We start from the raw sequence: 115,343 nt of genomic DNA on the forward strand, positions 1-115,343 counted from the left end.
CTGCCACCGCCACCACCGCCCCCTTGTGGGCGCTCAATGCGGTCGTTCTGGACGAAATGATCGTTCCCCGGATGCACGCGATGGCGACTGCCGCCGCGTCCCTGATGGAAAATGGGCTCATTGATGTCATCGATAGGAATCGAGACAGATTCGCCGCTCTCCACGTCGGTGACCGACCGCTTGTTGATGGCCTCGGAGATCGACTGCTTGATTTGCGACTTGTAACGGCGCAGGAAACGCTGCCGATTGACCGCGCTCTTGTTTTTACCGTTCAGACGCCGATCGATAAAATAGGCCATACATATCCCCCAAACTACAGTGCAAGCCAGGCCGGAACCACTCCGGCCTCCTGTTGCGGCGTCGCGGCGCCGCGTAGCTTACAGGTAACGATTAAGACGATTTACGCACGCGCAGATACCATTCGCACAGCAAGCGTACCTGCTTGCGGGTATAGCCTTTCTCCATCATGCGATCGACAAAATCATCGTGTTTTTTCTGTTCGTCCGTTGAGGTCTTGGTATTAAACGAAATCACCGGCAGCAACTCTTCGGTATTGGAGAACATTTTCTTCTCAATAACCGTGCGCAGTTTTTCGTAGCTGGTCCAGTTGGGATTACGTCCACTATTTTGCGCCCGGGCACGCAGCACAAAGTTGACGATCTCGTTACGGAAATCTTTCGGGTTACTGATCCCGGCAGGTTTCTCGATTTTTTCCAGCTCGGCGTTCAGTGATTCACGATCAAACAACTGTCCGGTATCGGGATCACGGTATTCCTGATCCTGAATCCAGAAGTCGGCGTAGGTTACATAGCGGTCGAAGATGTTCTGGCCGTATTCTGAATAAGACTCCAGATAGGCGGTCTGAATCTCTTTGCCAATAAACTCCGCGTATTTCGGAATCAGATAACCTTTCAGGTGCTCAAGGTATTTCTCTGCCAGATCCTGCGGGAACTGCTCGCGCTCAATTTGTTGCTCCAGTACGTAGAACAGATGTACCGGGTTGGCCGCCACTTCGGCATGGTCAAAGTTGAACACGCGCGACAGAATCTTGAACGCGAAACGGGTCGAAAGGCCGTTCATGCCCTCATCCACGCCAGCGTAGTCATGATACTCCTGCCATGATTTCGCTTTTGGATCGGTATCTTTCAGGCTTTCACCATCATAGACGCGCATTTTTGAATAGATGCTGGAGTTTTCCGGCTCTTTCAAACGCGACAGGATAGAGAAGCGCGCTAAGGTCTCCAGCGTGCCTGGTGCACATGGCGCCGTCGTCAGCTCACTGTGATTAAGCAGTTTGTCGTAGATTTTGATCTCTTCCGACACTCGCAGGCAGTAAGGCACTTTGACGATGTAAACACGGTCCAGGAACGCTTCGTTGTTCTTGTTGTTACGGAAAGTCACCCATTCTGACTCGTTGGAGTGCGCCAGAATGATGCCGTTAAACGGCAGGGCAGAGATCCCTTCAGTACCGTTGTAGTTACCTTCCTGAGTGGCGGTCAGCAATGGATGCAGCACTTTAATCGGTGCCTTAAACATCTCGACGAATTCCATGATGCCCTGGTTCGCGCGGCAGAGTGCGCCCGAGTAACCGTAAGCGTCGGGATCGTTTTGCGCGTGGTTTTCCAGTTTGCGGATATCCACCTTACCGACCAATGCAGAGATATCCTGGTTGTTCTCATCACCCGGTTCCGTTTTGGCGATGGCCACTTGTTCCAGGATAGAAGGCCAGACTTTGACAACTTTAAAGCGGGTAATATCGCCGCCGAAGTCATGCAGGCGTTTTGCTGCCCACGGCGACATGATGGTGCCCAGGTAACGCCGCGGCACGCCATACTCTTTCTCAAGAATATTGGCGTCTTCCTGCGGGTTGAACAGGCATAGAGGATGATCGTTGACCGGGCTGCGTTCGCCATCAGCGCTCAGCACGTAGATCGGTACGCGTTGCATCAGGGCTTTCAAACGCTCAGCAAGTGACGATTTACCGCCACCGACCGGCCCCAGCAAGTAGAGAATCTGTTTCTTCTCTTCCAGGCCTTGCGCAGCGTGTTTCAGGTAGGAGACGATTTGTTCAATCGCTTCCTCCATACCATAAAACTCTTCGAAGGCGGGATAGCGTCCCATGACGCGGTTAGAGAAGATTCTGGAAAGGCGTGGCTCCTGCGCCGTGTCAACCATCACCGGCTCACCGATAGCCATCAATAGTCGCTCTGCAGCGTTGGCGTATGCACTGCGATCCTGCTTACAGATTGCGAGAAATTCCTGCAGTGTGAACTCTTCGTCCTTGGCAGCTTCATAACGCTGACGATAATGATCGAATATATTCATAGCGATGCCCGTCCTTTCGTTTTTAGCACAGGTAAAGGAGCGAAATTAGATACGTTTGCAGCTCCCGGAAGATATTCTTTATTGAGTACAGCAACCCTTATGCCAACCTGACGTTTTTTTATCGGGATACACAATTCTTATGGTTACTCTGCTCGTACAAAAAGTCTCGGCTTACTTTTAACTGTAGAAGGCATTCAGAAAATCTGCAGCCACTTTTCTCCTTATTTAGCGATATATCAATAACAAAGTCTCATAAGCACTAAGGCATTCCGTTTGCATGTCTACCACTGCAGCCTGCTTCAGACTATTCCGCATGGGTGATAAACATCCCTGATTTAACGTTAACCCAGCGCGAAATTTTAGTTAGACTCTGCGTGTGATTGTTATATTAATGGACTGATTAAATTGTGAACCAATTCAAACTTAAAGCGCTTGCTTGTGTTGTTCCTTGTTATTTTGCGGCGTTCAGCACTCATGCAGAACCCTTATCTCTCGGGGCTTCGGTTATTTATGCCCAGTCACCTTATCGCGGTGGACAGGACCGATACATCCCCATCCCGGTCATCAATTATGAAGGCGAAAACTTCTGGTTCCGTAGCTTGCAGGGCGGCTACTACCTGTGGAAAGACCAGCAGGATCAACTGTCATTAACCCTGTTGGGTTCACCGCAACAGTATGATCCCAAGGATAACGATCTGGGTGACATGAAGGCTCTGGATAAGCGCCGGATGACTCTGATGGCAGGTGCCACCTATCGCCATGTTGCCGATTGGGGTATCGTGCGTACCGCTCTGCTGGGCGATGTGCTGAACAACAGTAATGGCATCATCTGGGATCTTACCTATCTGTATCGCTTCGATTTTGGCGCGTTCAGCCTGACGCCAGGCATCGGTGCAATGTGGAACAGCGCCAATCAAAACCGCTACTACTATGGCGTGTCTTCGCACGAAAGCGCGCGGACAGGTATTGCTGAATATCAACCGGATGACAGCTGGTCTCCTTATGTGGAAATGAATGCCAGCTACCAGATTAGCGATAGCTGGAATGCCAGTTTGTCCGGGCGTTACACCCGCTTTGATAGCGAAATCAAAGACAGTCCAATGGTGGACAAAAGTGGTCAGTTCACTCTCTGGACCGGCATCAGCTACAGCTTCTAATGGTTTTACATGGCGCCTCGTAATGAGGCGTTTTTATTACTTGCACCAATAACGCGCCCCATCATGGCGCATCAGGAGGCGTAATGAAGACGATTCAATTCCGTGGAGAATCAACTTTACCCGCTATTGGGCAAGGAACCTGGTATATGGGGGAGAATGCAGCGCTGCGTCGTCAGGAAGTCTCGGCGTTACAGGCTGGATTGGATCTGGGGCTGAGACTGATTGATACCGCAGAAATGTACGCCGAAGGCGGGGCGGAAGAGGTGGTGGGCGAAGCGCTACGCGGACGCCGCCATCAGGCCTGGCTGGTGTCAAAAGTCTATCCGTGGAATGCCGGGGAAGTGGATGCGATAGAGGCCTGCGAGCGCAGCTTACAGCGCTTAGAGACCGATTATCTTGATCTTTATTTACTGCACTGGCGTGGCAATGTGCCACTGGAAGAGACCATTCGCGCCATGGAAACCTTACAGCAGCAGGGAAAAATTCGGCATTGGGGGGTATCCAATTTCGACACGGACGATCTGCATGAACTGTGGAGTGAGACGGGCGGTGAAAACTGCGCTACCAATCAGGTGCTGTATCACCTGGCATCACGAGGAATCGAATACGATTTGTTAGCGGCATGCCAGCAACGTGATATGCCGATCATGGCGTATTGCCCTCTGGCACAGGCGGGACGTTTACGTCAGTCACTGTTTGAAGATCCCCATTTGCACCAAATTGCACAACAGAAGAGCATCAGCGTGGCGCAATTACTGCTCGCGTGGGTGATTCGTCGGCCAGGCGTGATCGCCATTCCCAAGGCCAGCAGCCAACAACACGTGGCGGAAAATGCGGCTGCGTTAGACCTGCATTTGAGTGTTGAAGAGTTGGCGGTCATTGACCGGGCGTTTCCAGCACCGCAACATAAAACGGGCTTAGACGTGGTATAGCGGCGCATCTGCGCCGCAAACCTACTTATTGCGCACGCGCAGGGTGGTACCGAGGCGAGCAGGGGATTCACCGGCACTTTTCATCGGCTTGTTGATGCGAGCCGTTTCCACGCAGACCATAGTTTTGTAACCCTCATTAGGCATATCCGCCATGCTGCAGGACAATTCTGGGCCTGGATTCCATGTGACAACGTCACTTTGATAATGGTGATACACTTCAATCTGACGTTTTCCTGCGATGTCGTGAATCACACTGCAATCTTCGGCGGCGGTGTGAATCCGATCGACGCGGTCAGGGTAGGTTTGCTTGCCATCAGCCAAACTGCCTACCGTGTTAGCGTTCACCTTGTCGATAAAGCTATTTCCTAAGCCACTCACTTCCACCTGAGCAATATCGGCGATCTGAAAGTAGGTGTGCAAGGCTGCGGTGGCTTGGTAATCGCCCCAGGCTTCCAGCTCAATTTCACAATGTTCGGCGATACGAAAACGGGCCAGCAGGGTGAAATCATGCGGCCACAGCTTCTTCGTTTGCGCGTTGCTTTCCAGTGTGAACGTCAGCATTACGGCATCTTCGTTCTCATCGTGTGCAGTCAATGTCCAGGGTTGATTACGGGCGAAACCATGCGCCGGTTCACCTGCCGGACCAAACCAAGGCCAGCAAATCGGCACGCCTCCACGGATTGCTTTGCCTGCGGCAAACGGCGTCTTATCGCTCAACCAGATCACCGGTTGCTGGCCGCTGGGCTGCCATGAGAGCAGATGCGCGCCTTGCAGCGCGATCGCCGCACGAACTTTAGGATGGCTCACAACCACGATCGGCAAATCGCCCACCTGGCGCTGAGACAGGTAAGGGGTGATCTGATTCACCACTGGTAAACTATAAAGCGTATCTTGCATCGTCAGACCTTCTCTTCTTCCAAATGAAAAAAAGGGGCGACCGAAGTCACCCCTTGTCTGTTTCGCCAGTCGCTTACTTAGAAGCAACCAGTGCAATCAGATCCAGAACTTTGTGTGAGTAGCCAGTTTCGTTGTCGTACCATGAAACCAGTTTCACGAAGTTGTCGTTCAGTGCGATACCGGCTTTAGCATCGAATACTGAAGTCAGGGTTTCGCCATTGAAGTCAGTTGATACAACGTCGTCTTCGATGTAGCCCAGAACGCCTTTCATCTTGCCTTCAGATTCAGCTTTGATCACGGCACAGATTTCTTTGTAAGTGGCTGGTTTTTCCAGACGTACAGTCAGGTCAACAACAGACACGTTCGGGGTAGGAACGCGGAACGCCATACCGGTCAGTTTACCGTTCAGCTCTGGCAGAACCACGCCCACTGCTTTAGCAGCACCGGTAGAAGATGGGATGATGTTCTGAGCTGCGCCGCGGCCGCCGCGCCAGTCTTTGTGAGACGGGCCATCAACGGTTTTCTGCGTAGCGGTGGTGGCGTGAACAGTGGTCATCAGACCTTCAACGATACCGAAGTGGTCGTTGATCACTTTAGCCAGTGGTGCCAGGCAGTTAGTGGTGCAAGAGGCGTTAGAAACGATATCCTGGCCAGCATATTTTTCAAAGTTAGCGCCACGAACGAACATTGGGGTCGCATCTTTAGAAGGACCGGTCAGAACCACTTTCTTCGCACCAGCCTGAATATGTTTGCGGGCGGTTTCGTCGGTCAGGAAGATACCGGTTGCTTCTGCAACAACGTCAACACCTACTTCGTCCCATTTCAGGTTAGCCGGGTCTTTCTCAGCGGTAACACGGATTTTCTTACCGTTAACAATCAGCGCGCCGTCTTTCACTTCTATGGTGCCGTCGAAACGACCGTGCGTAGAGTCATACTTCAGCATGTAAGCCATGTAATCGGCGTCGAGCAGGTCGTTGATCGCGACGATTTCGATGTCAGAACGCTGCTGTGCAGCACGGAAAACGATGCGACCGATACGGCCAAAACCGTTGATACCTACTTTGATAGTCATATATTCCACCAGCTATTTGTTAGTGAATAAAAGGTTGGCTGTAAAATTACAAAAACCTTACCAGGCGTCAAGCGGAATCGTGTCAATTGTTGCGACAGGTCAATTCCAACGCCAGGAATAATTGGTTGCGCAATCGCTTACGCAGCACCCTTATTGCGCGCCTATGTTACGCCGAATACCGACCGAAAAGGGATGACTTTTGCAAAGGGTGATCGACGTCACAATTTTGCGCTGTGGCAGTCGTGGCGAACGGGTTCGCACGAAAAAAGACCATGATGATGTTGTTCGTTTGTTAGAATACTAGTCGATTTTTACAGAATGACACTCCGGAACTCAAAATGGCTAAAGACACCGCACCCGAGGCAAAAATCGCGCAGCTTTCTGAGATGCAGCGCTATGTCACACAGCATCGCGGCACGGAACCTCCTTTCAGTGGCGCGCTACTGCACAACAAGCAGGAGGGCATCTACCACTGTTTAGTGTGCAATTCACCGCTGTTCCTCTCCGACTCTAAATATGATTCAGGCTGCGGCTGGCCGAGCTTTTACCAGCCTTACAGCGACGAAGCGATTCGTTATCTGGAAGATGATTCCCACGGCATGCACCGCGTGGAAATTCGCTGTGGCAATTGCGATGCGCATCTCGGCCACGTGTTCCCCGATGGCCCGCAGCCTACCGGTGAGCGCTACTGCGTTAACTCTGCCTCATTGAGCTTTACCGATGAGCAGGGCAAGCAACAAGAGGGCTGAGCATGAAGCAAGAACTGGAAGCCATGCTGGCGGCGATGACGCCGGAAGTCTACGAGCGGCTCGCCACCGCAGTGGAAACCGGTAAATGGCCGGACGGTGTCGCGCTGACGCAAGAGCAGCGCGATAATTGCCTGCAGCTGGTGATGCTGTGGCAGGCGCATCACAACGACGACCCGCAGCATATGACCATTGGCAAAGGGGGGGAGATGGTGATGAAGTCGAAAAAGCAGCTTAAGGAAGAGTTCGGTATCGAGCCGGACATCACGCGCATTAACCTGCACTAGAACGCAGAAGGGCTGGTTTTCACCAGCCCTCATTTTCAGATTATTATCGCACCCTGAGCTTGCATCTGTTCGATGGCAATATCGCTATCATCAGGATTCAGGTTGACGCCGCGGCAACCCTCTTTCACCACTTCAACGTTGTAGCCCAGCTCCAGCGCATCCAGCACGCTATATTTGACGCAATAGTCGGTAGCGAGCCCCAGCATCACCAGGTCGCTGATGTCGCGTTCACGCAGCCAACTGTCTAGCTCCGTTTTGCGGCGATGGCCGTTATCGAAGAAAGCACTGTAGCTGTCCACATCCGCGTCGCCCCCCTTATGGAACACCGCATCAATCAGTGTGCGGTCCAGTTCTGGGTGGAAATCCGCCCCCACTGAGTTCTCGACTCCGTGATCGGGCCACCAAATCTGCGCCAGACCGTTCAATTCACCCAGGGTATACACTGGTTCGCCAGAGACGGAGGCGAAGCTGCCATGATCTGCCGGATGCCAGTCTTGCAATGCCACTACACATTCTCCCCGATCGCGGAACTCGCGTGCGTAGCGATTGGCAACGGCAACCGTTTGGTCGCCTTCGCGCACCGCCATTGGGCCGCCGGGGCAAAAATCGTTCTGAATATCGATGATTATCAATGCCCGCTTCATTACATCTCGCTCCGTATCAGTCGTCGGTCAGTTCGCCGCGTAAATTCTGTTGCATTCTGGCACGAATTTCCGGGTTGGTGAGGTTTTGGCTCAACAAAAAGTGCAGTTTTGTTAATGTAGCCTCAACGGTAAGGTCAAAACCGCTGATCACCCCCGCATGTTCCAGCGCATTACCGGTGGCATAGCCCCCCATATTCACTTTTCCGGACATGCATTGCGTCAGATTCACCACCACAATCCCACGTTCGCTCGCCTGCTGCAGTTCAGCCAGGAATTCTGCATTTTGCGGCGCGTTGCCGACACCATAAGAGCGCAGAATCAGTGCTTTCACCGGCTGGCGCAAGAAGTTACGCACCACATCGGCAGAGATCCCGGGGTAAATGGTAACCACGCCAATCGGTTGTGGGGTAATCGGATGCACAATCAACTCGCCACGGCCCTGTGGTGCCGGCGGCGTATTGAGTTTACGAATGTGAATACCGGCTTCCAGCAAAGGAGGGAGATTCGGTGAAGCGAAGGCGTTGAAGCCGTCGGCATGGGCTTTGGTGGTGCGATTGCCACGGAACAGCGTGTTGTTAAAGAACAACGCCACTTCATTGATCGGATAATTAGCGGCCACGTACAACGAATTGAGTAAATTCTGCTGACCATCTGAGCGCAATTCTGCCAGTGGAATCTGCGAGCCGGTTACGATTACCGGCTTCGCCAGGTTTTCCAGCATGAATGACAGCGCCGAGGCAGTGAATGCCATGGTGTCGGTGCCGTGCAGAATGACAAAACCATCATAGCTGTCGTAATTCTGTTTAATGTCATCAGCAATCGATTGCCAATCTAATGGCGTCATGTCTGACGAATCCATCAGAGGCTGATATTCGTGGATGGTGAAATTCGGCATCTCAGGCCGATGGAATTCTGGCATGTTGGCCAGTTGCTGCTGCAGGTGGCCGGAAACCGGAATGTAGCCGTGCGCGGAGCGCTGCATACCGATGGTACCGCCCGTGTAGGCTACATAGATATTTTTCTTTTGCATGGAAGAACTCAGACTTGCCGTAAAACGCGCAGTATAAGGGGATTAACAGCGAAAAGCAGCCCGACCAGCGGCCGGGCTGTAAAGATTAGCGTACGTTGCCGCAGTTCAGGCAAAAGGCGTAGCGATTTTGCGGATCATTAAGATTGTTCATCAGGCCAGGCTGATCTTTCACTGCACTCATGACGTCCAGCATCGGCGCGGGCAGCCACACCTTCAGTGCTGCTGGCAGCATCGCTTGTGCAGAGGCATTCATCTGATTTAGCAGCAGGTCAATCATGCTGGGGTCGTCCTGATACCAGCTAAGCTGCGGCTTGGCGACTTTTGCCAACTCAGCCGCTTTCGCCACGGCATCGTCAAAATCACCCAACGCATCCACCAGGCCATTGGCTTTAGCATCACTGCCGGTCCAGACATGGCCCTGAGCGATATCATTGATCTGTTCTGGCGTTTTATGACGCGACTTCGCGACCAGTCCGACAAAGTTACGATAGCCGTTTTCGATGGTCAGTTGCATCAATTGCTGCACTTCCGTCGGCAGGGCTTTGGTGGTGGCAACGTCAGCCAGCGGAGAAGTGGCCACGCCGTCCGTGTGCACACCAATACTGTTCAGGCTATTTTCAACCGTGTTAATCACGCCGAAAATACCGATTGAACCGGTCAAGGTGCTGGGTGCGGCCACAATGTAGTCTGCTGGCGTCGAGATCCAGTAGCCGCCTGAAGCCGCCATGCCGCCCATTGAGACCACCACTGGCTTGCCGGCATCATGGGCTGCGGCTAACTCTTCACGAATCGCTTCCGATGCCGACACGCTGCCACCTGGGCTGTTGACGCGCAGTACAATCGCTTTGATTTTCGGATCGAGACGCGCATCGCGAATCTGCGAAGCGGTGGTATCGCCACCCACGTTTCCGGCGGTTTCCTCACCGTCCATAATCGCACCGCTGGCGAAGATCACCGCAATATTGCCATCCTGATCCTGCTGAGGCTGCTTTACGGTGTAATCGTAAATGCTGACGTTGCGATAATCGTTATTGGCTTTATCCCAGCCAAAGGTTTTCACCAGTTCCTGATCAGCAGCCGCACGGCTGTCCAGCACATCAACCAATTTACTGTCCAGCGCATATTTTGCGGTATCGCCGTCAACAGCCTGCAATCCGCTGATGACGCCGGCTGCTCCCGGGAACAGTTGATTCGGGGTAATCTGGCGATTTGCGGAAACGGTGTTCAGGTAGTTCTGCCACAGCTGGCCGATCCAGCGACTATCCGCATCACGTGCTTCCGGAGACATATCGTCACGCAGGAAAGGCTCGACGGCAGATTTGTAGGTGCCCACACGGAACACATGAGAATTGACTTTGAGCTTCTCTAACAGGGATTTGTAATACAACCCATTGGTAGCAAAGCCATGCAGATCAACGGTGCCCTGCGGTGACAGATAAATTTTGGTGGCATAACTGGCGATGTAGTATTGCGCCTGGCTATAGCTATCACCAATGGCGTATATCGGTTTGCCCGCATCACGGAACTCACGCAGCGATTTGCCCAGATATTGTAATGAGGGTTGATCGCCGCCAGCAAAATCACGCAAATCAAGCACGATCCCGGTGATGTTTTTGTCAGTTTTCGCCTGACGAACCGCATCCACCACGTTGAACAATGAATTCTCTTGCAGGCGATCGCTGCTCGCGCCCAGCAACTCACGGCTGATGCGACTCAGGCGATTACTGACGGAAGGTTTATCCACTAATACACCGCTTAAATCCACCTTGAGTGCACCCTGTTGCACCGGTTCGCTGCTGTTGGCGCTGGAAAGCTGTAACCAGATACCGACACCGGCGAGGATTAAGACGATGAGGAATAAATTAAGAATGAATTCCCGAATAAAATTCAACACCCGCCAGCTCCAGCGGAACAGGCCAGCAATAATTCGCCACAATGTGCGCATAAACTCTCCATATTCACGTAACAGGGCAGTCGCCACGCGGTCTGCCCCGATGTCGGGTTCATCCTAAAGAGCAGCGTGCGAAATGTCAGCAGGAAATCGCGCCAGACTGTTACAAAAGATCTTGCTGTGCCAGGATTAGCCCACGCTTTTTATTCACGGGAGAATAATGATGGATGCACTGGATTTATTAATTAACCGCCGCTCGGCTTCGCGTCTGGCAGAACCGGCACCAGCGGGCGAAGTCTTGCAGAACATTTTGCACGCAGGCTTACGTGCACCGGATCATGGTACGTTGCAGCCGTGGCGCTTTATCATTGTAGAGAATGAAGGGCGTGAGCGTTTTGGTAAATTGCTTGAACAAGCGGCGCGTGACAGCAACCTCGATGAAAAGGCGATTGAAAAATCCGCCACCGCACCGTTTCGAGCGCCGATGATTATCACTGTTGTGGCGCACTGTGAAGAGCATGCCAAAGTCCCGCATTGGGAACAGTTGGTTTCAGCAGGTTGTGCCGTGATGGCGATGCAAATGGCCGCGGTGGCGCAGGGCTTTAACGGTATCTGGCGCAGCGGTCCATGGACCGACCATCCTTCAGTGCGCGAAGCCTTTGGTTGCCGCGAGCAGGATGCGATTGTCGGATTCCTGTATCTCGGTACACCGCAACTCAAAGCGAATACCACGGTGGTTGCACCGGACACCGCGCAATTTGTCAGTTATTTCTGACAGACATCGGCGGGTTTCTTCGGCAGGGTGAGGCGTGTTGCAAAGATTGCACACCGCGTGTGCGAAAGATCGAGCTTAAACCGCGCAACACTTACCACCGGTTGACAGCCAGGCTAACATACAGCCTTCTGTTCAGCGCATAAGGAACCCGCCATGAGTGAACCTCTTCGTCTGACTCAATACAGCCATGGAGCTGGCTGCGGCTGCAAAATTTCGCCGCAGGTACTGGAAACCATTCTTCATAGTGAGCTGACCCCTTTTCATGACCCCCAGTTGCTGGTGGGCAACGAAACACGTGACGATGCTGCCGTATACGATCTTGGCAACGGCACAGCGGTAGTCAGCACCACCGACTTCTTCATGCCGATTGTTGATGATCCCCATACCTTTGGCCGTATCGCCGCCACCAACGCTATCAGTGATATTTATGCCATGGGCGGCAAACCGATTATGGCGATTGCCATCCTGGGTTGGCCGGTCAACGTGCTGAGCCCGGAAGTGGCTCAGCAGGTCATTGAAGGCGGTCGTGCGGCCTGTCAGGCTGCTGGTATTGCGCTGGCGGGTGGGCATTCGATCGATGCGCCGGAGCCGATTTTTGGCCTGGCCGTCACGGGAATTGTTGATGTGGCGCGGGTGAAAAAGAACAGCGCCGCGCAGGTAGGAAGCCAGCTGTTTCTCACCAAGCCGCTGGGAATTGGCATCCTGACCACCGCCGAGAAAAAAGGCCTTCTGCTGCCAGAACACCAGTCATTAGCGGCGGAGGTGATGTGTCAGTTGAATAAAGCCGGTGCCGAGTTCGCCAAACTGGATGGCGTCAGCGCCATGACCGATGTCACCGGTTTTGGCTTGCTGGGACATCTGAGTGAGATTTGCCAGGGATCAGGTTTGCGTGCGGAAATCCACGCCAAACAGGTTCCGCGCTTACCGGGTGTCGATGAGTATATCGCCAAAGGTGCCGTGCCCGGAGGCACTCAGCGCAATTTTGCCAGCTATGGCGCCCTGATTTCCGCAATGGACGATGCAACACGCGCGTTACTGTGCGATCCGCAAACCTCGGGTGGTTTACTGGTGGCGGTGCAACCCAGCGAGGTCGAAGCCTTCCAGCGCTGCGCAATATTGGCCGGCGTGCAGGCGACGGCGGTGGGTGAACTCTTCGCTGCCGATCCTTCCTGTCCATTAATTACCGTCGTGAATTGACGTAGAAGGAACGACGCCAGACATGCGTTTGTTTATTGCTGAAAAACCCAGCCTGGCGCGTGCCATTGCTGATGTACTGCCGAAGCCGCATCGCCGCGGTGACGGTTTTATTGCCTGTGGCAACGATCAGATGGTCACCTGGTGTGTCGGACATTTGCTGGAACAGGCGCAGCCGGACAGCTATGACAGCCGCTATGCGCGCTGGAATCTTGCCGACCTGCCGATCATTCCGGAAAAGTGGCGTTTACAGCCACGTCCGTCGGTGGCTAAGCAACTCAAAGTGATTGAGGGTTTGCTGCAACAGGCGAGTGAAGTGGTGCACGCCGGTGACCCGGATCGAGAAGGTCAGCTGTTGGTGGATGAAGTGCTGGACTACCTGCAACTCGCGCCGGAAAAGCGGCAGAAAGTGCAGCGCTGTCTCATTAACGATCTCAACCCCTCCGCCGTGGAGCGAGCAGTCAGCCGTTTACGTGAGAATCGCGAGTTTATCCCGCTATGCGTCTCCGCATTGGCCCGCGCCCGTGCAGATTGGCTCTACGGCATCAATATGACCCGTGCCTGGACGCTGTTAGGCCGCAATGCCGGTTATGATGGTGTGCTGTCGGTCGGACGCGTACAAACGCCGGTGCTCGGTCTGGTGGTGCGTCGCGATGAAGAGATCGAAAACTTCATTCCTAAAGATTACTTCGAAGTGAAAGCGCATATCGTGACGCCGAAAGATGAGCGTTTTGTTGCCAGCTGGATACCCAGCGACGCCTGCGAACCCTGGCAGGATGAGGAAGGTCGCCTGTTACACCGTTCGCTGGCCGATCATGTCTTAGAGCGCATCAACGGTAAGCCGGCGATAGTGACAGGCTATAACGACAAACGGGAATCTGATACCGCACCATTGCCGTTTTCGCTCTCCAGCCTGCAGATCGAGGCGGCAAAGCGTTTCGGTCTGAGTGCGCAAAACGTACTGGACTGCTGCCAGCGTCTGTATGAAACCCATAAGTTGATTACCTATCCGCGTTCAGACAGCCGTTATTTGCCGGATGAACATTTTGCCGGACGGCATGCGGTGCTGAATGCGATACAGGCGCACCAACCCAATCTGACACCGCCTACGGATTTTAACCCTGATCAGAAGAACCGCTGCTGGGATGATAAAAAGGTGGATGCGCACCACGCGATCATCCCTACCGCCCGCGCCAGTAAAGTGAACCTCACGGAGAATGAAGCCAATATTTACGGCCTGGTGGCACGTCAGTATCTGATGCAATTTTGCCCAGACGCGGTGTTTCGCAAATGTGTTATCGATCTCGAGATTGGCGGGGGTAAGTTTGTTGCCAAAGCGCGTTTTCTGGCAGAAGCGGGCTGGCGTGCCTTACTCGGCAGTAAAGAACGCGATGAAGAGAACGATGGCACGCCTTTACCGGTGGTGGCAAAGGGCGATGAGCTGCTGTGTGAGCGCGGTGAGGTGCATGCCAAGCAGACGCAGCCGCCGCGCCCGTTTACCGATGCCACCCTGTTATCCGCCATGACCGGCATCGCGCGCTTTGTTCAGGATAAAGAACTAAAGAAAGTGCTGCGTGCGACCGATGGTTTAGGGACGGAAGCGACGCGAGCCGGCATTATTGAATTATTGTTCCGCCGGACATTCCTCGTGAAGAAAGGCCGCTATATTCATTCTACGGACGCGGGCAGGGCGCTGATCCATGCGTTACCAGAAATGGCGGCCCGACCAGATATGACGGCTCAATGGGAATCGACATTAACACGCATCAGTGAAAAGGCCTGCCGCTACGATGAGTTTATGCAGCCGCTGGTTGCCACGCTGATCGGGTTAATTGGCGAAGCGCGTCAGCGACCCTCGTTGCAATCATTTAGAGGCATTGCCGCACCGGCCGCTAAACGTAAAGCAAAACCGAAATCGACCCGGCGTAAAACCAAGGAGACAGAGTGATGCGTTATATCCTATTAGCGCTTAGCGGGCTGCTGTTGTGCATGAATTCGGCGCTGGCGAACCGCCAGCCGGAAAACAGTCGCACGGGCAATACGGATGTGGTGGTGGATATGCCACCGGAAGTCTGGACACAGGGACAGAATAATCAGCAGAGCAACTGTCTGCAGTGCTGCACTTATGAGAATCGCAGTTACTCTGAAGGGGCAGTAGTGCAAGCGGAAGGCGTGCTGCTGCAGTGTGGGCGTGATGAGAAAGTGATGGGCACTAACCCGCTTATCTGGAAAATCATCAAGTAAAGGTGCGTGGCGTTCTCACGCCACGCAGTTTACTTATTTTTCCAGATTGAACGTCGACCAGACAGGTGCATGATCCGATGGTTTTTCCATACTGCGGATCTCGTAATCAATGCCACTTTCAATGCAACGCGCTGCCAGCGGTTGACTGGCCAGCAACAGGTCGATACGCAGACCACGGTTATCATCAAAACCTTTTGAACGGTAGTCGAACCAGGAGAAACGGTCAGCCGTTTCCGGGTATTTCGCGCGCCAGGTATCGACCAGCCCCCAATGCAACAGGCGATCCATCCACTCACGCTCTTCTGGCAGGAATGAGCATTTACCGGTGCGCAGCCAGCGCTTGCGGTTATCTTCGCCAATGCCGATATCAAGATCGGTACTGCTGATATTCATGTCACCCATGATCAGCACCGGCTTATCAATCGCCAACTGCTGTTCCAGATAATCCTGTAAATCACGGTAGAACTTCTCTTTCGCCGGGAATTTAGTTGGATGGTCACGGCTTTCACCCTGCGGGAAGTAACCGTTAATCACGGTGATGTCGCCAATCGGGCTGGGGATTTCCGCCATGATTAGGCGGCGTTGTGAATCTTCATCATCACCGGGAAAACCACGACGTACCGAAACAGGCTGCGCTTTGGTCAGCAGCGCGACGCCGTAGTGGCCTTTTTGACCATGATAAAACACGTTGTAACCCAACTTGCTGACGTCTTCGAGCGGGAACATGTCATCGTGAACTTTGGTTTCCTGCAGGCCGATGACGTCTGGCTGATGCTGTTCGACGAGGGCTTCAAGTTGATGAGGGCGTGCGCGCAAGCCATTGATGTTGAAAGAGATGAATTTCATTTCGCTGCCATTCTTATCCGCAAAAGTATGCCGGGATGGTAACGAGTTTTCGTTAGAATGTCATGGATTGAATCGGGAAGAAATAACGATGTAATCAATAGGAAAAGCGATGGTGGCGGGAGAAGGATTCGAACCTTCGAAGTCGATGACGGCAGATTTACAGTCTGCTCCCTTTGGCCGCTCGGGAATCCCGCCAGGGATATAAAGCTCTTGAAGATTCAGGCGAGGAGATTATTCAGATGGTGGCGGGAGAAGGATTCGAACCTTCGAAGTCGATGACGGCAGATTTACAGTCTGCTCCCTTTGGCCGCTCGGGAATCCCGCCACTGGCCTGAATAATGTGCCTGAAAGCGGGGCGCATGATACCAAATGCGTTCTGACTGTAAAGCGCTGAAAACAAAAATATGAATCGTTTGCCCACTTTTCATCCGTGGCGCTGAAGAGTTGCACAATTCAGCGCCAGGACGCTTACAGAATGATGGTGCGGTTACCGTAAACGAACACGCGCTGACCCAGCACTTTATACAGCGCGCGGCTCAGGACATTCTTCTCGACATCACGACCGGCACGCATCATCTCTTCTGCGGTGTAGCTGTGATCGACGTTGATCACGTCCTGCATGATGATCGGACCTTCATCGAGGTTATCATTCACGTAGTGCGCGGTAGCACCGATAATTTTCACACCACGCTCGTAAGCCTGATGGTAAGGACGCGCGCCGATAAAGGCAGGCAGGAACGAGTGGTGAATATTGATGATCTGATTCGGGTAACGCTGCACAAAAGCAGGCGTCAGCACGCGCATATATTTGGCCAGCACCACGTAATCCGGCTGGTAGCGATCAATTTCATCGCCCATGCGGTTGTCATGCTCTTCACGCGTCAGGCCTTCGTGGCTGACCAGAACAAACGGAATATCGAAACGTTCAACCAGCGAGCGCAGCGTTTCATGGTTACCAATGACGGCGGCAATCTCCATATCGAGACCACCAAACGCGCATTTCATCAGCAGATCGCCCAGGCAATGCGCCTCTTTGGTCACCAGAATCACCACACGACGACGGCCAGCGCTCTGCAGTTCCCGCACCGAACCTACCGGTAACGCGCTGTCGAGATCCGCCAGCAGGGTATTGTCGTTGAAAATCCCTTCCAGCTCTGTGCGCATGAAAAAGCGCCCGGTACGGTGATCGACAAACTCATTGTTTTGCACAATGTTGAGTTCATGCTTGTAGCAAATGTTGGTGATCTTGGCGATCAGACCTTTCGCATCAGGGCAAATGGTCCGTAAAACTTTTCGTTGCGTGTTTTGCGCTTGCATCTCGATCAGAGTCCTGTCAAAGCGATGAATGGTAAAGCCGTTGTGCATCTGTCCAGATTAACCACAACATTTTTTGTATTTTTTATCGGAGCCACAAGGACAGCGATCGTTGCGCCCCAGCTCGGGCACCGTTCCGTCGATATAGTACCAGCGTTGATCCTCACAGAGAAAGCGTGAACATTCATAGATGGCCGAAGTGCGCTCTTTTTCGCGGTAACGCGCAAAAAAGGTCACAAAGGCTTCATTCTCGTGGCTTCCATGATTACAACGGGTTACATTCAAGCCCAGCCACTCAGTGCCGGAAAAACTTTCAGATAATAACGTCTCAAGGTCGGCCACACGCTTACTGGAGTGCCAGGTCGCAGCCAGATAACCCGCGTTCTTTTCAACATAAGCGGTGTAGCGTGAACGCATTAATTGTTCAGCGCTGGCTGGGAATGCCTGACCGCTCAGAAAGGGCTGGCAACATAAGCTATACTGCTTTCCGCTGCAGCAGGGGCACTTTTCAGACACGTCATCTCCTGTGAGTGATTAAAGTTAATTAAAGTGTGCGCTATGGTAGCCGACTGCTGAGCGGGATGCTACGTACCAGACTAATCACGAGGTGCGATGAGAAAGGTGAGGATCGGGCTGGCCCTGGGTTCAGGTGCCGCCAAAGGTTGGGCGCACATTGGTGTGATTAATGCGCTGGAACGTGCCGGCATTGAAATAGATGTGGTTGCAGGCTGCTCTGTCGGCGCGCTGGTGGGATCGGCGTACGTCAATAATCGGCTGGGAGTAATGGAAAAGTGGGTCAGCGCATTCCGCTACTGGGATGTAATCCGTCTGATGGATCTGTCGTGGCAGCGTGGTGGTTTGCTGCGCGGTGACCGCGTGTTCAGCCACATCCGTCAGTTGATCCCCAATGAATTGATTGAGGGGTGCAATAAACCCTTTGGCGTGGTGGCCTCGAATTTAAGTACCGGCCGTGAGTTGTGGTTAACCGAAGGCGATTTGCATCAGGCAGTACGTGCGTCCTGTAGTATGCCAGGCTTATTACCACCTGTTGGCTACAATGGTTACTGGCTGGTGGATGGTGCCGTGGTCAATCCGGTGCCGATATCTCTGACACGAGCCCTTGGCGCCGACATTGTCATCGCGGTGGATTTACAGCATGACGCGCATTTAATGCAGCAGGATTTATTATCGGTGACACCTCAGAGCGGCGAAGAAGAGGCTGCGGCTGAGGCATTAAGCTGGGGCAAAAAATTGCGCCAGCGCATACTGGGTCTGACGCACCGCCGGGCCAATCAAACGCCGGGCGCCATGGAGATCATGTCCACATCCATCCAGATTCTGGAAAACCGCCTTAAACGTAATCGTATGGCGGGCGATCCACCGGATGTGCTGATTCAACCGTTTTGTCCGCAGATATCCACACTGGATTTTCATCGTGCAGAAGAAGCCATTGCGGCAGGTAAAGCCGCCGTCGAGAAAAAAATGGATGAACTATTACCGCTGGTCCGAGGCAGATAATCAGGTTGTTCATTCTCAGGCAGTGCGACTTCAGTCAATTCTGAAAGGCGCAACTGCGTTTTATGAACCACTATTGAAATATCTGGTACGCAGGGGGAGAGAATGGAAAAACCACTAATCGGCAAAAAGATACTCATTGTCGAAGATGAGGTCGTTTTCCGTTCGATGTTAGACACTATGTTGGTGGGGCTGGGAGCCAGCACGCTGGAAGCGGGAGATGGCCTCGATGGCTTAACCTTGCTGTCGGCTCAAGCCGTGGATCTGGTGATTTGCGATCTGGAGATGCCGCGCATGGGGGGGCTTCAGTTCGTCGAACGTATCCGCAGCCGCGGTAATAGCGTGCCAATCTTGATCATCTCCGCCACGCAGAACATGGCTGATATTGCGCATGTCCTGCGCCTTGGGGTTCAGGATGTTCTGCTTAAGCCGCTCAGAAACCTCGAACGTTTTCGTGAAGCTGTTTATGAGTGCCTTTATCCTTCGATGTTCACTTCCAAAGTTGAGGAAGATGAACAGCTGTTTCAGGATTGGGATGCACTGGTTCGCGATCCTTTAGCTGCGTCTAAGTTACTGAAGCAGTTGCAACCTCCGGTTCAACAAACCATCGCCAATTGCCGCATTAACTATCGCCAACTGACCATGGCCGAACAGCCAGGGCTGGTGCTGGATATTGCCGCGTTGTCCGACAAGGATCTGGCCTTTTACTGTCTTGATGTGACCCGAGCAGGCGATAATGGCGTGTTGGCCGCCTTACTGTTGCGCGCGCTGTTTAATGGTCTTTTACAGGAACAACTTTCCGGACAGAAGCAGCGCTTGCCGGAGTTAAACGGCCTGCTGCGCCAGGTCAATATGCTGTTACGCCAGGCCAATCTCAGTGGCCAGTTCCCCTTGCTGGTGGGGTACTACCACCGTCAGTTGAAAAACCTGATTCTGGTCTCCGCTGGCCTCAACGCCACATTGCACATTAACACCCATCAGATTCAACTCAGTAATGGCGTGCCGCTTGGTACTATGGGCAGTACGCACCTCAATCAGATCAGTCAACGCGCTGATGCCTGGCAGTGCCATGTGTGGGGCGCGGGTGGCAGGCTACGGCTGATGTTATCGGCTGAAGAATAAGCGATTGGATTTATATTTTTTGCGGGCTGGAGACAGGGCCAGGGGTAAGCTTTACACTTGGGTAATAGTCTTAAATTCCGCGGATTAGCTCCATCCAGGATAAATCCGTCTGATAGTAACTGATATACTCATTTCGTTTTTAAACCGACATATCAAGTATTAACTTGAACGGCCTATTAAGAGAGGTATTTAGATGTCTGCCTATAAGTCTAAAGTAAAAAAAGCGGTAATCCCGGTTGCAGGTCTGGGTACGCGTATGCTGCCTGCTACTAAAGCTATTCCAAAAGAGATGTTACCGCTGGTCGATAAGCCGCTGATCCAATATGTCGTGAATGAGTGTATTGCTGCGGGCATTAACGAAATCGTGTTGGTTACGCACTCTTCTAAAAACGCCATCGAAAACCATTTTGATACCAGTTTTGAGCTGGAATCCATGCTGGAAAAACGCGTTAAGCGTCAGTTGTTGGATGAAATCCAGTCTATCTGTCCTCCACACGTGACCATCATGCAGGTGCGTCAGGGTATTGCGAAAGGCCTTGGCCACGCAGTGATGTGTGCACATCCGCTGGTCGGTGATGAGCCGGTTGCCGTGATTCTGCCAGATGTGATCATTGATGAGTACGAATCTGACCCAACAAAAGACAACCTGGCAGAAATGCTGGCGCGTTACGAAGAAAGCGGCCGCAGCCAGATCATGGTAGAGCCGGTTGCTGATGTGACCGCTTACGGTGTCGTTGACTGCAAAGGTGCTGACCTGGCGCCAGGCCAGAGCGCGCCAATGGTGGGTGTGGTTGAAAAGCCTAAAGCTTCTGAAGCGCCTTCTAACCTCGCAGTTGTGGGTCGTTACGTGCTGTCTGCTGATATCTGGCCACTGCTGGCGAAAACCCCTCCAGGTGCTGGCGGCGAAGTTCAGCTGACTGACTCCATCGCCATGCTGATGGAAAAAGAGACCGTTGAAGCCTATCACCTGACCGGTGTAAGCCATGACTGCGGTAACAAACTGGGTTATATGCAGGCTTTCGTTGAGTATGGCGTTCGTCATCCAGTACTGGGTAAAGACTTTACTCAATGGCTGGAAGGCGCTGTAGGCAACAAAAAGTAATTCATTAAACACAGGATAATTCAATGAAAGTCACTGTATTTGGTATCGGCTATGTCGGTCTGGTTCAGGCTGCGGTGTTAGCCGAAGTCGGACATGACGTTCTCTGTATTGATGTCGATGAAAAGAAAGTCGAAAACCTGAAAAAAGGCCATATTCCGATTTTCGAACCGGGTTTGACGCCGCTGGTGATGTCTAACTATGAAGCGGGTCGCCTGAAGTTCAGCACCAATGCAGAAGAGGGTGTTAACCACGGTGTCATGCAATTTATTGCTGTGGGTACGCCGCCGGATGAAGACGGTTCTGCCGATCTGAAATATGTGACTGCGGTTGCGCGGACAATTGCAGCGCACATGAACGATCATAAAGTGGTGATCGATAAATCTACCGTCCCTGTCGGAACGGCTGATCGTGTGCGTGCAGTAATGGCCGAGACGCTGCAAAAACGTGATGTGAACATCCCGTTTGATGTGGTTTCTAACCCTGAATTCCTCAAGGAAGGGGCTGCAGTAAACGACTGCATGCGTCCTGAGCGCATCGTGGTGGGCACTGATAACGACGACGTGGTTGAGTTGTTGCGTGAGCTTTATGAGCCATTCAACCGCAATCACGATCGCATGATTCTGATGGATATCCGCAGTGCAGAGCTGACCAAGTACGCAGCGAACTGCATGCTGGCGACCAAAATCAGCTTCATGAACGAAATCTCTAACCTGGCAGAACGTCTGGGAGCCGACGTTGAGAAAGTCCGTCAGGGGATTGGTTCAGATTCTCGCATTGGTTATCACTTCATCTACCCTGGCTGTGGCTACGGTGGTTCGTGCTTCCCGAAAGACGTGCAGGCGCTGATTCGTACTGCTGAGTCGATTGGTTACACACCGCGTCTGTTGCAGGCGGTAGAAGATGTGAATGATTCACAGAAGAACAAATTGCCGAGCTTCATCAAGCGTCATTTTGGCGACGATCTGCGTGGCAAAACCTTTGCTCTCTGGGGCCTTGCGTTCAAACCTAACACCGACGATATGCGTGAAGCCTCCAGCCGTGTGCTGATGGAAACGCTATGGGAAGCGGGTGCGACCATTCAGGCATTTGACCCGGAAGCAATGGAAGAAGCGCAGCGTATTTATGGCCACCGCGACGACCTGAAGCTGACCGGTACCAAAGAAGCGGCGTTGCAAGGTGCTGATGGCCTGGTGATTTGTACTGAATGGCAGAACTTCCGTGCGCCAGATTTCGACGTTATCAAAACCGCGTTAAAACAACCCGTGATTTTTGATGGTCGTAACCTGTATGATCCGGAGCGTATCAGCAAACGCGGCTTTACGTATTACGCTATCGGCCGCGGAGCATCAATTCAAATTGTGTAATAAATGAGGGATGTATGAAGTTTTTGGTTACCGGTGCGGCAGGTTTTATTGGATTTCACGTGAGTCAGCGTTTGCTGGCCGCCGGTCACCAGGTCGTCGGTATCGATAACCTGAATGACTATTACGATGTCAGCCTGAAACAAGCGCGCTTAGACCAGATCCTCCAGCATCCCGAGTTTATTTTCCTGAAAATGGACCTGGCAGATCGCCAGGCCATTTCTTCTTTATTCGCAGAGCATGCATTTGATCGCGTGATCCATCTGGGTGCGCAAGCGGGCGTTCGTTATTCAATTGATAACCCACACGCTTACGCCGATGCCAATCTCATTGGCCACCTCAATATTCTCGAAGGGTGCCGCCATCATAAAGTTGGCCACCTGCTGTATGCGTCATCCAGCTCAGTATATGGGCTTAACCGCAAAATGCCTTTCTCAACGGATGACTCTGTTGATCATCCTATTTCTCTGTATGCGGCCACCAAAAAAGCCAACGAATTGATGTCGCATACTTATTCCCATTTGTACCAGTTGCCCACCACCGGTCTGCGCTTCTTTACTGTTTACGGTCCGTGGGGACGTCCGGATATGGCGTTATTCAAATTCACCCGCGCAATGCTGGCCGGTGAGCAAATTGACGTCTATAACCGTGGGCAAATGACCCGAGATTTTACTTACATTGATGATATTGCTGAAGCTATCGTGCGTATGCAGGATGTGATTCCGCAGGTTGATGAAAACTGGACCGTGGAAGCGGGATCGCCGGCCACCAGTTCTGCGCCATACCGGGTTTACAATATCGGCAACAGCCAGCCGACCAGCCTGATGACCTATATCGAGTCACTGGAAAAAGCGTTGGGCATTGAAGCGAAGAAAAATATGCTGCCGATGCAGCCGGGAGATGTGCTCAATACCAGTGCGGATACTCAGCCATTATATGATGCGATTCAGTTCCGTCCGCAAACCAGGGTTGAGCAGGGCGTGCAGAACTTTGTTGATTGGTATCGTCGCTTTTATCAGCAATAAAGACGCATTAAAAAAGGAAGCCAGCGGCTTCCTTTTTCTTACCCGGTGTAAAGTGAACTCACGTTAGCGCTATTCACAATTCGAAGCACTGGAAAATTACAGCAGGAAATCGTCCAGTTGTTTACCTTGTTCTTCAATCGCTTTTTTAATCACGGCTGGTGTACGACCCTGACCAGTCCAGGTACGGTTTTCACCATTTTCATCAACGTAAGAATACTTGGCAGGACGTGCAGCACGCTTGGTTTTTCCCGGTGCTTTGGTCTCAGAAAGTGCCTGTAACAATTCGTTTGGATCGATACCATCTGCAATCAGCATCTCACGGTATTGTTCAAGTTTGCGGTTACGTTCAGCATTTTCAGCCTGCGCGTGAGTTTCTTCTTCACGACGCTCATTGACGACAACCTCGAGTTTTTCCAGCATCTCTTCCAGTGTTTCCAGAGTGCATTCCCGAGCTTGCGCGCGCAATGTACGGATATTATTAAGAATTTTAAGTGCTTCGCTCATTGTCCTAATCTCAAAATATAATAAATGGGAGTTGTTCTGCCGACTCATAATAGTGGGGCTAAAAAATAACTGCAATAGTCAGATTAAAAAGTAAAACGTTAAGTAAAAACCAGAAATCACATTGTATTACGGTTTACAAATATATTTACCGTTAGCGCTTAGATCTGAAGCCTTGATTATCCGCGTTTGCCACCGTGACGTTGTGCTAATCCTTACACTTTGGCAGTAATAATGCTGAATAAATTCTCAGCATAGATTGTCCTTTGCCAAAAAGTGCTGTTTTAACATCGATGATGAATCACGTACCTGCCATTGTCGTTAATTTGAGCAAATGATAAAAATAATGCATCGCTACAGGTTTACTTGTTTATGGTAGACTGCGCGCCATCAGATTTGTGCTGCGATGAGATTCTGCATATGGCCCAACTTTATTTTTATTACTCCGCGATGAACGCAGGTAAATCCACTGCTTTGCTTCAGTCCTCCTATAATTATCAGGAGCGCGGCATGCGCACTCTGGTGTATACCGCCGAGATTGATGACCGCTTTGGTGCGGGCAAGGTAAGCTCGCGGATTGGTCTTTCGTCTCCTGCATTTTTATATAACGCTGCGACACAATTAAATCAGGAAATAGCCAGGGAGCATGCGAAGCAACCGGTTCATTGTGTGCTGGTGGATGAGAGTCAGTTCCTGACACGTGAGCAAGTCAGGGCGTTATCGGATGTGGTCGACAATATGGATATTCCCGTATTGTGTTATGGATTACGCACTGATTTTCGCGGCGAGCTCTTTACCGGCAGTCAATATTTACTGGCATGGGCAGATAAACTGGTTGAGCTTAAAACCATCTGCCATTGCGGTCGTAAAGCCAGCATGGTATTGCGCCTTGATGCCAACGGTAAACCGTTCAGCGAAGGAGAGCAGGTGGTGATTGGCGGCAATGAGCGATATATTTCTGTCTGCCGTAAACACTATAAACAGGCGATTGATGAAGGATCGTTAAAAGCTATCTATGGTGCGCAATCTCCGCACGCTTGATTATTTAGCGATAAAAAAACCCGCCGCAGCGGGTTTTTTGTTTTTAGCCGGTTAGGCTTTTTTGGTTTTTTTCTCGATTTTCACCGTTTTATCATCGGCGGCTTCAGCCACTGGGCCTTCAGCTTCAGAGAATTCGCGGCCATAGAAGGTATCCAGCATGATTTGCTTCAATTCGGCAATCAGCGGATAACGCGGATTCGCACCGGTACACTGGTCATCAAACGCGTCGTCTGCCAGCTTATCGACTTTCGCCAGGAAATCGGCTTCCTGCACGCCAGCTTCACGTATAGAGGTTGGGATACCGAGTTGAGTTTTCATCTCTTCCAGCCATGCCAGCAGTTTTTCAATTTTCTGGGCAGTGCGGTCACCCTGTGCACTCAATCCAAGATGGTCGGCAATTTCAGCGTAGCGACGACGTGCCTGTGGGCGATCGTACTGGCTGAAAGCCGTCTGCTTGGTTGGGTTGTCATTCGCGTTGTAACGGATGACGTTGCAAATCAGCAGGGCGTTGGCCAAACCGTGCGGAATGTGGAACTCCGAGCCCAGCTTATGCGCCATGGAGTGACACACACCGAGGAAGGCGTTGGCGAACGCGATACCGGCGATTGTTGCCGCATTATGCACACGTTCACGCGCTACTGGATTCTTCGCCCCCTCACGGTAGCTGGCCGGCAGGTTCTCTTTCAGCAGTTTCAGCGCCTGCAGCGCCTGGCCATCAGAGTACTCATTAGCCAGCACAGAGACATAAGCTTCCAGCGAGTGAGTCACCGCATCCAGACCACCAAACGCACAGAGTGAGCGAGGCATATCCATCACCAGATTGGCATCCACAATCGCCATATCAGGCGTCAGTGCATAATCCGCTAAAGGATATTTCTGGCCTGTGGCATCGTCAGTCACTACCGCAAACGGTGTAACTTCAGAACCGGTACCGGAAGTGGTGGTGATGGCCACCATGCGCGCTTTCACGCCCATTTTCGGGAACTTGTAGATACGTTTACGGATATCCATGAAACGCAGCGCCAGTTCTTCGAAGTGGGTTTCAGGATGTTCGTACATCACCCACATGATTTTCGCGGCATCCATCGGGGAACCGCCGCCCAGGGCGATAATCACATCGGGTTTGAAGCTGTTCATCTGCTCAGCACCTTTACGTACGATGCTGAGTGTTGGGTCCGCTTCCACCTCAAAGAACACTTCAGTTTCGATGCCGTGCGCTTTTAACACGCGAGTGACTTGATCGGCATAGCCATTATTAAACAGGAAGCGGTCAGTGACGATAAAGGCGCGCTTAGCACCGTCGGTCGCGACTTCCTCCAGGGCAATCGGCAGTGAACCACGACGGAAGTAGATAGACTTCGGAAGTTTATGCCACAACATATTTTCAGCTCGCTTGGCCACGGTTTTCTTGTTGATCAGGTGTTTAGGTCCGACGTTCTCAGAAATTGAGTTACCGCCCCAGGAACCACAGCCCAGCGTCAACGATGGCGCAAGTTTGAAGTTATACAAGTCGCCAATACCGCCTTGCGAAGCTGGTGTGTTAATCAGAATACGGGCGGTCTTCATTTTGTCGCCAAAGAAGTGCACGCGCTCGTGTTGGTTGTCCTGGTCAGTGTACAGGCAAGAGGTATGGCCGATACCGCCCATAGCCACCAGTTTCTCTGCTTTATCCACCGCATCGTAATAATCTTTCGCACGATACATCGCCAGAGTTGGCGACAGTTTTTCGTGGGCAAAGGGTTCAGATTCATCCACCAGCTTCACTTCACCGATGAGAATTTTGGTGGTCGCAGGGACGCTAATACCCGCCAGTTCAGCAATTTTTGCCGCAGGTTGGCCGACGATAGCGGCATTCAGCGCGCCATTTTTCAGGATGATATCCTGAATGGCTTTCAACTCTTTGCCCTGTAACAGATAGCCACCATGGCTGGTGAAACGCTCGCGAACCGCATCGTAGACTGAGTCCACCACGATGACTGACTGTTCTGATGCACAAATGACGCCGTTGTCGAAGGTTTTGGACATCAGGATAGAAGCGACAGCACGTTTGATATCGGCGGTTTCATCGATAACCACTGGCGTGTTACCCGCACCGACACCAATCGCTGGTTTACCAGAACTGTATGCGGCTTTTACCATGCCTGGGCCACCGGTGGCCAGAATCAGGTTGATATCAGGGTGGTGCATCAGCTGGTTGGACAGCTCTACTGAAGGGACATCAATCCAGCCAATGATGTCTTTCGGCGCACCAGCCGCAATGGCAGCTTGCAACACAATGTCGGCTGCTTTGTTGGTGGCATCTTTGGCACGTGGATGTGGTGAGAAAATGATACCGTTACGGGTTTTTAAGCTGATCAGCGCTTTAAAGATGGCGGTAGAGGTCGGGTTAGTGGTTGGGACGATACCGCAAATCAGGCCAATTGGCTCAGCGATGGTGATAGTACCGAAGGTGTCATCTGTATCCAGCACACCACAGGTTTTCTCATCTTTATAGGCGTTGTAGATATATTCAGAAGCGAAGTGGTTTTTGATCACTTTATCTTCAACGATGCCCATGCCGGACTCGGCGACGGCCATTTTGGCGAGAGGGATGCGGGCATCAGCAGCGGCGAGTGCAGCAGCGCGGAAAATGGTATCAACTTGTTCCTGACTAAAGTTGGCGTATTCACGCTGTGCCTTTTTAACACGCTCAACCAGTGCATTAAGTTCGGCAACATTTGTAACGGCCATAGTGCTCTCCTGAAGGAAGTTAAACTCTTTTAGTAAGCAAGCCTGAGTCGGAAAGTATAGTCGCGCTATGCTTATACGTTGTTCAGAGTGGCGAGTAGATTGCCGTTGCTTACTAAAAGGGTTTCCAGGATAAGATGCTGACGCCTGTATCAATAGTTTCGATGGGGTAAGATTACCCCTGATGAGGTAGGCAAATTTTGATGTGGATCAATCCGGAGCCAAGCTGACACCTTTCAGCACCCACTTTAGCAACTAAAGTAACTCATTAAGCGGTTTTAGTTGATGGAGATGACGTGAGGTGGGCGACGAGCCATCGTTCGCAGAGGAATAAACTGGAAGTAAGGGGAAATAGCAGCATATATTTCCGCTTAACCTACTGGTTTTCCCTCCGGCTTATGCACTACATTAAGCGCGATTTGAAACACTACCTTCGTGGAGCTCACCGTGAACCCCGTGCTACTTGATTTTTCCGGCTACGTTAAGTTTTTTGTCGGCTTATTTGCCCTGGTCAATCCCGTGGGGATCATCCCCGTGTTTATCAGCATGACCAGCTATCAGGCGGTCGCTGAGCGGAATAAAACCAACTTTACGGCAAATCTTGCTGTGGCGATCATACTCTGGACCTCATTGTTCCTGGGGGATGCCATTCTCCATTTGTTTGGTATTTCAATTGATTCATTCCGTATCGCCGGGGGGATTCTGGTGGTAACCATCGCGATGTCGATGATCAGCGGCAAGTTGGGCGAGGATAAGCAAAACAAGCAGGAAAAGTCAGAGACCGCGATTCGTGAAAGTATTGGTGTGGTGCCTCTGGCCTTGCCCTTGATGGCCGGCCCGGGTGCCATCAGTTCGACTATCGTCTGGAGCACGCGTTACCACAGCTGGATAAACCTGCTCGGTTTCACTATCGCCATTGCGATTTTTGCTTTTTGTTGCTGGTTACTGTTCCGGGCTGCCCCTTTGATGGTGCGCATCTTAGGGCAAACAGGCATTAACGTGATTACGCGTATCATGGGTCTGCTATTAATGGCGCTGGGTATTGAGTTTGTTGTCACCGGCATTAAAGCGATATTTCCAGGTTTACTGAATTAATCAGGTTGTATTTTCAGTCAAAAAATAACTTCTGTGATCCATATTGGTGCGATGGGTGATTTTTTTGCACCAATATGGTGAAATTATTCGCCTGGCTTAATATGATCAGGCTATCATCACTTTTGCTACTACATTCCCTCTCTTCGCCAATTTATTAACATATATATGTGACAATTATCACAGTATATTTCACTGCCTAATTGATTTTATCCAGTAACTATTCGGATGTTTTATCGTTTCAAATAACGTTTCATATTGTTTGTCTAAAGATTGACAGTGTTAACTGCAAAATAGAGAGTTGAAAGTTCTTTTTGGCGAAAATTACGACAAATAACTGATTTATTACATATAAAACATAGAGTTGAATAATATTTTAGGGTAAAAATTAACACTTCTCCTGAGGCGATCTACATGATAAAAGAGAATTAGCTAACATTTTTGCTGTTTAGCTTTGGCGTGCGGGCATCGGTACTGATAATTTTCGGCTCATCACAAATTTTTTCCCTGTTCGCGACAAATGTGTACGCTTCTTGCTTACTCGCTATCAGGTTTTTTATATAAGGTTGATATTTGTTGATGAAGAGCATGGTAGCGAAAAAAGTTGCGCGCACGTCTCTGGTACTTTGTCTGGCAGGTTTTATCTCTCATAGTCAGGCGGCTGACATCCCGGCAGGGACGCAGTTATCTGCAACACAGCGCATTGTCATCAATAACGGTAGTGAAGTGTCCTCGCTCGATCCGCAAAAAACGGAAGGGGTTCCCGAATCTAATGTCATCCGCAATTTGTTAGAGGGGCTGGTCGAGACCGATAACAATGGTCAGATTGTGCCTGGCGTTGCAAAGCAGTGGAGCAACCAGCAGGGGCGTATCTGGACCTTCACCCTGCGTGAAGATGCGCGCTGGAGCAACGGTGAACCCGTCACCGCGCAAGATTTCGTTTACAGCTGGCAGCGTCTGGCCGATCCGAAAACAGCTTCACCCTATGCCAGTTATCTGCAAGCTGCCCATATCGCCAACATCGACGCCATATTGGCGGGCAAAGCCTCGCCGGATTCACTGGGCGTGAAAGCATTTGATGCGCATCACCTCGAAGTGACACTCACTGAGCCTGTTCCCTATTTTGTCGACATGCTGGCCCATACCGCGATGAAGCCGGTGTATCGCTCGGCGATTGAAAAATTCGGCGAGCAGTGGACCCAACCGCAGAACTATGTGGGAAATGGTGCCTACACGCTGGCTGACTGGGTGGTGAATGAAAAGATCGTTCTGAAGCGTAATCCGCAATATTGGGATAATGCGCGAAGCGTGATTGATGAGGGCGTTTTTCTGCCGATTAGCTCCGAGAACAGTGATATCAATCGCTATCGCAGCGGTGGCACAGATATGACCAACAGCGTGGTGCCACCGGATTTATTCAAGAAGTTGCAGCAGGGTTTAGGTAACCAGGTCAAAGTCAGCCCTGTGCTCTGCACTTTCTACTATGAAATGAACAACAAAAAGGCGCCGTTCGATGATGCAAGAGTCCGTACAGCCCTGAAGCTGACGCTTGATCGTGACATCATCGCCGACAAGATCATGGGGCAAGGTCAGATCCCCGCTTATGCGCTAACGCCGCCATTTACGCATGGCATCTCGCCAGAAGCGCCTGCCTGGTCCAAGCAAACTCAGACCGAACGTAACACCAGTGCCAAACAACTGTTGGCAGAAGCCGGTTTCAATGCTCAGCATCCGCTGCGTTTCACGCTGTTGTATAACACCTCTGAGCAGAATAAACGGCAGGCTATCGCCGCCGCCTCGATGTGGCAAAAGAACCTCGGTGCCGAGGTGACGCTACAAAATCAGGAGTGGAAAACGCTGCTGGAGACGCGTCATCAGGCGCAATACGACGTGGTGCGCGCCACCTGGTGCTCGGACTATAACGAGCCCTCAACGTTCCTCAATATGCTGCTGAGTGGTTCCTCGATCAACACCGCGTTCTATCACAGCGATGCCTTCGATAAATTGATGGCGCAAACCCTGACGGTTGCCGATAACACTCAGCGTGCCGCATTGTATCAGCAGGCGGAAGCGCAGCTGGATAAGGACTCACCCATCGTGCCGGTTTACTATCGCGTCAGCGTGCGCCTGGTGAAGCCCTGGGTAGGCGGTTTTACCGGTAAAGATCCGCAGGATATGCTGGCATTGAAATACTATTACATAAAGAAACATTGAGTAATGTGTGGAACCGGCGCTACAGTCGGACGATACATTAACGTGGTAAACCCTGAAGGGTGGTAGTGGTCTCTGTTCAGACAGGCAGAGATCTCCCGGAAACGGGGTACGCCGGGCAGTTCACTGACCCGGTGACGATAATAAAACTGGAGCTAAGTAATGAACAACATCACGAAAAAAAGCCTGATTGCCGTAGGCGTTTTTGCAGCAATCGGCGCACTGGCAGGGAATGCTGCTTTGGCCGCAGTGCCAGCAGGCGTTGAATTGGCAGCAAAACAGGAGCTGGTACGTGGTAATGGCGATGAAGTGCAATCGCTTGACCCGCATAAAATCGAAGGCGTGCCGGAAGACAACATCGCACGCGATCTGTACGAAGGTCTGATCATCAGCGACAGCGATGGCAAACCGATTCCGGGCGTGGCAGAAAGCTGGGAAAACAAAGATTTTAAAGTCTGGACTTTCCATCTGCGCAAAAATGCCAAATGGTCCAATGGCGAGCCAGTCACGGCACAAGATTTCGTCTATAGCTGGGAGCGTTTAGTGGATCCTAAAACCGCTTCTCCTTACGCCAGCTATCCGCAATACGGCCACATCCTGAATGTCGATGACATCATCGCCGGTAAAAAACCGATCACCGATCTGGGTGTGAAAGCCATTGATGACCATACGCTGGAAGTGACCCTCAGCGAGCCGGTACCTTATTTCTACAAGCTGCTGATCAACTCCGTGATGTCACCGGTATATAAGCCTGCTATCGATAAGTTTGGCGATCAGTGGACGCAGCCACAAAACTGGGTGGGCAACGGTGCGTTTAAACTGGAATCACACGTCATCAACGAACGTGTCACCATCGTACGTAACCCGGAATATTGGGATAACGCGCACACCGTACTGAACAAAGTGACCTTCCTGCCGATCAACTCAGAAGTCAGTGACGTGAACCGTTACTTCTCTGAGAACGGCAGTGACATCACCTATAACAACATGCCGATCGAGCTGTTCAAAAAACTGCAGCGTGATAACGGCAAAGAGTTGATGGTGAAGCCGTATCTCTGCACCTACTACTATGAAATCAACAACCAGAAAGCGCCATTCACCGATCCGCGCGTGCGTACTGCGCTGAAACTGGGTCTGGATCGCGACATCATGGTGAATAAGGTGCTGGCGCAGGGGCAGTTACCGGCGTACAGCTTTACCCCGCCAGCCACCGACGGCATGGAATTGCTGCCGCCAGACTGGTTCAAATGGGATCAGAACAAGCGTAACGAAGAAGCGAAAAAACTGCTGGCTGAAGCAGGTTACACGGCTGATAAGCCACTGACCTTCAACCTGCTGTACAACACCTCAGATCTGCATAAGAAACTGGCTATCGCCGCGTCTTCGATCTGGAAAAAGAACATTGGCGTGAACATCAAGCTGGAGAACCAGGAGTGGAAAACCTTCCTGGATACCCGTCATCAGGGCAACTTTGATGTTTCTCGTGCGGCCTGGTGTGCAGACTATAACGAGCCAACCTCGTTCCTGAACATCATGCTGTCTGACAGCAGCAGTAACACCTCGCACTATAAGAGCGCAGACTTCGATAAAGTGATCCACGATGCGGTGAAAGCGGTGGACGATAAAGCCCGTGTCGCGGATTACCAGAAAGCTGAGCAGATTCTGGATAAAGACAGCACCATCGTGCCGGTTTACTACTACGTTAACGCGCGTCTGGTGAAACCGTACGTGGGTGGTTATACCGGTAATGATCCGCTGGATAAAACCCTCGATAAAAACCTGTATATCATTAAACATTAATAGCACTCAGGCTATCGACAGTGGCGGCGCTGTAGCGCCGCCTTTTTGACTTTGTGAAGCAACAGCCTGGTAGGTACGGCAATGTTAAAATTCATCCTGCGTCGACTTCTGGAAGCGATCCCGACGCTCTTCATCCTCATCACCATTTCCTTCTTTATGATGCGACTGGCCCCCGGCAGTCCGTTTACCGGCGAGCGCACGCTCTCGCCTGAGGTGATGGCGAACATCGAAGCCAAATATCATTTGAACGATCCGATCGGCAAACAGTACGTCAGTTACTTAGTGCAGCTGGCGCACGGCGATTTTGGTCCATCGTTCAAGTACAAAGATTATTCCGTTAACTATCTGGTCGGCCATGCCTTCCCGGTTTCGGCCAAACTCGGCCTCGCCGCCTTCTTCCTTGCGGTGATCCTTGGCGTGACGGCAGGAGTCATTGCCGCGCTCAAACAGAACAGTTTGTGGGATTACGCGGTAATGGGGGTCGCCATGACGGGCGTCGTGATACCCAGCTTTGTCGTCGCACCGCTGCTGGTGCTGATTTTTGCGATTACCTTGCGCTGGCTGCCGGGCGGTGGCTGGAACGGTGGGCAGTGGAATTACATGCTGCTGCCGATGGTGGCGCTGTCTTTGGCCTATATCGCCAGCATCGCGCGTATTACGCGTGGTTCGATGATTGAAGTGATGCACTCCAACTTTATTCGCACCGCGCGCGCCAAAGGGTTGCCGCTGCGCCGTATCGTACTGCGTCATGCATTGAAACCTGCCATGTTACCCGTGCTCTCGTATATGGGGCCGGCATTCGTCGGCATCATCACCGGTTCAATGGTGATCGAATCGATTTACGGTCTGCCGGGTATCGGCCAGCTGTTTGTTAACGGTGCCCTGAACCGTGACTATTCTTTGGTGATGAGTCTGACCATTTTGGTCGGCGTGCTGACCATTCTGTTCAATGCGATCGTGGATGTGCTGTATGCCGTCATCGATCCGAAAATCCGTTACTGATGGTGGAGTTCGCCCATGATGTTAAGTAAGAAAAACAGCGAAGCTCTGGATGCCTTCAGTGAAAAACTGGAAGTCGAAGGGCGCAGCCTGTGGCAGGATGCGCGTCGCCGCTTCATCCATAACCGCGCTGCGCTGATCAGTTTGCTGGTGCTGTTAGCGATTACCCTGTTCGTGATATTAGCGCCGGTGTTGTCGCAGTTTAAATATGATGATACCGACTGGGCCATGATGTCAGCCGCTCCGGATACGGTATCAGGCCACTGGTTTGGTACCGACTCATCGGGACGTGACTTGCTGGTGCGCGTGGCGATTGGCGGTCGTATCTCGTTGATGGTCGGCATTGCCTCCGCGTTGATCGCGGTGCTGGTGGGCACGCTGTATGGTTCACTGGCGGGCTATCTCGGCGGTAAAATCGACTCCGTGATGATGCGTATTCTGGAAATCCTCAACTCCTTCCCGTTCATGTTCTTCGTGATCCTGCTGGTGACCTTCTTTGGTCGTAACATCCTGCTGATCTTTGTGGCGATCGGCATGGTGTCGTGGCTGGATATGGCGCGTATTGTGCGCGGTCAGACGCTGGGCCTGAAGCGCAAAGAGTTTATTGAAGCGGCGCAAGTGGGTGGGGTGTCGACCTTCAATATCGTGCTACGGCACATCGTACCGAACGTGCTGGGTGTGGTGGTGGTCTATGCCTCATTGCTGGTGCCCAGCATGATTCTGTTTGAATCCTTCCTCAGTTTCCTCGGGTTGGGTACGCAAGAGCCACTGAGCAGTTGGGGCGCACTCCTGAGTGACGGCGCCAACTCCATGGAAGTCTCGCCCTGGTTGTTGATGTTCCCGGCGGGTTTCCTCGTGGTCACGCTGTTCTGTTTCAACTTTATCGGCGATGGCCTGCGTGATGCCCTCGACCCGAAAGATCGTTAAGGAGTTTCCCGATGACCATACATGAATTTCAGCCAGCAATGGCTGCACGTGCGGGAAACAGTAACCTGCTGCTGGACGTTAAAGACCTGCGCGTCACCTTTGGCACCCACGATGGTGATGTCACCGCAGTCAACGATCTTAACTTTTCACTTCGTGCCGGCGAAACCCTGGGTATCGTCGGCGAATCGGGATCGGGCAAGTCGCAAACCGCTTTCGCCCTGATGGGCCTGCTGGCAAAAAACGGTCGCATTGGCGGTTCGGCAAAATTCAACGGTGAAGAGATCCTTAACCTGCCGGAGAACAAACTGAACAAGCTGCGCGCAGAGCAGATTGCGATGATTTTCCAGGACCCGATGACCTCGCTCAATCCGTACATGCGCGTCGGCGAGCAGCTGATGGAAGTGCTTAAACTGCATAAAGGGATGAGCAGCGCACAGGCGTTTGAAGAGTCCGTGCGCATGCTGGATGCGGTGAAAATGCCGGAAGCGCGCAAGCGCATGAAGATGTTTCCGCATGAATTCTCTGGCGGCATGCGTCAGCGTGTGATGATCGCCATGGCGCTGCTGTGTCGTCCTAAATTGCTGATTGCTGATGAACCGACTACCGCACTGGATGTGACAGTGCAGGCGCAGATCATGACGCTGCTGAACGAGCTGAAACGCGAGTTCAATACCGCGATCATCATGATCACCCACGATCTTGGGGTGGTTGCGGGTATCTGTGACAAAGTGCTGGTGATGTACGCCGGGCGTACCATGGAATATGGCCGTGCACGCGATGTGTTTTATCAGCCTGCGCATCCTTACTCCATTGGCCTGCTGAGTGCGGTGCCGCGTCTGGATGCGGAAGAGGGTGAGTCACTCACCACCATTCCTGGCAACCCGCCTAACCTGTTGCGCTTGCCACAGGGCTGTCCGTTCCAGCCACGTTGCGCCTTTGCGATGGACGTTTGTGCCAAGTCACCACCGCTGGAGCCTTTCGCGGAAGGGCGTCTGCGTGCCTGCTTCAAACCGGTGGAGGAATTAGCATGAGCACCGTCATCGAAGAGAAGAAAGTCTTACTGGAAATCGCCGATCTTAAGGTGCATTTCGATATTAAAGACGGCAAACAGTGGTTCTGGCAGCCGCCAAAAACACTGAAAGCAGTGGATGGCGTCAGCCTGCGCTTGTATGAGGGGGAAACCCTCGGCGTAGTGGGCGAATCGGGCTGTGGTAAATCAACCCTGGCACGCGCCATCATCGGCCTGGTGAAAGCCACCGACGGTCGTGTGGCCTGGCTGGGACGTGATTTATTGGGGCAGAGTCAGGATGAGTGGCGCCAGGCGCGCAGCGATATCCAGATGATTTTCCAGGATCCGCTGGCCTCGCTGAACCCGCGCATGACCATTGGCGACATCATTGCCGAGCCGCTGCGCACCTATTACCCGAAGATGCCAAAGCAGGAAGTGAAGGATAAGGTAAAAAACATGATGATGAAGGTTGGGTTGCTGCCAAACCTCATCAACCGTTATCCACACGAGTTTTCCGGTGGTCAGTGTCAGCGTATTGGCATTGCGCGTGCGCTTATCCTCGAACCCAAGCTGATTATTTGCGATGAACCGGTTTCGGCGCTGGATGTGTCGATTCAGGCGCAGGTAGTGAATTTGCTGCAGCAGCTGCAACGTGAAATGGGATTATCGCTCATTTTCATTGCGCATGACCTTGCGGTGGTGAAGCACATCTCTGATCGTGTACTGGTGATGTATCTCGGTCATGCGGTTGAGTTGGGCACTTATGACTCGGTGTACAACAATCCACAGCATCCTTACACCCGTGCACTGATGTCTGCGGTACCCATTCCGGATCCGGATCTGGAAAAAAACAAACAGATCCAGCTACTGGAGGGTGAACTGCCTTCACCGATCAATCCGCCCTCGGGCTGCGTATTCCGCACTCGCTGTCCGATTGCCGGACCTGAGTGTGCAAAAACGCGTCCGTTGCTGGAGGGCAGTTTCCGCCACGCAGTATCCTGTCTGAAGGTCGACCCCTTATAAGGTCGAAAAGAAAACGCCGGGCAATTGCCCGGCGTTGTTTTATGCGTCAGCGATTATTCACGCCAGAGAATGTGGCACAGCTTATGGTCTTTCTCGCGGCACAGTAGCACGCGCGCAAACACATCGGTAATCGGCTCGCCGTCCGCTTCACCCAAACCAATCACCACTTCCGCAAAGAAGTCCGGGTTGAGATCGAAATCGACGTGCTCCTGCCAGTCTTCCGACGGGTCAAACAACTCCGCACCGCCGCGCTCTTCAAACTGCAGATTGAACAGAATGATGTCAGCCGGATCGAGGTTATCACCGGCCAGTTCTAGAAAAATGTCGTAGGCCTGTTCCAGCGTTTCATCTTCGGTAAGGCGATTATTTAAATCCATGGTCATTCCTGCTTACTCTGAGGCGGTAATCTTGTCGCTCGTTTTACAGTAAAGGGCTAAAGAAGTAAAACAGTCGTTCAACGATGCGTTGCCACCACGCACGTTTAGCCCAGCGCGCACCATCCAGTAAGCGTGAGCGGGCGATATAGTCATCCTGCACCGTGGCCAAATCGCTGCCAAATCCATCATCATCCACCACCAGCGTGATTTCAAAATTAAGCCACAAGCTGCGCATATCAAGGTTTACGGTACCGACCAGACTCAGCTGTCCATCGACCAGCACGCTTTTGGTATGCAGCAAACCGTCTTCAAATTGATAAATTTTTACGCCTGCTTCCAGCAACTCGGTAAAGAACGCGCGGCTGGCCCAGCCCACCAACAGCGAATCATTGTGGCGTGGCACCACAATGCTGACTTCCACACCGCGTTGCGCAGCGGTGCAGATGGCGTGCAGCAGGTCGTCACTGGGGACGAAATAGGGCGTCGTCATGATCAGCTGTTCGCGTGCGGAATAGACCGCCGTCAACAACGCCTGATGAATCATATCTTCCGGGAAGCCCGGCCCCGAAGCGATCACCTGGATGATATGACCGCTTTCCTGCTCAAAGGGCATGATGTTGGCATCCGGCGCGGGCGGCAGAATGCGTTTGCCGGTTTCAATCTCCCAGTCACAGGCGTAAACGATGCCCATCGTGGTCGCGACCGGCCCTTCCATACGCGCCATCAAATCGATCCATTGGCCCACGCCTGCATCCTGCTTGAAGTAGCGAGGATCGACCAGGTTCATGCTACCGGTATAGGCAATATAGTTATCGATGAGCACCACTTTTCGATGCTGTCGCAAATCCATACGGCGCAGGAACACACGCAGCAGGCTCACTTGTAACGCCTCAACCACGTCGATACCGGCATTGCGCATCATATTCGCCCATGGGCTGCGGAAAAATGCCACGCTGCCCGCAGAGTCCAGCATCAGGCGGCAATGTACACCCCGGCGTGAAGCCGCCATTAGTGACTCCGCGACCTCATCCGCCAGGCCGCCCGGATGCCAGATGTAAAACACCATCTCGATGTTGTGCCGAGCCAGTTGGATATCACGAATCAACGCGTGCATCACATCATCAGAGTTAGTGAGCAGCTGTAGCTGATTACCTTTGACACCCGCAATGCCCTGACGATGGTGACAGAGTTCAAATAATGAACGTGCCACGTCACTGTGTTCGGTGGCAAAGATATGGCGGCACTGTTTGAGGTCGTTAAGCCACTTGGCGGTGGAGGGCCACATGGTGCGTGCGCGCTCAGCCCGGCGTTTGCCCAGATGAAGTTCACCAAACGACAGATACGCGATAATACCCACCAGCGGCAGAATATAGATGATCAGCAACCAGGCCATGGCGGACGTGACTGCGCGGCGTTTCATCAGGATACGCAGCGTGACACCCGCAATCAGCAACCAGTAGCCGAACAGCAGCAACCAACTGATTAGGGTATAAAATGTAGTCATTAAGTGGACATCCTGTTCGCGCTTTGATGAGGAAAGTTTACGTGCTGAATAGCACTAGTGAAACCTTTAATCGTGAATGACAGTTCAATGAAGCTTTCGATTTGGCATTTTCAATCAGATCTTTATAATGCCTGGCGAGTTTAGCCTGTCTGATGAGGATGTGATGAGACGAAGCAGAAATGAAGTGGCACGCTGGAGAATGTTACGTCAGGTACACCGCCGTCGTGCACGTTGGCTGGAAGGGCAGTCACGTCGCTATAAACGTATCCATGCCATTCGTCATCAGGTGGCGCAGCAGCATCGCCGATCTATCCTGTTCATCACGCAGAATATGTAAATGGCTTACGCGGCCGTTAAGCGCCGCGTAACACCAGAGAGACATTGACGATCTGTAATGCGGCCGCCAGCACGACTAACATCACAATGTGCTGCCGGGCCTGGCGCCAGCCTTGCTGACGCCAAATCCAGAGTGCTCTGCCAATCAGCGTTAACACCGCTACCAGCAGTAAAACAGACTGCCACATCGATTAAAATACGCGCTTGAACGGTTTGACCGCCACTTTCTCATACACCCCAGCGGCAATGTACGGGTCGTCATTAGCCCAGGATTGTGCGGTTTCCAGCGAGGAAAACTCGGCAATGATCACTGAACCGGTAAAGCCTGCCGGACCCGGATCGTTGCTATCGACAGCAGGCATTGGGCCAGCGGCGATTAGTCGACCTTCATCCTGCAGTAACTGCAAGCGCGCGAGATGCGCAGGGCGTACGGAATTGCGTTTTTCCAGTGAATCTGCGGTATCTTCCGCATAAATGACGTAAAGCACGATGGGGTACTCCCGTTAGACTTGCCGAAATTGCGAGACACGTTAAGTGATCGTTAATCAGAGTGCAAATGAAAGATAAATCCACCGTCATATAGCGCAATCTCCGCTAAAAAACGCCTTTCTGCGAGTGGCTTACACATCGCTTATTGAAACTGATTGCTATTTGCATTTAAAATCTGCGCTTCACTCAATGAATATGACTGATATGACGACGTTGACTACGCCTCTTCCTACACGTACCCCCGTAGCTATGATCTTGTCCGTGGTACTCCACGGCTCGCTGATTGCGGGCATTCTCTATGCATCGTTTCATCAGACCATTGAGGTTCCGAAAGCATCCCAGCCAATCAGCGTGACCATGGTGGCACCTGAAGTGCAGCCAGAACCGGCCCCCGCGGTGGTGACGCCGCCGCCGCCAGAGCCCGAACCTGAGCCGGAGGTTGCACCCGAGCCGCCTAAAGTCGAGCCGGTGCCGATTCCGAAACCTGAACCAAAGCCCAAGCCAAAACCTAAGCCGAAGGTAGAGAAAAAGGTCGAGCCGAAGCCACGTAAGGAAGTGAAGCCGCAGGAGAATCCGGTCAAGCAGGATATCCCGACCACTCAGACGCGTCCGACCACGGCACCGAAGAGTAACCCAGCGCCAACGCAAACCGTCTCTGACGGGCCTAAGGCGATGAACGTGAGCAAACCTGCCTATCCGGCGCGTGCGTTTGCATTACGCGTGGAAGGCCGTGTACGCGTGCAGTTTGATGTGGATAGCGACGGTCGTGTCGATAATGTGGAGATTCTTTCTGCCGAACCGCGCAACATGTTCGAGCGTGAAGTGAAGCAGGCGATGAAAAAGTGGCGTTATCAGCCGGGTCGTCCTGGCAAAGGCTTGACCATGAACATTGTGTTCCGCATCAACGGCGGCGCTAACATCGAGTAAGCCTGGGTTGAAGGCAAAGAAAAAGCGGTCATTGACCGCTTTTTTTATCGCTGTTAAACGGCAAGATTGGCTTTGCCAGGTGGCAGCGGACGGGATTTCCCGCTGTTATCCACGGCAACGTAAACAAATACCGCTTCAGTGGCGCAATACGTTTGACCGATTGGCTCAGACGAAACCTTCTTGATCCACACTTCTACATTGATGGTCATCGAACTGTTGCCGGTACGTATGCAACGCGCATAGCAGCTCACGACATCGCCCACGGCTACCGGTTTCAGGAACGACATACCATCAACGCGTACGGTGACCACACGACCTTCAGCGATCTCCTTGGCCATGATAGCGCCGCCCATATCCATCTGTGACATCAACCAGCCGCCAAAAATATCACCATTGGCATTGGTATCCGCTGGCATCGCCAAGGTGCGCGAGACCATTTCGCCTTGCGGCAATTTATGTTTTTCGTCCATTGCTCAGTTCTTCTGCAGGTGAAGAGAAGCCCGACATTGTCGGGCGGAGTAGCTTATTTTTGTTCTTGTTGCGGCATCTGTCGCCAGATGTACACGCCGCTAAACAGAGTAAACAGTAGGGTCAGGCCGGTCAGACCAAACACTTTAAAGTTAACCCAAAACTCTTGTGATAACCAAAACGCAACATAGATATTTACCAGGCCGCAGACGAAGAAGAAGATGGCCCAGGCAATATTCAATCGACGCCACACAACACCGGGCAACTGCAGCTCTTTGCCGAGCATGCGTTGAATCAGCGGCTGTTCCATAAAGAACTGGCTGTAGAGCAGTGCCAACGCGAACAGGGAATAGATCACGGTGACCTTCCATTTGATGAACTCATCGTTATGGAACACCAGCGTCAACGTGCCGAATACCGTCACCAGTGCGAAGGTGAAGAGGGTCATCTTTTCCAGTTTACGATACAGCACCCAGCTGACCACCAGCGCCAGGCCCGTGGCGACAATCAGGGCACCAGAAGCGACAAAGATGTCGTACAGCTTGTAGAAGATGAAGAAAACTACCAGGGGAAGAAAATCGAGTAACTGCTTCATAGCGTTTCCAGTTAGGGCAGGAGCGTTCAATAAAGGCGCTCCGCAGAGCGCCATCGCTGTTAACGTAACAGCATATACAGTCGGTACAAATAGATAATCAGAATCGCGGAGACCAGATTACCCAGCGCGTTCATCACCACCGACGCGATGTTCACCGGCAGCACTGTGAGTGATGAGATGAGGAACATCAGCACAATCTTCGCCAGCAACCACAGCACAATGGCAGGGGCGATGACTTTCATGTTCTTCCATGCCAGTTTCATACTGGCGCGCATCGCGCCAATCACACCCATTTTCTCGCTGACCAGCATTACCGGTGCCAGTGAGAGCAGAATCGCCAGAATCACGCCAGGCACCATCAATACCATAAAGCCAATTTGCACCAGCAAGGTAATCAGGAAGGTCTGCAGCAGCAGTTTCGGCAGCAGTGGCGCGGAGGCACCGATTGCTCGCAGGGCACTCACGCGTTGGCCATTGGAGACCAGCGGGATCAGGCAAAGCATACCGCCCAGCAGCAGCGTGTTGCCGATCAGCGCGGCAAAGGTGCCGGCTGCGGAAGCGCGCAGCAGGATGCGCTGCTGATCCGGTGACATATTCTGTACCAATTCAAACAGTGATGTCGCGCTGTCGTCAGCCTGGCTAAGCAGGGATAACTGGTCTTCGCCTGGGGTTAATGCATGACCGACAATCACCGTAATGAACGACGTCAACAACGCCATCAGCACAATAGTAACCAGCTGATGACGCAGAAAATTTCCTGTGTCACGGTATAACGAGCTTGCCGTGATAGACATGTACTCTCCTTGATGGAACCGGGTTAATTAACCCGGCGATTGTACATGTTCTGTGGGCTGGCGGGCACCCGCAAGACCATAACTTTGTGTCATCTCTGGTAAAGAATGGGGAATTAAAGTTCGTACCCGGTTCATAAAAGCAGCAAAGCCTCTTCATCTGCCCTCAAAACCTCCTCAGCGTTTTTTCTTTCAGGCGCGCAATGCCGAAAATTGATCTGAATCAATTCATTGTTTTTTAAGTGATTAATTTGAATTGATGCAGATGATCTTTTACCGAAAAAGGGTTAGATCTTGTGCCGCGATCCCGATTAAGACCTTACTTTTCTGCAAAGGAGTGATTATGAAACTGGCAAAATGCGCATTGCTCATGGCTCTGGCTATCCCGCAACTGGCACTGGCTCATCAGGCGGGGGATTTTTTCATGCGTGCCGGTAGCGCGACTGTTCGTCCAACCGAAGGCTCTGACAATGTGCTGGGTATGGGCGGCTTTAACGTGAGTAACGACACCCAACTAGGCTTGACCTTCACCTACATGGCGACAGACAACATCGGTGTGGAGCTGCTGGCGGCGACACCGTTCCGTCACAAGGTTGGTCTTGGTGCCACCGGAAATCTGGCTACCGTGCGCCAGCTGCCGCCGACGCTGATGGCACAGTATTATTTCTTCGATAGCCGCAGCCCGGTGCGCCCATATGTTGGCGTAGGTATCAACTACACCACGTTCTACGATGCCAAATTTAATCAAACCGGCCAGGACGCGGGCTTAAGTGATTTAAGCGTCAAAGATTCCTGGGGTGTGGCGGGTCAGGTGGGGATGGATTATCAAATCAACCGCGACTGGATGCTGAACGCATCGCTGTGGTACATGGACATCGATACTGAAGTGAAATTTAAAGCCAACGGTGAACAACAGAATATCAACACGCGCATCGATCCGTGGGTGTTCTTCTTTGGTGTGGGTTACCGTTTCTGAGGCACCCGCTGAAACACAACGGGCGACCCAAAGGCCGCCCGCTGCAGTATCGATACGCTATTACTTAATCTGCATATTGTTAACCACAGATTTAACCCCTGCCACGCTGCGGGTCACCGTCACTGCACGGTTCGCCATCTGCGGTGAGCTGACAAAGCCGCTTAACTGCACTTTTCCTTTAAAGGTTTCGACGTTGATTTCGGTGGATTTCAGCGAGTCGTCATTCAACAACTGTGCCTTAACCTTGGTTGTGATCACCGTATCATCGATATAGCCCCCGGTTCCTTCCTTTGTTGCTGTTGGTGCACAGGCGCTAAGTGTGATCGCCATGACCGCAGCCATTAATAATCCTGCAACGACTTTGAAAAAATTCATTGGTTATCTCCCTGTCTTAGATGGTGTTTCACCGCGACGAGACGGTGCGATTAATTGTGGTATGCGCTTTGCAAATCGGCAAATCGCCTGGGGTGAAAAAGATGGAAATACGCGATTTTTACCACTTATTGATCCAATGACGGCAGCAAGGCAAACGGTAAGCTAAAAAAGCAGGGCAAAACGAATAATAAAACAACAAGACGATAAGCCGACAGGTGCAAATTTAAGCATCAGGCAGGGAAAACAATAATGAAAAAGCGTGCCATTCTGGCGATAGTGACAATGAGCTATCTGTCCTACCTCCAGCTATTTGCTTCACAAATTTTGCCAGTGCCCAGCGCGCAGGCAGAACCGTTAATCAATCCACACCTGGGGACCCTGTGCAAAGCGGCTACCGCGCTGAGCTTTGGTCGCAGCTTCAAAATCATGCAGCTGGATAAGGTGGATGAGCAGGGCGTGGCGTGGGTGCACTATATCCGGCCCTCCGATCAATCACGCTGGGCCGTGCGCTGCCGGGTCCAGGGCGAGAGCGTTATCTTGATGTCAGATAATCCAGATAGCAGTGGACGTTGGCGTGAGGGGCCAGAAGACGAGAAGCTGACGTGGCAAATCAGAAACGACAAGCTGACGATGAAGCTGACTTATCCTGATGGCTCAGGCGATGAGCAAACGTTCAGGCTGGAATAATCAAGAGAAGACCCTATCCGCCATCGCGAACAGGGTCCTGAGGATTTAGCGCGTGCCAGCTTTCAGATCGCTGACAAACGCTTTCAGTTCCGCTAACAGCGTGTCGGGATCGTTCTGGTTACGTTCGATGATCTTCACAATAGCTGATCCCGAAATCGCACCCGCTGCGCCTGCCGCGATGGCTTCTCTCACCTGGCTTGCTTCTGAGATACCAAATCCCTGCAACGGTGGTGCAGCATGATATTCGCTCAGCTTCTCAATCAAATGATTCAGCGGCTGGCTGGCGCGATTTTCTGCACCCGTTACGCCCGCGCGCGACAGCAGATAGGTATAACCGCGACCGTGTGAGGCAATCTCCCGCAGCAAATTATCATCGGCATTCGGCGGGCAGATGAAGATGGGTGCAACGTTATGTCGCATCGCAGCCTGACGGAACGGTGCAGACTCTTCAACCGGTACATCCGCCACCAGAACGGAATCAACGCCGACGGCTTCACATTGTGCGTAGAAGTTGTCGATACCTTTGCTGAACACCAGATTAGCGTACATCAACAGCCCAATCGGCAGTTCAGGATACTTCTGGCGCACGGCGGCAAGGATCTCGAAACACTGCGCGACAGTGGTACCCGCCGCGAAGGCACGTAGGGTTGCCCCCTGAATCGTTGGGCCATCCGCCAGCGGATCGGAGAACGGAATGCCCAGCTCTAACGCATCGGCTCCGCCTGCTACCAATGTATCGATGATCTTCAGTGACAGTTCAGGGGTCGGGTCGCCAAGGGTGACGAAAGGAACAAATGCGCCTTCTTTCTTCGCCGACAGACGTTGAAACAGCTGATTATAACGTTCCATCAGATCTCTCCCTTAGCTTTCAAAATATCGTGAACGGTGAAGATGTCTTTGTCGCCGCGACCGGACAGGTTAACCACCAGCAACTGCTCTTTCTCTGGGTTCTCGCGGATCATTTTCAAGGCGTGCGCCAGAGCATGAGAGGATTCCAGAGCCGGAATAATGCCTTCTGCACGACACAACTCTTTGAACGCTGACAGCGCTTCATCATCGGTAATCGACACATACTCGGCGCGACCAATGCTGTTGAGATGGGCGTGCTGTGGGCCAACAGAAGGGAAATCGAGGCCGGCTGAGATCGAATAGGATTCTTCGATCTGGCCTTCCTCAGTCTGCATCATTGGCGCTTTCATGCCGAAGTAGATACCGACGCGACCGTGCTTGAGTGGCGCGCCGTGTTCGCCGGTTTCGATGCCGTGACCCGCAGGTTCAACGCCGAACAGACCGACGCTGGTGTCATCAATAAAGTCAGCGAACATGCCGATGGCATTTGAACCGCCACCCACACAGGCCAGCACTGCATCCGGCAGACGACCTTCACGCTCCAGAATCTGCGCTTTGGTTTCTTCGCCAATCATGCGCTGGAACTCACGCACAATAGTCGGGAAGGGATGCGGACCCGCTGCGGTGCCGAGCATGTAGTGCGCGGTTTCGTAGCTGCCAGACCAGTCACGCAGCGCCTCGTTACAGGCATCTTTCAGCGTGGCCGAACCACTGTGCACCGGAATCACTTCCGCGCCCATCAAACGCATACGGAACACGTTAGGTGACTGACGTTCAACGTCCTTTGCACCCATATAAATGCGGCATTTCATGCCCAGCAGCGCGCACGCCAGCGCTGAAGCCACGCCATGCTGCCCGGCTCCGGTCTCAGCGATAATTTCATTTTTGCCCATGCGCTTGGCGAGCAGCGCCTGGCCCAACACCTGGTTGGTTTTATGTGCACCGCCGTGCAGCAAATCTTCACGCTTCAGATACAGGCGGGTTTTTGTGCCTTTTATCAGATTACTGCAAAGCGTCAACGCGGTAGGACGACCGGCATAGTTTTTCAGCAGATCGGTGAATTCAGCCTGAAATTCAGGATCGCGCTGCGCTTCGACAAAGGCGCTTTCCAACTGGCGCAGAGCGGGCATCAGAATCTGCGGTACATATTGACCGCCAAACTCGCCAAAGTAGGGATTCAATAACGTCGTCATCTCTCATCTTCCTTATGCGGCCCGCGCATCGGCGGGCGAGCGAAATTAATAGGCGCGCAGTGTGCGGAATACCGCCGCGACTTTACTGGCATCTTTGATGCCGGGTGCGGATTCAACGCCAGAGTTAAAGTCCAGTCCGGCGCAGCCCAGTTGTGCAGCCTCCACGCAGTTGTCGGCGCTTAATCCGCCGGCCAGCAGCACGTTGCTGAGATCTTCACCCTGCAGCAGTGACCAGTCGAATCGCTGTCCGCTGCCGCCCTGGCCATTATCAAACACGTAACGATCCACATGCGGCCAATCGCGGACTGGAAGGCTTCCGCTGATGCTCAGCGCCTTCCAAATCTTCACCTCTTCTGGCAGGGCGCTGCGCAGTTCTGCGACGAACGCCTGATCTTCATCACCATGCAGTTGCACAGCGGAAAGGTTAAGTGAACTGGCATGTGTGACAATGTCACTTACAGAGTTATTGCGGAATACGCCGACATACTTCAGTGGTGCAGCCGCTATCACATTTTGAGCCTGTTCGGCGCTGACTTTACGCGGTGAACCTTCTGCGAAAATCACACCGCCATAAATCGCGCCCGCTTCGTGCGCAATGCGTGCATCGTCAGGCCGGGTCAGGCCGCAGACTTTGTTGTCACCGAGCAATACGCGACGCACGCCAGCATTGAGATCGGCTTCTTCCATCAGTGCGGAGCCAATCAGGAAGCCGTTGGCGAAGTGGCTCAGCTCACGCACCTGCGCATAGTTATGGATGCCCGATTCGCTGATCACTGTCACACCGTGGCTTAAACGTGGTGCCAGTTGACGGGTGCGATTCAGATCAATCGATAGGTCGCGCAGGTCGCGGTTATTGATACCGACCACTTTAGCTTCCAGCGCAATCGCACGCTCCAGTTCTTCTTCATTACTGACTTCAGTCAGTACGCCCATTTTCAGGCTATGCGCCACGGCGGCGAACTGACGATATTGCTCATCATCCAGAACCGACAGCATCAGCAGGATGGCATCGGCCTGATAGTGGCGCGCCAGGTAGATTTGGTAGGGATCGATAATGAAGTCTTTGCACAGCACCGGTTGAGTAATCGCGGCACTGACGATCGGCAGAAACTCAAAATCACCCTGGAAATACTTCTCGTCAGTTAAGACGGAAACGGCCGAGGCGTGATGACGATAAACGCCGGCGATGGTCGCAGGATCAAAATCTTCGCGAATCAAACCCTTCGACGGGGAGGCTTTTTTGCATTCCAGGATGAACACGGTGCGCGTGCCACGTAGCGCATCGTAAAAGTGGCGTCCTGCAGGCTGCAAGCTGTTCTGGAAGGTCGCCAGCGGCTGCTGTGCCTTGCGTGCTTCAACCCAGACGGCTTTATCCTGAACAATTTTCTCTAAAACGGTGCCCTTGATACTCATCTCATCCTCTCGCTGCCAGAGCAACAACGCGCTCGTAAGCCTGACCACTGCGAATTGCGGTGATGGCGCGCTGAGCGTTGTCGCGCAAATCTTCATTTCCGAATACTTTCAGCAACATTGCGACGTTCACCGCAACGGCCTGCTCATGGGCTGGCTGGCCTTTACCCTGGAGCAAACGCGCCAGAATGTCACGGTTTTCTTCCGGCGTGCCGCCCGCCAGGGCTTCTTTATCATGGAAGCCGAAACCGAAGTCTTCAGGCGTCAGCTGATAACTGGTGATTTCACCGTCACGCAGCTCAGCGACCTGAGTCGCACTGTGCAGCGCCACTTCATCCATCCCGCCGCCATGCACCACTGCCGCACGCTGATAGCCAAGCACCTTCAGGGTTTGGGCAATCGGCAGCACCAGTTCCGGACTGTACACGCCGATAACCGCCAGTGGGGGTCGCGCCGGATTGATTAAAGGGCCCAGCACGTTAAACAAGGTGCGGGTTTTTAACTGTTGACGCACTGGCATCGCGTGACGGAATCCGCTGTGATATTGCGGCGCGAACAGGAAGCAGACGTTAAGATCGTCCAGTGCCTTACGCGCTTTTTCAGCGGGCATATCCAGATCGATACCAAAAGCCGCCAGCAGATCGGACGAGCCGGATTTGCTCGACACGCTACGATTGCCGTGCTTGGCCACTTTCAGCCCACAGGTTGCGGCGACAAAGGCGCTGGCGGTGGAGATGTTAATGCTGTTACTGCCGTCACCGCCGGTGCCAACGATATCGGCGAAAGTGTAATCCGGACGCGGGAACGGTTTCGCATCTTCCAGCAGTGCCGTAGCGGCACCCGCGATCTCTTCCGGGCGCTCGCCACGGACTTTCATTGCAATCAGCGCAGCGGCTAGTTGGGTCGGCTCGAGCTGACCTTTAATAATGGCGCTAAATAGCTGATGGCTTTCCGCCTGGCTCAGGGTTTGTGCCTGGTAAAGTTTTTCCAGAATATTTTGCATCATAATCTCCCTATTATTTCGCCAACGCCCAGGCCAGCGTTTGCTCTAACAAACGTGCGCCCTGGGTGGTGAGAATGGATTCGGGGTGGAACTGGAAGCCACACACACGGTCGGCATCATGGCGAACGGCCATTACCATGCCGTTGTAGCTGGCGTTAACGGTCAATTCGGCAGGCGTATTGCTGCCCACCAGCGAGTGATAACGGGCCACCGGCAGCGGATTGCTCAGGCCGCTAAACATCGCTTCACCGTCGTGATTAATCGAAGAGGCTTTGCCGTGCAGAATCTCACCGGCCTGGCCTACATGACCACCATAAGCCTCAACAATCGCCTGATGACCGAGGCAGATGCCGATAATCGGCAGACGACCACGCAGTGCTTGCAGTAACGCAGGCATGCAGCCGGCATCTTTCGGCGCGCCGGGGCCTGGCGACAGCATCAGCACCGGATTTTCCATCTGCTGCAGTCGTTCAATCAGCACTTCAGCCGGCACGTTATTGCGGTAAATCACCACGTTGTGACCAAAGGTGCGCAGCTGATCAACGAGGTTATAGGTAAAGGAGTCGATGTTATCGAGCAACAGGATATCGGCCATCAGAAAATCTCCTTGCAATGATGGGCTGTGGCGATGGCACGTAATACCGCGCGCGCTTTATTGCGGCTTTCATCCGCTTCAGCCTGAGGCTGAGAATCCAGTACCACACCGGCACCGGCTTGGACGGTTGCAACACCATCTTCCACCCAAGCGGAGCGAATCACGATGCAGGTATCCAAATCGCCGTGTGCGGTGAAATAACCTACCGCACCGCCGTAGCTGCCGCGACGCGTGCCTTCTTTCTCAGCAATCAACTGCATGGCACGCACTTTTGGCGCGCCGCTTAAGGTGCCCATGTTCATGCAGGCGCGATAGGCGTGCAGGACATCAAGATCGTCACGCAGCGTGCCAACCACGCGAGAGACCAGATGCATCACGAAAGAGTAACGGTCTACTTTGGTCAGGTCTGCCACATAGCGGCTACCAGGCACGCAGATGCGAGCCAGATCATTACGCGCCAGATCCACCAGCATCAGGTGTTCCGCCAGCTCTTTGTGGTCGGTGCGCATTTCCAGTTCGATACGGCTGTCGAGATCGCGGTCCAGTGAACCATCGGCATGTCGGCCACGTGGACGCGTACCGGCAATCGGGTAGATCTCAATCTGACGTGAAGTGGCGTCATACTTGAGTGAGCTTTCTGGTGAAGCGCCAAACAGCGCAAAGTCCTGATCCTGCATAAAGAACATATATGGGCTGGGATTGCTGTGCTTCAGCGTGTCATAAGCGGCCAGCGGAGAAGGGCACGGCAGCGAGAAGCGGCGCGATGGCACCACCTGGAAGATTTCGCCGATGCGAATCGCTTCCTGCATCTCACGCACCACACTGCAATACTCTTCATCGCTCTGATTGGTGCTCAGAGCCATTTGCTCTACACGCTGCACCGGTAATGCCGGTGCAGGCTGTGTCATTTGACCACGCAGCTGCTCGATACGACTCTGCAGGCGCTGGAATTCGCTGGTGGAGGGGCTGAACAGACTGGCCTGCAGGCGAGCGCTACGGGTCTGGTGATCAATCACCAGCAGGGTTTCTGCCAGGTAGAAGCAGTAATCCGGGCAGCTTTGCTCATTACGCAGCTCGGGTAAATCTTCAAATCCGGCCACCAGGTCATAAGCAAACAATCCGCCGAGGAACATTGCTTCACGCTCTTCCTCTGGGCTGTTCACCAGTTGCGGAATCAGGCGCAGCGCATCGAAAACAGACAATGCTTTCAGACGTGAATCTTCATCTTGCAACCCCTGAGGCAGCGGGAAATGCAGCACGCGGCCATCCGGACGCGCTTCAATGCTGACATCCTGCGGCAGTGCTTCATCCAGCAGTGGCAGAATGGTGCGACCGTTTTCTGACAGCGCCTGTAATGTCACCACGTTGCCCAGTGCGCTGATGCGCAGGGCGCTATCCACAATCAGTAAGCTTTTCAGATTCTTTTTGCTGTCGATGTCGGCAGATTCAAGCAGCAGAGTTGCCGGACGTGCGCCGCAAATTTGATGGAACACTGCGGCCGGATCTTCGCGGTAGGGCGCGGTACCGGTAATCAACTTCAATGTAGGTTTCGCATTAGCCATTATTGTCATCTCTGAATTTCGCTCAAAAAAAAGCCCGCTCGGTGGCGGGCTCAGGTATCTGCACAATGGTTACGCATGTTGTGCACGACGACGTCGCCCGTTTAAAGGATTATCGCGCCACCAACCTTTTGCATGCGTACCAAAATTAGTCATGATGAGATACCCGTTACGTGTGAACTTGTGTACTAGTTAACTGGTTCAGATGAAAAAAGTCAATACCCTTTTTCAGTCAGGGTCAAAATCGTTATCATGCCAGCCGAGTTAAGTTGCTGCTGGAGTTACCTTGTCGGATATTGCCCGTTTTCCCCTTTACGATTTACACAGCCATACCCAGGCGTCTGACGGTTTGCTGACCCCTACCGAGTTGGTGCAACGTGCCGTCGAAATGAAAGTAGGGGTACTGGCGATTACCGATCACGACACCGTTGCTGGCGTGGCAGAAGCGCAAGCCGCTGTGCAGCAACAGAATCTACCGATTCGTATTCTGGCCGGATTAGAGGCCTCCACATTGTGGGAAAACCACGAAATTCATATCGTAGGTTTAAATGTGGATTGCCAGCATCCGGCACTGACCTTGTTTCTTGAGCAACAGCATCAATGCCGCGTTGAACGGGCTCAGCTGATTGCAGAGCGTCTCGAACGTGCCCGCATTCCTGATGCGTTGGCTGGGGCGCAACGCCTGGCTCAGGGCGGTGTGATCACCCGCGGTCATTTCGCCCGTTATCTGGTCGAGATGGGTAAAGCCGATAACATGGCGCAAGTGTTCAAGAACTATCTTGCCCGTGGGAAAACCGGCTATGTGCCGCCGCAATGGTGTACAATTAAACAAGCTATTGATGCCATTCATCATTCTGGCGGCGTTGCGGTACTCGCACATCCGGGTCGCTATGGATTGTCTGCAAAGTGGCTTAAGCGACTGATTGCCCATTTCGCCGAGGTCGGTGGTGATGCAATGGAAGTGGCGCAGTGTCAGCAGGCACCCAACGAGCGCACGCAGCTCGCGACTTATGCGCGCGACAATCAGCTGGCGGGATCGCAGGGATCAGATTTTCACCAACCCTGTCCGTGGATAGAACTGGGGCGCAAGTTATGGCTGCCGGGCGGCGTTGAACCCATCTGGGAACGCTTTCCCGCGTTAGCGCCCGCCGTGGCTATTGCAGACAGGTGACATGAGGTTTTTATGAGTCAATTTTTTCACATTCATCCAGATAACCCGCAACCGCGTCTGGTCAATCAGGCGGTCGATTATCTTAATAAAGGTGGCGTGATTGTCTATCCCACCGATTCGGGTTACGCGCTAGGCTGCAGACTGGAAGAGAAGAACGCGATGGAGCGTATCTGCCGTATCCGGCAGTTAGATGGCAACCACAATTTTACGTTGATGTGTCGCGATCTGTCTGAGCTCTCGACGTATTCGCAGGTGGACAATACCGCGTTTCGTATTCTGAAAAACAATACGCCGGGCAGTTACACCTTCATTCTCAAAGCGACCAAAGAGGTGCCGCGTCGTTTGATGAATGACAAGCGTAAAACTATTGGTTTGCGCGTACCTTCCAATCCGGTGGCGCTGGCGTTACTGGAGAGATTGAATGAGCCGATGATGTCTACTTCGCTGATGTTGCCCGGTAATGACTTCACGGAATCGGATCCTGAAGAGATTCAGCACAGCATCGGTAAGCTGGTGGATCTGATCATTGATGGCGGCACGTTAGGGCAGCAGCCGACGACGGTGATCGATCTCACCAGCGATGTACCGGTTGTGGTTCGTGAAGGGGTCGGCGACACGCGCCCGTTCCTCTAATCACGCGTGGTCAGGCGGCGTTAACGTCGTCTGGCCAATATTCTTTTCCAGCCAATGTTTAAAATCACCGTACGGAATATACAGCGAAACATCTTTCAGAATGACTTGTTTGCTGCGCACATTGGAAATTTCATGGCTGTAGCCCACAATCACTCCGCCAATTGTCTGGTCAGCATTATATACCGCGCCCCCCGACATTCCCTGTACAACGCCAGCATTTGATGCCATTGCCATGCACGGTTTTTTATTCCATTTATTGGTAATAGCGGTGCGCGCTAAATTAACACCACTTGATTCCACGGGCATGGCTGAAATAAAGCTGTAGCCGTACATCTTAATGGGTTCACCGACTTTGCTGGTGCGGAATTTTGCCAGCGTTTCCGGGCTATTCTTATGATAGATAATGGCGACGTCGCAATAAGGATGATAAGCCTTCACACGCTGTACGGCAGTGGTGGCGACGTGCGCAGCTGTCAGGCTGTACTCTGGTGTTAAAGGGATGGTTGTACCGAGGATACCCAGACCCAATACCGTCGGGATGCCTGTCACGCTCATATCCACGTGTTCAAGCGCCGCTCGACTATACTCAGTATGGCCCACGGAACAGCCGCTCAGTGCCAGCGCCGCGAGGGCAGGCCAAAGCAGAGAGGTTTTCATGATAGTCATCTTCTTTTAAGCATGTCAGGAAAATCCCTGGTGAAGACTTTCGACATGCAAATTAAATTCATTCCGTGAATGAATAAACGCGTCAATTCCTGCGTGCGCCGGTTTATATTATCAACAATGCCACAGTGATTTTGTTAGTGGCTTGTTAGAGAAACGAGTGTAAATAGTAAAGGTTACGCTTTTATAAATACGGCACACTCTGTTTCAGGCTTAAATTTTACACAATTTTTTTATCAGAACAATTCATCAAATTTAATCTGAATCAAATAATGCGAAAATACAGACTTAATCCAACCTGCAGTGCCAATTAACTGGTAATTTAAAATTACTGGACTAATGAGCCTTATTTATCCCGGTTAATTAGTTTTTTATCCTGTTTTGCAGTTTGGGTTTAGATTTTATGTTTGGGATTATCCTTAAGCGTGGTGCGCAATCCTAGCAGACCAGTCTTGAAAAGCGCTAATGTATCACGGGTCTAAAGTGGGGGTAATAACCAGGCATATAGAGCCAAGAGTAAATGATAAAAATTCAGTCACTTGGCGCATAAAGAAGAGAAGTGTGGTTGGTGCATCTATAAGCAGCGTAAATGTTTAGGCATATGGCACTAAACGGGTGACGCAGCCTTTGGCCTTTATTATCGGCAGCAAAGGAAAAGGTGTTAACGAAACTTGCGTTAGTGTAAAATCGCGGGCCGCCTGAGATGGCATGCGCTATGCTCAGCGGTAACAGATTCTGATATGGGAACTGGTAATCCCCGTATCGTACCTCTTCTTACCACGACGCCTGGGAAGGCGACAACGAGGCATCTCCATGAGTGAGAAACTACAAAAAGTATTAGCGCGTGCTGGTCACGGTTCACGCCGCGAAATCGAAACGATGATTTCAGCCGGACGCGTCAGCGTCGATGGCAAACTGGCGACGCTGGGCGATCGCATTGAAAATGATAAATCCCTGAAAATTCGTATTGATGGCCATCTGGTTTCGATTGCTGAATCCGCCACTGAAGTCTGCCGCGTGCTGGCGTATTACAAACCAGAAGGCGAACTCTGTACCCGTAACGATCCTGAAGGGCGTCCAACGGTATTCGACCGTCTGCCGCGTCTGCGCGGTTCACGCTGGATCGCTGTGGGTCGTTTGGACGTTAACACCTGTGGTCTGATGTTGTTCACCACCGATGGTGAACTGGCGAACCGTCTGATGCACCCAAGCCGTGAAGTTGAGCGTGAATATGCGGTGCGTGTATTCGGCGAAGTGGATGACGATAAAATTCGTCAGCTCAGTAAAGGTGTGCAGTTAGAAGATGGCCCGGCATCGTTCAAAACCATTAAGTTTGCTGGCGGTGAAGGCATCAACCAGTGGTATAACGTCACCCTGACCGAAGGACGTAACCGTGAAGTCCGCCGTTTGTGGGAAGCCGTAGGTGTGCAGGTTAGCCGCCTGATGCGCGTCCGTTATGGCGATATTCAGTTGCCAAAAGGGTTACCTCGCGGTGGCTGGATGGAGATGGAATTACCGGCGGTTAACTACCTGCGTACGCTGGTGGATATGCCGGAAGAGACGGTGACGAAAGTCGCGGTTGAAAAAGATCGTCGTCGTACTAAAGCCAATCAGATTCGTCGCGCGGTAAAACGTCATAGTAATGTAAGCGGCAGCCCACGTCGCGGCGGCAGCAGTAGCAGCCGCAACAGCAGCACGCGGACCAGTGGAACCAACAAGCGCGGTTCCTGATATGCCCGTGACGCCGCATGCAGCGGCGTCACTGTTTTACCAATCTATTCCCTGCTGAGCCTGAATGCCTGCATCAAATGCATGCTTAACCGGGCGCATCTCGGTCACGGTATCCGCCATCTCGAGCAAGGTTCGATGGCAGCCTCGACCGGTGATAATCACACTTTGTTGAACCGGACGTTGTCCCAGCACGCGCACCAGTTCATCCAGATCCAGATAATCCATACTAACCATGTAGGTGATTTCATCGAGGATCACTAAATCCACATGCTCATCGGCAAGCATACGCTTTGCCGCCTGCCAAACCTGTTGGCAGGCGGCAGTATCGGTCTCCCGATTTTGAGTATCCCAGGTAAAGCCGGTGGCCATCACCTGAAATTCCACGCCATGCTGTTCCAGCAAATTGCGCTCACCATTTGGCCATTCACCTTTAATAAACTGCACGGCGGCAACGTTTTTACCGTGCCCGCAAGCGCGTAAAGCCGTACCAAAGGCGGCGGTGGTTTTGCCTTTGCCGTTGCCGGTGAACACCATCAAAATGCCGCGCGCTTCTGTCGCGGCAGCAATCCGCGCATCAACCTGTTCTTTTAAACGCTGCTGTCGTTGCTGATGACGATCACTCATGCGCTGGCTGGCCCCGGTTTACGTCCCGGCTGGGCATCAAAACTCATCCCGGTTTTGCGACGGCTGTCATCACCCATCAAATAAAGGTAAAGCGGCATCAAATCAGCAGGCGTTTTCAGTAAACTGGCATTTTCTTCCGGGAAAGCACTGGCGCGCATTTTAGTGCGAGTGCCACCAGGATTGATGCAATTTACCCGCAGATGACGATTTTTATACTCATCCGCCAGTACCTGCATCATGCCTTCGGTGGCGAATTTCGACACCGCATAGGCCCCCCAGCCTGCACGGCCGGTACGGCCGACGCTCGACGTGGTAAACACCAGTGAACCGGCGTCTGATTTCAGCAGCAGCGGCAGCAAGGCCTGAGTTAAATAAAAGGTGGCGTCAAGATTGATCTGCATCACCTTGCGCCAGACGGCAGGATCGAGTTCCGCCAGTGGGACGATCTCACCCAGAATCCCGGCATTGTGCAGTACACCATCGAGCCGTGGCACCAGGGAGGCGATCTGATCGGCCACCTCAGCGCAGCTTTCTGGCGTGGCATGCGACAAGTCCAGCAGCAAATGGGATGCGGGCTGCTTATTCAGCTGATTGATGGCGTGTTCAGTCTGCTGCAGCGTTTCGGCGTTGCGGCCCATCAAAATGACGCGTGCGCCATAGCGCGCATAGGTCAGCGCCGCTTCGCGACCAATGCCGTCAGAAGCGCCGGTGACGAGGATAATGCGATTTTCCAGCAGATCGCTTTTCGGTTGATAATGCACAGCGATGTCCTTTGGCAAGTCAGAGGGTTTTGGGCTTTATGCCTCAATTTGTCGCCAGGTGCAATCACCGCGCCTCGCATTCTGTGCCGCCTGCGGGCATTTCAGGCGACGAAAGTCGTTAAAGCGGGTAAACTCAGCCATTGTTTGTAATTCACTGTTTAATAAGGCGGCAGAATGGATTTACTCTCCAGTTATGGATTATTTCTGGCCAAGGCCGTCACCGTGGTGGTGGCGTTCGCAGCTATTGTTCTGATTGTGCTCAATGCCGCGATGCGTAAACGCCACAGCGGTGGTCAACTGCGCTTGACTCATCTCGACGATGATTATCGTGAAATGAAGGAAGACCTGCAGTTGGCGAAGATGAAGCCACAGGCGCAAAAAGTGTGGCTGAAGCAGCATAAAAAAGAAGAGAAGCAAAAAGCCAAAACCGAGAAGCGCAATGCCAAAGCTGGTGTGAGCGAAGCCGCTAAACCGACACTCTATGTGCTGGAGTTTAAAGGCAGTATGGATGCGGGCGAAGTCAGTTCTTTGCGTGAGGAGATCTCCGCGGTGCTGGCGGTGGCGGTGCCGGGTGATGAAGTCTTGCTGCGTCTGGAAAGCCCGGGTGGCGTGGTGCACGGTTATGGCCTGGCCGCTTCTCAGCTGCAGCGTCTGCGTGATGCGGGCCTGCAGTTAACTGCCGTCGTCGATAAAGTGGCGGCGAGCGGGGGTTATATGATGGCTTGTGTCGCGGATCGCATCGTCGCGGCGCCATTCTCTATCATTGGATCAATTGGTGTGGTCGCGCAGATCCCCAACTTCAACCGTCTGCTGAAACGCAATGATATCGACGTTGAACTGCACACGGCGGGTCAATATAAGCGCACGCTGACCTTGTTTGGTGAGAACACCGATGAGGGACGTGAAAAATTCCAGGAAGATCTCAACGAAACCCATCTGCTGTTCAAAGAGTTTGTCCAGCAGATGCGTCCGACACTGGATTTGGAAAAAGTGGCCACCGGTGAACACTGGTATGGACGCCAGGCGCTGGATTTGGGGCTGATTGATGAGATCGGCACCAGTGATGCGCTGATTATCAAGCAGATGGATCGGTTCAATGTGCTGGGCGTGCACTATGCGCGGAAAAAGAAAATGATGGATCGCTTCACCAACAGCGCCAGTCTGGCGGCCGAGCGGTTAATTCTGAAAATATGGCAGCGTGGTGATAAGCCACTGTTGTAAGCAAGCCCGGCAAATGCCGGGCTTTTTTATGCCAGGTGATAGCGTGAGGAGAGCTCAACGGCAAGGGATTTAAACACGTTAAACACGGCGGTGGTTTTCGCGCTCGGCAGGCCTTCTTCATCTAAGAAGTAAGGCCCACGAAATACCAATATCTCGCCCTGCTGAATCACGTCATTGGCTTCCATCCCGGCTAAATAATCGTCGTGCTGTTTTATCATTTGATTGGCTATTTCCAGTAACGCCTGGCGTGAAATGGATTCCGTTTCTACTGACATTGTTGACCTCTTTTTTGACAGCAATCGTTCTCCTTCTATATTACTAGCGAGTTGCGCTGTTCATCAAATCAACGTCCTTCAGCAAAACTGGCGCAAAATTAATCAGAATGCTAATTAAGTTGCGTAACGGATTTTATCAGGTAGAGTGTGGGCGATTCAGCTTTCAGGGAGATCACACCCGGATGTGTGGTGCTGTCAGATGGAAAACCCGCTTCTAATCATAAAGTTGCATAAGTCGATGCAATCTGACCTGAGATTATCCCCGCTGCCTTGAAATGTGAAAAGCTGGCAGCAATATTGAACCCGTTGGGTTTTGGGGCACCGAATCCTCTCCCGTTTATCAGGACGTTTCAATTAGGTAAAGGTACATATGGGTAAAGCACTCGTAATCGTTGAGTCCCCGGCAAAGGCCAAAACAATCAATAAATACCTCGGTAATGACTACGTGGTGAAATCCAGCGTCGGTCATATCCGTGATTTGCCGACCAGCGGTTCAACTGCCCGTAAAACTACCGACGGGGAAAAGGCGAAAACAGGAAAAAAGGTTAAGAAGGATGAGAAGGCCGCATTGGTCAGCCGCATGGGGGTCGATCCCTGGCATGGCTGGGAAGCGGACTATCAGATTCTGCCGGGTAAAGAAAAAGTCGTAGCCGAATTGAAAAGCCTTGCCGCCGATGCTGACCACATCTACCTCGCAACGGACCTTGACCGCGAAGGGGAGGCTATTGCATGGCACCTGCGGGAAGTGATCGGTGGCGATGACAAGCGGTTTAGCCGCGTGGTGTTCAACGAAATCACCAAAAATGCGATTCGTCAGGCGTTTGAAAAACCGGGCGAACTGAATATTGAACGTGTTAATGCGCAGCAGGCGCGTCGCTTTATGGACCGCGTGGTGGGTTACATGGTTTCCCCGCTGCTGTGGAAGAAAATTGCCCGTGGCTTGTCGGCGGGTCGTGTTCAGTCTGTGGCTGTGCGACTGGTGGTTGAGCGCGAGCACGAAATCAAAGCGTTCGTGCCGGAAGAGTATTGGGAAATCGATGCGGATTTCTCTACGCCGAAAGGCGACGCGCTGGCAATGCAGGTCACGCATCAGGGTGATAAAGCGTTCCGTCCGGTTAATCGCGAGCAAACTCATGCTGCGGTATCCGTGCTGGAAAAAGCGCGTTACGAAGTGCTGGATCGTGAAGACAAACCGACCAGCAGCAAACCCTCTGCGCCTTTTATTACCTCTACGCTGCAGCAAGCGGCGAGTACTCGTCTTGGTTTTGGCGTGAAGAAAACCATGATGATGGCGCAGCGTCTCTACGAAGCGGGTCACATCACCTATATGCGTACTGACTCCACCAACCTGAGTCAGGATGCGGTGGCGATGGCACGCGGCTTTGTGGAGAAGAGTTTTGGTAAGAAGTATCTGCCAGAGTCGCCAATCACGTACGCCAGTAAAGAGAATTCGCAGGAAGCTCACGAAGCGATTCGACCTTCGGATGTCAACATCCAGGCAGAACAGCTGAAAGATATGGAAGCTGATGCGCAGAAACTGTACCAGCTGATCTGGCGTCAGTTTGTGGCCTGCCAGATGGTGCCGGCGCAGTATGACTCCACCACCCTGACGGTGGGTGCAGCAGACTTTAAACTGAAAGCGAAAGGCCGTACTTTGCGTTTCGATGGCTGGACAAAAGTGATGCCAGCGCTGCGTAAAAACGATGAAGATTTGACGCTGCCACTGGTTAATGTCGGCGACATGCTTGACCTGAAGGAGCTGATGCCAAGCCAGCACTTCACCAAGCCGCCAGCCCGCTTCAGCGAAGCTTCCTTAGTCCGTGAGTTGGAAAAACGGGGTATTGGCCGTCCATCGACCTATGCCTCAATTATTTCCACCATTCAGGATCGCGGTTACGTGCGGGTAGAAAACCGCCGCTTCTATGCTGAGAAGATGGGTGAAATTGTCACCGATCGTCTGGAACAGAATTTCCGTGAACTGATGAACTATGACTTCACCGCGCGCATGGAAGACAGCCTTGACCAGGTCGCCAATAATCAAGCGCAGTGGAAAGCGGTGCTGGATTCCTTCTTCAGCGATTTCAGTCAGCAGTTAGGTCAGGCCGAGAAAGAGCCAGAAGAGGGCGGCATGCAGCCGAACCAGATGGTGCTGACCTCGATCGACTGCCCGACCTGTAGCCGCCAAATGGGTATCCGTACCGCCAGTACCGGCGTATTCCTCGGCTGCTCCGGTTATGCGCTGCCACCCAAAGAACGCTGCAAACAGACCATCAATCTGATTCCGGAAAATGAGGTTCTCAACGTACTGGAAGGCGATGATGCTGAAACCAATGCGTTGCGTGCCCGTCGTCGTTGCCAGAAGTGTGGCACCGCGATGGACAGCTACCTGATCGACAATCAGCGTAAGCTGCACGTCTGTGGCAACAACCCGGAATGTGACGGCTACGAAATCGAACAGGGCGAATTCCGCATCAAAGGTTATGACGGCCCGATCGTAGAGTGTGAAAAGTGTGGTTCCGAAATGCACCTGAAAATGGGGCGCTTCGGCAAATACATGGCCTGCACCAACGACGAGTGTAAAAATACTCGCAAGATTCTGCGCAATGGTGAAGTTGCACCACCGAAGGAAGACCCGGTACCGTTGCCTGAGCTGGCGTGTGAAAAATCAGATGCCTACTTTGTATTGCGTGACGGTGCGGCAGGGGTATTCCTGGCGGCCAACACCTTCCCGAAATCGCGTGAAACGCGTGCGCCGCTGGTGGAAGAGCTGCAACGTTTTGCTGACCGTCTGCCAGAGAAGCTGAAATACCTGGCGGAAGCGCCAGCGGCGGATCCGGAAGGCAATAAAACGTTAGTGCGTTTTAGCCGTAAAACTAAGCAGCAGTATGTTTCCTCCGAGAAGGAGGGCAAAGCGACAGGCTGGTCGATGTTCTATATCGACGGTAAGTGGCAGGAAGCGAAGAAGTAATTCCCCTCAAGGCCAGCATCTGCTGGCCTTTTCATCATCCTTATAGCTAATCGTTCTACATTCTTTCTTTAACTGATATAGTGGTTATAGCTTTTTTTCGTTTCGCTGACACGCTTTCCCTCCTCAACCCTTAATCAAGGCGGAAACACGCCTGCAGGGAATGCTCCTCTGTCGCTACCGGGAAGATATAACTATGAAATTGCAGCAGTTGCGTTACATCGTCGAAGTGGTCAATCACAACCTCAACGTCTCCTCCACCGCTGAAGGTCTCTATACCTCACAACCGGGTATCAGTAAGCAAGTGCGTATGCTGGAAGATGAACTCGGCGTGCAGATTTTTGCGCGTAGCGGGAAACATCTCACTCAGGTGACGCCTGCGGGTGAAGAGATCATCCGGATAGCACGTGAAGTGTTATCGAAGGTCGATGCGATTAAATCTGTCGCGGGTGAACATACCTGGCCCGACAAAGGCTCGCTGTATGTGGCGACCACGCATACTCAGGCGCGTTATGCCTTGCCCGGTGTGATTAAAGGGTTTATCGAGCGTTACCCACGCGTATCGCTGCATATGCATCAGGGATCGCCAACGCAAATTGCTGAAGCCGTGTCGAAGGGCAATGCTGACTTTGCGATCGCGACCGAAGCGCTGCATCTGTACGACGACCTGATTATGTTGCCGTGCTATCACTGGAACCGCGCCATTGTCGTGACGCCAGACCATCCGCTAGCAGGCAAATCGAATGTGACGATTGAAGAGCTGGCTGATTTCCCGCTCGTGACCTACACCTTTGGCTTCACCGGCCGTTCAGAGCTGGATACCGCATTTAACCGTGCAGGATTAACGCCGCGTATTGTCTTTACGGCCACCGATGCTGATGTGATCAAAACGTATGTGCGTCTGGGCTTAGGGGTAGGTGTGATTGCCAGTATGGCAGTGGATCCGGTTTCCGATCCGGATTTGGTGCGAATCGAAGCATCAGAAATTTTTACCAATAGTACAACCAAAATTGGCTTTAGGCGCAGCACATTCCTGCGAAGCTATATGTATGATTTTATTCAACGTTTCGCACCGCATTTGACGCGTGATGTCGTGGATGCCGCGGTCGCATTACGTTCTAATGAAGATATCGAAGCGATGTTCCGCGATATCAAGTTACCTTTCAAATAATCCCCTAACTCATTATTTTCACGAGGTGTCCAGTGGGCATCTTGTGAAATTCTCTCTGGTTAGCGCCACAAGATTCTCAAAAAACTTCATTATTTTTTTGTAAATGAAACATCGATCACATGTTTTTTCATTGTTAGTCATTAAATGAGAAACAGTACACAAAATTGACGCTGCCGCTTTGCGGACCGCCAGGAATATTCCCATACTCCAGTTATCAACTGATGAGAAAGGCCTTTTCGTGGGGCTCTTTAAATTAAACTCAAATTTAGAATGGTACTAAATTTGTTTTAACCCAAATTTACAATGTATGTATTAGATGAATAGCTTGATCAGTAATTAAATTTATCTCATCAATCTTTTGGGTTTTGATAAATAGTGTTAATCGTTGTGCTCAATAAAAATAACTGGATTTTCGGACTTAACAAGTTTAGGATTCGTCCTAAATCTTAATCGTTATCAACAATCGTTTTATTGAGAGTGATTATCAAAAACTATGAATACTAGACTGACTGTACAACAAGATTTTCGTACTAAAACTGCCAAGGTTGAGCGCTCTGGTAACGTGCGTCGCAAGGCTTGGTTGACCGTCTTCGCTGCTTCAGCACTGTTCTGGGTAGTGGTGGCATTGATGATCTGGCGTATGTGGGGTTAAGCCATGTGGGCAAATACACTCAGCCGTAAGTCTCCGGTTTCTGCGCGTCAGCCGAACACGTCAACGTGCAAAGCGAAAGAAGTCAAGAGCGCTGAACAGCCTGTGGCGATTCCTGCGTCGTGGGAACTGAGTGACAACCAGCGTAACTTTATCGAATCTTTCATGGATCCGAAGTCGAAATAACGCAGTCTGCGTTTTGTTCTATATATAGACATCTATTCCTCTCTTTACCGGATTATCCGGTGGGCATTTTAAAAGCCCGTCCTTTAACACTCAGCTCTAAAAAAACGGTGTCATCAGTACAACGCTGAAGACGGTGGACTTTTTTTGCCCGGAATACGGGAGGGAGCGACTCAATGAATACCACGACTTTTTCATGGTTTGGCGTTTATGCCTTTTCCATTGCATTTTGGGCTGCGGCCGTGTGGGCAATGATATAATCCAATAACTCAAATTGTACTGACTTTTATTAATGCCCCGACAAACGTCGGGGCATTTTTGTTTGTGCCTTTATGTGTCATTTCGTGTTGTTATCAAATCGTTAACGAAAATGTGGTCTATCTTTAAGCTAAACCTTGCGGTTATTGAGGTTTAAAAGAGAGGCCCATTAAAGGAGGAGCTATGTCGTTAACGTTACGGGAGCAAAGTCAGGATACGCTGGACGTTCGGGCAAAAAAATATCACTACTACAGCCTGCCTAAAGCCGCCCAGCAACTGGGCAATATCGATCGCTTACCCAAATCCATGAAGGTGTTGCTGGAAAACCTACTGCGCTGGCAGGATGGGGATTCGGTGACGGCTGAAGATATTCAGGCATTGGTTGGCTGGCAGAAAGATGCCCATGCCGATCGGGAAATTGCCTATCGCCCAGCACGCGTGTTGATGCAAGACTTTACCGGTGTGCCAGCGGTAGTGGATTTGGCGGCGATGCGTGAAGCGGTAAAACGCCTCGGCGGCGATGTGGCCAAAGTTAACCCCTTATCACCGGTCGATTTAGTAATTGACCACTCGGTGACCGTTGACCATTTTGGTGATGAAGATGCTTTCGAAGAAAACGTGCGTCTGGAGATGGAGCGCAACCACGAACGCTACGTTTTCCTGCGCTGGGGGCAAAAAGCGTTTAATCGTTTCCGCGTAGTGCCGCCCGGCACCGGTATCTGCCATCAGGTTAACCTGGAATACCTGGGGAAATCCGTCTGGCATGAAACGCTAGAAGGCAAAGAGGTCGCTTATCCTGATACCTTAGTCGGCACAGATTCCCATACCACGATGATCAACGCGTTGGGCGTATTAGGCTGGGGTGTTGGCGGTATTGAAGCCGAAGCCGCTATGTTAGGGCAACCCGTTTCTATGTTAATCCCCGACGTTGTCGGTTTCAAACTCACCGGCAAACTGCGTCCCGGCATCACCGCGACCGACTTAGTTTTAACTGTGACGCAAATGCTGCGCAAGCATGGTGTGGTGGGTAAGTTCGTGGAATTTTACGGTGATGGCCTGGCCGATTTGCCGTTGGCCGATCGCGCAACTATCGCCAATATGGCACCGGAATATGGTGCAACCTGCGGTTTCTTCCCCATCGATGAGATTACGCTGAGTTACATGACGCTGACCGGGCGCGATGCAGAACAAGTCGAGCTGGTTGAAGCTTATGCGAAGCAACAAGGGATGTGGCGAAATCCGGGCGACGAACCACGGTTTACCAGCTCACTGGCGCTGGATATGGCAGATGTTGAATCCAGTCTTGCCGGTCCAAAACGACCGCAGGATCGCGTCTCTTTAGGTGATGTACCCGCCGCCTTTGATGCCAGCAACGAACTTGAAGTTAATCATGCGCAGAAAGCGCACAAGACCGTCACGTATCGCGACAGCGAGACCGGCGATAGCTATCAGCTGGAAGATGGCGCGGTGGTCATTTCTGCCATTACCTCTTGTACTAATACGTCCAACCCCAGCGTCTTGATGGCTGCGGGCCTGCTGGCGAAAAATGCGGTTGAGCGTGGCTTGATGCGCAAACCCTGGGTGAAAGCCTCGCTGGCACCGGGATCAAAAGTGGTGTCGGATTATCTCGCGGTGGCTCAACTGACACCTTATCTGGATGAATTAGGTTTCAATTTGGTGGGATATGGTTGTACCACCTGCATCGGTAACTCGGGCCCATTGCCAGATGAAATTGAAAGCGCGATTAAAGAGGGCGATCTGACCGTCGGTGCTGTGCTGTCGGGTAACCGAAACTTCGAAGGGCGCATCCATCCGCTGGTGAAAACTAACTGGCTGGCGTCGCCACCGCTGGTGGTGGCTTATGCACTTGCCGGTAACATGAAACTCAACCTGCAGAACGATCCCATCGGGCAGGACCGGCAGGGCAAGGATGTCTTTCTGCAGGATATCTGGCCATCACCAGAAGAGATCGCCGCCGCAGTGCAGAAAGTGACCAGTGATATGTTCCATAAGGAATACGCCGAGGTCTTCGACGGTACGCCTGAGTGGCAGCAAATCAAAGTCAGTGAAGCCGCGACTTATGACTGGGATGAGGGATCGACATACATCCGCCTGTCGCCGTTCTTTGACGATATGGGCAAAACACCGGAGCCTGTCCAGGATATTAAAGGCGCGCGCATTCTGGCAATGCTGGGTGACTCTGTCACCACCGACCATATTTCGCCAGCGGGCAGCATCAAAGCGGAAAGTCCTGCTGGACGCTATTTGCTGTCGCATGGTGTTGAGCGCACCGATTTCAACTCCTACGGTTCGCGTCGTGGTAACCACGAAGTGATGATGCGCGGGACCTTTGCCAACATTCGTATTCGTAATGAAATGGTGCCGGGCGTGGAAGGGGGATACACCAAACACTTCCCCAGCAATGAACAGCTGGCGATCTACGATGCTGCCATGAAGTATCAGTCCGAAGGTGTGCCACTGGCAGTGGTCGCCGGGAAGGAGTATGGCTCAGGTTCCAGCCGCGACTGGGCTGCGAAAGGCCCACGTTTACAAGGTGTGCGCGTGGTTATTTCTGAGTCGTTCGAGCGTATCCATCGCTCTAACCTGATCGGCATGGGGATCCTGCCGCTGGAATTCCCTGCTGGCGTCACGCGCAAAACACTGGGATTAACCGGGGAGGAGTTTATTGATGTCGAAAACCTTTCCCAGTTGAAACCGGGTTGTACTGTGAATGTCACCCTGACGCGCGTCGATGGTAAAAAAGAGACGCTGGAAACCCGGTGTCGTATCGATACCGGCAATGAGCTGACCTATTACCAGAACGACGGCATATTGCATTATGTGATACGTAATATGCTGAACTAAAGAAAAAGCCGGGAGATTTCCCGGCTTTTTGCTTTCTGCGTTACGCTTTTGGCAGCAGATGACCCATTTTTTCCGCCTTGGTATCAAGGTAGTGGGCATTTTTGGGGTTGCGCCCGACCACTAATGGCACGCGCTCAACAATATTAATTCCCGCTTCGCTCAGAATCTCGACTTTGCGTGGATTGTTCGTCAGCAGGCGGACTTCATTGACGCCCAGCAGTTTAAACATATCGGCACACAGGGTGAAATCACGCTCATCAGCGGCAAATCCCAGTTGATGATTCGCTTCCACCGTATCGTACCCTTTATCCTGCAGAGCATAGGCGCGGATCTTGTTCAGCAGACCGATATTACGGCCTTCCTGACGGTGATATAACAGCACGCCACGACCTTCTTCAGCGATAGCGGTGAGCGCCGCTTCCAGCTGAAAACCACAGTCGCAGCGCAGGCTGAACAGTGCGTCACCGGTAAGACACTCGGAGTGAACGCGGGCCAGCACTGGATTGTGATCGCTAACATCACCGTAAACCAGCGCGACATGATCCTGGCCGGTTGCCAGTTCTTCAAAACCAACCATCAGGAAATCTCCCCATGGCGTGGGCAGTTTGGCTTCTGCTACCCGTTTAAGCTGCATGTGACTCTCCAGAACCTTCAGAGGATGCGCTATCATCATGACAACGCACGGGCCCGATTGGCCCGACAAAACTGACAATATTGTGCCACAACCTGTACCCGGGCCGTTAATCAGTCAGAGTTATTGTAGTGATAAAGCACAATTATCTAAGCTGCAACGGGTATGTTATTCTTTTTTCAGCTAAAGTTATGCCAGCCACGCGAATATCAGCGGATCTAAAAGGAAACGGATGTTAAAAATTGCGCAGCGCACCACCCTGGGAATGCTTTTGTTATTAATCATGCCAGTTGCTGTCTGGCTCTCTGGCTGGCAATGGCAGCCAGGTGAGAGTAGCGCGTTTTTACGGGTACTCTTTTGGATGACCGAAACCGTCACCAGCCCATGGGGCATTTTGACCAGCGTTATCCTCAGCGCCTGGGTTTTATGGTGCTTACGCTTCCGGCTTAAACCCGCCATTTTACTGATCCTCTTCATGAACGGCGCTATTCTTGCTGGCCAGTACACCAAATCTTTCATTAAAGAGCAGGTGCAGGAACCCCGTCCCTATGTGGTTTGGCTGGAGAAGAGTTACGGTATTGATGAAGGGGCGTTTTATCAGCAAAACCGTCAGGGGCGCAGTCAGTTGGTGTCGACTTTAGTGGCTAACGACACTCAGTTGCCGCAATGGCTAAAAAAACACTGGGCGTTTGAAACCGGCTTTGCCTTTCCTTCCGGACATACCATGTTTGCTGCCAGTTGGGCGCTGCTGGTGATTGGCTTACTCTGGCCAAGGCGCCACATCGTGACCGTGGTCGTGCTGTTTTCCTGGGCTACCATGGTCATGGGCAGTCGTTTACTGCTGGGTATGCATTGGCCGCGCGATTTGGTGGTGGCCACCCTGATTTCCTGGCTGCTGGTTACGGTTGCCACATGGCTGGCGCAGCGTTTTTGTGGCCCGCTTACGGTGCCGCGCGAAGAGCAGCAGGAGATTAACCAGCGTGATGATGGATTGTAATTTCTGCGCGCGCCCCCATATGATTGATTGCGCTTACGGAAAATGCGCTAAGTGATGTGCTGATAAGCAGCATCGGCGGCACTTTTTTGGCATACTTCTACTGGATAACCTCACGACAGGACGCATTGTGAAATATTTGCTGATTTTTCTCGTGGTTTTGGTCATTTTTATCATCTCCGTCACGCTTGGAGCGCATAACGACCAAATCGTCACTTTTAACTATCTGCTGGCGCAGGGTGAATTCCGCATCTCCACATTGCTGGCGAGCCTGTTTGGTGCCGGATTCCTGCTTGGATGGGCAATTTGCGGTCTTTTCTGGTTGCGGATACGTGTTTCTCTCGCTCACGCGCAGCGCAAGCTGAAACGCATGCAGGCGCAGAACGAACAATCAACGGCTGTGACAAATTCTTCTACTGCTGGTCGTCGGGATTAAGTTTCGATGCTTGAATTGCTGTTTTTGCTTCTCCCTGTTGCTGCGGCGTATGGCTGGTATATGGGCCGTCGCAGTGCACATCAGGATAAGCAACAGGAAGCCAATCGTCTGTCACGTGAGTACGTTGCCGGCGTAAACTTCCTGCTTTCCAATCAACAGGACAAAGCTGTCGATCTCTTTCTGGATATGCTGAAGGAGGACAGCGGCACAGTTGAAGCTCACCTGACGCTCGGCAATCTGTTCCGTTCACGCGGCGAAGTTGATCGCGCCATTCGCATCCACCAATCCCTGATGGAAAGCGCTTCCCTGAGCTATGAACAGCGCCTGTTGGCTATCCAGCAACTGGGACGCGATTACATGGCCGCCGGGTTTTACGATCGCGCCGAGGACATGTTTAGCCAGCTTATTGATGAAACCGACTTCCGTATCGGTGCGCTGCAACAGCTGATACAGATTCATCAGGCAACCAGTGACTGGCAGAAAGCCATCGAAGTGGCGGAAAGATTGGTCAAGCTCGGCAAAGAGAAGCACAAGGGCGAAATTGCCCATTTCTACTGCGAGCTTGCGCTTCAGGCGTTGAGCAGTGACGATCTTGATCGCGCCATGAGCTTACTGAAAAAGGGTGAATCGGCTGATCACCAAAGCGCGCGCGTTTCCATTATGATGGGCCGCATCTTTATGGAGCAGGGCGAATACGCTAAAGCAACGGCCCGCCTGCAGCGCGTACTGGATCAAGATAAAGAGCTGGTGAGCGAAACCTTATCGATGCTCGAAACCTGCTATCAGCGACTGAATCAGCCTGAAGATTGGGCGCAATTTTTACAACGCTGCGTTGAGGAGAATACCGGCGCGGCCGCTGAACTTTACCTCTCTGATATCCTCGAACAGCAGCAGGGGCCTGAAGCGGCGCAGTTATACATTAATCGCCAGTTACAGCGCCATCCGACCATGCGCGTGTTCCATCGCTTGATGGATTTCCACCTGCATGAAGCAGAAGACGGTCGTGCCAAAGAGAGCCTGATGGTGCTGCGCGATATGGTGGGCGAACAGATTCGCACCAAACCACGCTACCGCTGCCAAAAGTGCGGATTTACCGCGCATGCGCTTTATTGGCATTGCCCATCCTGCCGCGCATGGTCTTCTGTGAAACCAATCCGCGGACTTGACGGCCAGTAACGGCCGTTTTTTTACTATAACCGCATGATAGTTACAACATACTATTATCTTGAATTCTCAGAGAGAGTCGTGGCACTGTGCAGCCTTTGGTCGATCATCGGTTTAAAGCGCGCTGTGAGATTGTCGGGAAGGGCATGCACGGGTAGAATGCTTGCCGTTTGTCCATTGCGCCCGCGGGTGCCTGCCTTTGAGGAAACGTTATGCCTGTAACCACTTCACCGATTCTGGTGGCGCTCGACTATCATAATCTCGACAGCGCACTGCAGTTTGTGGACCGCATTGACCCGAGCCAGTGCCGCCTGAAAGTCGGCAAAGAGATGTTTACGCTATTTGGCCCGTCACTGGTGAAAACACTGCAGTCGCGTGGTTTTGACGTTTTTCTCGATCTGAAGTTTCATGATATTCCGAATACAACCGCGCACGCGGTAGCCGCGGCTGCCGATCTCGGTGTGTGGATGGTTAATGTTCACGCCAGTGGCGGGGCGCGGATGATGAATGCGGCTCGTGAAGCGCTGCTGCCTTTTGGCAAAGATGCGCCATTGTTGATTGCGGTAACCGTATTAACCAGCATGGATGAAGACGATCTCAGAGGTCTCGGCATTACGCTTTCTCCCGCTCAGCAGGCGGAACGTCTGGCTCGCCTGACGCGTGAGTGTGGCCTGGATGGCGTGGTCTGTTCCGCTCAGGAAGCTGAGCACTTTAAACAGGTGTTAGGTCAGGATTTCGCACTGGTGACCCCAGGTATTCGTCCGGCAGGCAGTGATGCGGGCGATCAACGCCGTATCATGACGCCACAGCAGGCAAAACTGGCTGGCGTGGATTACATGGTGATTGGGCGTCCGATCACCCAATCCAATGATCCGGCTGCAACGCTGCACACTATCCTGCAAAGTTTACAGGAGGTCTAATGGCTCAGGACAACCGACTGGTTTACTCCACTGAAACTGGCCGAATCGCACAGGAAGAAGAAAAAGCGCCGCGCCCGCAAGGGGACGGCATAGTGCGCATTCAACGCCAGACCAGCGGCCGTAAAGGCAAAGGCGTCTGCCTGATTACCGGTATCGATTTGGATGACGATGCGCTCAACAAGCTGGCAGCAGAACTGAAGAAAAAATGTGGTTGTGGTGGGTCACTCAAAGATGGCGTGATCGAGATTCAAGGCGATAAACGTGATCTCTTGAAAGCACTACTTGAAGCCAAAGGCATGAAGGTTAAATTAGCCGGTGGTTAATAAAAACGGGCCGCACACTGTGCGGCCCGTGATGCTGTAGATGCGCTGCGTAGCCTGAATCTTTATCGTTATTTAGAAACCTGATGGCCGATAATACCGCCAACGGCTGCACCACCCACTGTACCCAGTGCACTTCCGTTAGTCAGGACAGAACCACCGATTGCACCCGCACCCGCCCCGATGGCGGTATTACGGTCGCGTTTTGACCAGTTCGAACAACCACTTAAGGCAACAACCAGGGTGGCAGCTAATACCGCAACGGTCATACGTTTCATTGTTGTCGTCATCTCTTTCTCCTTGATTGTATGTACAGAGGCAACCTTGTAAGTATAGATGTTGCGCAACGAAGTACGTCATCCCTGCGTGTCATTCATTGTTCACTTTGATGCCCGCGTACAGCGCTTTAATGGGCGAATTAACCGGTGGAAACCGTACCGCTCCTGACTTTAGCCAGCTGAAGCAGAGCTAAATTCCTCCAGGATAGAAAATTCTTAATTTACGCCACACTTCTTCGGTCTCAGCGACTTTCCGCTGCTTTTACAGCGATTCGATCCATAACGTTTTCTCTGCTTGTTCAGCACAATTCAGCTATCACAGTTCGCAGGAGAAATAATCATGCTGGAATTGCTCAAGCAGCAGGTGCTGGAAGCCAACCTCGACTTACCGCGCTATAACCTGGTCACTTTCACCTGGGGCAACGTTAGCGCCATTGACCGCGACCATGGTCTGCTGGTGATCAAACCTTCGGGCGTGAAATACGAGAATATGCAGCGCGACGATATGGTGGTGGTGGAGTTAGCCAGCGGCAAAGTGGTGGAAGGGGCGCTACGTCCGTCATCCGATACGGCCACCCATCGCGCGCTGTATCTTGCCTGGCCGGAGATTGGTGGCATCGTACATACCCATTCACGCCACGCCACAATCTGGGCGCAGGCCGGACGCGACATTTTGGCTCTGGGTACAACACATGCGGATGATTTCTACGGCACCATTCCCTGTACGCGTGCGATGAAGCGTGAAGAGATACAGCAAGAGTATGAATGGAACACCGGGCAGGTGATTATCGAAAGCTTTGCGCAACGCCGCATTAAACCCACCGACATTCCTGCTGCGCTGGTCAACTCGCACGGCCCCTTTGCCTGGGGTAAAGACGCGGATGCAGCTGTGCACAGTGCGGTGGTGCTGGAAGAAGTGGCTTACATGGCACTTCACACCGAGCAACTGCGCAGCGAATTGCCTCCGATTTCGCAGAATTTACTCGATCTACATTATCTGCGTAAGCATGGCAAGAATGCATGGTACGGGCAGAATTAAACATTGAAACTTCATTGAGGCGCCTGAGGGCGCCTTAATTTTTTGCTATTTAGCGCTGGTATGGCGATGCATATCATAAAAAAGAAATGTCAAATCTATAAAAATAAAACACCGTTTCATTAATATCGATTCGATCACTTTTTCCCTGACTGCCAGTGGTTATCTTGCCTGCCATGCCATCCGGCGAACGATAACGTACCTCCTTCTGGCTCAGTAAAGGTGACACAACTATGCATATCAAACGTGCAATCGATAAGATTCCAGGCGGTATGATGTTAATCCCGCTGTTTTTGGGCGCGCTTTGCCACACGTTTTCACCCGGCGCAGGAAAATACTTTGGCTCTTTTACTAACGGCCTGATGACGGGCACTGTGCCGATTCTGGCGGTATGGTTTTTCTGCATGGGGGCATCGATCAAACTCAGCGCAACCGGAACCGTGCTGCGTAAATCCGGCACCCTGGTATTAACCAAAATCGCCGTTGCCTGGGTCGTGGCTGCCGTGGCATCCCGCATGATGCCGGAAAATGGCGTAGAAGTCGGTATGTTTGCTGGTTTATCCACGCTAGCTTTGGTTGCTGCGATGGACATGACCAATGGCGGCCTTTATGCCTCCATCATGCAGCAATACGGTTCAAAAGAAGAAGCTGGCGCGTTTGTGCTGATGTCGCTGGAATCGGGTCCGCTGATGACCATGGTGATTTTGGGAACCGCTGGCATTGCTTCGTTTGAGCCACACGTGTTTGTTGGCGCGGTGTTGCCCTTTATTGTCGGTTTCGCGCTTGGCAATCTTGACCCGGAATTGCGCGAGTTCTTCGGCAAAGCCGTACATACTTTGATTCCGTTTTTTGCCTTCGCTTTGGGTAACACCATCGATTTGGCCGTGATCGCACAAACCGGTTTATTGGGCGTATTGCTCGGTGTTGCCGTCATCATCATCACCGGTATCCCACTCATTATTGCCGATCGCTTGATTGGTGGTGGTGATGGCACGGCTGGAATTGCAGCATCCAGTACCGCAGGCGCGGCAGTGGCGACGCCGGTGCTGATTGCCGAGATGCTGCCACAGTTTAAACCGGTCGCTCCCGCAGCCACCGCACTGGTGGCGACATCCGTTATTGTGACTTCTGTATTAGTACCGATTATTACCGCCGTCTATTCAAAACGCGTTAAGCGTTCTCATGTGGCGGTAGGACAGCGCGCTGCCATCAAGTAAGCCTGCTTATCTTTCCCCGACCCCATGGTCGGGGATATCTCTGGATTTTACTTTATAAATCAATCTCACATTTGGTCTGGCCTCACTCTGGATTACGCTGATGTTGCGTTTAACGCATCACATAACTAGAGGATGAGACTATGACAGTAATTAACCAACCAACTTGCAGATTGTTTACCGAAGTCGGACAAACCACCCAGCTGGCGGCCTACTATGAAGAGGGTCGACACACCATGTGGATGATGCTGCGTGCCCAACCGCGCCCCAGTTTCAACCACGAATTAATTGAGGAGATCATGAATCTGAGCTATGCCGCTCAGCGTTCGGGTTTGCCGATTGATTTTTGGGTGACGGGTTCGCTGGTGCCGCAGATGTTCAACGCCGGTGGCGATTTGCGTTTCTTTGTAGAGTGCATTCGTAACAACCGTCGTGAAGCGCTGCGGGCCTATGCGCGTGCCTGCGTGGATTGCATCCATTCGGCAGCGCGGGGTTTTGATACCGGAGCGGTGACGCTGGCGATGATTGAAGGGAGTGCATTGGGTGGTGGCTTTGAAGCCGCGCTGGCCCATCACTTCATTCTGGCGCAGAACTCTGCACGGATGGGGTTCCCGGAGATCGCGTTCAATCTGTTCCCTGGCATGGGCGGCTATTCACTGGTGGCACGGCGTTCCGGCATGAAACTGGCCGAAGAGCTGATCTGTGAAGGGGAATCGCATAGCGCAGAGTGGTATGAGACGCGCGGTCTGGTAGATAAAGTCTTCCAGCCAGGCGATGCTTATCGTACCACGCGTACCTTTATCGATACTCTACGTCCGAAGCTGAATGGTGTGCGTGCCATGTTGAAAGCGCGCCAGCGCGTACTGCAACTCTCGCGTGCCGAGCTGATGGATATTACGGAAGACTGGGTGGATTACGCCTTTACACTGGAGCCTAAAGACATTGCTTACATGGAACGACTGGTGCAACTACAGAACCGTCATAGCGCATCCCTGCGCAAAGCCGGATAATCGAGAGCAGCTTTAAACGCGGGCAGGATGCTTAGCCAGCCAATGCCCGAGCTGTTCTGCGGGCATTGGTTTTGCATAAAGATAACCCTGACGCCCATCGACACCGTTGGTCATCACAAACTTCTCCTCAGCTTTGGTTTCAATCCCTTCCGCAATGACTTGCAGATCGAGGGTTTTGGCCACGGCGACAATGGCACGGACCAAAGATTGCGCCACCGGTTGTTTGTTGATGTTACGTACGAAACTTTGATCCAGTTTGATTGCATCAATGGGAACGCGAGCCAACTGAGAAAGCGAGGAATAACCTGTACCAAAGTCATCAAGATGAACCTGAGCCCCCAGTTCCTGGAACTGCTTCATCAGCGTGAGTGCACCGGCTTCGTTCTCAATCAGGCAGCTTTCGGTGAGCTCGATATCAATGGGACAATCCGTGAGGCCGGCTTCGCTCAGCGCCTGCTTTAAATCGGTATAGATACTTTGGTCAATCAATTGTTTAGCCGAAACATTAACGGCAACGCGCAGGTAAATTCCCTCGCTGCGCCACTGAATAATTTGTTGCAGAACGTTCAGCATCACCCAGCGGCCGAGCGGCACGATGAGGCCCGATTCTTCAGCATACGAGATAAAGTCGCCAGGCGGCACCAGACCGCGCTCGACGGAATTCCAGCGCACCAATGCTTCTGCGCTGCGCACTTCGCCGTCACGATCTAATTTGGGCTGGTAGTACACCACCAGATGCTCCAGCTCCAGTGCTTTACGCAGGTTGGTATCAAGCCAGAGATATTCGAAAACACGCTGATTCATCTCGTTAGCGAACACGCAGAATTTACCGCGCCCATTCTCTTTGGCGTGATACATCGCGGTATCGGCGTTGCGAATCAGACTTTCCCGATCCTCGCCGTGCAGCGGGGCCAGGGCGATACCAATCGAGCAGCCGCTGTAGACTTCGATCAAACCGACGCGGAAGGGTTGACGCAGGCGCTCAAGAATACGTGATGCCATGGCTTCCAGCGCAGCCTGGCTGGTATGTTCTGCCAGTACCACGAACTCATCCCCACCAAGACGGGCCAGCGTCTGATCTTTGCCCAGACAGCTGAGAATGGCGAGGGAGACCGCTTGCAGCAGTTGGTCGCCAAACATATGGCCGTAGGCGTCGTTCACCTTCTTAAAATTGTCCAGATCGAGATAAACCACGCCAGTTTGACTGCCATTGGCTAATTCCAGTGCCAGACTAATCTGTTGATGGATGGCATTGCGGTTCGGTAAACCGGTCACCGTATCGGTATTGGCGAGGACGCGTAAGCGTTCCTGAGCACGTCGCTCTTCTGTGATGTCGGTTCCAGAACAGATGAGGAAAATTTCATTTTTCCCACTACCACTGTGCACAAACTTATTACGAAACAGAAACAGTCGCTGGCCTTTTTTGGTTTTGATCCAGCGTTCCACTTCATAAGAATTGCCATCGCGGAAGAAACCCGAAATGTTGCGTCGCGAAGCCTGCGCTTCCTGCTTGGTCATGAACAGCTGAAACACGTTGCGGCCGATCACTTCCTGCTCTTTCAGACCCGTGTACTCTTCACTTAAGCGGTTGAATCGCTGAATATTCCCGCGTTGGTCGAGGATCACAATCACCGAATTTGCTTCGGAGACCACTTGTTCAGCGAAGGATAAACCCAGCGTTAAATCACGCGCTACGGAGGAGGTATCACCCCAGGCAGAAGAGGTGCCGGCCCATGTTGATTGGTTGACCTTGCGGCCGACAAAGTGCATAGGCACCGGCGCACCGCGCAGGGAGAGGGTCAGATTGATACTGGAGGTGATCACCGTCATCGCACGCAGCAAACTGGCCTGCGCGGGGGTTAATGGAACCGCCAAATTGGTATTGGCATTCTCATCTTCGGCAAAATGCAAAGCATCGCTATCTGAAGTTAAACGCCAATGAGGGCTGGTTGTGCCAAACAGGGTGTATAGCAACGTTTGCCCTTGTTCATCGGTCATGGAAACTTCCTCCGGGGAAATGCTGAGCAGGCGGTATCTCATTATTTTAGCAACAGTATTCAACCTCCTGCGTTAGCACAAGATGCAAACCAAATATATTTTTGTTTTCACTAAAGAATGGCACGAAAAAGCCCCGAAAATCGGGGCTTAAAAATGTCAGCAAGGACACTTGCCGAGCTTGCCTGCCTGGCTGGGAAAACGGGCATCCAGGCAGTAGCGATGAAAGGCTCGCTCATCCATCGGCGTTTGCCCGGGATGGTGCTCACGCATATGCTTCAGATAAGTTTGATAGTCGTGAACGCCAACCATTAAGCGAAAACTTTGCTTCAATCCCTGCCATATTTGTTGCCAGCGATTAAGAGTTTGCCCGGTGGCCTGGGGTGCGATCGGTAAGCAATGCTGAATGTGCCAGACACCAATCGGTTTTTTCCAGCGATGAATGGACTCAGACATTCCGCACCTCCTCACGCAGGGAGACTTCGGACTCATGGGTGGTAGGTACCTGACTGCCCAGGGCACGGCGAATAACAAAGAACGCTGCAATCAACATGGTGACGGCCACCAGCATAAAGAAGCCACACAGGGCCGCGTTAATTTGATTGCTAAACACGATGGTTTGCATGTCCGCCACGGTTTTCGCCGGGGCGATAATCACACCCTCATCAATCCCTTTACGGAACTTGTTGGCTTGTGCAAGGAAGCCAATGGAGGGCTTCTCGTGGAAAATCTTCTGCCAACCTGCGGTCATGGAGGTCACAAACAGCCAGGCGGTCGGTAAAATCGTCACCCACGCGTAACGCTGTTTCTTCATTTTGAACAGCACCACGGTGCCGAGAATCAACGCCATTGAGGCCAGCATCTGGTTGCCAATGCCAAACAGCGGCCAAAGGGTATTGATGCCGCCCAGCGGATCGACGACACCCTGGTAGACAAAGAAGCCCCATCCGGCTACGGCCACCGTGGTGCCCGCCATATTGCCCAGCCAGGAACGGTTGTTGGCCATGGAGGGCACCACGGTGCCAACCAAATCCTGCACCATAAAGCGACAGGCGCGGGTACCGGCATCGACCGCCGTCAGGATAAACAGCGCTTCAAACAGGATGGCGAAGTGATACCAGAACGCCATCATCACCCGGCTGTTAAATACCTCGGTGATGATGTGCGCCATCCCCACGGCGAAGGTTGGTGCGCCACCTGCCCGCGAGAGGACAGTACTTTCACCCACATCGCGCGCGATACCGCTCAGCATCTCCGGCGTCACGACAAAGCCCCAGCCGTTAATCACTTGCGAAGCGCTCTCAACGGTGGTACCGATCAGTGCTGCGGGTGAGTTCATCGCAAAATAGACGCCCGGATCGAGCACCGAGGCACATATCAGCGCCATGATCGCCACGAAGGATTCCATCAGCATCGCACCATAGCCGATGAATCGGATATGACTTTCACGCTCCACCAGTTTTGGCGTGGTGCCACTGGAGACCAGCGCATGGAAACCGGAGATGGCGCCACAGGCGATAGTGATAAACAGGAACGGGAACAGCGCACCCGAGAACACCGGACCGCTACCGTCGATAAATTTGGTCACTGCCGGCATCTTTAGTTCCGGCATCGCAAACACAATGCCAATTGCCAGACCAATGATGACGCCGATCTTCAGGAAAGTTGACAGGTAATCACGCGGAGCCAGCAGCAGCCACACCGGCAGCGTAGAGGCGACGAAGCCATAGATCACCAGCACCCAGGTCAGTTCGGTGCCTTTCAGTGTGAAGAGCGGTCCCCAATAAGGATCGGCAGCCACATCGCCACCGTAAATGATCGCCGCCATCATCAGCACAAAGCCGATAATCGACACTTCAGCGATCTTGCCGGGGCGCAGATAGCGCATATACACGCCCATAAACAGCGCGATTGGAATGGTTGCGGCGATGGTAAACAGTCCCCACGGACTGTTGGCTAACGCTTTCACCACCACCAGCGCCAGCGCTGACAGGATGATGATCATCACGCCAAGCGCACCGAGCATGGTGACCACGCCCGCAAACGAACCCAGCTCCTGACGTGCCATTTCGCCGAGCGAGCGACCATCGCGGCGCGTGGAGATGAACAGGATCAGGAAATCTTGCACCGCACCGGCCATCATCACGCCGACCAGAATCCAGATGGTGCCAGGCAGAAAGCCCATTTGCGCCGCAAGGATTGGGCCAACCAGCGGACCTGCACCGGCAATCGCCGCAAAGTGGTGGCCAAACAGCACCCATTTGTTAGTGGGCACATAATCGAGACCATCATTCAGCCGTTCTGCAGGCGTGCGGCGACGATCATCCAGTTCGAAAATACGTTCAGCGATAAACAGGCTGTAGAAGCGATAAGCAATGCTGTAGCAGGCAACGGACGCAATAACCAGCCAGACGGCGTTGACGTGTTCGCCACGGCTGAGCGCCAGCATGGCAAACGCACCCGCACCAATTAACGCCACCGCTAACCAGATCAATCCGGTTTTGACGTTGTTCATGAGTTAACTCCTTGTAGAGACCGGGAAAATAGGCGATCGGATACAACAAGTTAAAAGTAATGTAATGAATTGTTAACGACAGGGATTCGAATCAGAAGTGTGAAGCGGAAGGCAAATTTAACAACAGATAAAACTTAGGGGGAAAAATGCGGGATAACGGCTGTTATCCCGCAGATATTCATGCTCAGGCAGCCGGGCGCGCCACCACGCTACGGGTTTCCATACGCACTTCGGCGATGGTCACGTCGATAATGTCGGTCACGCGATAAGCGACTTCGCCTTTGATCTGCACGGTGCCGCTCTCTTGTGAGCACACCAGTTCATCACGCACCGCGTGGATGAACGGGGCAGGGATAAAGGCAACGGCGCCGTTCTCCAGCAGACGTACGCGCATACCGCCACGAGACACGTCGATGATCTCGGCGCTGAATTTGCGATCGGTCCCGGCAGAGGGCGCGAGGAAGCGCGCATACAGCCAGTCACCCACATCACGTTCGGCCATGCGGTTCAGGCGACGACGCTCACTCATAATGGCGGTGAACTCGTCTTTTGGACGGGCAATGCTGTCGCCGCGCACAATGGCTTTCAGCAGGCGATGGTTGATCATATCGCCGAATTTACGAATCGGCGATGTCCAGGTCGCATAGGCTTCGAGGCCCAGACCAAAGTGCGGACCCGGTTCGGTGCCGACTTCAGCGAAGCTCTGGAAGCGACGAATGCGGCTGTCGAGGTACTGCGTTGGCTGGGCATCCAGTTCACGACGCAGCTGGCGGAAACCTTCCAGCGTGGTGATCGCCTGAGGATCCACGGTAATACCGTGACCGGCCAGCACGCCAGCAGCTTGCTCTGCGTTTGCCAGATCGAAGCCGGTGTGCAGGTTATAGATACCGAAGCCCAGCTTCTCCTGCAGCACTTTGGCCGCGCAGACGTTAGCCAGAATCATCGATTCTTCAACGATGCGGTTGGCGATGCGACGTGGCTCAGAAATGATATCCAGCACTTCGCCTTTTTCACCCAGCACAAAGCGGTAATCAGGGCGATCTTTGAACACCAGCGCGTGAGTTTGACGCCACTCGCTGCGCGCCTGACACACACGATGCAACAAGCGAATCTGCCCGGCGATCGCCTCATTCTCTGGCTGCCAGCTACCGGCGTTTTCCAGCCAGTCTGACACTTCGTCATAGACCAGTTTGGCTTTGGATTCGATCCAGGCCGCAAAGAAATGCACTTCACCCGTTACGCTGCCGTCTGCCGTGAGCGTCACGCGACAGGCCAGCGCTGGACGACGCACATTTGGGCGCAGCGAACAGATGTCATCAGACAGTTCGCGCGGCAGCATAGGGATGTTGAAGCCAGGTAAATAGTTGGTGAACGCGCGCTTTGAAGCCAGCTTATCCAGCTCGCTGCCTTCCGCTACGTAAGCGGTCGGATCGGCAATCGCGATGGTCAGCTGCAGATTGCCGTCAGCCTGCTCTTCAACATACAGCGCATCATCCATATCTTCGGTGCTGGCGCTATCGATGGTGACGAAGTTCAGCGCGGTAAGGTCTTCGCGCTGCAGGTGCTCATCCAGCATTTCGCCGAAGCCAACGTTCGGGGCTTCGCGCTCCAGATTATGGCGCGACAGGGTGACCCACCACGGCGCAAGATAATCGTCCGCAGTGACAATGAATTCGGTCAGTTCAGCATAGAATCCGCGATCGCCTTTCAGCGGATGGCGGCGCATTTCCGCCACGGCCCAGTCGCCATTCTGAAAATCATGGGTGACGTCGCGGGCAGTGCGGCACTGGATCGCCTCTTTCAGCAGCGGATGGTCAGGCACAATCGACAAACGATCGTCCTTCTTCTGCACGCGGCCCACAAAGCGGGTCAGGAACGGCTCAATCAGGGTTTCCGGCTCGGCGCTCTCGCGATCTTTATCAGTGTGGATCACCGCAGAAATACGGTCACCGTGCATCACTTTTTTCATCTGCGGAGGGGGAATGAAGTAGCTTTTTTGGGCATCGACTTCGAGGAAGCCAAAGCCTTTTTCCGTGCCTTTCACAACACCTTCGGCGCGCGGAGTTTGCGCGTGAAGCTTCTCTTTAAGCTGCGCGAGCAGCGGGTTATCCTGGAACATAATGTATTTAGTTTCGTGGCCTAAGAGCGGTGGACAGTTTTACGCGAATCAGGGGCGCGCGGCAAGGCCAAAACAGGCTAAAAAGCCGCATTACGCGGCTTTTTACCTTCTGATAACGCTGACGACTCAGGCAATACGTTGGGTCGGTTCAGCGGCGGTTAACGCCAGTTTTACCGGCACCGATTTCGAGGTCGGCGTCCCGCTGCCGTCACCATAGCTGGAGAGCGGCACCAGCGGGTTGGTTTCCGGATAATAGGCCGCGAGATTACCGCGCGGAATGTTATACGGCACCAGCTTAAAGCCACTCACACGACGCGTCAGGCCATCATTCCACAGTGTTTCGATATCCACCAATTGGCCTTCACTGAAGCCGAGTGACGCCATGTCATCCGGGTGGATAAACACCACTTCACGCTGACCATACACGCCGCGGTAGCGGTCATCGAGGCCGTAAATGGTGGTGTTGTACTGGTCATGCGAACGCAGAGTTTGCAACGTGAACGGCACCTCCACTTCGCTGCCCAGCTGTGGGAACAGCGAGGTTGGCAAGGCTGCCGCGCTGAACTCCGCCCGTTTGCTTGGTGTATTAAAACGCAACTCCGCTGCTGCGCTACCCAGGTAGAATCCACCCGGAATATCACACTTGTTATTGAAGTCAGCAAAGCCAGGAATGGTGGCGCCAATGTGATCGCGGATCACGTTGTAATCATCGGCCATGCCCAGCCAGTCAATCTTGTCACTGCCCAGCGTGGCGTGTGCAATACCGGCCACAATCGCGGTTTCGGAGCGCTGGGTGTCTGCCAGAGGAATACCCACACCTTCTGAGGCGTGCACCATGCTGAAAGAGTCTTCAACGGTGATGAACTGGTTACCGCTGGCCTGACGATCGCGCTCAGTACGGCCGAGCGTCGGCAGAATCAAACCTTCGTGGCCCGGCACCAGATGGCTGCGATTGAGTTTTGTGCTGATGTGCACGGTCAGACCGCAATGCTGAAGCGCTTCCTCCGTCACCGGGGAATCGGGTGCGGCAGCCGCAAGGTTGCCGCCCAGAGCGATTAACACTTTTACTTCATCACGCAGCATCGCGCCCAGCGCTTCAACGGTGTTATGACCGTGTTCACGCGGCGGTTCGAAGCCGAAATGCGCGCCTAAGGCATCAAGGAACGGCTTATTGGGTTTCTCATCGATCCCCATGGTGCGGTTCCCCTGCACGTTACTGTGGCCGCGCACCGGACACAGGCCAGCGCCTTTTTTACCCAGCTGTCCAAACAGCAGTTGCAGGTTGGTTATCTCACGCACCGTATCAACGGAGTGTTTATGCTGAGTCACGCCCATCGCCCAGGTAATGATGACACGCTCAGCACTTTGGTAGATCGCGGCCGCTTCCCGAATCTGCGCTTCGCTCAGGCCGGATTGACGCACGATATCGTCCCAGCGCGTGTTATCCACGGCAGCCAGATAGCTCTCAATGCCATGGGTGTTGGCGTCGATAAATTCTTGATCGAAGATGCCCGGTTCACCCGCAGCTAAACGCTCGCGTTGCACTTCCAGCAGAGTTTTCACCATGCCGCGAATCGCTGCCATGTCACCGCCAAGATTGGGCTGATAATAGGCAGAACTAATGGTTCCCGCCATGGAGGTGACGACTTCCAGTGGTTTCTGCGGGTCGGCAAAACGTTCTAACCCACGCTCGCGCAGTGTGTTGAACGTCACAATTTTCGCACCGTGATCGGCTGCGTGGCGCAGGCTGTGCAGCATACGTGGATGGTTAGTGCCCGGATTTTGACCGATAACGAAAATTGCATTGGCGTGGTCAAAATCATCGAGACGAATGGTGCCTTTCCCGACGCCGATGCTGCGCTTCAAGCCGGTGCCGCTGGCTTCGTGGCACATGTTGGAACAGTCAGGGAAGTTATTGGTGCCCATCACACGGCCAAACAGTTGATAGAGCCATGAGGCTTCGTTACTGGCGCGCCCGGAAGTGTAAAGTTCCATCTGGTCGGGATGGTCCATCGCCTTGAGGTGACGGGCAATCATCGCCAACGCATCATCCCAGCTGATCGGTTCATAGTGATCGGTGGCGCTGTTATAGCGCATCGGATGCGTCAGGCGTCCCTGATACTCAAGGAAATAGTCGCTCTGTTGATACAGGGTGCTCACGCTGTGCTGAGCGAAAAACTCGGGCTCCACCACGCGGCGAGTCGCTTCCCAGGTCACGGCTTTCGCGCCGTTCTCACAGAAGCTGAAGGTGCTCTTGTTGTCATCACCCCATGCACAACCCGGGCAGTCAAAGCCACGCGCTTTGTTCATGCGCATCAAATTGCGCATGTTTTTCAGCGCAGCTTTACTATCAAGGACGAAACGGGTGGTTGCTTCCAAAGAACCCCAGCCGCCAGCAGCGGCACGATAAGGCTGAATTTTACGTTTAAATTTCATAGTCGTTGCAGGCTTATTGTTTATGAATTGTTATCAGAATATGACTTCTGTTGTGAGGAAGTGTGCGACTGACAGCAAAAGTTGTCTAATTGATTGGTTTAATGGTGCGATAGGCGGCGTTTATCGCGTTCAAGCCCGCAGAAGCGTGATGCAGTTCAAACTTTATCCGCTGGCAGGACCGGGCTGCGACGTGAGAATCCAATAACTGGCTAATAATTGCTCTTTCTATCGATGAAAGGGCGCGCACCATGAAGAATCTTGCCAGCCAAATTCATGCCTTCGGTAAAGCATTAATGATGCCGATCTCCGTTATTGCCGCTGCCGGTATCTTTCTCGGTCTGGCTGCCGCGATGCAGAATCCCGCCGTCACCGGTGATGCCTTTGCCAATCTACAGGTGCCACAGCTGATTATTGGCTTTATCCGCAAAGTGGCGGCGGCTTTATTTGCCAATCTGCCCGTGTTCTTCGCCGTTGCCAGCGCCATCGGTCTGGCGAAAGCGGAGAAGCCTACTGCGGCTTTTGCGGCAGTCATTGGCTATGTCGTGATGAATGTGGGCATCAGTGCTACGCTGGCCGCCAAAGGGCTGACGGCGGCTACTACGACCCCAGAAGCCTTACAGCAAGCAGGCCTGGATCAAACCACGGCGATGATGACCTCGGCAGAGTACATCGAGATGCTGGGCATCTTTACTTACAACATGAGTGTGCTTGGCGGCGTGATTGCCGGGCTGTTCACCGTGGCACTGCATAATCGCTTTTACACGCAACCATTGCCGACGGCGATTAGCTTTTTCGGCGGGCGGCGCTTTGTTCCCATCGTCACCGTTATCGTCTTGCCGCTGATTGGCGTGCTGCTGGCCTTGATCTGGCCCACGATCGGCGAAGGCATTGCCTGGGTCGGCAAGATGATTGGGAAAAGCGGCCAGTACGGCGCGTTTCTGCTGGGAACCGGCGAACGTCTGCTTATCCCGACTGGCTTGCACCATATACTCAATGAAACAGTGCGTTTCACCCCTATCGGTGGCATGGCGACGGTGGACGGGCAAACCATTGTTGGTGCACTGAATATCTTCAACACTTCGCTCACCCATCCAGGCGCTATACCTGATGAGACGGTGCGCAGTGCCACCCAATTCCTGGCCCAGGGTAAAATCCCGGTGATGATGTTCGGCTTGCCTGCTGCTGCACTGGCGATCTACCACACCGCGCGCCCGGAGCATAAACAGCGGGTTAAAGCGCTGGTGATGGCAGGTGCGTTGACCTCCTTCACCACCGGCATCACTGAACCGCTGGAGTTCTGTTTTATCTTCGTATCACCGGTGCTTTATATCCTGCATGCGTTGCTGACCGGTCTGTCATTTATGCTGATGTCGATGCTGCATTTAATGATCGGCAACGTGCAGGGCGGCGCGATCGATCTGGTGGTGTTCGGTATACTCGGTGGCAGTAAAACCCAATGGTGGTGGACGGTAGCGCTGGGGGTGATTTATGCGCCGATCTACTATTACGGCTTCCGTTTTGTCATTACGCGCATGCGAGTGGAAACGCCTGGACGAGAATCGGATGAGGAGCCGCAAACCGTGCAGGTGACAGCCGATGAACGTACTAAGGTGATCATCAGCGGGTTGGGCGGCGAGGCCAATATAGAGGACGTCGATTGCTGTTTCACCCGCCTGCGGGTGCGCGTGAAAGAGATGAATGAAGTGGTCGTTCAAACGTTGCTGACCACTGGCGCCAACGGTGTTAACCGGGTCAGCGATCACGATGTGCAGGTCATTTACGGTCCGCAGGTGGAGAAAATTGCCAACGACGTGAAAAGTGCCTTAGGCGTGGCATAACATATTTAGTTATCACGCTAATAATAAAATTAGCAATCAATGTTAAATCCATACGGCTGAGATGGGAGATGATGACTTCGCCCCTTCAAGAGCTAAGCCATTAAGAGTGCCGGAGATAAGCGCCGGGTGGGGCATTAACTTTCAACCGAAGGCTGCCAAACGGCGGCCTTTGTGCTTTTTGCATTGTGAACCGGATAAAGCCGCGCGGGTTTGCTAACATAGCGCGATCGTGACTTCAGGGCGGATATTAACATCGACATCAAGCAATTGATTTATTTATGCAATCTTGAGCGCGAGCGCCATTTTGGCCGCGCGGCAGAGGCCAGTTTTGTCAGTCAGCCGACCTTATCGATGCGGTTAAAAAACCTTGAGCGTGAACTGGGTTTATCGCTGATCAATCGCAGCAACAACTTTGACGGCTTTACGCCGGAAGGGGAACGGGTGCTGACCTGGGCGCGTGAAATCGTGTCGGTTTACTCGGGACTGAAGCTGGAAGTCGAGTCGCTGAAGCATGGCGTCAACGGCACGCTGCGCCTGGGCGTGATGCCACAGTGCAGTGTCGCCTTGCCGGCGTTATTAAAAGCGGTTGAAACGCGCTATCCGCAGCTGGATTATCGTGTCTCCGCCATGAGTGCGGACCAACTGCTGGAGGCACTGAATAGCCATACGGTGGACGGCGGCATTGGTTTCTTCGAGCTCACCGCTCTGCGAGAATTACACTTTCAGACCGCGCTGTTGAAAGATCCCGGCGTGGAGGCGATTTTTAATCCTGAGCACTTCCCGGATTTACTTCAACACGACACGGTTTCACTTGCGCAACTGGCGCAGCTTCCGCTGTGCCTTGCGGAACCCACGCGCTATTTCCGTCGTTACGTGGATAGCCAACTGCGCGAAACCGGTTTGCTACCGCGAGTGATTGTGGAAAGTGCCTCGATTATGCAGCTATTACAGAGCGCGCAGGTGGGATTAGGCGTGATGGTGTCGCCGCGCGGACATTTACTGCCGGAAATGCTGCAAAATGTGGCGCGGAGGCCGATTGCGATGGCACCCATGGGACGCCAGGCCGCGTTGGTGGTTGCTGAGCCGGGCAGGGCATCGCCGCTGGCTCAACATTTCTTTGACGAAGCGCGGCGCCATCTGCCGGATTAACGCGTTTCACCCAGCGCCATCCATAACCGATCCTGCCAGCTGGCAAACGCCACTGCTTGCAACAGAGCGAAAATGCGCTCGGTTCCCCATCCCGCATTCAGCAATGGCTGCAAGTGTGCTGCGCTAAAACGCTCTGGCATGCGAACCAGCTGAGCGGTAACGCCAATCACCGGCTGCACTTCTCCCGCTTTATCAACATCTGCAAGCAATGCTTCGCGCTGGCAAGCGGCATGACGCGTGAACGGGCGCTGACAACCCAGGATGCGCGCGCAGGTTGCCAGCGCCAACGCGGATTGCTCATCATGATGTTCACCGATGCGCTGTTGCAAAGTCGCCCAGCCATACAGCGCCTGCGCGTCATGCACCAGCAACCAAATCGCGTCCTCTAATCCTTCGATGCCCTGACAGAAGGTTATCGCCGCCAATTGATCGGCACTGGCATAGCGTAACTCAACCGGTTTGAGCGCGTGCTGCCATGCGGTGTCGCGGTCAAAAAGCGCCGGATCGGCATCCGCTGGTGGTGATACGCCAGGTATCCAGCGTACCGGTAAGCCCATCATGGCTTGCAGTGCCGCGACCACTCGCGCCTGATAGCTGACAAATCCAACCAGTTGATTGAGAGTGACGATATCTGGCTCAGTGAGCCCGACGGCATCCAGGGCGCTGATACCAGTGACATTGATCAGAGCCGGTTGCATCGCCAACTGACGCGCGTACTGGGTGATTTGTGTCAGGCGGTTGTTACTCTCGCGAGAGGAATCCGGGCCCGGCAGGGGGTTGAGGCGCGCCGAGTAGTGATTACACAGTCTCTGCACACCGGCAACCTGCGCCACCGTCAACGCGGTACTGAGACGATCGTAGAGCGTTAAGGTATGCGTGAGTGAGTTGCTCAGCGTATCCGGCAGCAAAATCTGGCTCAGATCGCGCGCGGCCAGTAACGCCGGCTGGAAACTAGTAAACAGGGGCTGAAGAGCAGTGGCTTCCTGTTGCAGACCTAATAAAAAGCGATCTTCGAGAAAGGCGGCTTCGGGCACTAATGGCGTGGTGGCGTGGGTGTGCGGGCGAGTCTGGCTTTCATAAAACCAGTGGTCATGGCCGGGAGAACGGCGTTGTTCCATGGTCATTCCTTGCGCAAAAAACGGTCTGGGTACGCGACGGGCAAATCTGAAAAGCGCATCGCCACCAAAAGGCTAGCTTATCGTCGCTGAAGCACTGGCTGTGGCAAAAGAATGAAGGGGAATAATTAAGATCGAATGAATCTATACGCCTGAAAATTCAAGCGGTAGCCAACAGGGAGAGGTGAGTTTGCGGGAAACGTCAGTCGAAAGTGAACAGGGCGAAAATCGGTGAAGACAGCTGAGACTTCGCTAAGAAAAAAGGCGAGCACCCGGCTCGCCTTCAGAACTTATTTCAGTTCCAGCTCGTTCATCGCGGCAATGCTGAAGCCGCCATCAACGTGTACCACTTCACCGGTGATACCACCCGCCAGATCAGAGCACAGGAAGGCCGCAGAGTTACCCACGTCTTCGATGGTGACAGTACGGCGAATTGGAGTAACAGCTTCACAGTGAGCCAGCATCTTACGGAAATCTTTGATGCCTGATGCTGCCAGGGTACGGATTGGACCCGCGGATACGGCGTTAACACGCGTACCTTCAGGACCCATCGCGTTCGCCATGTAACGTACGTTGGCTTCCAGAGACGCTTTAGCCAGACCCATTACGTTGTAGTTCGGGATCGCGCGCTCAGCACCCAGATAAGACAGGGTCAGCAGGGCTGAATTCGGGTTCAGCATTGCACGGCACTCTTTCGCCATCGCCACGAAGCTGTAGGCAGAGATGTCGTGAGCGATTTTGAAGCCTTCACGGGTCACGGCGTTCACGTAGTCACCATCCAGCTGATCGCCAGGTGCGAAACCAATTGAGTGAACAAAACCGTCAAATTTTGGCCAGGTTTTTGCCAGTTCGGTGAACAGCGCAGTGATACTCTCGTCTTCTGCCACATCGCACGGCAGAACAATGTCAGAACCCAAATCTTTAGCGAACTCTTCCACACGACTTTTCAACTTGTCGTTCTGGTAGGTGAAAGCCAGTTCTGCGCCCTGTTTGTGCATCGCCTGTGCAATACCGTAGGCAATGGAGAGTTTACTGGCAACGCCAGTAATCAGAATGCGCTTACCGGAAAGAAAACCCATAGCTGTAATCCTTATGGTCATTGTTGTTGGCGGTCGCAATGATTAAATAGTAGGCGACCGACGTTAATCGACGTGCGGATTCTAGCACGTCTCTCTCAAATGCGGTAAATCGCACCGCGTTTTCGCGATGTGATGAACAATCAACGCACTTTGCGCCAGGCTTCAGCGGTTAAGGCTTCGCCAAAATGGCTGGTGATCAGCCGCTTAGTGAGGTCATGCAGTGGCGAGGCCAGCACATCAGCCGTGCCGCCGCGTTCCACCACTTCACCCTGATGCATCACCAGCACCTGATCGCTGATGTGCTTCATCATGCCGATATGTTGCGTCACATAAATATAGGCGATGCCGTGCTTCTCCTGCAGTTCCAGCATCAGATTGACCAGCTGCGAACGCATGGTCATATCCAGTGAGGCGAGGGCCTCATCGGCAACAATCACTTTCGGCTGCAGGATCAGTGCGCGAGCCAGTGCCAGACGCTGCTTCTGGCCGGGAGCCAGCATATGCGGATAGTAACCGGCGTGATCGCGCAGCAAACCCACCTGGCGCAGTGTGGCAATAATGCGCTTCTCTCGCTCTTCATCATCCAGTTCGGTGTTCAGGCGCAGCGGGAAATCAAGGATCTGACTGACGCGCTGGCGCGGATTAAGCGAGGTTGAAGGATCCTGAAAAATCATGCGAATACGCTGGCTGCGATAACCGTAATCGCCATACTCCAGCGGATGATCGTCGATCAGCATCTCACCTGCCGTCGGGGCCACCATGCCGCTCAACATTTTCGCCAGCGTGGATTTCCCCGAGCCGTTCTCGCCAATGACCGCTAAGGTCTGCTTCTCACGCAAGGTGAAGCTTACCCCTTTCACCGCCTCCACATGCTGTCGGCGAAACAGACCGGTGCGATAGCGATAGGTTTTACTCAGGTTGCGCACTTCCAGCAGCGTTTCCATGCTCATTGCCCCTCCACATTTAACGGGAAGTGACAGGCAAACAGGTGGGATTTAGTGCCGGTGAGGCGCGGCGTCTCAATGCATTTACGCTGCGCATAGGGACAGCGCGGGCCCAGACGACAGCCAATCGGTAAATGCTCCAGTGAGGGAATCGCGCCGGACAGTGTGTTCAGGCGGCTTTTATGCGGCAGCGCACTGCCAAAGTCGGGCATCGCGCGAATCAGCGCCTGGGTGTAAGGATGGTGTGGCGTATCCATTAAATCTTCACTCTGCGCGGTTTCAACGGTCTGTCCGCAGTACATCACGTTAATGCGATCCGCCCACTGGCTCATGGTGCGCAGGTCATGACTGATCAGCAAAATCGTGGTGTTGTTATTTTGGTTTAGGCGGCTCAACAAGCGGAATATTTGTGCCTGCGTGGTCGGTTCCATAGCATTGGTCGGCTCATCGGCGATCAGCAGACGCGGCTGATTGGCCAGTGCGATGGCGATCATCACCTTCTGACATTCACCTTCCGTCAATTCATACGGGAAACTGCGCATGATGTCTTTGTGGTCTTTAATGCCCACGCGGTGCAACAGCTCGATGGCACGCGCTTTGCGCCAGAACCACAAACGCTGATACCAGCGCCCTTTAAACGTCCAGCGTGGGATCGCCTGCATCAACTGGCGGCCGATGCTTTCAGAGGGATCCAGGCAGGATTGCGGTTCCTGGAAAATCATCGACACGTTATGGCCGACAATGCGGCGTCGTTCGCGCGGCGACAAACGCAGCAAATCGATATCATCGAACACCATACGATCGGCGGTGACGCGCCAGTTGTCTTTGGTTACGCCGCAAATCGCTTTCGCAATCAGGCTTTTGCCGGAGCCGGATTCCCCCACCAGCCCACGTACTTCACCTTCACTGAGCGTCAGATTAATGCGATCAACGGCCTTCACCGGACCTTCTGAGGTCATGAACTCAATAGTGAGATTACGAATATCCAGTAACGGCATTATTCAGCTCCCGCTTCTACAGCGCGACGGATGCCATCGCCCAGCAGGTTAACGATCAACACACTGACCATCAGCGCGACGCCGGGCAGCATCACGGTCCAGGGCGCGACATAAATCAGCTCCAGCGCATCGCCCAGCATCGCTCCCCATTCCGGTGAGGGCAGCTGTGCCCCTAAATCGAGGAAACCGAGTGCGGCAATGTCGAGAATGGCCATGGATAGTGAACGCGTAAATTCCCCGACCAGCAGCGGCAGGACATTGGGTAGCACCGCGTTCCACAGAATATTCAGATTGCGCGCGCCATCCAGACGCAGCGCCACCACGTACTCTTTTTCCATCTCGTTATGTACCGCAGTATAGATCTCCCGCACCAGGCGCGGAATGATTGCCAGCAATACCGCCAGCATGGCGTGTTCAAGACGCGGGCCTAAAAAGGCCACTACAATGATTGCCAGCAGCAGCGAAGGGATGGAGAGCAAGGTATCCAGCACGTGGTTCATTACCGCAGAGCGCAAACCGTGGGTAATGCCAGCCAGCACCCCCAGGATCAGGGCGCAGATCGCGGCTAAAACCGTCACCATGATGGCCGAACCAACCGTTGGCGCTACGCCGCTCAGCAGGCGACTCAATACATCGCGGCCCAAATCATCGGTGCCGAGGAAGAAGGAGACATCCCCGTAGCGCGACCAGGAAGGGGGCAACAGTTGATAGCCGAGGAACTGCTGATCAATGCCATAGGGCGACAATAAGCCGCCAAACAGGCACAGGAATAACAGGGCACCAAAGCCGTACAATCCGATCATGCCACTGGTATCACGATAAAAACGCTGCCAAAACAGACGAAACGGGCTGGGCAGCCGCTTCTCTGCATAGATATCATCGTAAGGCATACCATTCCTTGTGTTTCAACGGATTAAGCGCCGCACCCAGAATATCTGACAGCACGCTGACCAGAATCACCAAACCGCCGACCACCATCACACCGGCAGAGATGGCCGCATAATCCTGCTGACGAATGGCGTTGATCAACCAGCGGCCAATGCCCGGCCAGTTGAACACCACTTCCGTAATCATCGCCAGCGTCAGCATGGTAGAGAACTGCAAACCCAGACGCGGGATGACGGGCGGCAGCGCGTTGTGCAGCACATGGCGGCGAATCACGGTGAAGCGAGATAATCCGCGCGTGGCCGCCGCTTTCACATAGTTTTTATCCATGACATCGCTGGTGCTGCTGCGCAGTAAACGAATGACCTCGGTGGTTGGCGCGACCGCCAGGACCACCACCGGCAAAATCATATGAGTCAGGGCACTCATCAACATCTCATGACGCCACGGTGAAGGACTCAGCCAGGCATCAATCAGTGCAAAGCCGGTCACGTTCTGTACCGGGTAGAGCAGATCAAAGCGCCCGGAAACCGGCAACCAGCCCAGTGTCAGGGAGAAGAACAGGGTGAACAGCAGTGCCAGCCAGAACACCGGCATCGAGAAACCGAGCAGTGCCAGTGCGCTGATGGCTTTATCCTGCCATTTTTTGCGCATCACACCCGCGCAAATTCCCAGCGGAATACCCACCAGCAGCGCCAGCATGAAGGCCAGAATGCAAAGCTCCAGCGTGGCGGGGAACACCTCGCGCAGTTGCAGGTCGATCAGCTGGCCGTTGGTGCTGGAAACACCGAAGTCAAATTGCAGCAGGCCTTTAAACCAGAACCACCAGGCATCGAACAGTGAGGCACCTTCCAGCGGCGCATTCGGCGTAAAGTAGCTAAGACTGAAACTCACCAGCGACAATAAAAACAGGGTGATCAGCAGCAACAGCAGGCGACGCAATATATAGATGATCATGCTTATTCCTCGCTGCTCTCATCACGGTAAACCCCGGCAAACGAGGCATTCCCGAACGGACTTAGCACCAGGCCTTTAATATCATGGCGATATGCCTGTAAACGCAACGATGACGCCAGCGGCAATACCGGTAATTCCTGCGCCAGAATTTGCTGTGCCTGATCGTAGCTGTCGATGCGCGCCGAAAGTTGTTGCGACAACAGCGCCCGTTGCAATGATTCATCAAAGGCCGGTGAACACCAGTGCGCAAAGTTGGTCTGCGAGCGGATGGCTGCACAGCTCAACAGCGGCCGAAAGAAGCTGTCCGGGTCGTTACTGTCTGTTGCCCAGCCGGTCAGCGTCAGATCATGATTCATCGCCATCAACTGCGCTTCCTGGAAACGGCCTTCCACCGGCGCGATGGTGACGCGCACGCCAACCTGAGCCAAATCGGCTTGCAGCAGCTCAGCGGTTTTCAGTGGGCTGGGGTTCCAGGATTGTGAGGTGGTGGGCACCACAAGTCGCAAGTGCAGATCTTCTAGCCCAAGCGCTTTCAGCGCTTCACGAGCTTTCGCCGGATTGTATTCGGTGACCCGCGCATCATTATCATACGCCCAGGAAGCACGCGGTAAAATGGAGGCGGCGGTTTCAGCAGTGCCGTAATAGATCGATTCCATCAGGCGTTCGTTATTGATCGCCAGCGCCAGCGCGTGACGCACTTCCGGGCGGTCCAGTGGCGGTTTACGCGTGTTGAAAGCTAAATAGGCGATGTTCATGCCGGGGCGCAGCGTCATACGTAAACGCGGGTCATCGCGCAGGATGGAGAGCTGACTGGCTGCCGGATAGGCCAGTACATCGCATTCGCCGGTGAGCAATTTCGAAAGACGTCCCGTTCCGCCCACGCCAAGATCGATCACCACCTGTTGCAGACGCGGCACACCTTTCCAATACTGCGGATTACGCGCAAGGCGCAGATATTGCCCGGTGCGGTACTCGCTCAACTGGAACGGTCCGGTACCCACCGGTTCGCGATCCAGACGCTCCTGCTGGCCTTTCGCCGTCAGCTTGTCGGCGTATTCCTGTGACAGGATTGGCGCGTAATGCGTAGCGATGTGCCAGAGGAAAGAGGCGTCCGGACTGTTGAGACGGATTTCTACCGTGTCGTTGTCCAGTTTTTTAACACTTTGTACCGAGTCAGAGAACTGCAAACTATCGAAATAGGGATAGCTGCCACCGTTGACGTTATGCCATGGATGCTGGCGGTTAAACATGCGCGCAAAGCTGAACACCACGTCATCGGCATTCATTTTTCGCGTGGGTTTAAACCAGTTAGTGTGCTGGAAAGAGACATCTTTGCGCAGATTAAAACGATAAGTGGCACCGTTGTCACGCACTTCCCAGCTCTGTGCCAGGTCAGGAATCAGGCGATAAGTGTAAGGGTCCACATCCAGCAGGCGGTCATAGAGCTGTGCCGCCAGCGTATCCACAACCAGGCCGCTGCTGACCATTTGTGGATTAAAGGTATTGACCGTGCCATTGACGCAATAAACAAAACCGCTATTACGGATGTTATTGGTTGGTGCGGCCAGCGCAGACGCACTCAATACGCTGAGACCGAGCAGCAGCGAGGAGAATAATTTTGGCATAGAACTCAACGATTCTGAGGCAATAGCGTGAGTGTATCGCAAACGTCACGCACTCCCCAAATTCATGATGGTTCTGCGTTGTTTTTCGCCAATCTGGCGAAGGGGTAATCACAATGTTAGTGTGGAAATGAGAAAAATTCTCAATTAGGGCTTTACAGATGATAATAAGAATGATTATTATTCTTCTGCGCTTCGACGGTGGCTCTACCGAAGAAGAGCACGACATTGCTCACATTGCTTCCAGTATTAAGTTGCCCGCCTAGTGCGGGCTTTTTTTTGTGTGTCATTTTTCCCGTCATCTTTTGCACTGTTGCTGCGTTGGCTGCGCGCACTAACCCCAGTCACATACTGATGTATGCTCCCGGGGATTAGCGCACTTGCCGCCTTGCGTCAGCACAAAAGCTATAGGGAAAACCGACCCACACCTGAGCTGTCGTTGAAAAACCTTTCGACCAGTTAAACGATGATGTGGGGATTTCTCCGCTAGCAGCAAAGCCACGATGTACGCCCTAATAATCACTAGGGTGCACATTTTCATCTTATGTGGCTAAGGCTAATCCATATCACGTGCCGCATACCGTGCTTGTTCATAATTTATCGTAATTGTTGGTACGTCATCCGCAGTAATTCGGCGCCGCAGCGTTTGCAGCACGCGCTTTGGTGTTCAATCTTCGTCCCGCGCCTGAATGCCGTGCTTTTTCATCATGGCGCGTAACTGATGGTAGGTGACCCGCAGTAGCTCGGCGGCGCGGCGTTGGTTGTATTTTGCCTGTTGCAAGCTGGCTTCGACCAGGTCGCGCTCATGCTGATTTTGCCACTGGCGCAGATCAAGTGGCAGGGCGGGTAAGCCGCTGGTGTTGTGTTCAGAGTGGGTTTCAGGCGCGGCGTTGCGCGGGGCGAAAGGGTTGATGATGATGTTATCCAGCTCTTCTTCTGCGCTGTGATGGCGATACACCGAGCGTTCCACCACATTCTTCAATTCGCGCACGTTGCCCGGCCAGCTGTAAGTGAGCAGCGTGAGCTGAGCACGTTCGCTGAAACCGGGGAATAATGGCAGGCCGAGTTCGCGGCACATCTGGATAGCAAAGTGTTCGGCCATCACCAGGATATCGCTGCGGCGTTCGCGCAACGGCGGCAGTTGCACCACATCAAAAGCGAGGCGATCGAGCAGGTCGGCGCGGAATTTTCCTGCAGCAGCCAGTGCGGGTAGATCTTCATTGGTGGCACACACCAGACGCACATTGACCTGCAAGGACTGATTGCCGCCAACACGCTCTAACTGGCCGTATTCGATGACACGTAGCAGCTTTTCCTGCACCAGCATCGGCGCGGTCGCCAGCTCATCGAGGAACAAGGTGCCGGCGTCAGCACGCTCAAAGCGGCCAAGATGACGTTTTTGCGCGCCGGTAAACGCCCCGGCTTCGTGGCCGAACAGTTCGGAATCGAGCAGGTTTTCATTCAGTGCCGCGCAGTTCAGCGACACAAAAGGCCCTTGCCAGCGATCGGAGAGATAGTGCAGGCGGCTGGCAATCAACTCTTTACCGGTTCCGCGTTCGCCAATGACCAGCACCGGTTTTTCCAGCGGCGCGAGACGGGAAACCTGCTCCAGCACCTCCAGAAAGTTATTCGATTCGCCCAACAGGTTATCGTTACCATTTGCCATGATGAATTTCGCCACTGGTTAATCAATTTCACTACATTAATAGATGCTTACGTGAAAGTAAAATATGCAAAACAAGCAAAATCAACAAATTAAAAGTTGGCACGCCATTTGTATTAAGAAACCGTGCACCGCACAACCACATGACAAATAGAGGAACATCATTATGGGTATTTTTTCTCGTTTCGCCGACATCGTGAACGCTAACATCAATTCCCTGCTGGAACGCGCCGAAGATCCGCAGAAACTGGTACGCCTGATGATTCAGGAAATGGAAGACACGCTGGTGGAAGTTCGCTCCACCTCAGCGCGCGCGCTGGCAGAAAAGAAACAGCTGCTGCGCCGTATCGAGCAGGCCGAAATTCAGCAGGCTGAATGGCAGGAAAAAGCTGAGCTGGCCATCAGCAAAGAAAAAGAAGACTTAGCGCGTGCTGCGCTGATTGAAAAACAGAAACTAACCGATCTGATTGCAGCACTCAAACAAGAAGCCATTCAGGTTGAAGAAACACTGGATCGCATGAAAGGCGAGATCGGTGAGCTGGAGAAAAAACTCAGCGAAACCCGTGCACGCCAGCAGGCCTTGACGCTGCGTCATCAGGCGGCATCTTCTTCCCGCGATGTGCGCCGTCAGCTGGACAGCGGTAAGCTGGATGAAGCCATGGCGCGCTTCGAGTCCTTCGAACGTCGTATCGACCACATGGAGGCGGAAGCGGAGAGTCAGCGTTTTGGTAAGCCAAAAGGTCTCGACCAGGAGTTTGCCGAGCTGAAAGCTGACGACGAAATCAGCCAGCAACTGGCCGCGCTGAAAGCCAAAATGAACCGCAGCGAGTAAGGGACGTAGGGCTCGACGCTGAGCCCCTCGACCAGAGTGTTAATGATTAAGGAGAGTCAATGAGCGCACTTTTTCTCGCCATACCCCTGACGATCTTCGTGCTCTTTGTGGCGCCGATCTGGTTATGGCTGCACTACAGCAACAAACGCAACGGTGGCGCGGAACTGTCATCAGGCGATATGCAGCGTCTGCAACAGCTGACGCAAGACGCGCGCCGCATGCGTGAACGTGTGGAAGCACTCGAAGCCATTCTGGATGCGGAGCATCCAAACTGGAGGCAACCATGATGAATGGCCGCAAATTGTGGCGCATCCCGCAGCAAGGCAAAGTGCGCGGCGTCTGTGCCGGTCTGGCGGAATATCTGGATATTCCGGTGCGCCTGTTACGTGTGATTGTGGTGCTGTCGCTGTTTTTCGGGTTGTTCATGTTTACCGTGGTGGCGTACTTCATCCTGGGCTTTGTGCTGGATGAAAAGCCCGCAGATGCTCCAGACCAGCATACGCCAACTGCACGTGATTTACTGGATGAGCTGGAAACATCGTTGAACAGTGATGAGCGTAACGTGCGAGATATCGAACGCTACGTCACCTCCGAGACCTTCAGCGTGCGCAGCCGCTTCCGTCAAATCTGATTTTTTCCGCCGGGCCCACTGCGGGTCCGCTTCACCGCATATTCTTAAGGAGTGGAGATGTACAATTCGCGTATGACTGCTCTGCGCCGCCGCGCAACACCTGCGTTGAAGTCGGCGGGGAAATTCATCATCATCAGTGCAGTAACCTATGGGCCCGGCGGATTAGCTGGCTGGGCAGTGAAATCGGTGGCGCGTCGCCCGTTGCGCCTGCTTCTGGCGGCCGCCCTGGAACCGTTGCTGAGTAAGGTATTCAAACGCCTGTCAGCACGTTTCGTCAGGGAGATGGATGAAAAGACTGCAAAATGAACTGGCGGCGTTGATGAATCGCGGTGTTGACCGCCACTTACGCCTTGCCGTAACGGGTCTGAGCCGCAGCGGCAAAACCGCGTTTATCACCTCGCTGGTGAACCAACTTCTCAATGTACACAGCGGCGCCCGTTTGCCGCTGTTTTCCGTTGTGCGTGAAGAGCGCCTGCTGGGCGTCAAACGTGTGCCGCAGCGTGAGCTGGGCACGCCACGTTTTACCTATGACGAAGGGCTGGCGCAACTCTATGGCACGCCTCCCATCTGGCCAACGCCGACACGCGGCGTCAGTGAAATGCGTCTGGCGCTGCGCTATCGGCCAGAGCAATCGCTGTTGCGCCACTTCAAAGATACCGCCACGCTCTATCTGGAAATTGTCGATTACCCTGGTGAATGGCTGCTCGATCTGCCGATGCTGGCGCAGGATTACCTCAGCTGGTCACGACAGATGATGGGCTTGCTGCAGGGCGATCGCCAGCAATGGGCGGCGCGCTGGCATAGCCTATCTCAGGATCTCGATCCTTTTGCCGCAGCGGATGAAAATCGTCTGGCGGAGATTGCCGCGGCCTGGACGGATTATCTGCATCAGTGCAAAACCGAGGGATTGCACTTTATCCAGCCTGGCCGCTTCGTACTGCCGGGTGATTTGGCAGGTGCCCCGGCACTGCAGTTCTTCCCCTGGCCACAGCTGGATGAGATTCACGCCAGCAAGCTGTTGCAGGCTCCCGCAGGCAGTAACTTTGCCGTGCTGCAGCAACGTTTCAACTATTACTGCCAGCATGTGGTTAAGGGCTTCTACAAAAATTATTTTCTGCGTTTTGACCGTCAGATCGTGCTGGTGGATTGTCTGCAACCGTTAAACAGCGGGCCGCAGGCGTTCAATGATATGCGGCTGGCACTGACGCAGTTGATGCAAAGCTTCCATTACGGGCAGCGCACGTTGTTCCGTCGTCTGTTTTCCCCGGTGATTGACAAACTCTTGTTTGCCGCCACCAAAGCCGACCATATCACGGCCGATCAGCACGCCAATATGGTGTCGCTGTTACAACAGCTGGTTCAGGATGCCTGGCAAAACGCGGCGTTTGAAGGGATCAGCATGGATTGTCTTGGACTGGCGTCGGTGCAGGCCACCGAAAGTGGGCTGGTGGATCATCGTGGCGAAAAGCTGCCCGCGCTGCGCGGTCATCGTCTTCATGACGGCGAAGCGCTGACCTTCTATCCCGGCGAAGTGCCGCCACGTTTGCCCGGGTATCAGTTCTGGCAGCAGCAGGGATTTCAGTTTGAACAGTTCCGGCCGCAGCAGTTGGATGTCGATCGGCCGCTGCCGCACATTCGCATGGATGCCGCGCTGGAATTTTTACTTGGAGATAAATTGCGATGAGCGACGAAACCCCATTAAAACCGCGCATTGATTTTGCACGACCGCTCGAAGATGAGGCGCAGAAACCGCTACGTACGGCGCAAACTTTTAGTAAGGAAAGCGAGAGCGCGTTTCTTGCCACTCAAGAGTCAGAGCCGCTGGCAGAGGGCGAAGGTGAAAAAGTGGTTGAGGCCGCGCTACGCCCCAAACGCAGTCTCTGGCGCAAGCTGGTGGGTCTGGGTCTGGGGATTTTTGGCATCAGCGTGGTCGCGCAGGGCGCTCAGTGGATGCACGATGCCTGGATCACGCGTGATTGGTTCTCACTCGGCACCGGTGTGGCTGGAGGCCTGATTGTGATTGCCGGAGCCGGGGCATTAATTGGCGAATGGCGTCGTCTTTATCGACTGCGCCAGCGAGCCGAAGAGCGGGATATCGGGCGGGAATTACTGCACAGCCACGGTATCGGTAAAGGCCGCGCTTTTTGCGAAAAGCTAGCCCAGCAGGCGCAGCTCGATCAGGCGCATCCGGCTTTGCAGCGCTGGCACGCGGCGCTGCATGAAACTCATAACGATCGTGAAATAGTGATGCTTTACGCGCAACTGGTGCAACCGGTGCTGGATCGTCAGGCGCATCGTGAGATCAGCCGCCACGCTGCAGAATCGACACTGATGATTGCGGTGAGCCCACTGGCGCTGGTGGACATGGCGTTTATTGCCTGGCGCAACCTGCGGCTGGTCAACCGTATTGCGGCTATTTATGGCATTGAGTTGGGTTATTTCAGCCGCATCCGCCTGTTTCGCCTGGTATTGCTGAATATGGCCTTTGCCGGTGCCTCAGAACTAGTGCGTGAAGTGGGGATGGATTGGATGTCGCAGGATATCGCGGCCCGCCTTTCGGCACGCGCTGCACAGGGTATCGGTGCCGGTTTGCTAACCGCGAGATTAGGCATCAAAGCCATGGAATTATGCCGTCCGCTGCCCTGGCTGGAAGATGATAAGCCGCGTCTTGGGGATTTCCGTCGGGAATTACTGGTTCAGCTGAAAGAATCCCTGTCTAAGAGTGGGGATAAACCAGGGCAGGCTGCTAAATAACATCTCTCTGTTCACCTTTCACGCTGCTAACTGGGTGAAAGGTGAAACTATCTTTGTTAAATGTGATATTTGGCGGGATTATTGTGCGTCGTTCCGCTACACTTCTTCGCGTCACCTGCCTCAAACTGTCAACTTTTCATGACAGCCCCCTTCTGAGGCGCTGCAAGTTAGAGTATTATCACTAAAATCAAAACCTGACTAAGGCTCATCGCAATGCGTTTGGAAGTTTTCTGCCAGGACCGCATCGGTCTGGCGCGCGAGCTACTCGATCTGCTGGTTGCGCGCAACATCGACCTGCGCGGTATTGAAATTGCGCCGCTCGGTCGCATCTATCTCAACTTTTCTGCCCTTGAATTCGAACCCTTCAGTACACTGATGGCGGAAATCCGTCGTACACCTGGCGTAACAGATGTGCGCACCGTTAGCTACATGCCCTCTGAGCGTGAACATCGCGCGTTAAGTGCATTACTCATTGCTATGCCGGAGCCGGTGTTCTCTATCGACCTTAAATGCAAGGTGGAACTCGCCAACCCGGCAGCGCAAAACCTGTTCAATCTCGATGAGCAGAAGCTGCGTAACCAAAACGCCGCAACCCTGATTACCGGTTTTAACTTCCAGCGCTGGATCGAGAATGAGCGTGTGGAAGCCCAGGCACATCACGTTGTTATTCAGGGCCGTGATTTCCTGATGGAAGCCCGACCGATTTATCTGGCGGAAGAAGAGGGGCAGAGCGATCAGCCCGTCGGCGCAATGATCACGCTGAAATCCACCGCCCGCATGGGCCGTCAGCTGCAAAATCTCACCGTGACGGATGAGTCGGAATTTGACCACATCGTGGCGGTGACGCCAAAAATGCGTCAGGTGATCGATCAGGCTCGTAAACTGGCGATGCACGACGCGCCACTGCTGATTGTCGGCGATACTGGCACCGGCAAAGATATGCTGGCACGCGCCTGCCATCTGCGCAGCGCACGCGGTAAAAAACCTTTTCTGGCGCTTAACTGTGCGTCTCTGCCGGATGATGTGGCCGAGAGTGAGCTGTTTGGTCACGCGGCGGGCGCTTATCCGAACGCGCTGGAAGGCAAGAAAGGTTTCTTTGAACAGGCCAATGGCGGCTCGGTGCTGCTGGATGAGATTGGTGAGATGTCACCGCGCATGCAGACAAAACTGCTGCGCTTCCTCAACGATGGTACTTTCCGTCGCGTGGGTGAAGAACATGAAGTGCATGTGGATGTGCGCGTCATTTGTGCCACGCAGAAGAACCTGATCGAGCTGGTGCAACGGGGTGAGTTCCGTGAAGACCTGTTTTACCGCCTTAATGTACTGACGCTCAATTTGCCGCCTTTACGTGAGCGCCCGCTGGACATCCTGCCGCTAACAGAGATGTTTGTGGCGCGATTTGCCGATGAGCAGGGACTGCCGCGTCCGCGTTTGTCACCGCAGCTGGCACCGTTCCTGACACGCTATAACTGGCCGGGTAATGTGCGGCAGTTGAAAAATGCGCTGTATCGCGCATTGACGCAGCTGGAAGGCTACGAGTTACGTCCTCAGGACATCATTCTGCCTGAGCAGGCGTTAGATGTGACGCTGGGCGAAGAAGCGATGGAAGGTTCGCTGGATGAGATCACCAGCCGTTTCGAACGTTCGGTGCTGACGCGGCTCTACTTGTCTTACCCAAGCACGCGCAAACTGGCAAAACGCCTGGGTGTGTCGCATACCGCGATTGCCAATAAACTGCGTGAATATGGGTTGGGGCAGAAGCGCGGCGAGAGCGAGTAATTTTACAGCGCTTATCTTACTGCCATAAAAAAGGGCGCACTTTATGAAGTGCGCCCTTATCACATCATATTAATGCTTACTTCAGTGCAGCCAGTGCCGCATCATAGTTGGGCTCTTCGGTGATTTCGTTCACCAATTCGCTGTAAATCACTTTGTCGTTTTCATCCAGTACCACTACTGCACGGGCAGTCAGGCCTTTCAGTGGGCCATCAGCAATCGCCACACCGTAATCTTCTTTGAACTCAGCACCGCGCAGCGCAGACAGGGTCACCACGTTGCTCACGTTTTCTGCACCGCAGAAACGAGACTGGGCAAACGGCAGATCGGCAGAGATGCACAGCACCACAGTGTTGCTGGATTCGCCAGAACGCTCGTTGAACTTGCGCACTGATGCCGCGCACACGCCGGTATCAATACTTGGGAAAATGTTCAGAACTTTGCGTTTACCTGCATACTGAGAAAGGGAGACGTCACTCAGGTCCTTTGCGACCAGAGAGAAAGCTTTTGCCTGTTCGCCAGCCTGCGGGAAGTGACCTGCAACCGGGACCGGATTGCCCTGAAAGTGAACATTCTGAGACATACGATTTCCTTTTAGCGATGAAAAAGTCTGGCATTAAGCCTGCCAGAGCAGATATAGCGTTTGTTTATGACATAATTTTGAAGGGTTTACGAGCGCATTTCGTCGCGATAGCAGAAGCACATCGCAATTAAGCCACGGATTTAAGGAGAATTAATGAGAACAGTGAAGAGTTATCCAGAGGCCTGGCCGTTACATTCGCCGTTTGTTATTTCACGCGGCAGCAGGACGGAAGCGCATGTTGTGGTGGTCGAGATTGAACAGGACGGCCTGAAAGGGGTAGGTGAAGCGACTCCTTACGCACGCTATGGCGAAAGTGAAGACTCGGTGCTGCAACAAATTGCCGCGCAGTTGCCTGCGATACAAAATGGTATGACGCGAGCGGAGTTGCAACAGGCATTAGCGGCCGGTGCCGCGCGGAATGCGCTCGATTGTGCCTTATGGGATCTGGAACGCCAGCAACAGAATAAAAGTTTGCAGGCGCTGTGCGGTGTTGAGTTGGCAGAGGAAATCATTACGGCGCATACGGTGAGTATCGATACACCGGAAGCGATGGCCAGCAGCGCGTTAGCGTTGTGGCAACATGGTGCGCGTCTACTGAAGATAAAACTCGATCATCATTTGATCAGTGAACGTCTGGTGGCGATTCGCAGTGCCGTACCGGAAGCGACGTTAATTGTGGATGCCAATGAGTCCTGGCAGGCAGAAGGGCTGGCGGCGCGCTGTCAGCTACTGGCAGATTTAAACATTGCGATGCTCGAACAACCGCTTCCGGCAGCCGAAGATGCCGCATTGGCGAACTTTGTCCACCCACTTCCTATCTGTGCGGATGAGAGTTGTCACACCCGGGAGAATCTGGCGCAGTTGAAAGGGCGCTATGAGATGGTGAATATCAAGCTGGATAAAACCGGTGGATTGACGGAAGCCCTGGCGCTGGCAAAAGAGGCACGTCAGCAAGGGTTTGCAGTGATGCTCGGCTGTATGCTGTGTACTTCAAGGGCGATCCGCGCGGCGTTACCGCTGACACCGATCGCAAAATTCGCCGATCTTGACGGCCCAACCTGGCTAGCTGCCGATGTTGAGCCGTCGCTGCATTTTTCACACGGCGTGCTTAAGCCTGCGGCTGCCAGCGCAGCAGGTTAATCATCGCATCAAGGTACACTTCAGTCGCTTCATCCACTGAAATGGGCGGCATCTCGGCGGTTATGCACAACAAGCCGAGATCGTCGCACCAGCTGCCAAAAGAACCTGGCGTGGCATAGCCGACGCTGCTCACCACCGGTAATTGCGTTTGTTCTGCCAGCCACTGCGTAAGGTGGCTGTGGTGCGGGTCGTCAATGCAGGCCAGAGGCTCATGCCAGGACACCACCCAGCTCGGCTTGATTTGGTGGATCAGCTGACAAAGCGCGCGCGTTTCCGGCTCGGAAGCGGGGCTGCTGCCCGTCGACAGCACCACATCACGCTCATCAGCCGCACTGTTCCAGCGATACACCGTGTCGCCATTTTGCCAGTTGGCGGCCGGGAAATTGCGATTGAGATCGACACCGTTGGCATTGGCACGCAGGCCCAACTGGCATCCATCCGGATTCACCGCCAGCACCACATGATGGCGGCGCAGTGACTCCGGCAGCGTGCGCATCGCACCGGATAAGGTCGCGACGGCAGCATTTTCATCACCGTGTGTGCCGGCAATGATCAATCCGCTATCAGCATCGGCCGCCGGGGCGGGAAACCACAGCAGCGGCGCACCCAGCACCGATTGCCCATATTGTTGCCAGACCGCGTCAAGTTTGCCGCGCAGCGGACGGGGATGGTGTGACGACATGACATTCCTCTCTGAAATCGTGCAAAAGAGCCTGAATCGGGTTGGCGTTCAGGATTAAAAATGTGACCGATAATTCAGCCTCAACATAACGGTAAACAGCAGACAGGGAAATAGCTATATATCAATCAGCAATTTGCGATAGAGTCACCAAAGACGCTGGCGACGCAGACCCCTTCGCAGTCGCCATTTTTTTGGGTAAAGGAGTGGTGATGACATTAACTTTCCGCAAGACGCTGGCCGCCGTAATGATTGCTGGTGTTTTCTCACCGGTGTTTGCCGCTAATGTGCCAGCGGGCGCACAGTTAGCGCCGACACAGGAAATTGTTCGCCATATCAAAGACGAACCCGCCTCGCTGGATCCGATGAAAGCCGTGGGGCTGCCAGAAATTCAGGTGATGCGCGATCTGTTTGAAGGGCTGACCAATCAGGACGCACACGGCAAAATCGTGCCGGGCGTGGCCGAAAGCTGGCACAGCAATGACAACAAAACCTGGATCTTCACGCTGCGCAAAGATGCGCGCTGGTCAAATGGCGAACCGGTGACAGCGCAGGACTTCGTTTATAGCTGGCAGCGCCTGGTGGAGCCGAAAAACAGTTCTCCCTTTGCGTGGTTTGCCGCGCTGAGTGGCATCGAAAACGCGGATGCCATCACCAAAGGGCAAATGAGTGCCGATCAGTTGGGTGTCACAGCCACCGATGCCAATCATCTGAAGGTGACCTTGTCACGCCCGGTGCCGTGGTTCCCGAGCATGGTGGCCAATGCCGCGATGTATCCGGTATCGCAGAAGGCGATTGAGCAAAATCCTGATAGCTGGACGTCGCCCGGTAAACTGGTGGGCAACGGTGCCTATCAATTGCAGGATCGCGTGGTGAACGAAAAAATAGTGTTAGTACGCAATCAACACTACTGGGATAACAGCCATTCCGTACTCACCAAAGTGACCTTTATCCCCATCAATGAAGAGTCCAGTGCCACCAAACGTTACCGCGCGGGCGATATCGATATCACCGAATCTTTCCCGAAAAATATGTATGCGCTGCTGAAAAAAGAGCTGCCGGGACAGGTGTATACGCCGGATCAGTTGGGCACCTATTATTACGCCTTTAACACCGAAAAGGGACCGACCGCCGATGTGCGCGTGCGTAAAGCGCTGTCATGGAGTATCGATCGCCGCATTATCGCCGAGAAAGTGTTGGGTACCGGCGAAAAACCGGCCTGGCACTTTACACCGGATGTCACCGCAGGCTTTACACCTCAGCAAAGTTATCTGCAACAGCACAGCCAGCAGGAATTGAATGCACAGGCAAAAGCGCTGCTGACGTCGGCGGGCTACGGTCCCGGCAAGCCGCTGCATTTGACGCTGCTGTATAACACCTCGGAAAGCCATCAGAAGATTGCCATCGCCGTGGCGTCGATGTGGAAAAAGAACCTTGGAGTGGACGTTACGCTGCAAAACCAGGAGTGGAAAACCTACATCGACAGCCGCAACAGCGGTAACTTTGACGTGATTCGTGCGTCATGGGTCGGGGATTACAATGAACCTTCCACTTTCCTGAGTTTGCTGACCTCAACACACACCGGCAATATCGCCCGTTTCCACAGCGCGGATTATGATGCGGTGCTGACCAAAGCCAGCATGGAAACCAGCGTGGCTGCCCGCAATACCGACTACAACAAAGCGGAGCAGATCATTGCCGATCAGGCACCGATCGCCCCGATCTACCAATATACCAACGGGCGACTGATCAAACCGTGGGTCAAAGGTTATCCGATCACCAATCCCGAAGATGTCGCCTACAGCCGCGAACTGTGGATCGAAAAGCACTGATATAACGACGCTAATCAGCAGAGTGGTGTGATTGTGTGCGTCTCCATAACCGTAGCAACGGATTAAGGAGACGCATCCAATGACGATGTCGCCGCTCTCGCTTTCTGCGGATGCTCACCTTTATCTTGTCATCTTTGCTCACAGCCTGATGATTGCAACTCGTCTGCGCCACGCTAGACTGTATCGTATTGATTTTGAAAGTGAGGCGAGTCAGTGAACGTCATTGAAGGAAAAGCGTTAAAAGTTTCGGATGCCATTATCTCCTGCCAGCTCGACGGCAAAGGCGGGGTTATCCCGATTGAAGATAAAGATGTCATCAACTGTGAGCGTCCGTGCTGGCTGCATCTGAACTACACCCAACGGCAAAGTGCCGAGTGGCTGCAAAATACCCCGCTGATCCCCGATTCCGTGCGTGATGCGTTAGCGGGCGACAGCATGCGCCCACGCGTCACGCGCCTGGGCGACGGTTTTATGATAGTGCTGCGCAGTGTCAATCACAACGCCGATTCACGACCGGATCAACTCGTCGCCATGCGCGTGTTTATCAACGACAAAGTGATCGTCTCCACGCGTCGCCGCAAAGTGTATGCCATTGACGAAGTGCTGGCTGATTTGCAAAACGGTAACGGCCCGGTGGATGGCGGTAGCTGGCTGGTGGATGTTTGCGATGCGCTCACCGATCACGCCAGCGAATTTATCGAAGAGATGCACGACAAAATTATCGAGCTGGAAGATGCGTTGATGGATCAGCAGGTTCCGGCACGCGGCGAGTTAGCGCTGCTGCGTAAGCAACTGATCGTGATGCGTCGTTATATGGCGCCGCAACGTGATGTATATGCCCGTCTGGCAAGTGAAAAACTGCCGTGGATGAATGATGACGACCGTCGTCGTATGCAGGACGTTGCTGATCGTCTGGGACGCGGACTGGATGACCTCAATGCAGGCGTAGCGCGTACCGGGATTTTGGCCGATGAAGTCGCGTCTTTACTGGCAGAGTCGATGAACCGCCGCACCTATACCATGTCGCTGATGGCGATGATTTTCCTGCCAGCGACATTCCTGACAGGATTGTTTGGCGTCAACCTTGGCGGTATTCCGGGTGGTAGTTGGCCGCTGGGCTTTACCGCGTTCTGCGTACTACTGCTGGTGATGGTGGTGGGCGTGGCGATATGGCTCAAACGACGCAACTGGTTGTAATGTAAGTCTCAGGTTATAAGCGTTAACCCGCTGTTAAATAAGGTGCTGTAAGCAAAAAAGCGGGAAAAACCTGATCGATATCAATAAGTGGATCGCCTAACAGGGGCAAACTCTCTCTCGCAGGTGAATGCAACGTCAAGCGATGGGCGTTGCGCTCCATATTGTCTTACTTCCTTTTTTAGAATTACTGCATAGCACATTTGATTCGTACAACGCCGGCTAATCCGCCGGCTTTTTTTTGCCCGCTTGGCTTGGCTGTGTTTCCTTTCCTATGCTTAAAGGACATTCAGCGATAAGGAGCAGGGCATGCAAGAACTCATTGCCAGCGATCCCATTCCAACCGATCCGCCACCGATTCCAGAACCGATTCCTCATCCGCAGCCAATTCCGGAACCCGATCCTCCCTACGATCCCGAGTTTCCACCGATCATCGATCCGCCACCTCACCGGTAATAAAAAAGGCGCAGAGCCGAAGCGCTGCGCCTTAATTAGAATCGTCTACAAATTACTTAATTTCTAACACATCCAGTCGCACGCTCATTTCCGGCGCGTCTTCTTCGTCCGGCTGCCAGCCCGCAGGTTTCACCGGCAATGTTTCGCGATCAAAGCCAATATCGCCGCCGTCGACCACTTCATCGCCGTGCTGAATGCCTTTAAAGTCGAACAAATTAATGTCCGCCATGTGGGAAGGCACAATGTTCTGCATCGCACTGAACATGGTTTCGATACGGCCCGGATAGCGTTTATCCCAGTCACGCAGCATATCCGCGACGACCTGACGCTGCAGGTTCGGCTGTGAACCGCACAGATTGCACGGAATAATCGGATACTGGCGCGCTTCAGCGAAGCGGATGATGTCTTTTTCGCGGCAATAGGCCAGCGGACGAATGACAATATGTTTACCATCGTCACTCATTAGCTTTGGTGGCATACCTTTCATTTTGCCGCCGTAGAACATGTTCAGGAACAGGGTCTGCAGGATATCGTCGCGATGATGGCCCAGCGCAATCTTGGTACAGCCTAATTCGGTAGCGGTGCGGTAAAGGATCCCGCGACGCAGACGTGAACAGAGCGAACAGGTGGTCTTGCCTTCCGGAATCTTCTCTTTAACGATGGAGTAAGTATCTTCGTCAACGATTTTATACTCGACACCCTGTTCTTCCAGATACGCTGGCAGAATATGTGCCGGGAATCCTGGCTGTTTTTGGTCGAGGTTGACCGCCACCAGTGAAAAGTTCACCGGCGCGCTCTTCTGCAAACTGCACAAAATTTCCAGCATGGTGTAGCTGTCTTTTCCGCCAGACAGGCAGACCATGATGCGATCGCCTTCTTCAATCATGTTGAAATCAGCAATGGCCTCGCCCACGTTACGACGCAGACGCTTCTGAAGCTTGTTCAGGTTGTACTGCTCTTTTCTTGTTACTTCTTGATTATCATGCATTATTTACTGTCTCAGAAACCAAAAGGGGCATACAGGGGGCAACTGTTATCAGATAGCCAGTTTGCTGTTGAGCATGTCAACCTGCTCGCCATTCATCTCTTCAATCCATGTCGCGTAGATTTCATATACCATCTGCGCGTTTTCATGCCCCATCTGATTCGCTATGAATGACGGGTTGGCGCCAGCCGACAAAAAGCCAGCAGGCAAAAGTATGTCGCGTATGGTACGGATTACGGCGACGAATTCCAGCTCCAATCTGATTATTAATTTGAATTTTCAACGTCCGGCTCTGAAGCTGTTTTGGCGTTGAGCTTAAAAAGCAATCTTTCTGCTTCTGCTAAACTTTTGTCTGAAAGCATGAAAATACACAATTAGAAGGATAGACAATGGCAAACGCAGAGCTGACCCCAAATAAAGGTTCGGATAAGATCGAACATAAACTTATTCTTCAGAGTGGGACAGCATGGAATAAGCAGCCTTATGAAGCGTATTCCAAAGGCAAGCCACTCATTTCGGTAATGCGCATGTCTTTACCTCCTGATAGCAAGCTGCCCTGGCACACACATGCCATGCCTAACACGGCATACGTCCTGTCGGGACAGTTGACAATTGAAGACATGAATACAGGCGCCACATATCGCGTTAATGCGGGTGAGGCGATCAATGAAACGGTAAATAGCGCACACCGCGGGTATACGTCTGAACAGGGGGCTGAACTGGTAATTTTTTACGCAGGAGTTGAAGGTCAGGAGCTTTCAGAACCTCTTCCTGGAGAGAAACCTGAATACCAGGCCTGATTTAAAAGACCACAGTACTCAGAATTTTGCCGTCCATTTTGGTGAGGGTTGTGTTGCACCGACCCGTCGAACTCATTTCATATTCGAATTTGCCGGGCATCACACCTGAAAACAATAGTGCGGCTAATTAGCTAAGCACGCGTCGGTACAGGCGTACCCTGGTGGAAAATCAGAGACCACTGGCCCTCTTTCGAAAGTAGCCAGTAAGAGGAACGTAATGCAGGTCGGCTCCCGTCCGCATCAGACGTACGGTAAAGAAGTATCGCGCAACTTTCATTTATTTCGGTTAACCGGAAATTGCTGCTTATGATTGGACTTGCAGTTTTCTCGCTCAATAGCGACATGATCGTGTCTGAGCGATCGACCATCATGCCTGAACGTGTAATCTCCCGGAATTCAGGATGAAGAAGATGCTCGAGCCAATCCCGGTCGTTGCGTTTGTCACCGTGAAGGCTGCATTCAAGCAACATGAGCTTTTCAAGGAGCATTCTAATTAACCCTTAATGATCTGACAGGACGTTTTTTTTGCATTGAAAGGGTGTCAATGAGTTATCGCGCCGCTCATTGGGCAGAAAAGTACTACTCTTTGTAGAAGTTATCATAATTCTAACTGGAGGATATGTATGGAAAATATACCGACGCGCGCGCCAACCAGGGGCATAAACCATCTAGGGCTTACCGTTCCCGACCTGCAACAGGCAACTGAATTTTTACAGAAGGCGCTGGACGCTAAATTTGTCTATAACGGCCTAACAGAGCATGATCATCCACGACAGGGAGCAGATACAGAGAAACAATTAGGCTTAAGCTCCGGGACAATGATTATCAAGCAGCGCTTGCTACGGATTGGTAATGGTCCAAATCTCGAGCTTTTTGAGATAAAAAGTGAAGAACAGGAGCAACCTGTAAGGCTGCAGGATATTGGCTGGAATCACATCTCTCTTTATGTGGACGATATAAATTATGCGGTGGAAAGGGTCAGGGCAGCGGGAGGAAGGTTTCTTTCAGAAATACATGGTAACTCCCGTCATGAAGATACCGAAAATAATGCTAGCGTATACTTTCAGGCTCCGTGGGGCAGCCTGATTGAACTTCAATCAATACCGAATGGTTACTATTATCCCGATGATAGCGAAGCAGAGACATGGATACCTGCGCCGTAGTCATCATCTCAGGTAAGGGTGCTTAGCTAAACCTGCGCCCATTCACGCAGCACGTGTCTTAAAACTGGCAAACACTTAACCATAGCTGACTTACGCACTGTGTCAGCTATGTAGCTAGCCCTCTTACTTTCATCATCAGATGTCTCTTCTGAGTTATGCTCAGATCAGCAGTTTACTGACTCACATTGCTATTACATCTCGTTATTAACTTGCTTTTACTTATGCTAGTTAATACTTTATTAGATTAGTCACCTAATCATTAATGATGCCAGACATTTAATTAAGTCGTTTACATAAGCGTTGAGAAATTTCGATCCCTTAACGTCATAAGTGAGAGTTAAACAATAGAAAACTCTAAGGCACCTCTTATCTACCATTATTATAAATAAATGATGAGATTGTTACATGCCGCAAGGTAATTCAAATATTTCTATTGTTTAGAGAGGTTGAGAAAAGTTCCAACATTGAGTTGCATATTTGAATAGGCATAACCTATCGGGTAAATAATATAGCCGGGGAGGTTAATGCTATAATACTATCGTAGTAAACAATGTTCTCTAATTCATAAGCGAGGTACAAACGTGTTGTACAGCGAAGACATGACCGGTCACGCAATTATTGGTGAAGCAGCAGTCAATCTAGCCGTGCGTGAACAGGATATAACCGTCGATGCGCTTATCTCTGAATTGGCCGCGATGCTTAAGGCAGACAGTAGTCACTCAAGAGAGCTGTCAATCAGGGAAGCCATCAAGTGGTTGCGAGGACACCGTAGTATTAGCGCTAAATCTACTGGTGAAGATAGGTGGCTTTTACCAGATGCAGGCCATTCAGGCACTGCATCACAGGAAAGTACCTTACGCTTGATGGCAGATGACGATGACTTAAGATAACCACATACTGTGGCGGCAGGTAAGGTAATGCCTGTCGCTTTCGTATGTGTCAGTGCCAGGGTTTTAATTACCCAAATAGCTGCTTTTTCTGAATCTGCGCTTGCTCGCTCCGCAATACATTTACTGTCATATACTTCACTATAGCGGCAGTATTTATGACTGCAGGACTATAATCTTCAACCTTTAATCCAGCCAATGCGCAATTTAAACCAACGCGAATCGCGCGAGCATTCAGGGATCATCACAGCATGAGAGAAACCAATACGGTTGCACACATACAGGCATGCCTTATGGTTAAAGGTGACCGTTATGCATTACAGAAAGAAACGCTGGACGACATTATCCACAACCTTATTTATATAGGGGCACCGGTGAATAACAAAACCATTATGCGGCATATCATGAATCAGCTCATGGTTGAAAATAACGCCGAAAGGCAGGAAATCCTGCGCGTTCTGCTCCAGTTGATCGTGGGATATACGCCGGACGATCCCGGTGTCTGAAAGCGGCTGGCGCCGCATAATTTCAGTTGAGTTTTTTTGCCAGTAACCTGATAGCCCGCTCACAGGAGTCGCGCATTATTTTGTCCGGGGCGGACTCCTTCAGGCGCCAGAGGGCAGCGATGAGTTCATGCACATGTACGGTCCCGCTGGGACGCAGCAATTGCTTCAGCGCGACAGCCACAGCCTGGTGCATAAGGTCCTCTATTTCATTTCCGTTTTTCAGATGCGCTCCGCTTATTGGGGATATATACAGTGTATCGCGATAAGCGGTGCTGATAAACATGCGCGGAAAAAAACAGTCTGATAGCAGTTCAATCAGTAAAGGGATTTCCGGTCAGGTGGAATATCGTGATTGCCGCCAGGTGCTTCATCTTCATGACCTGGCAACGGTATAGCTACATCATGAATAAAATGTTCTGACATAGTTCTTCCCGTCACCTTTAAATAGATGACATTAAGTTTAGCTGCGTTACTTTACTGAGTGTGAATCATTATCCGTAATGTGACTTAGGATTAAAAAAGTTCATCGCGCATGAAGTATGAGCGTAGAGTCCCGCGTATCGGACATGCTGTCATCGATACACAGACGACAGATGGAGGCCCAAACATTCATACGTTGCGATGCAATCTGATAGGCGTGCCTATAGGTGAGGGCAGACCCCAGAAATTGACGCTCTGGATGATCTTCCAGGCATACGCATCCTCTGGCGTGTAACTGGTAATGCTGTCCTGCATTGCGAAGGTAATAAAACTGGGACATACGTGTTTCCTTCTGGTTAAAAGAGATACTGTATGCTGGGATGTCAGGTAGTGAAATTCATTTTTTTAAGCGATTTAAGCCGGTACTACCGAAGGGTGTCGTCCCTGACAGGTTCTCCGGCCGGTGCACGCCTGGGCGAGACCGGTGAGGTCATCTTCATCGTCGTCTTCCGGCCAGAGCCGGACTACGTCCTTTGGCGTCAGTTCTTCTCGTCGTTCAGGTCTGCAAAAGTCTGCAGGTACGGCAGATACCGGACAGCCTGTTCAGGCTCATTGAAGCTTTTCAACCAGCTTCTGGCTTCCGAAATTTCCGTGAGCCTGTTATCGCTGCCGCCGGCTTTTGCCATGCGTCCAAGCTCAGAAATAAGCGAATGCACGCTTATCTCTTTTTCACCCAGCGCAAGACTTAATGCCGCTTCGCCAATAATGACGTGCCCTTTCCCGTCGTGATGATTAGACAAATTAGCTACCTCCGTTTCACGTTGATGACAGCCTCACGTCACACTGTAGTCGCAGATGGTGAAAGTGCCCGTAGGTTGTTCTGAAAAAAGCTGAATTCGTAATAATTTGTATCAATTGCTGAGTTTATTGGGCCCTTTATGCAAAAAAATCCACTTAAGTAATCCACGAAGAATTAACCGTGGCCGGATAAATTTATTTTCTGACAATTAAATCAGGCTGTTCAATCCGTCAGATTTTGCATGCGTTAATGTGGACGTGTGCTGCCGGTAACCTTGAGCCTTTCGCGGCGCGCAGGTTGAGTACTGTTGATAAGGATTTTGGGTAAACGCATGCAGGAGGCGCTCAAATCGAAAGATATTACTTTGCGTACAAATGCTTCGCTACTATGCGTACAGGCTTTGTGAAGCGCGGCACCCGCATGAATTAATACCTGTGTTGAGGACAAAAAGGCTTAATGATGTCTACGTCGTTTAAGTCGCGGTGCGGTGAGAGTGACTACCGGTCCGGTTTGAGAATGGTCAGCCAACTGCTATGGTGCCCGTGACAATCTGCGGTAATAGGGAGCCAGAAATGCTTACAACAATTATTTACCGAAGCCATCTTGCCGATGAGGTACCCATAAGCATCCTGCCGGGTATGGTGGAGAAAGCCAGCCTGCTCAACGCCCGGCATCAGGTTACGGGGATCTTGCTCTTTAACGGCACGCACTTCTTCCAGATTCTTGAGGGCCCGGAGGAGGGCGTACTGGACATTTATGGTCGTATCTGCGCCGACCGGCGTCACCACAATGTGGTTGAGCTGATGCGCGACTACTCACCGTCGCGCCGCTTCGGCAACCATGGAATGGAGCTGTTTGACCTGCGCCGCCATGACAGTGGCAGTGTGCTGCAGGCGGTGCTTGACCGCGGCACGTCTAAATATCGTCTGACATACGACGATCGGGGCCTGCAGTTCTTACGCACCTTCGTGGAAGCCCGTGAGAAAGAAAACTACTTCGAGGTTTTGCCCGCTGACTATTGGGACTTTGTACCGGATGAGAACGGTACCCCGTTCCCGGCGGTGGGCGTCACCTTCCGCCCGGTGGTTGATCCTCTGGGTCGTAAGGTCACAGCCATCGAGGCCATACCCGATGAAGCCCCGGATGGACTGACCGGCGAGGCGCTGTATGCGTATAACCTAAGCGTCGTCACAGAGGCGCTGAACAAGGCAGGCAGATCGTGTCCCGACGACATCATGTTATACGTCAGCATATTGCCCATGACGCTGGTTAATCTTGCGGATGCCGTTAGCCGGCTCATTAACGCAATTGACCGTGCTGAGCTGGTGCCGCAGCAAATAATACTCGGCGTCAGTGAAACAGAGGTTATCTCTCAGCTGGAATCATTCACTCAGGCGGTACGCCAACTGAAGCAAGCCGGTATCAGTATCTCTATCGACAACTTTGGTGACGGTTCGGCAGGACTGTCTCTGCTGGCGCACGTCCAGCCGGACCGCGTGCGCATCGGCGCAGCGATCGTGCGCAATATTCACCGCAGCGGTCCCCGTCAGGCGGTGGTACACGCAGTGCTTCGCTGTTGTTCAGCGCTGGAGATAAACGTCATTGCAGCGGGTATCGAACAGCCTGAGGAATGGATGTGGCTGGAGGCGGCTGGTGTCACTGATTTCCAGGGTGCCCTGTTCACTGCAAAAGGCGCGGCCGTTGCCTGGCCGGAGACCCGAGAGGCTGTTTGAGATACAGGAAAGAAAAGGGCCCAAAGCGGGCCCAACAGGATTAGGAGGTTGCGGTAAGGTTGGTTGCTGGCTGCTCGGCCATGACAGCCGTTATTTGTGCCTTCTCATACCGCAAAGTTCTGCCACGATTCGCTTTTTCAAGCCAGCTAATGAAATGCGTCATCATTGCGGAAGCGTGTTGTGTGTCGGGCGTGCGATAAATAAGCAGCCGGCTTTTGGTCTGGTTTGTGCAGTCGATGGCATAAATCTCAATACCGGTATCACGTTGCTCGCTTTCAATTGCTGTGAAATGCATGCGAGGCCAGCGGTTTAACCTCAGCATAAACTCACTTAGAATCATCTTTTTCGCCTTTGTTATTTTAGAGTTGGAAGACTTTTTTCACTGGTCTGCCCAGCGTAGAACTGGTTGCGGACTCTGCAAGCTAACGGCACATTATTATTCGTAAAAATTTCGTAAAGGCAGCGGGTTAAAAGACTTATCAACACCGCAGACGTCTATAGCATGAACCTGAGGTGCGTATCCGGCAATCCGCTGGCGGGCTATCAGTGCAAAAGGGAATAACTGAGAGGGGAGTCAGTAATGCTCAGTGAAGATCGTTTGAATCAAATCGCAGAAAATCAGGGCAGCTATGAAGCGGAAGCTGTGGCCATGGCGCTGGAGATCCTGCAACTGCGGCGTATGCTAGGTGCCCCCTGGGCCGTGGTGCAACCGCTGGGCGAGCTTTACGTTGAGGACGGGAAC

The 115,343-nt window shown here is 52.8% G+C and carries 112 protein-coding genes, 2 tRNA genes, 3 pseudogenes and 1 other annotated feature (2 of these 118 only partly in view); of the genes and pseudogenes, 63 read left to right on the forward strand and 54 right to left on the reverse strand.

The annotated features are described in order from the left end of the window. Positions 1-299, reverse strand: partial view of a YeaH/YhbH family protein gene (locus CRO33_RS02865; RefSeq protein ID WP_034828771.1) — the 5' portion only. 979 nt of this gene lie to the left of the window's left edge; 299 of the gene's 1,278 nt are visible here — the first part of the coding sequence; it begins with the start codon at positions 297-299; the stop codon falls past the left edge of the window. 91 nt (positions 300-390) lie between these two features. Beyond that, positions 391-2,325, reverse strand: a complete 1,935-nt coding sequence (gene yeaG, locus CRO33_RS02870; protein WP_034828773.1) for a protein kinase YeaG — start codon at positions 2,323-2,325, stop codon at positions 391-393. 407 nt (positions 2,326-2,732) lie between these two features. Here yeaG and CRO33_RS02875 point away from each other — a divergent pair, with 407 nt between their 5' ends. After that, positions 2,733-3,482: a MipA/OmpV family protein gene (locus CRO33_RS02875; RefSeq protein ID WP_058959835.1), complete on the forward strand. Its 750-nt coding sequence runs from the start codon at positions 2,733-2,735 to the stop codon at positions 3,480-3,482. Between the two features lie 83 nt (positions 3,483-3,565). Further along, on the forward strand, positions 3,566-4,414 hold the full coding sequence (locus CRO33_RS02880) for an aldo/keto reductase (RefSeq protein ID WP_097116973.1): 849 nt from the start codon (positions 3,566-3,568) through the stop codon (positions 4,412-4,414). A gap of 21 nt (positions 4,415-4,435) precedes the next feature. On the opposite strand, the gene CRO33_RS02885 is transcribed toward CRO33_RS02880, so the two are convergent. Both CRO33_RS02885 and gapA read right to left on the reverse strand, forming a co-directional pair. Continuing rightward, complete coding sequence (locus CRO33_RS02885; RefSeq protein WP_097116974.1) at positions 4,436-5,311, reverse strand: D-hexose-6-phosphate mutarotase; 876 nt, start codon at positions 5,309-5,311, stop codon at positions 4,436-4,438. A 73-nt stretch (positions 5,312-5,384) separates the two neighbouring features. After that, on the reverse strand, positions 5,385-6,383 hold the full coding sequence (gapA, locus tag CRO33_RS02890; protein WP_097116975.1) for a glyceraldehyde-3-phosphate dehydrogenase: 999 nt from the start codon (positions 6,381-6,383) through the stop codon (positions 5,385-5,387). Positions 6,384-6,721: 338 nt separating this feature from the next. On the opposite strand from gapA, the gene msrB reads away from it, so the two are divergent. Together msrB and CRO33_RS02900 are read left to right on the forward strand one after the other, a co-directional pair. Then, a complete protein-coding gene (gene msrB, locus CRO33_RS02895; protein ID WP_034828790.1) occupies positions 6,722-7,132 on the forward strand; it encodes a peptide-methionine (R)-S-oxide reductase MsrB in 411 nt (136 codons plus the stop codon). 2 nt (positions 7,133-7,134) lie between these two features. Continuing rightward, entirely contained in the window at positions 7,135-7,416 is a 282-nt protein-coding gene (locus tag CRO33_RS02900; protein ID WP_097116976.1) for a YeaC family protein, read from the forward strand. A 35-nt stretch (positions 7,417-7,451) separates the two neighbouring features. On the opposite strand, the gene pncA is transcribed toward CRO33_RS02900, so the two are convergent. The 3 genes from pncA to sppA all read right to left on the reverse strand — a co-directional run bounded on the left by pncA (position 7,452) and on the right by sppA (position 11,035). Further along, positions 7,452-8,060, reverse strand: a complete 609-nt coding sequence (gene pncA / locus CRO33_RS02905) for a bifunctional nicotinamidase/pyrazinamidase (RefSeq protein WP_097116977.1) — start codon at positions 8,058-8,060, stop codon at positions 7,452-7,454. 16 nt (positions 8,061-8,076) lie between these two features. Continuing rightward, positions 8,077-9,090, reverse strand: a complete 1,014-nt coding sequence (gene ansA, locus CRO33_RS02910; protein WP_034828797.1) for an asparaginase — start codon at positions 9,088-9,090, stop codon at positions 8,077-8,079. Between the two features lie 85 nt (positions 9,091-9,175). Beyond that, positions 9,176-11,035: a signal peptide peptidase SppA gene (gene sppA / locus CRO33_RS02915; RefSeq protein WP_097116978.1), complete on the reverse strand. Its 1,860-nt coding sequence runs from the start codon at positions 11,033-11,035 to the stop codon at positions 9,176-9,178. Positions 11,036-11,204: 169 nt separating this feature from the next. On the opposite strand from sppA, the gene CRO33_RS02920 reads away from it, so the two are divergent. Continuing rightward, on the forward strand, positions 11,205-11,756 hold the full coding sequence (locus CRO33_RS02920; RefSeq protein WP_034828801.1) for an NAD(P)H nitroreductase: 552 nt from the start codon (positions 11,205-11,207) through the stop codon (positions 11,754-11,756). A 9-nt stretch (positions 11,757-11,765) separates the two neighbouring features. Here CRO33_RS02920 and CRO33_RS24930 read toward each other — a convergent pair. Continuing rightward, positions 11,766-11,819: pseudogene (locus CRO33_RS24930) on the reverse strand (hypothetical protein); the annotation flags it as partial. 90 nt (positions 11,820-11,909) lie between these two features. Here CRO33_RS24930 and selD point away from each other — a divergent pair. From selD to CRO33_RS02935, 3 genes are read left to right on the forward strand one after another with little or no spacing between them, the layout of a single operon-like run. Further along, positions 11,910-12,953: a selenide, water dikinase SelD gene (gene selD / locus CRO33_RS02925; protein ID WP_097116979.1), complete on the forward strand. Its 1,044-nt coding sequence runs from the start codon at positions 11,910-11,912 to the stop codon at positions 12,951-12,953. Between the two features lie 22 nt (positions 12,954-12,975). Then, entirely contained in the window at positions 12,976-14,898 is a 1,923-nt protein-coding gene (locus tag CRO33_RS02930; protein ID WP_097116980.1) for a DNA topoisomerase III, read from the forward strand. 41 nt (positions 14,899-14,939) lie between these two features. Further along, a complete protein-coding gene (locus CRO33_RS02935; RefSeq protein ID WP_441339529.1) occupies positions 14,940-15,194 on the forward strand; it encodes a DUF1496 domain-containing protein in 255 nt (84 codons plus the stop codon). Between the two features lie 33 nt (positions 15,195-15,227). Here the strand turns inward: CRO33_RS02935 and xthA are convergent, their stop codons facing one another. The 5 genes from xthA to CRO33_RS02960 form a co-directional block, all read right to left on the reverse strand. Continuing rightward, positions 15,228-16,040, reverse strand: a complete 813-nt coding sequence (gene xthA / locus CRO33_RS02940; RefSeq protein ID WP_097116982.1) for an exodeoxyribonuclease III — start codon at positions 16,038-16,040, stop codon at positions 15,228-15,230. Positions 16,041-16,150: 110 nt separating this feature from the next. After that, positions 16,151-16,235: transfer RNA gene (locus tag CRO33_RS02945), tRNA-Tyr, on the reverse strand. Positions 16,236-16,280: 45 nt separating this feature from the next. Then, positions 16,281-16,365: transfer RNA gene (locus CRO33_RS02950), tRNA-Tyr, on the reverse strand. A 143-nt stretch (positions 16,366-16,508) separates the two neighbouring features. After that, positions 16,509-17,357, reverse strand: a complete 849-nt coding sequence (purU, locus tag CRO33_RS02955) for a formyltetrahydrofolate deformylase (protein ID WP_034828882.1) — start codon at positions 17,355-17,357, stop codon at positions 16,509-16,511. A 57-nt stretch (positions 17,358-17,414) separates the two neighbouring features. Beyond that, a complete protein-coding gene (locus CRO33_RS02960) occupies positions 17,415-17,870 on the reverse strand; it encodes a YchJ family protein (protein WP_058959826.1) in 456 nt (151 codons plus the stop codon). Positions 17,871-17,966: 96 nt separating this feature from the next. On the opposite strand from CRO33_RS02960, the gene rssA reads away from it, so the two are divergent. From rssA to CRO33_RS02985, 5 genes are all read left to right on the forward strand, one after another. Further along, positions 17,967-18,872, forward strand: coding sequence for a patatin-like phospholipase RssA (rssA, locus tag CRO33_RS02965; RefSeq protein WP_097116983.1), 906 nt, complete (start codon positions 17,967-17,969; stop codon positions 18,870-18,872). 102 nt (positions 18,873-18,974) lie between these two features. Beyond that, positions 18,975-19,991 carry a two-component system response regulator RssB gene (gene rssB, locus CRO33_RS02970; protein WP_034828815.1) on the forward strand — a complete coding sequence of 339 codons (1,017 nt, stop codon included), beginning with the start codon at positions 18,975-18,977 and terminating at the stop codon, positions 19,989-19,991. Positions 19,992-20,184: 193 nt separating this feature from the next. After that, positions 20,185-21,093, forward strand: a complete 909-nt coding sequence (gene galU, locus CRO33_RS02975) for a UTP--glucose-1-phosphate uridylyltransferase GalU (RefSeq protein WP_034828817.1) — start codon at positions 20,185-20,187, stop codon at positions 21,091-21,093. A 23-nt stretch (positions 21,094-21,116) separates the two neighbouring features. Next, positions 21,117-22,457, forward strand: a complete 1,341-nt coding sequence (locus tag CRO33_RS02980; protein WP_034828819.1) for a UDP-glucose dehydrogenase family protein — start codon at positions 21,117-21,119, stop codon at positions 22,455-22,457. A gap of 14 nt (positions 22,458-22,471) precedes the next feature. Then, positions 22,472-23,479: an NAD-dependent epimerase gene (locus CRO33_RS02985; protein ID WP_097116984.1), complete on the forward strand. Its 1,008-nt coding sequence runs from the start codon at positions 22,472-22,474 to the stop codon at positions 23,477-23,479. Between the two features lie 96 nt (positions 23,480-23,575). Here the strand turns inward: CRO33_RS02985 and hns are convergent, their stop codons facing one another. Beyond that, positions 23,576-23,983, reverse strand: coding sequence for a histone-like nucleoid-structuring protein H-NS (gene hns, locus CRO33_RS02990; protein WP_034828823.1), 408 nt, complete (start codon positions 23,981-23,983; stop codon positions 23,576-23,578). Between the two features lie 417 nt (positions 23,984-24,400). On the opposite strand from hns, the gene tdk reads away from it, so the two are divergent. Then, positions 24,401-25,021 (forward strand): thymidine kinase, encoded by a 621-nt coding sequence (gene tdk, locus CRO33_RS02995; protein ID WP_034828884.1) that lies wholly within the window; start codon positions 24,401-24,403, stop codon positions 25,019-25,021. A 51-nt stretch (positions 25,022-25,072) separates the two neighbouring features. On the opposite strand, the gene adhE is transcribed toward tdk, so the two are convergent. Beyond that, complete coding sequence (gene adhE / locus CRO33_RS03000) at positions 25,073-27,751, reverse strand: bifunctional acetaldehyde-CoA/alcohol dehydrogenase (RefSeq protein ID WP_097116985.1); 2,679 nt, start codon at positions 27,749-27,751, stop codon at positions 25,073-25,075. Positions 27,752-28,195: 444 nt separating this feature from the next. Here adhE and CRO33_RS03005 point away from each other — a divergent pair, with 444 nt between their 5' ends. The 7 genes from CRO33_RS03005 (at position 28,196) to oppF (ending at position 36,809) form a co-directional block, all read left to right on the forward strand. Further along, entirely contained in the window at positions 28,196-28,843 is a 648-nt protein-coding gene (locus CRO33_RS03005) for a YchE family NAAT transporter (protein WP_097116986.1), read from the forward strand. Between the two features lie 576 nt (positions 28,844-29,419). After that, positions 29,420-31,054 carry an ABC transporter substrate-binding protein gene (locus CRO33_RS03010; protein WP_097116987.1) on the forward strand — a complete coding sequence of 545 codons (1,635 nt, stop codon included), beginning with the start codon at positions 29,420-29,422 and terminating at the stop codon, positions 31,052-31,054. 159 nt (positions 31,055-31,213) lie between these two features. After that, positions 31,214-32,851 carry an oligopeptide ABC transporter substrate-binding protein OppA gene (gene oppA / locus CRO33_RS03015; protein WP_097116988.1) on the forward strand — a complete coding sequence of 546 codons (1,638 nt, stop codon included), beginning with the start codon at positions 31,214-31,216 and terminating at the stop codon, positions 32,849-32,851. An 81-nt stretch (positions 32,852-32,932) separates the two neighbouring features. After that, on the forward strand, positions 32,933-33,853 hold the full coding sequence (gene oppB / locus CRO33_RS03020; RefSeq protein WP_034828832.1) for an oligopeptide ABC transporter permease OppB: 921 nt from the start codon (positions 32,933-32,935) through the stop codon (positions 33,851-33,853). A gap of 15 nt (positions 33,854-33,868) precedes the next feature. Then, positions 33,869-34,777, forward strand: a complete 909-nt coding sequence (oppC, locus tag CRO33_RS03025; RefSeq protein ID WP_034828835.1) for an oligopeptide ABC transporter permease OppC — start codon at positions 33,869-33,871, stop codon at positions 34,775-34,777. A gap of 11 nt (positions 34,778-34,788) precedes the next feature. Further along, on the forward strand, positions 34,789-35,808 hold the full coding sequence (locus tag CRO33_RS03030) for an ABC transporter ATP-binding protein (RefSeq protein WP_097116989.1): 1,020 nt from the start codon (positions 34,789-34,791) through the stop codon (positions 35,806-35,808). Next, complete coding sequence (gene oppF / locus CRO33_RS03035) at positions 35,805-36,809, forward strand: murein tripeptide/oligopeptide ABC transporter ATP binding protein OppF (RefSeq protein WP_034828839.1); 1,005 nt, start codon at positions 35,805-35,807, stop codon at positions 36,807-36,809. Before CRO33_RS03030 ends, oppF begins: the two co-directional genes overlap by 4 nt. Before the next feature lie 53 nt (positions 36,810-36,862). Here the strand turns inward: oppF and CRO33_RS03040 are convergent, their stop codons facing one another. Together CRO33_RS03040 and cls are read right to left on the reverse strand one after the other, a co-directional pair. Then, positions 36,863-37,192 carry an HI1450 family dsDNA-mimic protein gene (locus CRO33_RS03040; RefSeq protein ID WP_196250121.1) on the reverse strand — a complete coding sequence of 110 codons (330 nt, stop codon included), beginning with the start codon at positions 37,190-37,192 and terminating at the stop codon, positions 36,863-36,865. 37 nt (positions 37,193-37,229) lie between these two features. Next, positions 37,230-38,690, reverse strand: a complete 1,461-nt coding sequence (cls, locus tag CRO33_RS03045; RefSeq protein WP_034828843.1) for a cardiolipin synthase — start codon at positions 38,688-38,690, stop codon at positions 37,230-37,232. 163 nt (positions 38,691-38,853) lie between these two features. On the opposite strand from cls, the gene CRO33_RS03050 reads away from it, so the two are divergent. Next, the gene (locus CRO33_RS03050) at positions 38,854-39,027 is read left to right on the forward strand and encodes a YciY family protein (protein ID WP_097117257.1); all 174 of its coding nucleotides are present in this window, start codon (positions 38,854-38,856) and stop codon (positions 39,025-39,027) included. 16 nt (positions 39,028-39,043) lie between these two features. On the opposite strand, the gene CRO33_RS24500 is transcribed toward CRO33_RS03050, so the two are convergent. Both CRO33_RS24500 and CRO33_RS03055 read right to left on the reverse strand, forming a co-directional pair. Then, positions 39,044-39,214: a hypothetical protein gene (locus CRO33_RS24500; protein WP_166936081.1), complete on the reverse strand. Its 171-nt coding sequence runs from the start codon at positions 39,212-39,214 to the stop codon at positions 39,044-39,046. A gap of 3 nt (positions 39,215-39,217) precedes the next feature. Next, a complete protein-coding gene (locus CRO33_RS03055; protein ID WP_034828845.1) occupies positions 39,218-39,514 on the reverse strand; it encodes a YciI family protein in 297 nt (98 codons plus the stop codon). Between the two features lie 205 nt (positions 39,515-39,719). Here CRO33_RS03055 and tonB point away from each other — a divergent pair, with 205 nt between their 5' ends. Continuing rightward, on the forward strand, positions 39,720-40,442 hold the full coding sequence (gene tonB, locus CRO33_RS03060; protein WP_176505717.1) for a TonB system transport protein TonB: 723 nt from the start codon (positions 39,720-39,722) through the stop codon (positions 40,440-40,442). A gap of 53 nt (positions 40,443-40,495) precedes the next feature. On the opposite strand, the gene yciA is transcribed toward tonB, so the two are convergent. From yciA to CRO33_RS03075, 3 genes are read right to left on the reverse strand one after another with little or no spacing between them, the layout of a single operon-like run. Beyond that, on the reverse strand, positions 40,496-40,912 hold the full coding sequence (gene yciA / locus CRO33_RS03065) for an acyl-CoA thioester hydrolase YciA (protein ID WP_097116990.1): 417 nt from the start codon (positions 40,910-40,912) through the stop codon (positions 40,496-40,498). A gap of 53 nt (positions 40,913-40,965) precedes the next feature. Then, positions 40,966-41,505, reverse strand: a complete 540-nt coding sequence (locus CRO33_RS03070; RefSeq protein ID WP_038646666.1) for a septation protein A — start codon at positions 41,503-41,505, stop codon at positions 40,966-40,968. Between the two features lie 59 nt (positions 41,506-41,564). Then, positions 41,565-42,299 (reverse strand): YciC family protein, encoded by a 735-nt coding sequence (locus tag CRO33_RS03075; protein ID WP_034828852.1) that lies wholly within the window; start codon positions 42,297-42,299, stop codon positions 41,565-41,567. Between the two features lie 340 nt (positions 42,300-42,639). On the opposite strand from CRO33_RS03075, the gene ompW reads away from it, so the two are divergent. Continuing rightward, complete coding sequence (gene ompW, locus CRO33_RS03080) at positions 42,640-43,272, forward strand: outer membrane protein OmpW (protein WP_097116991.1); 633 nt, start codon at positions 42,640-42,642, stop codon at positions 43,270-43,272. Between the two features lie 60 nt (positions 43,273-43,332). Here the strand turns inward: ompW and CRO33_RS03085 are convergent, their stop codons facing one another. After that, positions 43,333-43,647: a BON domain-containing protein gene (locus CRO33_RS03085; RefSeq protein WP_034828856.1), complete on the reverse strand. Its 315-nt coding sequence runs from the start codon at positions 43,645-43,647 to the stop codon at positions 43,333-43,335. On the opposite strand from CRO33_RS03085, the gene CRO33_RS24505 reads away from it, so the two are divergent. Both CRO33_RS24505 and CRO33_RS03090 read left to right on the forward strand, forming a co-directional pair. After that, positions 43,601-43,813, forward strand: coding sequence for a hypothetical protein (locus tag CRO33_RS24505; protein WP_167347097.1), 213 nt, complete (start codon positions 43,601-43,603; stop codon positions 43,811-43,813). The genes CRO33_RS03085 and CRO33_RS24505 overlap by 47 nt on opposite strands. 83 nt (positions 43,814-43,896) lie before the next feature. Next, complete coding sequence (locus tag CRO33_RS03090; RefSeq protein ID WP_097116992.1) at positions 43,897-44,334, forward strand: hypothetical protein; 438 nt, start codon at positions 43,897-43,899, stop codon at positions 44,332-44,334. A 45-nt stretch (positions 44,335-44,379) separates the two neighbouring features. Here the strand turns inward: CRO33_RS03090 and trpA are convergent, their stop codons facing one another. The 5 genes and pseudogenes from trpA to CRO33_RS03120 all read right to left on the reverse strand — a co-directional run bounded on the left by trpA (position 44,380) and on the right by CRO33_RS03120 (position 50,946). Beyond that, a complete protein-coding gene (trpA, locus tag CRO33_RS03095) occupies positions 44,380-45,183 on the reverse strand; it encodes a tryptophan synthase subunit alpha (protein ID WP_097116993.1) in 804 nt (267 codons plus the stop codon). Beyond that, entirely contained in the window at positions 45,183-46,376 is a 1,194-nt protein-coding gene (gene trpB, locus CRO33_RS03100; protein WP_097116994.1) for a tryptophan synthase subunit beta, read from the reverse strand. Before trpB ends, trpA begins: the two co-directional genes overlap by 1 nt. Positions 46,377-46,421: 45 nt before the next feature. Then, a complete protein-coding gene (gene trpCF / locus CRO33_RS03105; RefSeq protein WP_097116995.1) occupies positions 46,422-47,789 on the reverse strand; it encodes a bifunctional indole-3-glycerol-phosphate synthase TrpC/phosphoribosylanthranilate isomerase TrpF in 1,368 nt (455 codons plus the stop codon). A gap of 1 nt (position 47,790) precedes the next feature. Continuing rightward, positions 47,791-49,384, reverse strand: a pseudogene (gene trpD / locus CRO33_RS24715) (bifunctional anthranilate synthase glutamate amidotransferase component TrpG/anthranilate phosphoribosyltransferase TrpD). Continuing rightward, positions 49,384-50,946: an anthranilate synthase component 1 gene (locus CRO33_RS03120; RefSeq protein WP_097116998.1), complete on the reverse strand. Its 1,563-nt coding sequence runs from the start codon at positions 50,944-50,946 to the stop codon at positions 49,384-49,386. The pseudogene trpD and the gene CRO33_RS03120 overlap by 1 nt, the downstream one beginning before the upstream one ends. A 24-nt stretch (positions 50,947-50,970) precedes the next feature. Continuing rightward, positions 50,971-51,075 (reverse strand) — a sequence feature (Trp leader region). A 154-nt stretch (positions 51,076-51,229) separates the two neighbouring features. On the opposite strand from CRO33_RS03120, the gene rnm reads away from it, so the two are divergent. Together rnm and CRO33_RS03130 are read left to right on the forward strand one after the other, a co-directional pair. After that, positions 51,230-52,114 (forward strand): RNase RNM, encoded by an 885-nt coding sequence (rnm, locus tag CRO33_RS03125; RefSeq protein WP_097116999.1) that lies wholly within the window; start codon positions 51,230-51,232, stop codon positions 52,112-52,114. Positions 52,115-52,126: 12 nt separating this feature from the next. Next, positions 52,127-52,747, forward strand: coding sequence for an L-threonylcarbamoyladenylate synthase (locus CRO33_RS03130; RefSeq protein ID WP_045814395.1), 621 nt, complete (start codon positions 52,127-52,129; stop codon positions 52,745-52,747). Here CRO33_RS03130 and CRO33_RS03135 read toward each other — a convergent pair whose 3' ends face one another. Continuing rightward, positions 52,748-53,404, reverse strand: coding sequence for a serine protease (locus CRO33_RS03135; protein ID WP_034821503.1), 657 nt, complete (start codon positions 53,402-53,404; stop codon positions 52,748-52,750). Positions 53,405-54,223: 819 nt separating this feature from the next. Between CRO33_RS03135 and rluB the strand changes: the two genes are divergently transcribed. Beyond that, positions 54,224-55,141 (forward strand): 23S rRNA pseudouridine(2605) synthase RluB, encoded by a 918-nt coding sequence (gene rluB, locus CRO33_RS03140; RefSeq protein ID WP_034821500.1) that lies wholly within the window; start codon positions 54,224-54,226, stop codon positions 55,139-55,141. 36 nt (positions 55,142-55,177) lie between these two features. On the opposite strand, the gene cobO is transcribed toward rluB, so the two are convergent. Beyond that, the gene (gene cobO / locus CRO33_RS03145) at positions 55,178-55,765 is read right to left on the reverse strand and encodes a cob(I)yrinic acid a,c-diamide adenosyltransferase (RefSeq protein ID WP_058959807.1); all 588 of its coding nucleotides are present in this window, start codon (positions 55,763-55,765) and stop codon (positions 55,178-55,180) included. After that, positions 55,762-56,526, reverse strand: coding sequence for a YciK family oxidoreductase (locus CRO33_RS03150; protein ID WP_097117000.1), 765 nt, complete (start codon positions 56,524-56,526; stop codon positions 55,762-55,764). The genes cobO and CRO33_RS03150 overlap by 4 nt, the downstream gene beginning before the upstream one ends. A gap of 174 nt (positions 56,527-56,700) precedes the next feature. On the opposite strand from CRO33_RS03150, the gene sohB reads away from it, so the two are divergent. Beyond that, positions 56,701-57,747, forward strand: coding sequence for a protease SohB (sohB, locus tag CRO33_RS03155; protein WP_097117001.1), 1,047 nt, complete (start codon positions 56,701-56,703; stop codon positions 57,745-57,747). Positions 57,748-57,773: 26 nt separating this feature from the next. On the opposite strand, the gene CRO33_RS03160 is transcribed toward sohB, so the two are convergent. Beyond that, on the reverse strand, positions 57,774-58,022 hold the full coding sequence (locus CRO33_RS03160) for a YciN family protein (protein WP_097117002.1): 249 nt from the start codon (positions 58,020-58,022) through the stop codon (positions 57,774-57,776). 370 nt (positions 58,023-58,392) lie between these two features. Between CRO33_RS03160 and topA the strand changes: the two genes are divergently transcribed. The 5 genes from topA to acnA all read left to right on the forward strand — a co-directional run bounded on the left by topA (position 58,393) and on the right by acnA (position 66,113). After that, positions 58,393-60,990, forward strand: coding sequence for a type I DNA topoisomerase (gene topA / locus CRO33_RS03165; RefSeq protein ID WP_097117003.1), 2,598 nt, complete (start codon positions 58,393-58,395; stop codon positions 60,988-60,990). Positions 60,991-61,183: 193 nt separating this feature from the next. Beyond that, positions 61,184-62,158, forward strand: coding sequence for an HTH-type transcriptional regulator CysB (cysB, locus tag CRO33_RS03170; protein WP_034821485.1), 975 nt, complete (start codon positions 61,184-61,186; stop codon positions 62,156-62,158). 493 nt (positions 62,159-62,651) lie between these two features. Further along, positions 62,652-62,810 carry a YmiA family putative membrane protein gene (locus CRO33_RS03175; RefSeq protein ID WP_071845610.1) on the forward strand — a complete coding sequence of 53 codons (159 nt, stop codon included), beginning with the start codon at positions 62,652-62,654 and terminating at the stop codon, positions 62,808-62,810. Positions 62,811-62,813: 3 nt separating this feature from the next. Continuing rightward, complete coding sequence (locus CRO33_RS03180) at positions 62,814-62,993, forward strand: hypothetical protein (protein WP_097117004.1); 180 nt, start codon at positions 62,814-62,816, stop codon at positions 62,991-62,993. A gap of 438 nt (positions 62,994-63,431) precedes the next feature. Then, positions 63,432-66,113 (forward strand): aconitate hydratase AcnA, encoded by a 2,682-nt coding sequence (gene acnA, locus CRO33_RS03185; protein ID WP_097117005.1) that lies wholly within the window; start codon positions 63,432-63,434, stop codon positions 66,111-66,113. A 40-nt stretch (positions 66,114-66,153) separates the two neighbouring features. Here acnA and ribA read toward each other — a convergent pair whose 3' ends face one another. After that, positions 66,154-66,747, reverse strand: a complete 594-nt coding sequence (gene ribA / locus CRO33_RS03190; protein ID WP_034821474.1) for a GTP cyclohydrolase II — start codon at positions 66,745-66,747, stop codon at positions 66,154-66,156. Positions 66,748-66,976: 229 nt separating this feature from the next. On the opposite strand from ribA, the gene pgpB reads away from it, so the two are divergent. From pgpB to yciH, 5 genes are all read left to right on the forward strand, one after another. Beyond that, a complete protein-coding gene (gene pgpB, locus CRO33_RS03195) occupies positions 66,977-67,741 on the forward strand; it encodes a phosphatidylglycerophosphatase B (protein ID WP_097117006.1) in 765 nt (254 codons plus the stop codon). 127 nt (positions 67,742-67,868) lie between these two features. Next, complete coding sequence (locus CRO33_RS03200; RefSeq protein ID WP_038646699.1) at positions 67,869-68,174, forward strand: LapA family protein; 306 nt, start codon at positions 67,869-67,871, stop codon at positions 68,172-68,174. Between the two features lie 6 nt (positions 68,175-68,180). Then, entirely contained in the window at positions 68,181-69,350 is a 1,170-nt protein-coding gene (lapB, locus tag CRO33_RS03205; protein WP_058959800.1) for a lipopolysaccharide assembly protein LapB, read from the forward strand. A gap of 200 nt (positions 69,351-69,550) precedes the next feature. Further along, positions 69,551-70,258 (forward strand): orotidine-5'-phosphate decarboxylase, encoded by a 708-nt coding sequence (gene pyrF, locus CRO33_RS03210; RefSeq protein ID WP_097117007.1) that lies wholly within the window; start codon positions 69,551-69,553, stop codon positions 70,256-70,258. Then, entirely contained in the window at positions 70,258-70,581 is a 324-nt protein-coding gene (yciH, locus tag CRO33_RS03215; RefSeq protein WP_097117008.1) for a stress response translation initiation inhibitor YciH, read from the forward strand. Before pyrF ends, yciH begins: the two co-directional genes overlap by 1 nt. Positions 70,582-70,649: 68 nt before the next feature. On the opposite strand, the gene osmB is transcribed toward yciH, so the two are convergent. Beyond that, complete coding sequence (gene osmB, locus CRO33_RS03220) at positions 70,650-70,868, reverse strand: osmotically-inducible lipoprotein OsmB (RefSeq protein WP_034821457.1); 219 nt, start codon at positions 70,866-70,868, stop codon at positions 70,650-70,652. A 328-nt stretch (positions 70,869-71,196) separates the two neighbouring features. On the opposite strand from osmB, the gene araD reads away from it, so the two are divergent. The 3 genes from araD to CRO33_RS03235 all read left to right on the forward strand — a co-directional run bounded on the left by araD (position 71,197) and on the right by CRO33_RS03235 (position 74,116). After that, entirely contained in the window at positions 71,197-71,895 is a 699-nt protein-coding gene (araD, locus tag CRO33_RS03225) for an L-ribulose-5-phosphate 4-epimerase (protein ID WP_097117009.1), read from the forward strand. A gap of 230 nt (positions 71,896-72,125) precedes the next feature. Then, the gene (kdgT, locus tag CRO33_RS03230; protein ID WP_038646709.1) at positions 72,126-73,109 is read left to right on the forward strand and encodes a 2-keto-3-deoxygluconate transporter; all 984 of its coding nucleotides are present in this window, start codon (positions 72,126-72,128) and stop codon (positions 73,107-73,109) included. Between the two features lie 140 nt (positions 73,110-73,249). Further along, a complete protein-coding gene (locus CRO33_RS03235; protein WP_034821448.1) occupies positions 73,250-74,116 on the forward strand; it encodes a crotonase/enoyl-CoA hydratase family protein in 867 nt (288 codons plus the stop codon). A gap of 12 nt (positions 74,117-74,128) precedes the next feature. On the opposite strand, the gene pdeR is transcribed toward CRO33_RS03235, so the two are convergent. The 5 genes from pdeR to CRO33_RS03260 form a co-directional block, all read right to left on the reverse strand. After that, complete coding sequence (pdeR, locus tag CRO33_RS03240) at positions 74,129-76,114, reverse strand: cyclic di-GMP phosphodiesterase (protein WP_034821445.1); 1,986 nt, start codon at positions 76,112-76,114, stop codon at positions 74,129-74,131. Between the two features lie 156 nt (positions 76,115-76,270). Continuing rightward, entirely contained in the window at positions 76,271-76,567 is a 297-nt protein-coding gene (locus tag CRO33_RS03245) for a YbdD/YjiX family protein (RefSeq protein ID WP_097117010.1), read from the reverse strand. Beyond that, positions 76,560-78,626: a carbon starvation CstA family protein gene (locus tag CRO33_RS03250; protein ID WP_097117011.1), complete on the reverse strand. Its 2,067-nt coding sequence runs from the start codon at positions 78,624-78,626 to the stop codon at positions 76,560-76,562. Before CRO33_RS03250 ends, CRO33_RS03245 begins: the two co-directional genes overlap by 8 nt. 184 nt (positions 78,627-78,810) lie before the next feature. Beyond that, positions 78,811-80,745 carry an exoribonuclease II gene (locus tag CRO33_RS03255; protein ID WP_097117012.1) on the reverse strand — a complete coding sequence of 645 codons (1,935 nt, stop codon included), beginning with the start codon at positions 80,743-80,745 and terminating at the stop codon, positions 78,811-78,813. A gap of 126 nt (positions 80,746-80,871) precedes the next feature. Beyond that, positions 80,872-83,181 carry an FdhF/YdeP family oxidoreductase gene (locus CRO33_RS03260; RefSeq protein ID WP_097117013.1) on the reverse strand — a complete coding sequence of 770 codons (2,310 nt, stop codon included), beginning with the start codon at positions 83,179-83,181 and terminating at the stop codon, positions 80,872-80,874. A 248-nt stretch (positions 83,182-83,429) separates the two neighbouring features. Here CRO33_RS03260 and CRO33_RS03265 point away from each other — a divergent pair, with 248 nt between their 5' ends. Both CRO33_RS03265 and CRO33_RS03270 read left to right on the forward strand, forming a co-directional pair. After that, on the forward strand, positions 83,430-85,019 hold the full coding sequence (locus tag CRO33_RS03265) for a PTS transporter subunit EIIC (protein ID WP_097117014.1): 1,590 nt from the start codon (positions 83,430-83,432) through the stop codon (positions 85,017-85,019). Positions 85,020-85,271: 252 nt separating this feature from the next. Further along, positions 85,272-86,168, forward strand: a complete 897-nt coding sequence (locus CRO33_RS03270; RefSeq protein WP_097117015.1) for a LysR family transcriptional regulator — start codon at positions 85,272-85,274, stop codon at positions 86,166-86,168. Here CRO33_RS03270 and CRO33_RS03275 read toward each other — a convergent pair. From CRO33_RS03275 to pspF, 8 genes are all read right to left on the reverse strand, one after another. Next, positions 86,165-87,286 carry a CMD domain-containing protein gene (locus tag CRO33_RS03275; protein ID WP_097117016.1) on the reverse strand — a complete coding sequence of 374 codons (1,122 nt, stop codon included), beginning with the start codon at positions 87,284-87,286 and terminating at the stop codon, positions 86,165-86,167. The genes CRO33_RS03270 and CRO33_RS03275 overlap by 4 nt on opposite strands. 287 nt (positions 87,287-87,573) lie before the next feature. After that, positions 87,574-88,362 carry an enoyl-ACP reductase FabI gene (gene fabI / locus CRO33_RS03280; RefSeq protein WP_007892455.1) on the reverse strand — a complete coding sequence of 263 codons (789 nt, stop codon included), beginning with the start codon at positions 88,360-88,362 and terminating at the stop codon, positions 87,574-87,576. A gap of 140 nt (positions 88,363-88,502) precedes the next feature. Next, positions 88,503-89,306 (reverse strand): putrescine export ABC transporter ATP-binding protein SapF, encoded by an 804-nt coding sequence (gene sapF / locus CRO33_RS03285; RefSeq protein WP_097117259.1) that lies wholly within the window; start codon positions 89,304-89,306, stop codon positions 88,503-88,505. 2 nt (positions 89,307-89,308) lie between these two features. Continuing rightward, entirely contained in the window at positions 89,309-90,304 is a 996-nt protein-coding gene (gene sapD / locus CRO33_RS03290) for a putrescine export ABC transporter ATP-binding protein SapD (RefSeq protein ID WP_045814412.1), read from the reverse strand. Continuing rightward, a complete protein-coding gene (gene sapC, locus CRO33_RS03295) occupies positions 90,304-91,194 on the reverse strand; it encodes a putrescine export ABC transporter permease SapC (RefSeq protein ID WP_097117017.1) in 891 nt (296 codons plus the stop codon). Before sapC ends, sapD begins: the two co-directional genes overlap by 1 nt. Further along, entirely contained in the window at positions 91,181-92,146 is a 966-nt protein-coding gene (gene sapB, locus CRO33_RS03300; protein ID WP_034821411.1) for a putrescine export ABC transporter permease SapB, read from the reverse strand. Before sapB ends, sapC begins: the two co-directional genes overlap by 14 nt. Positions 92,147-92,148: 2 nt before the next feature. After that, a complete protein-coding gene (gene sapA, locus CRO33_RS03305) occupies positions 92,149-93,771 on the reverse strand; it encodes an ABC transporter substrate-binding protein SapA (protein ID WP_097117018.1) in 1,623 nt (540 codons plus the stop codon). 664 nt (positions 93,772-94,435) lie between these two features. Continuing rightward, positions 94,436-95,434, reverse strand: a complete 999-nt coding sequence (pspF, locus tag CRO33_RS03310; RefSeq protein WP_097117261.1) for a phage shock protein operon transcriptional activator — start codon at positions 95,432-95,434, stop codon at positions 94,436-94,438. 163 nt (positions 95,435-95,597) lie between these two features. On the opposite strand from pspF, the gene pspA reads away from it, so the two are divergent. From pspA to tyrR, 7 genes are all read left to right on the forward strand, one after another. Then, positions 95,598-96,263, forward strand: a complete 666-nt coding sequence (gene pspA / locus CRO33_RS03315) for a phage shock protein PspA (RefSeq protein ID WP_034821385.1) — start codon at positions 95,598-95,600, stop codon at positions 96,261-96,263. 59 nt (positions 96,264-96,322) lie between these two features. Next, positions 96,323-96,550, forward strand: coding sequence for an envelope stress response membrane protein PspB (gene pspB / locus CRO33_RS03320; protein ID WP_034821383.1), 228 nt, complete (start codon positions 96,323-96,325; stop codon positions 96,548-96,550). Then, positions 96,547-96,894, forward strand: coding sequence for an envelope stress response membrane protein PspC (gene pspC / locus CRO33_RS03325; protein ID WP_097117019.1), 348 nt, complete (start codon positions 96,547-96,549; stop codon positions 96,892-96,894). Before pspB ends, pspC begins: the two co-directional genes overlap by 4 nt. A gap of 57 nt (positions 96,895-96,951) precedes the next feature. Continuing rightward, positions 96,952-97,200 (forward strand): phage shock protein PspD, encoded by a 249-nt coding sequence (gene pspD / locus CRO33_RS03330; RefSeq protein ID WP_097117020.1) that lies wholly within the window; start codon positions 96,952-96,954, stop codon positions 97,198-97,200. Then, the gene (locus CRO33_RS03335) at positions 97,181-98,578 is read left to right on the forward strand and encodes a YcjX family protein (protein WP_097117021.1); all 1,398 of its coding nucleotides are present in this window, start codon (positions 97,181-97,183) and stop codon (positions 98,576-98,578) included. Before pspD ends, CRO33_RS03335 begins: the two co-directional genes overlap by 20 nt. Continuing rightward, a complete protein-coding gene (locus CRO33_RS03340) occupies positions 98,575-99,648 on the forward strand; it encodes a YcjF family protein (RefSeq protein WP_097117022.1) in 1,074 nt (357 codons plus the stop codon). The genes CRO33_RS03335 and CRO33_RS03340 overlap by 4 nt, the downstream gene beginning before the upstream one ends. 213 nt (positions 99,649-99,861) lie before the next feature. Continuing rightward, a complete protein-coding gene (tyrR, locus tag CRO33_RS03345; RefSeq protein ID WP_034821366.1) occupies positions 99,862-101,427 on the forward strand; it encodes a transcriptional regulator TyrR in 1,566 nt (521 codons plus the stop codon). A 76-nt stretch (positions 101,428-101,503) separates the two neighbouring features. Here tyrR and tpx read toward each other — a convergent pair whose 3' ends face one another. Then, complete coding sequence (gene tpx / locus CRO33_RS03350) at positions 101,504-102,007, reverse strand: thiol peroxidase (protein WP_034821364.1); 504 nt, start codon at positions 102,005-102,007, stop codon at positions 101,504-101,506. Positions 102,008-102,160: 153 nt separating this feature from the next. Here tpx and ycjG point away from each other — a divergent pair, with 153 nt between their 5' ends. Then, the gene (gene ycjG, locus CRO33_RS03355) at positions 102,161-103,147 is read left to right on the forward strand and encodes an L-Ala-D/L-Glu epimerase (protein WP_097117023.1); all 987 of its coding nucleotides are present in this window, start codon (positions 102,161-102,163) and stop codon (positions 103,145-103,147) included. Here the strand turns inward: ycjG and mpaA are convergent. Next, a complete protein-coding gene (gene mpaA / locus CRO33_RS03360) occupies positions 103,116-103,829 on the reverse strand; it encodes a murein tripeptide amidase MpaA (protein WP_097117024.1) in 714 nt (237 codons plus the stop codon). The two genes, ycjG and mpaA, sit on opposite strands and share 32 nt — an antisense overlap. 209 nt (positions 103,830-104,038) lie before the next feature. Here mpaA and CRO33_RS03365 point away from each other — a divergent pair, with 209 nt between their 5' ends. The 4 genes from CRO33_RS03365 (at position 104,039) to CRO33_RS24515 (ending at position 107,308) form a co-directional block, all read left to right on the forward strand. Beyond that, positions 104,039-105,658, forward strand: coding sequence for a peptide ABC transporter substrate-binding protein (locus CRO33_RS03365; protein ID WP_097117025.1), 1,620 nt, complete (start codon positions 104,039-104,041; stop codon positions 105,656-105,658). Positions 105,659-105,737: 79 nt separating this feature from the next. Continuing rightward, the gene (locus CRO33_RS24510) at positions 105,738-105,875 is read left to right on the forward strand and encodes a hypothetical protein (protein WP_176505718.1); all 138 of its coding nucleotides are present in this window, start codon (positions 105,738-105,740) and stop codon (positions 105,873-105,875) included. Continuing rightward, positions 105,872-106,855: a zinc transporter ZntB gene (zntB, locus tag CRO33_RS03370; RefSeq protein WP_034821343.1), complete on the forward strand. Its 984-nt coding sequence runs from the start codon at positions 105,872-105,874 to the stop codon at positions 106,853-106,855. Before CRO33_RS24510 ends, zntB begins: the two co-directional genes overlap by 4 nt. Positions 106,856-107,161: 306 nt before the next feature. Continuing rightward, entirely contained in the window at positions 107,162-107,308 is a 147-nt protein-coding gene (locus tag CRO33_RS24515; RefSeq protein ID WP_167347098.1) for a hypothetical protein, read from the forward strand. Positions 107,309-107,360: 52 nt separating this feature from the next. On the opposite strand, the gene ttcA is transcribed toward CRO33_RS24515, so the two are convergent. Then, positions 107,361-108,296: a tRNA 2-thiocytidine(32) synthetase TtcA gene (gene ttcA / locus CRO33_RS03380; RefSeq protein ID WP_097117026.1), complete on the reverse strand. Its 936-nt coding sequence runs from the start codon at positions 108,294-108,296 to the stop codon at positions 107,361-107,363. 48 nt (positions 108,297-108,344) lie between these two features. Further along, positions 108,345-108,546, reverse strand: a pseudogene (locus tag CRO33_RS03385) (tyrosine-type recombinase/integrase); the annotation flags it as partial. A 136-nt stretch (positions 108,547-108,682) separates the two neighbouring features. Between CRO33_RS03385 and CRO33_RS03390 the strand changes: the two are divergent. After that, a complete protein-coding gene (locus CRO33_RS03390; RefSeq protein ID WP_097117027.1) occupies positions 108,683-109,093 on the forward strand; it encodes a cupin domain-containing protein in 411 nt (136 codons plus the stop codon). A 131-nt stretch (positions 109,094-109,224) separates the two neighbouring features. Here the strand turns inward: CRO33_RS03390 and CRO33_RS03395 are convergent, their stop codons facing one another. Beyond that, positions 109,225-109,581 (reverse strand): nuclear transport factor 2 family protein, encoded by a 357-nt coding sequence (locus CRO33_RS03395; protein WP_097117028.1) that lies wholly within the window; start codon positions 109,579-109,581, stop codon positions 109,225-109,227. Between the two features lie 135 nt (positions 109,582-109,716). Here CRO33_RS03395 and CRO33_RS03400 point away from each other — a divergent pair, with 135 nt between their 5' ends. The 3 genes from CRO33_RS03400 (at position 109,717) to CRO33_RS03410 (ending at position 111,649) form a co-directional block, all read left to right on the forward strand. Continuing rightward, positions 109,717-110,256, forward strand: a complete 540-nt coding sequence (locus CRO33_RS03400; RefSeq protein ID WP_097117029.1) for a VOC family protein — start codon at positions 109,717-109,719, stop codon at positions 110,254-110,256. A 581-nt stretch (positions 110,257-110,837) separates the two neighbouring features. Next, positions 110,838-111,146: a hypothetical protein gene (locus CRO33_RS03405; RefSeq protein ID WP_097117030.1), complete on the forward strand. Its 309-nt coding sequence runs from the start codon at positions 110,838-110,840 to the stop codon at positions 111,144-111,146. A gap of 290 nt (positions 111,147-111,436) precedes the next feature. After that, positions 111,437-111,649, forward strand: a complete 213-nt coding sequence (locus CRO33_RS03410) for a biofilm development regulator YmgB/AriR family protein (protein ID WP_160833584.1) — start codon at positions 111,437-111,439, stop codon at positions 111,647-111,649. Positions 111,650-112,608: 959 nt separating this feature from the next. Here the strand turns inward: CRO33_RS03410 and CRO33_RS03425 are convergent. Further along, positions 112,609-112,869, reverse strand: coding sequence for a hypothetical protein (locus CRO33_RS03425; RefSeq protein ID WP_097117033.1), 261 nt, complete (start codon positions 112,867-112,869; stop codon positions 112,609-112,611). 571 nt (positions 112,870-113,440) lie between these two features. Between CRO33_RS03425 and CRO33_RS03430 the strand changes: the two genes are divergently transcribed. Then, a complete protein-coding gene (locus CRO33_RS03430) occupies positions 113,441-114,601 on the forward strand; it encodes a diguanylate phosphodiesterase (RefSeq protein WP_097117034.1) in 1,161 nt (386 codons plus the stop codon). A 40-nt stretch (positions 114,602-114,641) separates the two neighbouring features. Here the strand turns inward: CRO33_RS03430 and CRO33_RS03435 are convergent, their stop codons facing one another. Further along, positions 114,642-114,941, reverse strand: a complete 300-nt coding sequence (locus tag CRO33_RS03435) for a hypothetical protein (RefSeq protein ID WP_097117035.1) — start codon at positions 114,939-114,941, stop codon at positions 114,642-114,644. Between the two features lie 240 nt (positions 114,942-115,181). On the opposite strand from CRO33_RS03435, the gene CRO33_RS03440 reads away from it, so the two are divergent. After that, positions 115,182-115,343 carry the 5' portion of a hypothetical protein gene (locus CRO33_RS03440; protein WP_097117036.1) on the forward strand. It continues 144 nt past the right edge of the window, so 162 of the gene's 306 nt are visible here — the first part of the coding sequence; its start codon is at positions 115,182-115,184; its stop codon lies beyond the right edge, outside the window.

Origin of the sequence: Pantoea sp. GL120224-02, from assembly GCF_900215395.1 — a bacterium.
Taxonomy (GTDB): Bacteria; Pseudomonadota; Gammaproteobacteria; order Enterobacterales; family Enterobacteriaceae; genus Pantoea; species Pantoea communis.

Bases quoted from the DNA above. Each gene is read 5' to 3' on its own strand.
- pdeR (WP_034821445.1), bottom strand. From the start codon at position 76,114: ATGACCGATGAACAAGGGCAAACGTTGCTATACACCCTGTTTGGCACA.
- CRO33_RS02880 (WP_097116973.1), top strand. From the start codon at position 3,566: ATGAAGACGATTCAATTCCGTGGAGAATCAACTTTACCCGCTATTGGG.
- CRO33_RS03175 (WP_071845610.1), top strand. From the start codon at position 62,652: ATGAATACTAGACTGACTGTACAACAAGATTTTCGTACTAAAACTGCC.
- CRO33_RS02885 (WP_097116974.1), bottom strand. From the start codon at position 5,311: ATGCAAGATACGCTTTATAGTTTACCAGTGGTGAATCAGATCACCCCT.
- yciA (WP_097116990.1), bottom strand. From the start codon at position 40,912: ATGGACGAAAAACATAAATTGCCGCAAGGCGAAATGGTCTCGCGCACC.
- pspC (WP_097117019.1), top strand. From the start codon at position 96,547: ATGATGAATGGCCGCAAATTGTGGCGCATCCCGCAGCAAGGCAAAGTG.
- tdk (WP_034828884.1), top strand. From the start codon at position 24,401: ATGGCCCAACTTTATTTTTATTACTCCGCGATGAACGCAGGTAAATCC.
- CRO33_RS03365 (WP_097117025.1), top strand. From the start codon at position 104,039: ATGACATTAACTTTCCGCAAGACGCTGGCCGCCGTAATGATTGCTGGT.
- CRO33_RS03275 (WP_097117016.1), bottom strand. From the start codon at position 87,286: ATGGAACAACGCCGTTCTCCCGGCCATGACCACTGGTTTTATGAAAGC.
- kdgT (WP_038646709.1), top strand. From the start codon at position 72,126: ATGCATATCAAACGTGCAATCGATAAGATTCCAGGCGGTATGATGTTA.
- CRO33_RS03390 (WP_097117027.1), top strand. From the start codon at position 108,683: ATGGCAAACGCAGAGCTGACCCCAAATAAAGGTTCGGATAAGATCGAA.
- topA (WP_097117003.1), top strand. From the start codon at position 58,393: ATGGGTAAAGCACTCGTAATCGTTGAGTCCCCGGCAAAGGCCAAAACA.
- lapB (WP_058959800.1), top strand. From the start codon at position 68,181: ATGCTTGAATTGCTGTTTTTGCTTCTCCCTGTTGCTGCGGCGTATGGC.
- rluB (WP_034821500.1), top strand. From the start codon at position 54,224: ATGAGTGAGAAACTACAAAAAGTATTAGCGCGTGCTGGTCACGGTTCA.
- CRO33_RS24515 (WP_167347098.1), top strand. From the start codon at position 107,162: ATGCAAGAACTCATTGCCAGCGATCCCATTCCAACCGATCCGCCACCG.
- pspF (WP_097117261.1), bottom strand. From the start codon at position 95,434: ATGGCAAATGGTAACGATAACCTGTTGGGCGAATCGAATAACTTTCTG.
- oppA (WP_097116988.1), top strand. From the start codon at position 31,214: ATGAACAACATCACGAAAAAAAGCCTGATTGCCGTAGGCGTTTTTGCA.
- CRO33_RS24510 (WP_176505718.1), top strand. From the start codon at position 105,738: ATGACGATGTCGCCGCTCTCGCTTTCTGCGGATGCTCACCTTTATCTT.
- CRO33_RS03250 (WP_097117011.1), bottom strand. From the start codon at position 78,626: ATGAACAACGTCAAAACCGGATTGATCTGGTTAGCGGTGGCGTTAATT.
- CRO33_RS03435 (WP_097117035.1), bottom strand. From the start codon at position 114,941: ATGATTCTAAGTGAGTTTATGCTGAGGTTAAACCGCTGGCCTCGCATG.
- pspD (WP_097117020.1), top strand. From the start codon at position 96,952: ATGTACAATTCGCGTATGACTGCTCTGCGCCGCCGCGCAACACCTGCG.
- CRO33_RS03410 (WP_160833584.1), top strand. From the start codon at position 111,437: ATGGTTAAAGGTGACCGTTATGCATTACAGAAAGAAACGCTGGACGAC.
- tyrR (WP_034821366.1), top strand. From the start codon at position 99,862: ATGCGTTTGGAAGTTTTCTGCCAGGACCGCATCGGTCTGGCGCGCGAG.
- pspA (WP_034821385.1), top strand. From the start codon at position 95,598: ATGGGTATTTTTTCTCGTTTCGCCGACATCGTGAACGCTAACATCAAT.
- CRO33_RS03085 (WP_034828856.1), bottom strand. From the start codon at position 43,647: ATGAATTTTTTCAAAGTCGTTGCAGGATTATTAATGGCTGCGGTCATG.
- CRO33_RS03070 (WP_038646666.1), bottom strand. From the start codon at position 41,505: ATGAAGCAGTTACTCGATTTTCTTCCCCTGGTAGTTTTCTTCATCTTC.
- adhE (WP_097116985.1), bottom strand. From the start codon at position 27,751: ATGGCCGTTACAAATGTTGCCGAACTTAATGCACTGGTTGAGCGTGTT.
- rssB (WP_034828815.1), top strand. From the start codon at position 18,975: ATGGAAAAACCACTAATCGGCAAAAAGATACTCATTGTCGAAGATGAG.
- mpaA (WP_097117024.1), bottom strand. From the start codon at position 103,829: ATGTCGTCACACCATCCCCGTCCGCTGCGCGGCAAACTTGACGCGGTC.
- ycjG (WP_097117023.1), top strand. From the start codon at position 102,161: ATGAGAACAGTGAAGAGTTATCCAGAGGCCTGGCCGTTACATTCGCCG.
- CRO33_RS03160 (WP_097117002.1), bottom strand. From the start codon at position 58,022: ATGTCAGTAGAAACGGAATCCATTTCACGCCAGGCGTTACTGGAAATA.
- pspB (WP_034821383.1), top strand. From the start codon at position 96,323: ATGAGCGCACTTTTTCTCGCCATACCCCTGACGATCTTCGTGCTCTTT.
- CRO33_RS03260 (WP_097117013.1), bottom strand. From the start codon at position 83,181: ATGAAATTTAAACGTAAAATTCAGCCTTATCGTGCCGCTGCTGGCGGC.
- CRO33_RS03135 (WP_034821503.1), bottom strand. From the start codon at position 53,404: ATGAAAACCTCTCTGCTTTGGCCTGCCCTCGCGGCGCTGGCACTGAGC.
- yeaG (WP_034828773.1), bottom strand. From the start codon at position 2,325: ATGAATATATTCGATCATTATCGTCAGCGTTATGAAGCTGCCAAGGAC.
- oppB (WP_034828832.1), top strand. From the start codon at position 32,933: ATGTTAAAATTCATCCTGCGTCGACTTCTGGAAGCGATCCCGACGCTC.
- CRO33_RS03130 (WP_045814395.1), top strand. From the start codon at position 52,127: ATGAGTCAATTTTTTCACATTCATCCAGATAACCCGCAACCGCGTCTG.
- ribA (WP_034821474.1), bottom strand. From the start codon at position 66,747: ATGCAGCTTAAACGGGTAGCAGAAGCCAAACTGCCCACGCCATGGGGA.
- galU (WP_034828817.1), top strand. From the start codon at position 20,185: ATGTCTGCCTATAAGTCTAAAGTAAAAAAAGCGGTAATCCCGGTTGCA.
- sppA (WP_097116978.1), bottom strand. From the start codon at position 11,035: ATGCGCACATTGTGGCGAATTATTGCTGGCCTGTTCCGCTGGAGCTGG.
- ompW (WP_097116991.1), top strand. From the start codon at position 42,640: ATGAAACTGGCAAAATGCGCATTGCTCATGGCTCTGGCTATCCCGCAA.
- yciH (WP_097117008.1), top strand. From the start codon at position 70,258: ATGGCTCAGGACAACCGACTGGTTTACTCCACTGAAACTGGCCGAATC.
- tonB (WP_176505717.1), top strand. From the start codon at position 39,720: ATGACGACGTTGACTACGCCTCTTCCTACACGTACCCCCGTAGCTATG.
- CRO33_RS02935 (WP_441339529.1), top strand. From the start codon at position 14,940: ATGAATTCGGCGCTGGCGAACCGCCAGCCGGAAAACAGTCGCACGGGC.
- CRO33_RS03090 (WP_097116992.1), top strand. From the start codon at position 43,897: ATGAAAAAGCGTGCCATTCTGGCGATAGTGACAATGAGCTATCTGTCC.
- CRO33_RS03180 (WP_097117004.1), top strand. From the start codon at position 62,814: ATGTGGGCAAATACACTCAGCCGTAAGTCTCCGGTTTCTGCGCGTCAG.
- ansA (WP_034828797.1), bottom strand. From the start codon at position 9,090: ATGCAAAAGAAAAATATCTATGTAGCCTACACGGGCGGTACCATCGGT.
- CRO33_RS03335 (WP_097117021.1), top strand. From the start codon at position 97,181: ATGAAAAGACTGCAAAATGAACTGGCGGCGTTGATGAATCGCGGTGTT.
- msrB (WP_034828790.1), top strand. From the start codon at position 6,722: ATGGCTAAAGACACCGCACCCGAGGCAAAAATCGCGCAGCTTTCTGAG.
- CRO33_RS02920 (WP_034828801.1), top strand. From the start codon at position 11,205: ATGGATGCACTGGATTTATTAATTAACCGCCGCTCGGCTTCGCGTCTG.
- trpA (WP_097116993.1), bottom strand. From the start codon at position 45,183: ATGGAACGTTATAATCAGCTGTTTCAACGTCTGTCGGCGAAGAAAGAA.
- rssA (WP_097116983.1), top strand. From the start codon at position 17,967: ATGAGAAAGGTGAGGATCGGGCTGGCCCTGGGTTCAGGTGCCGCCAAA.
- sapD (WP_045814412.1), bottom strand. From the start codon at position 90,304: ATGCCGTTACTGGATATTCGTAATCTCACTATTGAGTTCATGACCTCA.
- CRO33_RS02900 (WP_097116976.1), top strand. From the start codon at position 7,135: ATGAAGCAAGAACTGGAAGCCATGCTGGCGGCGATGACGCCGGAAGTC.
- CRO33_RS03340 (WP_097117022.1), top strand. From the start codon at position 98,575: ATGAGCGACGAAACCCCATTAAAACCGCGCATTGATTTTGCACGACCG.
- osmB (WP_034821457.1), bottom strand. From the start codon at position 70,868: ATGACGACAACAATGAAACGTATGACCGTTGCGGTATTAGCTGCCACC.
- xthA (WP_097116982.1), bottom strand. From the start codon at position 16,040: ATGAAATTCATCTCTTTCAACATCAATGGCTTGCGCGCACGCCCTCAT.
- sapF (WP_097117259.1), bottom strand. From the start codon at position 89,306: ATGGAAACGCTGCTGGAAGTGCGCAACCTGAGTAAAACCTATCGCTAT.
- pyrF (WP_097117007.1), top strand. From the start codon at position 69,551: ATGCCTGTAACCACTTCACCGATTCTGGTGGCGCTCGACTATCATAAT.
- sohB (WP_097117001.1), top strand. From the start codon at position 56,701: ATGGATTTACTCTCCAGTTATGGATTATTTCTGGCCAAGGCCGTCACC.
- cysB (WP_034821485.1), top strand. From the start codon at position 61,184: ATGAAATTGCAGCAGTTGCGTTACATCGTCGAAGTGGTCAATCACAAC.
- CRO33_RS03255 (WP_097117012.1), bottom strand. From the start codon at position 80,745: ATGTTCCAGGATAACCCGCTGCTCGCGCAGCTTAAAGAGAAGCTTCAC.
- acnA (WP_097117005.1), top strand. From the start codon at position 63,432: ATGTCGTTAACGTTACGGGAGCAAAGTCAGGATACGCTGGACGTTCGG.
- pgpB (WP_097117006.1), top strand. From the start codon at position 66,977: ATGTTAAAAATTGCGCAGCGCACCACCCTGGGAATGCTTTTGTTATTA.
- sapC (WP_097117017.1), bottom strand. From the start codon at position 91,194: ATGCCTTACGATGATATCTATGCAGAGAAGCGGCTGCCCAGCCCGTTT.
- CRO33_RS03265 (WP_097117014.1), top strand. From the start codon at position 83,430: ATGAAGAATCTTGCCAGCCAAATTCATGCCTTCGGTAAAGCATTAATG.
- selD (WP_097116979.1), top strand. From the start codon at position 11,910: ATGAGTGAACCTCTTCGTCTGACTCAATACAGCCATGGAGCTGGCTGC.
- CRO33_RS03010 (WP_097116987.1), top strand. From the start codon at position 29,420: ATGAAGAGCATGGTAGCGAAAAAAGTTGCGCGCACGTCTCTGGTACTT.
- CRO33_RS02980 (WP_034828819.1), top strand. From the start codon at position 21,117: ATGAAAGTCACTGTATTTGGTATCGGCTATGTCGGTCTGGTTCAGGCT.
- trpCF (WP_097116995.1), bottom strand. From the start codon at position 47,789: ATGAGTATCAAGGGCACCGTTTTAGAGAAAATTGTTCAGGATAAAGCC.
- sapA (WP_097117018.1), bottom strand. From the start codon at position 93,771: ATGCCAAAATTATTCTCCTCGCTGCTGCTCGGTCTCAGCGTATTGAGT.
- ttcA (WP_097117026.1), bottom strand. From the start codon at position 108,296: ATGCATGATAATCAAGAAGTAACAAGAAAAGAGCAGTACAACCTGAAC.
- araD (WP_097117009.1), top strand. From the start codon at position 71,197: ATGCTGGAATTGCTCAAGCAGCAGGTGCTGGAAGCCAACCTCGACTTA.
- fabI (WP_007892455.1), bottom strand. From the start codon at position 88,362: ATGGGTTTTCTTTCCGGTAAGCGCATTCTGATTACTGGCGTTGCCAGT.
- oppF (WP_034828839.1), top strand. From the start codon at position 35,805: ATGAGCACCGTCATCGAAGAGAAGAAAGTCTTACTGGAAATCGCCGAT.
- cls (WP_034828843.1), bottom strand. From the start codon at position 38,690: ATGACTACATTTTATACCCTAATCAGTTGGTTGCTGCTGTTCGGCTAC.
- oppC (WP_034828835.1), top strand. From the start codon at position 33,869: ATGATGTTAAGTAAGAAAAACAGCGAAGCTCTGGATGCCTTCAGTGAA.
- tpx (WP_034821364.1), bottom strand. From the start codon at position 102,007: ATGTCTCAGAATGTTCACTTTCAGGGCAATCCGGTCCCGGTTGCAGGT.
- trpB (WP_097116994.1), bottom strand. From the start codon at position 46,376: ATGACGACGTTATTGAATCCCTACTTTGGCGAGTTTGGCGGTCAATAT.
- CRO33_RS03040 (WP_196250121.1), bottom strand. From the start codon at position 37,192: ATGACCATGGATTTAAATAATCGCCTTACCGAAGATGAAACGCTGGAA.
- hns (WP_034828823.1), bottom strand. From the start codon at position 23,983: ATGAGCGAAGCACTTAAAATTCTTAATAATATCCGTACATTGCGCGCG.
- CRO33_RS03395 (WP_097117028.1), bottom strand. From the start codon at position 109,581: ATGCTCCTTGAAAAGCTCATGTTGCTTGAATGCAGCCTTCACGGTGAC.
- sapB (WP_034821411.1), bottom strand. From the start codon at position 92,146: ATGATCATCTATATATTGCGTCGCCTGCTGTTGCTGCTGATCACCCTG.
- CRO33_RS03430 (WP_097117034.1), top strand. From the start codon at position 113,441: ATGCTTACAACAATTATTTACCGAAGCCATCTTGCCGATGAGGTACCC.
- CRO33_RS03235 (WP_034821448.1), top strand. From the start codon at position 73,250: ATGACAGTAATTAACCAACCAACTTGCAGATTGTTTACCGAAGTCGGA.
- CRO33_RS24505 (WP_167347097.1), top strand. From the start codon at position 43,601: ATGACCGCAGCCATTAATAATCCTGCAACGACTTTGAAAAAATTCATT.
- CRO33_RS02985 (WP_097116984.1), top strand. From the start codon at position 22,472: ATGAAGTTTTTGGTTACCGGTGCGGCAGGTTTTATTGGATTTCACGTG.
- cobO (WP_058959807.1), bottom strand. From the start codon at position 55,765: ATGAGTGATCGTCATCAGCAACGACAGCAGCGTTTAAAAGAACAGGTT.
- pncA (WP_097116977.1), bottom strand. From the start codon at position 8,060: ATGAAGCGGGCATTGATAATCATCGATATTCAGAACGATTTTTGCCCC.
- CRO33_RS03245 (WP_097117010.1), bottom strand. From the start codon at position 76,567: ATGTCTGAGTCCATTCATCGCTGGAAAAAACCGATTGGTGTCTGGCAC.
- CRO33_RS02930 (WP_097116980.1), top strand. From the start codon at position 12,976: ATGCGTTTGTTTATTGCTGAAAAACCCAGCCTGGCGCGTGCCATTGCT.
- CRO33_RS03050 (WP_097117257.1), top strand. From the start codon at position 38,854: ATGAGACGAAGCAGAAATGAAGTGGCACGCTGGAGAATGTTACGTCAG.
- CRO33_RS24500 (WP_166936081.1), bottom strand. From the start codon at position 39,214: ATGTGGCAGTCTGTTTTACTGCTGGTAGCGGTGTTAACGCTGATTGGC.
- CRO33_RS03075 (WP_034828852.1), bottom strand. From the start codon at position 42,299: ATGTCTATCACGGCAAGCTCGTTATACCGTGACACAGGAAATTTTCTG.
- CRO33_RS03400 (WP_097117029.1), top strand. From the start codon at position 109,717: ATGGAAAATATACCGACGCGCGCGCCAACCAGGGGCATAAACCATCTA.
- purU (WP_034828882.1), bottom strand. From the start codon at position 17,357: ATGCAAGCGCAAAACACGCAACGAAAAGTTTTACGGACCATTTGCCCT.
- gapA (WP_097116975.1), bottom strand. From the start codon at position 6,383: ATGACTATCAAAGTAGGTATCAACGGTTTTGGCCGTATCGGTCGCATC.
- CRO33_RS03030 (WP_097116989.1), top strand. From the start codon at position 34,789: ATGACCATACATGAATTTCAGCCAGCAATGGCTGCACGTGCGGGAAAC.
- CRO33_RS03120 (WP_097116998.1), bottom strand. From the start codon at position 50,946: ATGGCTAATGCGAAACCTACATTGAAGTTGATTACCGGTACCGCGCCC.